Annotated in this window: 100 protein-coding genes, 1 tRNA gene and 3 pseudogenes (2 of these 104 only partly in view); 39 read left to right on the plus strand and 65 right to left on the minus strand. The window is 51.7% G+C overall.

The annotated features are described in order from the left end of the window. On the minus strand, positions 1-70 hold the 5' portion of the coding sequence (gene rhaD / locus GQY55_RS08010) for a rhamnulose-1-phosphate aldolase (protein ID WP_160040756.1). The gene continues 737 nt to the left of window position 1, outside the view; the window shows 70 of its 807 coding nt (coding positions 1-70); its start codon is at positions 68-70; its stop codon lies off the left edge, out of view. Positions 71-446: 376 nt separating this feature from the next. Between rhaD and GQY55_RS08015 the strand changes: the two genes are divergently transcribed. The 4 genes from GQY55_RS08015 (at position 447) to GQY55_RS08030 (ending at position 4,084) form a co-directional block, all read left to right on the plus strand. Further along, entirely contained in the window at positions 447-1,274 is an 828-nt protein-coding gene (locus GQY55_RS08015) for a hypothetical protein (protein WP_160039987.1), read from the plus strand. A 144-nt stretch (positions 1,275-1,418) separates the two neighbouring features. Further along, positions 1,419-2,195, plus strand: coding sequence for an ABC transporter permease (locus tag GQY55_RS08020; RefSeq protein ID WP_160039988.1), 777 nt, complete (start codon positions 1,419-1,421; stop codon positions 2,193-2,195). Beyond that, positions 2,192-2,992, plus strand: a complete 801-nt coding sequence (locus GQY55_RS08025) for an ABC transporter permease (protein ID WP_160039989.1) — start codon at positions 2,192-2,194, stop codon at positions 2,990-2,992. The genes GQY55_RS08020 and GQY55_RS08025 overlap by 4 nt, the downstream gene beginning before the upstream one ends. 87 nt (positions 2,993-3,079) lie before the next feature. Further along, positions 3,080-4,084 carry an ABC transporter ATP-binding protein gene (locus tag GQY55_RS08030; RefSeq protein ID WP_160040758.1) on the plus strand — a complete coding sequence of 335 codons (1,005 nt, stop codon included), beginning with the start codon at positions 3,080-3,082 and terminating at the stop codon, positions 4,082-4,084. Positions 4,085-4,159: 75 nt separating this feature from the next. On the opposite strand, the gene tdh is transcribed toward GQY55_RS08030, so the two are convergent. The 19 genes from tdh to GQY55_RS08125 all read right to left on the minus strand — a co-directional run bounded on the left by tdh (position 4,160) and on the right by GQY55_RS08125 (position 25,689). Further along, positions 4,160-5,260 carry an L-threonine 3-dehydrogenase gene (gene tdh, locus GQY55_RS08035; RefSeq protein WP_160039990.1) on the minus strand — a complete coding sequence of 367 codons (1,101 nt, stop codon included), beginning with the start codon at positions 5,258-5,260 and terminating at the stop codon, positions 4,160-4,162. Positions 5,261-5,279: 19 nt separating this feature from the next. Continuing rightward, the gene (locus tag GQY55_RS08040; protein ID WP_160039991.1) at positions 5,280-6,464 is read right to left on the minus strand and encodes an acyltransferase family protein; all 1,185 of its coding nucleotides are present in this window, start codon (positions 6,462-6,464) and stop codon (positions 5,280-5,282) included. Positions 6,465-6,568: 104 nt separating this feature from the next. After that, positions 6,569-8,140, minus strand: coding sequence for a right-handed parallel beta-helix repeat-containing protein (locus tag GQY55_RS08045; protein ID WP_160039992.1), 1,572 nt, complete (start codon positions 8,138-8,140; stop codon positions 6,569-6,571). 186 nt (positions 8,141-8,326) lie between these two features. Continuing rightward, entirely contained in the window at positions 8,327-9,478 is a 1,152-nt protein-coding gene (locus GQY55_RS08050; RefSeq protein ID WP_160039993.1) for a glycosyltransferase, read from the minus strand. 24 nt (positions 9,479-9,502) lie between these two features. Further along, the gene (locus tag GQY55_RS08055; RefSeq protein WP_160039994.1) at positions 9,503-10,006 is read right to left on the minus strand and encodes a glycosyltransferase; all 504 of its coding nucleotides are present in this window, start codon (positions 10,004-10,006) and stop codon (positions 9,503-9,505) included. Then, a complete protein-coding gene (pssD, locus tag GQY55_RS08060) occupies positions 10,003-10,452 on the minus strand; it encodes a PssD/Cps14F family polysaccharide biosynthesis glycosyltransferase (RefSeq protein WP_160039995.1) in 450 nt (149 codons plus the stop codon). The genes GQY55_RS08055 and pssD overlap by 4 nt, the downstream gene beginning before the upstream one ends. Positions 10,453-10,459: 7 nt before the next feature. Continuing rightward, a complete protein-coding gene (locus GQY55_RS08065; protein WP_160039996.1) occupies positions 10,460-11,299 on the minus strand; it encodes a glycosyltransferase family 2 protein in 840 nt (279 codons plus the stop codon). 12 nt (positions 11,300-11,311) lie between these two features. Then, positions 11,312-12,604, minus strand: coding sequence for a hypothetical protein (locus GQY55_RS08070; RefSeq protein ID WP_160039997.1), 1,293 nt, complete (start codon positions 12,602-12,604; stop codon positions 11,312-11,314). A gap of 16 nt (positions 12,605-12,620) precedes the next feature. Then, positions 12,621-13,832, minus strand: a complete 1,212-nt coding sequence (locus GQY55_RS08075; RefSeq protein ID WP_160039998.1) for a hypothetical protein — start codon at positions 13,830-13,832, stop codon at positions 12,621-12,623. A gap of 47 nt (positions 13,833-13,879) precedes the next feature. Further along, on the minus strand, positions 13,880-15,001 hold the full coding sequence (locus GQY55_RS08080; protein WP_160039999.1) for a GNAT family N-acetyltransferase: 1,122 nt from the start codon (positions 14,999-15,001) through the stop codon (positions 13,880-13,882). Beyond that, positions 14,998-16,485, minus strand: a complete 1,488-nt coding sequence (locus tag GQY55_RS08085) for a lipopolysaccharide biosynthesis protein (RefSeq protein WP_160040000.1) — start codon at positions 16,483-16,485, stop codon at positions 14,998-15,000. The genes GQY55_RS08080 and GQY55_RS08085 overlap by 4 nt, the downstream gene beginning before the upstream one ends. Continuing rightward, entirely contained in the window at positions 16,469-17,593 is a 1,125-nt protein-coding gene (locus tag GQY55_RS08090) for a glycosyltransferase family 4 protein (protein ID WP_160040001.1), read from the minus strand. The genes GQY55_RS08085 and GQY55_RS08090 overlap by 17 nt, the downstream gene beginning before the upstream one ends. Continuing rightward, positions 17,590-18,936, minus strand: a complete 1,347-nt coding sequence (locus GQY55_RS08095; RefSeq protein ID WP_160040002.1) for a hypothetical protein — start codon at positions 18,934-18,936, stop codon at positions 17,590-17,592. The genes GQY55_RS08090 and GQY55_RS08095 overlap by 4 nt, the downstream gene beginning before the upstream one ends. A 30-nt stretch (positions 18,937-18,966) precedes the next feature. Beyond that, positions 18,967-20,745 (minus strand): alginate lyase family protein, encoded by a 1,779-nt coding sequence (locus GQY55_RS08100; RefSeq protein ID WP_160040003.1) that lies wholly within the window; start codon positions 20,743-20,745, stop codon positions 18,967-18,969. Between the two features lie 253 nt (positions 20,746-20,998). Continuing rightward, entirely contained in the window at positions 20,999-22,249 is a 1,251-nt protein-coding gene (gene wecC, locus GQY55_RS08105) for a UDP-N-acetyl-D-mannosamine dehydrogenase (protein ID WP_160040004.1), read from the minus strand. 14 nt (positions 22,250-22,263) lie between these two features. Beyond that, positions 22,264-23,163 (minus strand): UTP--glucose-1-phosphate uridylyltransferase GalU, encoded by a 900-nt coding sequence (gene galU / locus GQY55_RS08110; protein ID WP_160040005.1) that lies wholly within the window; start codon positions 23,161-23,163, stop codon positions 22,264-22,266. Positions 23,164-23,474: 311 nt separating this feature from the next. Then, a complete protein-coding gene (locus GQY55_RS08115) occupies positions 23,475-24,119 on the minus strand; it encodes a CpsD/CapB family tyrosine-protein kinase (protein WP_236575487.1) in 645 nt (214 codons plus the stop codon). A gap of 13 nt (positions 24,120-24,132) precedes the next feature. After that, positions 24,133-24,882, minus strand: a complete 750-nt coding sequence (locus GQY55_RS08120) for a YveK family protein (RefSeq protein WP_160040007.1) — start codon at positions 24,880-24,882, stop codon at positions 24,133-24,135. 54 nt (positions 24,883-24,936) lie between these two features. Then, a complete protein-coding gene (locus tag GQY55_RS08125; RefSeq protein WP_236575488.1) occupies positions 24,937-25,689 on the minus strand; it encodes a tyrosine-protein phosphatase in 753 nt (250 codons plus the stop codon). A 284-nt stretch (positions 25,690-25,973) separates the two neighbouring features. On the opposite strand from GQY55_RS08125, the pseudogene GQY55_RS08130 reads away from it, so the two are divergent. From GQY55_RS08130 to GQY55_RS08140, 3 genes and pseudogenes are all read left to right on the plus strand, one after another. Beyond that, positions 25,974-26,201, plus strand: a pseudogene (locus GQY55_RS08130) (helix-turn-helix domain-containing protein); the annotation flags it as partial. A 270-nt stretch (positions 26,202-26,471) separates the two neighbouring features. Then, entirely contained in the window at positions 26,472-27,119 is a 648-nt protein-coding gene (locus GQY55_RS08135; RefSeq protein ID WP_160040010.1) for a metal-dependent hydrolase, read from the plus strand. Positions 27,120-27,475: 356 nt separating this feature from the next. Then, positions 27,476-28,369 carry a cation diffusion facilitator family transporter gene (locus tag GQY55_RS08140; protein WP_160040011.1) on the plus strand — a complete coding sequence of 298 codons (894 nt, stop codon included), beginning with the start codon at positions 27,476-27,478 and terminating at the stop codon, positions 28,367-28,369. 38 nt (positions 28,370-28,407) lie between these two features. Here GQY55_RS08140 and GQY55_RS08145 read toward each other — a convergent pair whose 3' ends face one another. The 14 genes from GQY55_RS08145 to GQY55_RS08210 form a co-directional block, all read right to left on the minus strand. Next, on the minus strand, positions 28,408-30,165 hold the full coding sequence (locus GQY55_RS08145; RefSeq protein ID WP_160040012.1) for a glycoside hydrolase family 35 protein: 1,758 nt from the start codon (positions 30,163-30,165) through the stop codon (positions 28,408-28,410). Positions 30,166-30,339: 174 nt separating this feature from the next. Next, positions 30,340-33,168: an alpha-mannosidase gene (locus GQY55_RS08150; RefSeq protein ID WP_442953606.1), complete on the minus strand. Its 2,829-nt coding sequence runs from the start codon at positions 33,166-33,168 to the stop codon at positions 30,340-30,342. Positions 33,169-33,251: 83 nt separating this feature from the next. Next, positions 33,252-34,205 carry a carbohydrate ABC transporter permease gene (locus GQY55_RS08155; RefSeq protein WP_160040014.1) on the minus strand — a complete coding sequence of 318 codons (954 nt, stop codon included), beginning with the start codon at positions 34,203-34,205 and terminating at the stop codon, positions 33,252-33,254. 15 nt (positions 34,206-34,220) lie between these two features. Beyond that, a complete protein-coding gene (locus GQY55_RS08160; protein WP_160040015.1) occupies positions 34,221-35,117 on the minus strand; it encodes a carbohydrate ABC transporter permease in 897 nt (298 codons plus the stop codon). 1 nt (position 35,118) lies between these two features. Continuing rightward, positions 35,119-37,701: a DUF5696 domain-containing protein gene (locus GQY55_RS08165; protein ID WP_160040016.1), complete on the minus strand. Its 2,583-nt coding sequence runs from the start codon at positions 37,699-37,701 to the stop codon at positions 35,119-35,121. A gap of 21 nt (positions 37,702-37,722) precedes the next feature. Continuing rightward, positions 37,723-39,780: a YIP1 family protein gene (locus GQY55_RS08170; RefSeq protein ID WP_160040018.1), complete on the minus strand. Its 2,058-nt coding sequence runs from the start codon at positions 39,778-39,780 to the stop codon at positions 37,723-37,725. 15 nt (positions 39,781-39,795) lie between these two features. Further along, complete coding sequence (locus GQY55_RS08175; RefSeq protein ID WP_236575489.1) at positions 39,796-40,650, minus strand: carbohydrate ABC transporter permease; 855 nt, start codon at positions 40,648-40,650, stop codon at positions 39,796-39,798. A 20-nt stretch (positions 40,651-40,670) separates the two neighbouring features. Beyond that, a complete protein-coding gene (locus tag GQY55_RS08180) occupies positions 40,671-41,579 on the minus strand; it encodes a carbohydrate ABC transporter permease (RefSeq protein WP_236575520.1) in 909 nt (302 codons plus the stop codon). Between the two features lie 68 nt (positions 41,580-41,647). Further along, on the minus strand, positions 41,648-44,620 hold the full coding sequence (locus tag GQY55_RS08185) for an extracellular solute-binding protein (RefSeq protein WP_160040022.1): 2,973 nt from the start codon (positions 44,618-44,620) through the stop codon (positions 41,648-41,650). 90 nt (positions 44,621-44,710) lie between these two features. After that, positions 44,711-46,120 (minus strand): ABC transporter substrate-binding protein, encoded by a 1,410-nt coding sequence (locus GQY55_RS08190; RefSeq protein WP_236575521.1) that lies wholly within the window; start codon positions 46,118-46,120, stop codon positions 44,711-44,713. A 512-nt stretch (positions 46,121-46,632) separates the two neighbouring features. Continuing rightward, positions 46,633-47,760 (minus strand): GntR family transcriptional regulator, encoded by a 1,128-nt coding sequence (locus GQY55_RS08195; protein ID WP_160040026.1) that lies wholly within the window; start codon positions 47,758-47,760, stop codon positions 46,633-46,635. A 261-nt stretch (positions 47,761-48,021) separates the two neighbouring features. Then, positions 48,022-49,836: a S9 family peptidase gene (locus GQY55_RS08200; protein WP_160040028.1), complete on the minus strand. Its 1,815-nt coding sequence runs from the start codon at positions 49,834-49,836 to the stop codon at positions 48,022-48,024. Positions 49,837-50,059: 223 nt separating this feature from the next. Continuing rightward, positions 50,060-51,022: an L-threonine 3-dehydrogenase gene (locus tag GQY55_RS08205; protein WP_160040030.1), complete on the minus strand. Its 963-nt coding sequence runs from the start codon at positions 51,020-51,022 to the stop codon at positions 50,060-50,062. 58 nt (positions 51,023-51,080) lie between these two features. After that, a complete protein-coding gene (locus GQY55_RS08210) occupies positions 51,081-52,271 on the minus strand; it encodes a glycine C-acetyltransferase (protein WP_160040032.1) in 1,191 nt (396 codons plus the stop codon). Positions 52,272-52,554: 283 nt separating this feature from the next. Here GQY55_RS08210 and kduI point away from each other — a divergent pair, with 283 nt between their 5' ends. The 6 genes from kduI (at position 52,555) to GQY55_RS08240 (ending at position 57,444) form a co-directional block, all read left to right on the plus strand. Next, positions 52,555-53,388: a 5-dehydro-4-deoxy-D-glucuronate isomerase gene (kduI, locus tag GQY55_RS08215; protein ID WP_160040034.1), complete on the plus strand. Its 834-nt coding sequence runs from the start codon at positions 52,555-52,557 to the stop codon at positions 53,386-53,388. Positions 53,389-53,558: 170 nt separating this feature from the next. Beyond that, positions 53,559-54,323: a DeoR/GlpR family DNA-binding transcription regulator gene (locus tag GQY55_RS08220; protein WP_160040036.1), complete on the plus strand. Its 765-nt coding sequence runs from the start codon at positions 53,559-53,561 to the stop codon at positions 54,321-54,323. Positions 54,324-54,355: 32 nt separating this feature from the next. Further along, positions 54,356-55,108, plus strand: a complete 753-nt coding sequence (gene kduD / locus GQY55_RS08225; protein WP_160040038.1) for a 2-dehydro-3-deoxy-D-gluconate 5-dehydrogenase KduD — start codon at positions 54,356-54,358, stop codon at positions 55,106-55,108. Positions 55,109-55,226: 118 nt separating this feature from the next. Further along, the gene (locus tag GQY55_RS08230; protein ID WP_160040040.1) at positions 55,227-55,637 is read left to right on the plus strand and encodes an NUDIX hydrolase; all 411 of its coding nucleotides are present in this window, start codon (positions 55,227-55,229) and stop codon (positions 55,635-55,637) included. 138 nt (positions 55,638-55,775) lie between these two features. After that, positions 55,776-56,702 carry a DUF2268 domain-containing protein gene (locus GQY55_RS08235; protein ID WP_160040042.1) on the plus strand — a complete coding sequence of 309 codons (927 nt, stop codon included), beginning with the start codon at positions 55,776-55,778 and terminating at the stop codon, positions 56,700-56,702. After that, a complete protein-coding gene (locus GQY55_RS08240) occupies positions 56,677-57,444 on the plus strand; it encodes a MerR family transcriptional regulator (protein ID WP_160040044.1) in 768 nt (255 codons plus the stop codon). The genes GQY55_RS08235 and GQY55_RS08240 overlap by 26 nt, the downstream gene beginning before the upstream one ends. A gap of 388 nt (positions 57,445-57,832) precedes the next feature. On the opposite strand, the pseudogene GQY55_RS08245 reads toward GQY55_RS08240, so the two are convergent. Beyond that, positions 57,833-58,206: pseudogene (locus GQY55_RS08245) on the minus strand (MFS transporter); the annotation flags it as partial. A 438-nt stretch (positions 58,207-58,644) separates the two neighbouring features. Here GQY55_RS08245 and GQY55_RS08250 point away from each other — a divergent pair. The 6 genes from GQY55_RS08250 to GQY55_RS32035 all read left to right on the plus strand — a co-directional run bounded on the left by GQY55_RS08250 (position 58,645) and on the right by GQY55_RS32035 (position 63,198). Then, positions 58,645-59,190 carry a hypothetical protein gene (locus GQY55_RS08250; protein ID WP_160040046.1) on the plus strand — a complete coding sequence of 182 codons (546 nt, stop codon included), beginning with the start codon at positions 58,645-58,647 and terminating at the stop codon, positions 59,188-59,190. 83 nt (positions 59,191-59,273) lie between these two features. Beyond that, positions 59,274-59,909, plus strand: coding sequence for a LysE family translocator (locus tag GQY55_RS08255; protein WP_160040048.1), 636 nt, complete (start codon positions 59,274-59,276; stop codon positions 59,907-59,909). A 341-nt stretch (positions 59,910-60,250) separates the two neighbouring features. Then, positions 60,251-60,601 carry a VOC family protein gene (locus tag GQY55_RS08260; protein WP_160040050.1) on the plus strand — a complete coding sequence of 117 codons (351 nt, stop codon included), beginning with the start codon at positions 60,251-60,253 and terminating at the stop codon, positions 60,599-60,601. 43 nt (positions 60,602-60,644) lie between these two features. Further along, a complete protein-coding gene (locus tag GQY55_RS08265) occupies positions 60,645-62,039 on the plus strand; it encodes an MDR family MFS transporter (RefSeq protein ID WP_160040052.1) in 1,395 nt (464 codons plus the stop codon). 153 nt (positions 62,040-62,192) lie between these two features. Then, positions 62,193-62,768, plus strand: a complete 576-nt coding sequence (locus tag GQY55_RS08270; protein ID WP_160040054.1) for a PadR family transcriptional regulator — start codon at positions 62,193-62,195, stop codon at positions 62,766-62,768. 208 nt (positions 62,769-62,976) lie between these two features. Then, on the plus strand, positions 62,977-63,198 hold the full coding sequence (locus GQY55_RS32035; RefSeq protein ID WP_160040056.1) for a multicopper oxidase domain-containing protein: 222 nt from the start codon (positions 62,977-62,979) through the stop codon (positions 63,196-63,198). A gap of 106 nt (positions 63,199-63,304) precedes the next feature. Here GQY55_RS32035 and GQY55_RS08280 read toward each other — a convergent pair whose 3' ends face one another. The 15 genes from GQY55_RS08280 to GQY55_RS08355 form a co-directional block, all read right to left on the minus strand. Beyond that, a complete protein-coding gene (locus GQY55_RS08280; protein ID WP_160040058.1) occupies positions 63,305-63,874 on the minus strand; it encodes a hypothetical protein in 570 nt (189 codons plus the stop codon). A 15-nt stretch (positions 63,875-63,889) separates the two neighbouring features. Continuing rightward, positions 63,890-65,077 carry an MFS transporter gene (locus GQY55_RS08285; protein ID WP_160040060.1) on the minus strand — a complete coding sequence of 396 codons (1,188 nt, stop codon included), beginning with the start codon at positions 65,075-65,077 and terminating at the stop codon, positions 63,890-63,892. Between the two features lie 253 nt (positions 65,078-65,330). Further along, positions 65,331-66,089, minus strand: coding sequence for a TrmB family transcriptional regulator (locus GQY55_RS08290; protein ID WP_160040062.1), 759 nt, complete (start codon positions 66,087-66,089; stop codon positions 65,331-65,333). A gap of 611 nt (positions 66,090-66,700) precedes the next feature. Continuing rightward, entirely contained in the window at positions 66,701-67,579 is an 879-nt protein-coding gene (gene rarD, locus GQY55_RS08295; RefSeq protein WP_160040064.1) for an EamA family transporter RarD, read from the minus strand. A gap of 1,055 nt (positions 67,580-68,634) precedes the next feature. Continuing rightward, positions 68,635-69,846 (minus strand): ABC transporter permease, encoded by a 1,212-nt coding sequence (locus GQY55_RS08305; RefSeq protein WP_160040066.1) that lies wholly within the window; start codon positions 69,844-69,846, stop codon positions 68,635-68,637. Beyond that, complete coding sequence (locus GQY55_RS08310; RefSeq protein WP_160040068.1) at positions 69,843-70,562, minus strand: ABC transporter ATP-binding protein; 720 nt, start codon at positions 70,560-70,562, stop codon at positions 69,843-69,845. The genes GQY55_RS08305 and GQY55_RS08310 overlap by 4 nt, the downstream gene beginning before the upstream one ends. A 33-nt stretch (positions 70,563-70,595) precedes the next feature. Continuing rightward, positions 70,596-72,209 carry an efflux RND transporter periplasmic adaptor subunit gene (locus GQY55_RS08315; RefSeq protein ID WP_236575491.1) on the minus strand — a complete coding sequence of 538 codons (1,614 nt, stop codon included), beginning with the start codon at positions 72,207-72,209 and terminating at the stop codon, positions 70,596-70,598. Positions 72,210-72,374: 165 nt separating this feature from the next. After that, positions 72,375-73,523 (minus strand): TolC family protein, encoded by a 1,149-nt coding sequence (locus tag GQY55_RS08320; RefSeq protein ID WP_160040070.1) that lies wholly within the window; start codon positions 73,521-73,523, stop codon positions 72,375-72,377. Between the two features lie 312 nt (positions 73,524-73,835). Then, complete coding sequence (locus tag GQY55_RS08325; protein WP_160040072.1) at positions 73,836-74,666, minus strand: energy-coupling factor transporter transmembrane component T family protein; 831 nt, start codon at positions 74,664-74,666, stop codon at positions 73,836-73,838. Then, positions 74,659-76,365, minus strand: a complete 1,707-nt coding sequence (locus GQY55_RS08330) for an ABC transporter ATP-binding protein (protein WP_160040074.1) — start codon at positions 76,363-76,365, stop codon at positions 74,659-74,661. The genes GQY55_RS08325 and GQY55_RS08330 overlap by 8 nt, the downstream gene beginning before the upstream one ends. 43 nt (positions 76,366-76,408) lie before the next feature. After that, positions 76,409-76,969 (minus strand): ECF-type riboflavin transporter substrate-binding protein, encoded by a 561-nt coding sequence (locus tag GQY55_RS08335; RefSeq protein WP_373309139.1) that lies wholly within the window; start codon positions 76,967-76,969, stop codon positions 76,409-76,411. 287 nt (positions 76,970-77,256) lie between these two features. Further along, complete coding sequence (locus GQY55_RS08340; RefSeq protein WP_160040076.1) at positions 77,257-78,231, minus strand: hypothetical protein; 975 nt, start codon at positions 78,229-78,231, stop codon at positions 77,257-77,259. A gap of 161 nt (positions 78,232-78,392) precedes the next feature. Continuing rightward, positions 78,393-79,499, minus strand: a complete 1,107-nt coding sequence (locus tag GQY55_RS08345) for a GerAB/ArcD/ProY family transporter (RefSeq protein ID WP_160040078.1) — start codon at positions 79,497-79,499, stop codon at positions 78,393-78,395. Between the two features lie 238 nt (positions 79,500-79,737). Continuing rightward, on the minus strand, positions 79,738-80,946 hold the full coding sequence (locus GQY55_RS08350; RefSeq protein WP_160040080.1) for a Ger(x)C family spore germination protein: 1,209 nt from the start codon (positions 80,944-80,946) through the stop codon (positions 79,738-79,740). Further along, positions 80,943-82,514 (minus strand): spore germination protein, encoded by a 1,572-nt coding sequence (locus GQY55_RS08355; protein ID WP_236575492.1) that lies wholly within the window; start codon positions 82,512-82,514, stop codon positions 80,943-80,945. Before GQY55_RS08355 ends, GQY55_RS08350 begins: the two co-directional genes overlap by 4 nt. A 278-nt stretch (positions 82,515-82,792) precedes the next feature. Here GQY55_RS08355 and GQY55_RS08360 point away from each other — a divergent pair, with 278 nt between their 5' ends. The 4 genes from GQY55_RS08360 to GQY55_RS08375 all read left to right on the plus strand — a co-directional run bounded on the left by GQY55_RS08360 (position 82,793) and on the right by GQY55_RS08375 (position 87,651). Beyond that, the gene (locus tag GQY55_RS08360; RefSeq protein WP_160040082.1) at positions 82,793-83,713 is read left to right on the plus strand and encodes an ArsR/SmtB family transcription factor; all 921 of its coding nucleotides are present in this window, start codon (positions 82,793-82,795) and stop codon (positions 83,711-83,713) included. Positions 83,714-83,848: 135 nt separating this feature from the next. Continuing rightward, positions 83,849-85,585: a DEAD/DEAH box helicase gene (locus tag GQY55_RS08365; RefSeq protein WP_160040084.1), complete on the plus strand. Its 1,737-nt coding sequence runs from the start codon at positions 83,849-83,851 to the stop codon at positions 85,583-85,585. Between the two features lies 1 nt (position 85,586). Then, a complete protein-coding gene (locus GQY55_RS08370; protein ID WP_160040086.1) occupies positions 85,587-86,513 on the plus strand; it encodes a YqhG family protein in 927 nt (308 codons plus the stop codon). 142 nt (positions 86,514-86,655) lie between these two features. Further along, positions 86,656-87,651 carry a hypothetical protein gene (locus tag GQY55_RS08375; RefSeq protein ID WP_160040088.1) on the plus strand — a complete coding sequence of 332 codons (996 nt, stop codon included), beginning with the start codon at positions 86,656-86,658 and terminating at the stop codon, positions 87,649-87,651. A gap of 91 nt (positions 87,652-87,742) precedes the next feature. Here the strand turns inward: GQY55_RS08375 and GQY55_RS08380 are convergent, their stop codons facing one another. Beyond that, complete coding sequence (locus GQY55_RS08380; protein WP_160040090.1) at positions 87,743-87,931, minus strand: YqzE family protein; 189 nt, start codon at positions 87,929-87,931, stop codon at positions 87,743-87,745. 225 nt (positions 87,932-88,156) lie between these two features. On the opposite strand from GQY55_RS08380, the gene GQY55_RS08385 reads away from it, so the two are divergent. Next, entirely contained in the window at positions 88,157-88,858 is a 702-nt protein-coding gene (locus tag GQY55_RS08385) for an N-acetylmuramoyl-L-alanine amidase (RefSeq protein ID WP_160040092.1), read from the plus strand. Here GQY55_RS08385 and GQY55_RS08390 read toward each other — a convergent pair. Beyond that, positions 88,833-89,726 (minus strand): divergent polysaccharide deacetylase family protein, encoded by an 894-nt coding sequence (locus GQY55_RS08390; RefSeq protein WP_236575493.1) that lies wholly within the window; start codon positions 89,724-89,726, stop codon positions 88,833-88,835. The genes GQY55_RS08385 and GQY55_RS08390 overlap by 26 nt on opposite strands. Before the next feature lie 44 nt (positions 89,727-89,770). Between GQY55_RS08390 and GQY55_RS32040 the strand changes: the two genes are divergently transcribed. The 9 genes and pseudogenes from GQY55_RS32040 to GQY55_RS08430 all read left to right on the plus strand — a co-directional run bounded on the left by GQY55_RS32040 (position 89,771) and on the right by GQY55_RS08430 (position 97,562). Beyond that, the gene (locus tag GQY55_RS32040) at positions 89,771-90,106 is read left to right on the plus strand and encodes a hypothetical protein (protein WP_236575494.1); all 336 of its coding nucleotides are present in this window, start codon (positions 89,771-89,773) and stop codon (positions 90,104-90,106) included. A 307-nt stretch (positions 90,107-90,413) separates the two neighbouring features. Then, on the plus strand, positions 90,414-92,120 hold the full coding sequence (locus GQY55_RS08400; protein WP_160040096.1) for a peptide ABC transporter substrate-binding protein: 1,707 nt from the start codon (positions 90,414-90,416) through the stop codon (positions 92,118-92,120). A 122-nt stretch (positions 92,121-92,242) separates the two neighbouring features. Continuing rightward, positions 92,243-93,181 carry an ABC transporter permease gene (locus tag GQY55_RS08405; protein ID WP_160040098.1) on the plus strand — a complete coding sequence of 313 codons (939 nt, stop codon included), beginning with the start codon at positions 92,243-92,245 and terminating at the stop codon, positions 93,179-93,181. Then, positions 93,178-94,125 (plus strand): ABC transporter permease, encoded by a 948-nt coding sequence (locus GQY55_RS08410; RefSeq protein WP_160040100.1) that lies wholly within the window; start codon positions 93,178-93,180, stop codon positions 94,123-94,125. The genes GQY55_RS08405 and GQY55_RS08410 overlap by 4 nt, the downstream gene beginning before the upstream one ends. Before the next feature lie 19 nt (positions 94,126-94,144). Then, positions 94,145-95,137, plus strand: a complete 993-nt coding sequence (locus GQY55_RS08415) for an ABC transporter ATP-binding protein (protein ID WP_160040102.1) — start codon at positions 94,145-94,147, stop codon at positions 95,135-95,137. Then, the gene (locus GQY55_RS08420) at positions 95,134-96,093 is read left to right on the plus strand and encodes an ABC transporter ATP-binding protein (protein WP_160040104.1); all 960 of its coding nucleotides are present in this window, start codon (positions 95,134-95,136) and stop codon (positions 96,091-96,093) included. Before GQY55_RS08415 ends, GQY55_RS08420 begins: the two co-directional genes overlap by 4 nt. 237 nt (positions 96,094-96,330) lie before the next feature. Beyond that, positions 96,331-96,477, plus strand: a pseudogene (locus GQY55_RS31905) (TetR/AcrR family transcriptional regulator); the annotation flags it as partial. Between the two features lie 63 nt (positions 96,478-96,540). Further along, positions 96,541-96,903 carry a hypothetical protein gene (locus GQY55_RS31910; protein ID WP_328803733.1) on the plus strand — a complete coding sequence of 121 codons (363 nt, stop codon included), beginning with the start codon at positions 96,541-96,543 and terminating at the stop codon, positions 96,901-96,903. A gap of 248 nt (positions 96,904-97,151) precedes the next feature. Beyond that, entirely contained in the window at positions 97,152-97,562 is a 411-nt protein-coding gene (locus GQY55_RS08430; RefSeq protein WP_160040108.1) for a DUF4064 domain-containing protein, read from the plus strand. Between the two features lie 75 nt (positions 97,563-97,637). Here GQY55_RS08430 and GQY55_RS08435 read toward each other — a convergent pair whose 3' ends face one another. Next, positions 97,638-98,204 (minus strand): class I SAM-dependent methyltransferase, encoded by a 567-nt coding sequence (locus tag GQY55_RS08435; RefSeq protein WP_160040110.1) that lies wholly within the window; start codon positions 98,202-98,204, stop codon positions 97,638-97,640. 307 nt (positions 98,205-98,511) lie between these two features. On the opposite strand from GQY55_RS08435, the gene GQY55_RS08440 reads away from it, so the two are divergent. After that, positions 98,512-99,543: a DJ-1/PfpI family protein gene (locus tag GQY55_RS08440; protein WP_160040112.1), complete on the plus strand. Its 1,032-nt coding sequence runs from the start codon at positions 98,512-98,514 to the stop codon at positions 99,541-99,543. Between the two features lie 107 nt (positions 99,544-99,650). Continuing rightward, positions 99,651-100,475, plus strand: a complete 825-nt coding sequence (locus tag GQY55_RS08445; RefSeq protein WP_160040114.1) for a DJ-1/PfpI family protein — start codon at positions 99,651-99,653, stop codon at positions 100,473-100,475. Between the two features lie 186 nt (positions 100,476-100,661). On the opposite strand, the gene GQY55_RS08450 is transcribed toward GQY55_RS08445, so the two are convergent. The 6 genes from GQY55_RS08450 to GQY55_RS08475 all read right to left on the minus strand — a co-directional run bounded on the left by GQY55_RS08450 (position 100,662) and on the right by GQY55_RS08475 (position 107,717). Next, positions 100,662-102,182: a right-handed parallel beta-helix repeat-containing protein gene (locus tag GQY55_RS08450; protein ID WP_201452120.1), complete on the minus strand. Its 1,521-nt coding sequence runs from the start codon at positions 102,180-102,182 to the stop codon at positions 100,662-100,664. A 259-nt stretch (positions 102,183-102,441) separates the two neighbouring features. Next, the gene (locus GQY55_RS08455) at positions 102,442-103,392 is read right to left on the minus strand and encodes a carbohydrate kinase family protein (protein ID WP_160040116.1); all 951 of its coding nucleotides are present in this window, start codon (positions 103,390-103,392) and stop codon (positions 102,442-102,444) included. Continuing rightward, positions 103,389-104,690, minus strand: a complete 1,302-nt coding sequence (melA, locus tag GQY55_RS08460; protein ID WP_160040118.1) for an alpha-galactosidase — start codon at positions 104,688-104,690, stop codon at positions 103,389-103,391. Before melA ends, GQY55_RS08455 begins: the two co-directional genes overlap by 4 nt. Positions 104,691-104,708: 18 nt before the next feature. Further along, complete coding sequence (locus tag GQY55_RS08465; protein ID WP_160040120.1) at positions 104,709-105,533, minus strand: carbohydrate ABC transporter permease; 825 nt, start codon at positions 105,531-105,533, stop codon at positions 104,709-104,711. 17 nt (positions 105,534-105,550) lie between these two features. Continuing rightward, positions 105,551-106,486, minus strand: coding sequence for a carbohydrate ABC transporter permease (locus tag GQY55_RS08470; RefSeq protein WP_160040122.1), 936 nt, complete (start codon positions 106,484-106,486; stop codon positions 105,551-105,553). A 16-nt stretch (positions 106,487-106,502) separates the two neighbouring features. After that, the gene (locus GQY55_RS08475) at positions 106,503-107,717 is read right to left on the minus strand and encodes an ABC transporter substrate-binding protein (protein WP_236575495.1); all 1,215 of its coding nucleotides are present in this window, start codon (positions 107,715-107,717) and stop codon (positions 106,503-106,505) included. Positions 107,718-108,046: 329 nt separating this feature from the next. Between GQY55_RS08475 and GQY55_RS08480 the strand changes: the two genes are divergently transcribed. Next, positions 108,047-109,096: a LacI family DNA-binding transcriptional regulator gene (locus tag GQY55_RS08480; RefSeq protein ID WP_160040126.1), complete on the plus strand. Its 1,050-nt coding sequence runs from the start codon at positions 108,047-108,049 to the stop codon at positions 109,094-109,096. A gap of 204 nt (positions 109,097-109,300) precedes the next feature. Here GQY55_RS08480 and GQY55_RS08485 read toward each other — a convergent pair whose 3' ends face one another. After that, positions 109,301-110,176: a stalk domain-containing protein gene (locus GQY55_RS08485; RefSeq protein WP_160040128.1), complete on the minus strand. Its 876-nt coding sequence runs from the start codon at positions 110,174-110,176 to the stop codon at positions 109,301-109,303. 235 nt (positions 110,177-110,411) lie between these two features. On the opposite strand from GQY55_RS08485, the gene GQY55_RS08490 reads away from it, so the two are divergent. Beyond that, positions 110,412-110,978, plus strand: a complete 567-nt coding sequence (locus tag GQY55_RS08490) for a hypothetical protein (RefSeq protein WP_160040130.1) — start codon at positions 110,412-110,414, stop codon at positions 110,976-110,978. Between the two features lie 156 nt (positions 110,979-111,134). Here GQY55_RS08490 and GQY55_RS08495 read toward each other — a convergent pair. Beyond that, positions 111,135-111,219: transfer RNA gene (locus GQY55_RS08495), tRNA-Leu, on the minus strand. Positions 111,220-111,431: 212 nt separating this feature from the next. Between GQY55_RS08495 and GQY55_RS08500 the strand changes: the two genes are divergently transcribed. Beyond that, on the plus strand, positions 111,432-111,857 hold the full coding sequence (locus GQY55_RS08500) for a hypothetical protein (RefSeq protein ID WP_160040132.1): 426 nt from the start codon (positions 111,432-111,434) through the stop codon (positions 111,855-111,857). Between the two features lie 137 nt (positions 111,858-111,994). Here GQY55_RS08500 and GQY55_RS08505 read toward each other — a convergent pair whose 3' ends face one another. The 4 genes from GQY55_RS08505 to GQY55_RS08520 form a co-directional block, all read right to left on the minus strand. After that, the gene (locus GQY55_RS08505; protein ID WP_160040134.1) at positions 111,995-112,210 is read right to left on the minus strand and encodes a hypothetical protein; all 216 of its coding nucleotides are present in this window, start codon (positions 112,208-112,210) and stop codon (positions 111,995-111,997) included. A 296-nt stretch (positions 112,211-112,506) separates the two neighbouring features. After that, the gene (locus tag GQY55_RS08510; protein WP_160040136.1) at positions 112,507-112,836 is read right to left on the minus strand and encodes a hypothetical protein; all 330 of its coding nucleotides are present in this window, start codon (positions 112,834-112,836) and stop codon (positions 112,507-112,509) included. 84 nt (positions 112,837-112,920) lie between these two features. Continuing rightward, a complete protein-coding gene (locus GQY55_RS08515) occupies positions 112,921-113,493 on the minus strand; it encodes a xanthine phosphoribosyltransferase (protein ID WP_160040138.1) in 573 nt (190 codons plus the stop codon). A 161-nt stretch (positions 113,494-113,654) separates the two neighbouring features. Then, positions 113,655-114,251 carry a DedA family protein gene (locus GQY55_RS08520; RefSeq protein WP_160040139.1) on the minus strand — a complete coding sequence of 199 codons (597 nt, stop codon included), beginning with the start codon at positions 114,249-114,251 and terminating at the stop codon, positions 113,655-113,657. Positions 114,252-114,418: 167 nt separating this feature from the next. Here GQY55_RS08520 and GQY55_RS08525 point away from each other — a divergent pair, with 167 nt between their 5' ends. Then, positions 114,419-115,343: the 5' portion of a YkvI family membrane protein gene (locus GQY55_RS08525; RefSeq protein WP_160040141.1), read on the plus strand. It continues 101 nt past the right edge of the window; 925 of the gene's 1,026 nt are visible here — the first part of the coding sequence; the start codon lies at positions 114,419-114,421; its stop codon lies off the right edge, out of view.

The following is a 115,343-nucleotide window of genomic DNA, read 5'->3' on the forward strand; positions in this document are numbered from 1 at the left end:
CGTCCCACCCGAGTGTCCACATTTGGTATGCGATCTCCGCCATTTCGCGAACGGCCGGGATTCCCGCCATTGAAAAGCAGCGGTCCGACGTTATGATTGTCGTGCTCACAGTAAGCCTCTCCTTTGATATGATCTGTATGGTTCACCTTCATCGTACGCTTCGAGGTTCCATGAAGTCAACACAAACAAACATAATAATGTTTATTTATCTTTGGTTTTGTATTTTTTATGTCTGATTATAATCGTTATACGTCTTTTTACCCTGTTTATATTGACATTTTCAGGAATTCGATTTATATTATTATAAAATTTATCGATGATCGGCTTACGTTGAAGCACTCGTAAGAAAAAGGCTGCCATGCCTTTTTTTGCGGGTGCTTTTTTGCATTTTACGACCTACATTCCGCAGCCGCTCGTCCCATCTTCTACCGTAAAGGAGAATGTTGATGAAACCCTTTGTAAAATTGGCCCTTACCGCCCTGTCGCTCGCGATCTCGTTGTGTCTATTTGACCCCCGCAGCGCTGAAGCCGCAGCTTCGATGCAGTGGTCTTCGTCCCAGCAAAACGCCGTTGATCGCGCCGTCGCCTCGGACGCCGGACTCCGCGCCCAACTGTCTACGCTGTACCGCACGTTCACGGACCTGCAGGAACAGCTGCGCAAGGCCGATCAGGAGATCAATGCGCTGCATTACAAAAACGAAGAAATCAAATCGAACCTGACGAAGCAAATCAAGTTGATCGACGCGGACAAAATCGCCAAACTCGAAGCTGCCGCCAAGCAGGCGAAAGACAAATACAAACCTTTGTTTTCGATGTACACGTCGCTCAACCAGCAGATCCAAACCGCAAGCAAGCTCAAAAACAAGCAGCTTTCCTCCGCGCTCAAAGCCCAGGCCGACACGATGAAAATCGCGGTGCAAATCGCCAAAGCGGACATAAAAAACAAGGAGCAGGCGCTGGCCGCCGCCAAAACGAAGCGGACCGCCGCGCAGAAAAAAATCCGGGGGATCATGGCCGCAGCCGATCCGCTCCGCATCCGGATCAAAGCCGAAAAAAGCACGGCCAGCAGCCTGAACAAAAACGTCAGCCCGATGTGGCGAAACGTCACCCAATCCGTCAAAGGCGGAAACGGAAAACAAATTTACAATACACTGAATACCCTTGTGTCGCAGCTTCGGCAAGTCCAAGCCCAAAAACAAAAAATTCTATCGCTTGAAAACCAGATCGGCGGCATCCTGCAAAACGCCAAATCCCAGCTTGCTTCCGTGTCGTAAACCCGCCGCCCGGTGAAATAAGCGGCCTCCGAAATTTTGATTGCGCCTACAGCCAGATTTTGGTATGATGGAATCCTTCTCACTCATTACGCCTTGACTGAAGTTGACGGATTACGTCGCCACGAAACTTATCGGAGGTGTTCAATGCTCTATTTCACTTTGGCTTCCAAAGCGTACGCCCGCAATTTGCACTACCGCGGAGCGCACATGCTGCACAACGTTGCAAGCGCTCTTTTCGGCTACCTGTATGCCTGCATCTGGATCGGAATCGGACAGGACCACCCGCTTGGCGAATACGGCGTGCACGGCATGGTCGGCTACATTGCTTTTAATCAGGCATCGCTGTGGGTGTCAGGCTTTATGACGAACGGACTCGGGATACCGCAAGCGGTCAGGACAGGCCAAATCTCGCTCGATTTAATGCGGCCTGTCCATTTGTTTGTCATGTGCATGTGCAGGGAATGGGGACAGATCGCGTATCAATTCGTTTATAAATCCCTCCCCATTTACCTGCTGTACATGCTTGTGTTCAAACTTTCGCTGCCCTCGCATCCGGCGGCGCTGCTGTTTGCGGTGATCGCCCTCGCGGCTGCCGGATACATGTCCATCTGCATCAATTACATCATTGGCGCAACATCCCTCTGGACTACGGAATCAAGCTGGTTGACCTGGGTGAACCACGCGCTTATCAATTTGCTTGCGGGGTTCCTCATCCCCGTAGAATGGCTGCCGTCTTGGCTGCAGACGGTCAGCTGGTTGTCCCCGTATCCTTATCTGATGTACGTCCCGACAAGAATGTACATGGGGTATGAACATGCCGGAGTCCTGGCCGGCTCGTTTGCATGGTGCGTGCTTCTTACGCTGCTCTGCCTGCTCGTCACGGCCCTGGTCAGACGGAAAGTGGAGGTGCAAGGGGGATGACAATGAAATATTGGCTGGAACTCTATGCCGTACTTATCCGTTCAAGCATCCGAAGCCGGATGCAATACAGGTTCAATTTTGCGCTTGGCACTCTTCTTGCCGCGATCATCCAAATCGCGGAATTTTTGATGATCGCCATCATTCTGAACAAATTCGGCGCCGTCAAAGGCTGGTCGCTGTATGAGGTAGGGTATCTGTTTGCCGTCATGACGTTATCCAAAACGCTGTACCGCACCTTCGCCAGCGACGTCCACCACCTGGAGAGGTATTTGACGACAGGGGAGCTCGATCAGCTGCTGACGCGGCCGGTTCCGATTCTGCTTGCCCTGATGAGCCAAAACGTCCGTTTGATGCCGGGCGAACTGCTGCAGGGAGGCGGCATTTTGTACTGGTCGATGCACGGCTTGATCGCAAGCGGCCAGATCGCATGGACGGCTCTTCCGTATACCTTGGTTGTCATCGCCATCGGCGCCGTGATCCTGTTCTCCATCGGGCTCGCGACCGCGACGGCGGGCTTTTGGACGACGCGGATCGAGGAGCTGCAGACGTTGACGGAGGACGCTTCGCAGACGGCGGCCCGCTACCCGCTTGTGCTGTACCCTGCCTGGCTCCGCTCCCTGCTGCTTGTCGCCATTCCCGTCGGTTTCGTCAATTTTGTCCCTTCCTTGTTCATTTTGCGGGGGGAATACGGCCCGTGGCTGATTTGCGCCATCGCGCTGCTGGCCGCCCTCGTCCTGGGCCTCGCCATGAAATTTTGGAAGTTTGGACTTTCGCGATATCAAAGCACGGGAAGCTAAAAATGCATGTTCAGAAAGGTCGGTTTTCAGCGCCGGGAAGATCGTTGAACGACCTCTAAAAGAAAAGGAGAGCTGGTCATGGGAGCCATGATAGAAGCATGCGGTCTGCACAAGCAATTCCGGACGCCGGTCGTCAAAGAAGGCCGTTTCGCCGGATTCCGCACGTTGTTTACGAAGGAATACCGTCTCAAGGAGGCGGTGAAGGATATCAACTTTACGATCGAAAAAGGGGATTTCGTCGGGTACATCGGTCCGAACGGAGCCGGCAAATCGACGACGATCAAAATGCTGACAGGCATCCTCCATCCTTCTTCGGGTGAGGTCAAAATCAATGGAGTCGATCCCCATAAGCACAGGCGGCAGGTCGCCAAAAAGCTTGGCGTCGTGTTCGGGCAGCGCAGCCAGCTGTGGTGGGACCTGCCCGTCAAAGATTCGTACGACATTTTGGCCCATATGTACAAAGTGTCCGCATCCGAAAAAGAAAAGCGGCTGGACGAGTTGGGGGAACTGCTTGATCTGCGTGAATTTTGGGAAACGCCGGTCCGCAAGCTGTCGCTCGGACAGCGCATGCGCGCCGATATCGCCGCCTCCATGCTGCATGATCCCGACGTGCTTTTTCTGGATGAGCCGACCATCGGCCTGGACGTCACGGCCAAACGCAGCATCCGCGGATTTTTAAAAACGCTGAACAGCGAGTTCGGCAAAACGATTTTGCTGACCACCCATGATATGGACGACATCGAACAGCTCTGCGAACGGGTGATGGTCATCAATCACGGGGAGCTCAGCTACGAAGGGACCATCGAACATCTGCGGGAAAAAATCGGGCTTCCGACGGTCATCCGCATCGTGTTCCGCGGGTCCTACCGGCTGCCTGCCTCTGACAGCTCCGGGCTGCCGATACAGCTGAACCTGGATACGGAAGGTTCGTATCGGATCGTCGAAGCAAGCGGCAGCGAAGTGCTGATCGAAGCAAACCGGCAGCAGGTCAAAGCCATGGACATTTTGCGGACGGTCGGCGGCTGGGGCGAGGTTGCGGATATTCATATGGAGGAACCCGATTTCGAGGAGATCATTCACCGGGTATATTAGTGTTGCAGAGACAGGAGGCAGGACGGCGGAAGCATAGGGCCTTTCGTGACGGCTGCCCCTGTCTTTATTGCTGCGTCATAGGGTATGAAGAAGCACCGGCGGGCCCGCATGCTCCACCACTTCAAAGTGGTTGGCCCGTTCGTTCAAAAAGACGATTTTTCCGCAAAAACCGCTGTTCATCAGCGTAAATGCTTCCTCATATCGGTCAAGCGAGCAGGTATGGGTCACCAGCTTCTCCAACCCGAGCTTGCCGCTTTGCAAAAGTCCCTTCATCTGGTACCACGTTTCGTGCATGCGCCGTCCGGTAATCCCTTCGACGCGGAGCCCCTTAAAAATGACTTGCCCCCAATCCATCGCCGCCTCGCTGCTTGGAATGCCGAGCATCGACACGCGTGCCGCACGGGCCGCCGCCTCGAATCCGTCCCGAATGCCCTGCGGATGCCCCGACATCTCCAGCACGACCTCCGCGCCTTCCCCGCCCGTTGCTTTGTTCACCATTTCGGCCAAATCGGAACCGGCGCTGTCGACGACGACGTCCGCCCCCATCTCCCGTGCTTTTTGCAGGCGGTAAGGATGCACGTCGGCCGCTATGATCCGTCCGGCCCCGCAGGCTTTTGCGACGGAAATGGCCATGAGCCCGATCAATCCCGCCCCGACGACCAGCACCGATTTTCCGACGATTTCGCCGGCGAGCACCGCGTGTACCGCATTGCCCAAAGGGTCCTGCAAACAAGCCAGCTCAAAGGGCATCTCCGGATCATTATGAATGATGCTGTCCGCTTTGACGACCGCATACTCCGCAAAACATCCCGGCGCGGTAATGCCGAAGCTGCGGGTATGGCGGCACACATGCGCGCGGCCGGTGCGGCATGCCTTGCATGTTCCGCAAACCATATGGCCTTCGGCGGACACATGGTCTCCGATCCTCGCATCTTTTACCTGCCCGCCTGTTTCGACGACGATGCCGGCAAATTCATGGCCGAATACGTTTCCGGTGACAACCGACTTTTGCGCCCACGCATCCCAATTGTAAATATGTACATCCGTGCCGCAAATCGAGCTCGCCTTGACCTTCACGAGCACCTCGTCCGGACCGATGGCGGGAACGGGAATGTTTTTATATACGGCCCCTGGAGCGCTGCGCTCTTTCACGAGGCCGGTCATTGTTTTTGGCATGGATAATAACCCCTTATATTCAATTTTTTTTATCAAACAAATCAACATATTTGGAAGGCACTGAAGAACCCACAGCAACGTCACGCATTTTTTTGCCTGTCTTGCGATGAAGCAAATCTCGCATTTTCTTGCGCAATGGTTCCTCTACAACATGATAGGTAATGGATGCGGAAACAATCACTAAAGCAAAGGTTAAGAATAAAAGCAGCATTCGGATCGGCAATGATCCATGCGAAAAATACTTCATTACGGCGCCAAGGACAAAGAATTTTACGATCATGTGCAAAAGGTATACGGAATAGGAAATTTTTCCGAGGTATACGATGACCGGAGAAGCAAGACATTTGCTGATGATATTTTTTCCATAAGCCAGACCAAGAATCAAAAAGGGAACAAACAACGTTGAAAAAGAGGTTAACGACGAAAAGAACACGGCCGTACCCACGAAAAACACCAAAAGAATCGGGCAGATTACATTCCACTTCCCCCTTCTCCACCCGTCGTTCTGAAATATGGCATAGGCCAACGAACCTGCGGCAAAACAAGTGATTACATTTACAATATTTTCGAAATCATAAGACGTCAACACTTGCAAAACCCGTGTTTCCGACAGACCGAATCCGATGATAAAAACGACGCCCATAGCCGCAATCACTTGCGTGATGGTTTTCATTTTATTGACCAAAAGTAGGACCAATGGAAACCCCATGTATGCAAACCATTCCGCGCTGACGGACCATGCCGGCCCGTTCCATGGATACCATCCGGAGTCCGCCCATCCCTGAACCATGAATATGTATGCGATAAAACCTGCAAGCGAGTAATCGCCCTGCTTGTTGAGCTCCACGTGCAAAACCGACGCCGCGGCGAACATCAAAACCATTAACAGCAAGGAAAATATATACACGGGATATATTCTGGCCAAACGCAAGCCGAGAAACCTTTTGTATTTGTGAATGTCAAACTTGGAGAAATAGGCTTGGTAGTTATACGTAATAATAAAACCGCTTAAGACGAAAAACACGTTGACTCCGAGCCACCCCTTTTCGAAAAATGGCATGAGCCATTGTAGTCCGGGGACCAGCGAAACGATCAGATCCGAGAAATGAAAAAGCACCACCCATAATGCAGCGAACGCACGTACACCCGTCAGAGCAGGTAAATCGCCTTTTTTCGTGCTTGCTTCCAAATTGACGGCATTCATTTTAAGCCCCCGTTTTCATAGAATCTCACAACAAAAAAACTTCGTTCTTATCCGGGAAGATTTGACCGAAGTTCCAATCGGTATTCAATTTTCTATTGAATTTGTTAAAGAACGACCTCGCCGTTGACCGTTAATTTCATCTTCGTATTTGTTCCTTTCAAAATATAGTTGGATCTGCTCAGCTGATTATTGACGGAAAGAATGGCCGTTATGGCGCTGCAGTCTTCAAAAGTGAACCCGGTATACTGCCAACTGGGCGTATGAAACGAAGTGCCTGTGCATCCGATCAAATTGGAAAGCTGATTATTTTTGAAATAAAATCCCGAGTAGGTTGAATTCTGCTGCCCGTTCGAGTCGCCGTAGCAAGCCGAGAAAACAAGCATGTTACCGCCGCTTACATAAAAACCGTATTTGTATTCCTCCTGCGCTTCGCATCCCACAAAGGAGCTCCGGCCGCTGTTGGTAATGACAAAACCTCCGTAGTTGTTCGTCGGGGAGTTAAACCCGTTGTAAAAGGTTTTGCAGTTCAAATAATAATTGTTGGCGCATCCTTGGATTTCAAAACCGCTGTAACCGTTTCCCGTGCTGATGATATTGCAAAACCGTCCATCCGTGTTTTGATTCAGCTTGATTCCTGTTTTACCGCAGCTGATCACCTGGACATTGTTGCAATAAATGCCCCGGATATTGATGAAATTATCGCTGGTATCCGTTCGGTCAATATAAATCCCGTGATCGGCGCATTCGAAAATGAAAACATCCTCAATGCTGGAATTCATGTCGCTGTAGTTCCCTTGCTTCACAACATCGGAATAAACATAAGATGTTTTGTTTATATATATCCCGCTTCCAGAAACGTTATTGCTTTTGTTTCCGTCGATCAACAGGTTGCTGATCCGAAACTGCATCACGGAATTATCTTTCAGGCTGACCAAATTTCCGTTTGTGCCGTTCTTCAGCTTTAATATCGTACCGTTGCCGGTCCCCAGCACCGTCACCAAAGACCTAAGGTAAAGATTCCGCAATAGATACGTTCCGGCGGAAAGGAACAACAAACCTCCTTTTCTTCGATCCAGAAACTGAAGCGCTTTTTCAACGGCGTTGGTATCGTCATTCACGCCGTCCGCTTTGGCTCCGAACCATTGGGCATATACCTGTCCGACCTTCATATTGCCGTTCACGGCGCCCGCCCCGTCGAAAATTTGGTACAGTCCGGCTTCGATGCTCCCACTAATCGTCAGCGTCTTTCCCGAATCGATCACGAGCACCGCCCCGTTCATGAAGTGGAGGGTGACGTTTTCGTTTACGGTCACATTGTCGCTGATGCTGTAATTGCCCTTCGGCAACACCAAAACTCCGCCTCCGGCTGACGTGACTTTATTTAATGCATCCTTGAAGTTGTTATTGCCGGCTACACTCAGCCAGGGCACGTTTAATTTGCTGAGAAGAATAGACTGATCGGCGATTTTATCGTTTGTAACGGATAAGCTGGCTAATGTTCGGGTATTTACCGCATTATCGGCAATTTTGGGATTCGTGACTGCTTTGTCGGCCAATAAGGACGTAGTGATGGGACCTGTTCCCCCCGTCCCCCTTGTGTGCGCCTGCTGTTGTGATCCAAACCGCCTAATCGTATCTTTCAATACATTCGTTAAACGATCAACAAGCCGTTTCATGTTTGCAACCTCCTTGTCACATCACCCGTTGGGATGTCCAATATCATATTCAAGATATTCAATCCTTTGATTAGTGTTCGGTCATTTATCCTATAAGCCGTCAAAAAGAGGATTCAACTTGAAAAATATCGGACTCCCGGGCGGTTCAATGACAAGGGAAAGACGGGGACGTTCCGTCTGGTCAAATTACTTATGCACAAGCGCCTTTTCGGCCAAAAGCTGCTGAATCGACTGGTATCGTTTGTACCAAGAGTTATTTTTGCCGAAATCGGTGAGAGGCGTTCTGTCATAGCCGTCGCGTAAATAAGCCTTTACCCCCCGAACAAAATCCTCTTGGTCTTTGGCGATGTAAACGGGAGCGTTCATGCGCCTTACCTCTTCCATATCCGTCGTCACCACGGCCGTTCCTGCGGAACAATACTCATACAGTTTGATCGGGCTTACCGCATCCGTCGCTTCCATTTTTTTAAACGGAATCACCGCCACATCCGCGTGTTTTAAATATCCTGGTATGGAGGCATAAGGTCTCCCGCCGAGAATATGAACGTTTTCCAGGGGCTTAAGCTTGCTTAAATCCGTTTCCACCTTTCCGACGAGGTAAATATCCGCATCCGTTTCTTTGGCCAACGTTTCGATCGCATCCACGTCAAACCAATATTTAATCGCGCCGACATAAATGACTCTCATCCGCCGGCTGGCAGCGTATTCGGCAGGTTCGGGCGTCGTTTCCGGAGCGAAGTGTTCATACTCTACGCCATTATTCACCAAAAATGCCCTGTATCCTTTTTGCGTAACTTTATCGACCAGCTTCTGTGAGGTTGCGAGGATCAGATCCGCTTTCGACAGCAAGTGATTTTCCACGACTTCGATATTCGGAAATTCTTTGAATTTGGAGTAATCGTCCGCAACTCTGTAAACAAGCTTTCCGTAATCCACGACATTCGTAAGCCAGTACAGCTTGGGGTTCGAAATCCATAAAATATCCGCCTTGTCAAAGTGAAGCTGCCGCAAGGTTTCGCGAACGTTCGGTCTGATATAACGCTCCTGATGCAGCGCAATGTGCGGATTTCTCGAAAATAGATAGTTCCCGTACAACCGGGACGCAAACGCGGAAAACCCGTATATTCTTGGAGCGAGTTCATGCCTTTGAGCCGTCGAAATGCTTTTTTTGAATTTGTAATCCTGTTTATTTTTCAAATAAATCAAACCGTTGTAGGAATTGGACACCCAAAGAGCTTCGTATCCATCCCGAATAAACGCATTGCAATAATGATAGTTGCCCAATTTGCTGTTTGGATCGTTATATTCCACAAAATCGGCAAAAACAACTTTTTTCACGGTGTCCGTCCTCCCGGTTCTTTGTCAAACTTCCAGCAACCGATCCACGATGCTTTTCAGTTCTTGCACAAAAGCCTTCCGGTTCTCTCTCCCCTGGAAACCGCTTTTCAGCTCCCGGATTCGATCCTCGTACCGCAATATGTTATTTTCCAGTTCATGAATCTCGTAAACGGGGAGAATTTGGCCTTTGAGGTGTAAATGCTTCGTAAATTCAACCTGGTGCATATCAACATGTTCCTTGAAATCAACTCTGCGGGGAACGACAATGGGAATTTTGAATTCCTTGAGCGCTCCGAAAATGCTTCCGGGTCCTCCGTGGGTGATGACGATGTCGGCGGCCTTCATATGCTGTTCCATTTGTTTTGGAGTCATCATCCGATAATGTTCGCAGGCTGCGGGCACATAATCGGAATAGCCGCTTTGCATGACGACGTTCGTTCGAATCACGCCTTCCTGCTTCAGACGGTCCACCTCCGACAACAGCCGGTTGAACTGCTGCTCATGGGTGCCTACGGTGACGAAAATCAAAATAATCCCCCCATATAATGGCCTTTGGAGTAAAACTTTTTTTGCTCCTCCCATTGAACCAAAAATACATCCGCAATAGGATAAACAAGCTTGCCCGTTAAAGTGGGTGTCGTGATTCTGTCATAGACTTCAAGGTATACCAGCTTGATCCTAAGCAATTTCCCAAGATAAAAAAAAGGCACTGCGACCGCAGCACCCGACGAAATCAAAACATCCGGTTTTTCTTTTCTCAGCAGCTTCCAAGCGAGTATCGTGTTTCGGATTAAATTGTAAATGTTTCGGTTCGTAGGATGAAAACACCAATAAACCTTTTCGTTTTCGAGCGCCGATTCCGAATCTTCTTTTTGAAACGTAACCCAAAACCGTTCCTCCTCTTTCCACCATTCCTCCAGCAACAGCAAATGAGTCAGGTGCCCTCCGCTTGAACCGACCAATCCTATTTTCATATTGCATTCATACCCCCTTGACGGGTTTTCTGTACTTACGGCTTTTATACAGCCGCACGACATGCTTTAAGAAGCTGTAGACAAACAGACACTTATGTAATAAGAACCCGATCTTGACAGGATTGCCCCCGTTTTGCCGGTACAAAATCCGAACGTTATCCAAATCGTGAACCAACAGCTTCCGCAGATTTTGGGTGAGTCCTCCTTGACCGTACAAAAACTTGTATTGTTTGGCCAAAGGCTTCGAGAGTCGGGCTCCCGGATACCGTCTTACGATTTGCAGAAAAAATAACAGATCCTCGCCGTAGTGTTTGCCCTCCAGAAAACGGAAACGGTTCTTCTCCATCACGCTGCGCCTTACCATGACCGTCGACATGCAAAAGAACACCTTAAATAACATCCTTTTGAAATCGGCTTGAATCCAATTTTCTTCCTGGCCGTATTTTGTCGTTTCATCCGAGTTGATGAAGTAATTGGTTCCCGATATGGCCACTTCAGGATGGTTGTTCATAAATTCCGCCTGAACCTCTAGCTTTTCCGGGCTCCAAGTATCATCGGAATCCAAAAACGCGACGTACTTTCCTTCCGCTGTATCCAGCCCTTTGTTTCTTGCGCGCGAAGGTCCCGAGTTCTCCTGCTCCAAATGCTTGATCTTCATCTCCGGATGCTGCCGGATGAACGATTCCACGATCGATGGGCTGCGGTCGGTTGATCCGTCATTGATCAATATGATTTCTATAGGCTGCCGGAACGTTTGGCGATAAACCGACATTAATGCGCGCTCGATTGTCATTTCGCTATTATAATACGGGATGATCACGCTGACCTCGATATCATTCGAATACAAGAAATACGCCTCCTAAGCCAATAGGTAGTTTTCGTTTGCCGCTTTTGCCGGGACAGGTTGCTCCCTCTCCCTAAGCGCGGTATTTCTGATGATAAAAAAGAGCAAGCACAGCTGGGCAACGGCATCGCTTCCCAAATTTGCGAGTCCGTTATTGGAATTCGCCATGGCGGTAATGACAAGAAAAAGAACGAATTCATAGTAACTTCTATCTTTGATCAGTAGATAAGCCGGATAAAGCAAAATCACCAAATAAATAACGGCCGTCCCCATGATTCCGTAATCGTAAGCAAGCATAATCAGAGGATATTCGAAATTAAATATATTTCCGTTCAGACTTTCCGCGACTTCTCTGGAGTGGCCGACCCCCCCGCCGAATATCATGCCCAGGCTCTCCACGCGGCTGTTCACCCATACCTCCAGCAGCCCGTTTCTTCCACTCGTAATGTCGCCGCTTTCCAGGCCGCTGATGTAACGCTGCATCAAATTGTTTTGGAACAACGGAGTATTCAGGATGACAATGAGAATGATGAAAATCCCCATGTAATACAAGATCCTGTTTTTCTTCACGCTGCTGCAAAAAAGAACAAGAAAAACGCCTAAAACCAGCGCCGTCTTGCTGCTGCTTAACAACAGCCCCAATAGCGTCACGCATGTGATCAGGTACTTGTTGATAAGAAAGTGATTCCGGCGCGCGTATACGTGATTGAGGATAAAAAACGTCAGGAAATATTGGGCGTTGGTCAACGGGTGCCCCATAAAAGAATAAAAGCGGTATACGCCGAACGAATGCTCCAATCGGATCAGCTGCCCCATTTCGAGCCCGTTGTAAAGCGTTCCGGCCATATATAGCTGAATAGACCCGCCGGATAAAAAATCGGCTGCGCCTACAATAAGCAACAGAACAATTAGCCAGTTAAAAAGGATGAGAAAAATGCGAAATGCCGGCATAATGACATCCTGCTTCAATTTCACGCCAACGAAAAACAACGGCAAGCAAAGACTGATGGCGGTCTGCAATAACCGCATAAAGGAATAATGCAAAAACAGGAAGCTGTATGAACACCATATGACCGAAAAGGCCAGAACAACATATGCAATAGCAAAGTTTACATTCTGTTTTTTCATGAAAAGAATAAGCAATATGCCGCCAATGACCATAAATAACACATTGTAATAGCCGAACTGTTCATTCACGCCGATGCTGCGAATGTTTTCCGTAAAAAAATAGACGGATATCCATACCAATACGATCATCCCGGTAAGTTTGGAAGACCGTTGTTCAAGCGTTTGCCTCATCTTCCCCATCCGCACATCCCCTCGCTCACGTTTTCGTTGCAGATTCGATGACCATGTAGTTTCCGTCCATCACTTTCAAATTCGCGATTCCATTCGTAATATTTACGCTCGTTTGATCCGGCAGCAAAACGCTTCCGCGTTTTTGTTTAAATCTCAATGTGATCATCTGATGATGCGGGCAAGGATCATATTCCAATCTAAAGGTCCGGCCATCCTGAACCACGATGTTCACCTTATCCCGCGTATTGACATAAACCGCAAGCTCGGTCCCCGTACAATACCAAACCTTTTTTTTCTGCAAGTAACGAAAAATATGCGTCAAGCTCTGCCGGTCGTCAAAAATATTGGGGTTCTGCCTTTTGCCGTCATCCCTTGCCGGGGCGATATGCTCTTGAATGCTGATGACCAATTTATGTTTGAGCAAAAAATCGATTTCCCGAAGCTTCATCCGGATCAGCGGTTCTTTAAGTATTCGTTTTACGAGCCCTTTAAACGTTTTGCCCGGGCGATACAAACTGTTCAACATTTCGCCGTTGACCGTGGAAGGAATGTCGACGACGTCGTTTTTTCCGAATCTTTTAACGTCGAAGTTAGAGCGCTTATCGAAATCCCTGCCGCTAATGTCCCCGCTGTTTCTTTCCAATACCCCCCGATTCCAATATCTGCACCACCATAAAAAACCGGTTGCATCGATGCTGTCATCCGAATAACGGTTGCTGACATAGCCGCAGTACTTGCCGCCTTGAGGCCTAACGCCCACGGCATCCTTGAAAGTTTCAATGCCTTGTTCAGTCCTTTGCACCGCGTCCTCCACATTCGAAAAGGAATCCCATTCCTGGATGAAATCTTCTGCCTTCTCTCCCGCTTGGCCATGCGTCGTGCCATGGTACGCCAGTTCAAATCGAGGATGGGAGTGAATAAAACTGAAAAACCGTCTGCTTTCCTCATCTGCATTGATCGGTTTGGATATTTGCTTAAACAAAGGCTGCTTAATGATGCCGGAACGGACGCCGACCGGTACGAAAAACGTCACCTTCACGTCCGGAAAGGGCGACAATAGCTGCCGCTCCAAATAACGGAAGGAAGAATGTTCGTGATCTTTGAAATATCCCCAGTCCTCGCCCGGTTCCACCTGTCCGTTCCGATTCATGTCGACCCACGTGTTGGCCAAATCATCGATCATAAACATGACGGGGGAATCCGCGTCATTAAACCACTTGCATATTTTAATATCCATCGTTTTTCTTTAACCTTTCTACGCTTTAAGGAATTGGTATAGATGAATTAGGATGTGAACGAATGGCTCTTTTTCTGAAAGATCTGTATAAACCGCCTCGCTTTTTCGGCCAGCTTGAAGATTCGTGCCTTCTTGATGGCCGAATTCCACATTTTAAAGGAATAGTTCACCATAAAATCGCTCGTCCAACGGTATTTCCAGGAATAGCTGCCCGCTCCTAAATCGAATAACGATGTCGGATGATGCTCAAACAAATAATTCATCGTTTCGAGCATGAGGACATCGAACACGCCAAATTTTACAAATTCAGGCGAATATCCGGTGTTCCAGCCATAAAAGGTATTGTTGAAAAAATAACATAATTGATAGGCAATAATTTCATGGTTATCCGTTTCCATATACATGGCTACGACATGGGGATTATTATGGAACAGCGTTCTGAAAAAAGCCTCGTTGTTTTTATCATCAAAAATGCTTTTTCTGTCCATCCTCCCCTTTTGTTCCTGCAAATATTGCTTTTCCAACCGGTGAATGCCGGAGAAGAGGTCGTATAAATCGCCTTTTTCCATGCCTGCCGCCACTTTAAAACGGTAATGATGCTCTTTCTTCAGCTTTTCAAGCTTGCGTTTGATCCTGGAGCTCATCGCCGCTCTCTCGAAATGCGAAAGGCAAGTATACAAACTTAAATCGATTCTTGGACAGGACGTTAAATAAGAAACATGATGATTGTAGCGGTCATGCCTCAACAGAAAGTGTATTAACTCCGTGTCCATGGCAATATGCGAAAGCTCTACTTTTGTCCACTGATCGGCATGATCCTCGATGACTCCAAACATCTCTTTAATGATCGATAAAGGGGAGTGCCGGCTGGAATCGACGATAAAGTTAAAATAATCGCCCTTTCCGATAAAGCACAGGGTTTGGCAGTTCAGCCATTTTCTTTTGGATGTCCGGATCATTAACGGGGCGATCCCCGTCAGCTGATTATCCCGATACGAGCAAATGATGAACAGCTTATGGTTATGAAGGACTGCGTAGGTTTCCCACCAAAAATAATTGAAGCGAAAGGTGCTGTAGTAGCTTAAATCCGCCATTCTGCATTCAAGCTTTCTCCAGTCCTCCTCGAGGTTTTTAAAACCTTCTAGATCGGTAACGATTTTGCAACTCATATGTCTGCTACCCCTTTTACCTGCTTTTTTTCCAACTTTTTGAGACGGAGTCGGGTAAACACGCCAATCAGTTCTTCTTTGGCAATAAACTTGAATTTCAAGCTGAGCAAAATAAAAAACAGGCATAATGTTCCATTCAGCATGATCTCAAAGAACATGTTCTGAAACAAACTTCTGCAAACAAAATAAACCCCGTATAACGGGGTAAAGATGACAAGGTACTTATATGGGTACAGCCACCCGAGGCCAAGCGGGTAATATTTGGAGCCGTAATGGTAAAACACGAGATTGGCAACCGCATAAGAGATGACCGTGGCAAGCGCCGAGCCATAGATGCCTAACCACGGAATCAAAATCACATTGGCGACGATGTTAATGACGGAGGCTAAAATGATGATCAACGAATTGGTTTTCATTTTATTGGCGATATGAAGCCCTAAGGAATAAAACGAGATGGCCCCGGATAAAAAATAGGACAGCGAAATAAGCGGCACAAGCAGGTCAGCTTGGCTGTACTGATCCGTTGCCACCAAACGAACGGCCAGATGGGCGAACAGCGACAATCCCAAAACGCAGAACCATCCCAGAAAATTATAGATGCGGAACATCCGTTCAATTTGCCTGCTCCCCTCCTCCTCTTGGTATACCTTGTATTTGAAAGGGGTAAAGACGGACGTAAACGGGTTCACGAACACCGGATTGATCAGCATCCCGATTTTATATCCGATGGAATACACGGCCACCGACGACAGATTCATATACCCTTTAATCAGGAAACGGTCGCTTAGCGTCAGTACCCATCCCGAAATATCTCCCATCAGCAATCCGGTGCCGTAGCGTAACATTTTTCGGAGCTTGTGAATGACCAGGACGGGCCTGTATGTTCTCAGATCAAATGCAAATAAGAACAGGAACACGGCAAGATTGCCGGACAGCTGCGCCATAAGAATCCCCGTGATGCCGAGCTTCAAATGGATAAAATAATAAAAAGCGAAGAGCATCATTAAAAACATCGTGGAGACCTGGATCAAGCCTGATTTCAAAGCCTTGAAACCCATGGCGAAATAGCTCGAATAGATCATGTTCAAGCAGACCAGAACCGAACTCATGACCAATAGAGGAATGATCCAAAAACCTCCCTGAACATGCGGAAAGAGCAGCGGATACAGAGCCGGAGTCAGCAAGAAGGCGGCACCCGCGCAAAAAACGCCCCACAATATCGAAAAGGTCATGGCCGTGTTTTTAAGCTCGATTTTGTTCTCGAATTCGTTATAAAACCGAATCATTCCCGAGTAAACTCCGAGTGTGATAATAATCGCCAGCAGCTGCTGAATCGTGATGATCAAATCGTAATGTCCATACTGCTCCTGGCTTAAGTTCCTGGTATACATCGGAATCAATATCAAGTTCATGCCCTGCGTCAGTATCGATGAAAATAAATAGACGATGCCGCCAGAGAACATTTTTTTATTTATAATATTCATCGGAGATCACTTTACCTTTGCCAACAAATGTTCTCGATCCGGATATCCTTTCATATGCAGCTAACAGTTCGTCAAAGTAACCGGTCGGCCTAGTCCGCTGTATTCGCTGCTTCACTTGAACGTAGTTCTGCACGGTCTCCTTTACTTTATCCAGGAGATCGCTGACGTCTCCGGCACGGTAACCGATGGTTCCTTCGGGACGTACGCAAACATCGCTTGCTATAGACGGAACCCCGTAATGAAGAGCTTCGGCTATAGATACGCCATACCCGTCCTGAAGGGTTGGACGGATAAACAGCTTGCTTTTTTGAAGAATCGGATAAAATTCGGTATCTTCGGCTTCATAGAACCAAAACCGGTTTTCCAAGCCATTCCGTACGATCTTCTGCTTTAATTCATGATAATAACGGCGCTCCCCTTCATTTAGAGCCGATACCCCCAAAACGGTGAACAGCAGGCATGCATCAAATCCGGAGTCCGTCAAACGACGCATTAGTTCAATGAGTTGATCTATTCCATACAAATCCTTGCCGTCCAATAAACGGACGGACCCGTTGGCACTGATCAGAAACGGAGCGGATTCCATCCATTGATAAACGGATTCCGGAATCCTTGCCGCATCCTCAGGGCTTTCCACGGGTTCGAGATATGAAGGTATCGTCTGAATGTTCTCTTCATGCAACCCCCATTTGACCAGTTCGTTAGTATGGACGGCATTGACGCAAATGATGCCATCGATTCGGCGGAGGCTTTGGATCAATAAAAATCTTGTCCACGGGCCTGCGCTTTGAAGTTGCTGGATTAAACTTTCGCCATGTACCGTCAGTATAATTTTTTTCCCTAATAACGCATAAACTCCGAGCAGCATTCTAAGATGTTTGTTTATCGAATGAAAATGAAACACATCTCCGCGAATAAAGGGAAACTTGAGAAAAAACGTTTTGTAGCTTTTGAGCGAAACGATGTGCTTATCCTGGATTGAGGTTGGGCTCTCATTGTATAACGTGTAATCCATTCCACGGTTCTTCAAGCCGTGCACGATCCGTTTGATGTGAATGGAGATTCCTCCGTTCGGAGGAGGCGCCGGGCCGATGATCACAATCTTCATATTTGAATCCCATCCCGTTTTACCATAACCTCTATGCTCTTGAATTTCCCGGACGCTTCGCGCGGAATATGGTCTACGACTCTCATTCTGAATTTCATGTTTGCCGTGAATATCGAATACAGCTTTTGAATGACCGGCCTAAACTCCTCGATAATCCGTTCCATAGGCTGAAAAGTTTCCAGCAAAATTTCAATATCATCATATTGATGCTGTATGAGTTTGCAGGCCGTAACCGATTTTGTTCCGCGAAGGGCAATGGCAACCAGCGAGGAAGAAACCATGTCGCCATTCGGTTTATACATGATTTCTCCCACCCTTCCCTCAATCGAATGAATCGTCGGGAACAAATAATGCGCATCCGGATTGGAAATGACCGGAGTGGAAGCGATATCCATCAGTTCATATCTGATCAACGGCATCACGTCGTTAATAAACGAAGTCCCGATAATCGCATTGGTTCCCGGCTTGAATTCCACATATCCGTATAACGGGTTGAAACTGTATGACGTGGTGGAGTTTGTCCAGCCTGCGATAACGGTTTTTTCCGATTGGCCGTAAAAAGAATACAGTTCGGCATCCGGAAAGGCTTTCTTCATCGAATGCATCTGATACTCATGAAGCGTTTCCGAAGCGATCAGAAGCGCTTTAGGCTGAAGCCGATGCGCAAGTTTTTTTTCAAGCACAAGCTTGGAAAGCAGGCTGAGCGATGACGGATAACCGTGAAAATACCGGTATCCGGTTTGCTCGATCAGCCCTATGATTTTTTCGATGTTCTGATGGGTTAGCTTGGAGACATTGATCCGAAGAACCCGCTGATACCGGTCCACTTTGTACTCTTCGTTGCCCGGGAAAAAACCTCTGAATTCAATCCTGCCATCCCCCGGCGTATAACCGACTTGAGACCAAAAGAAACAGACGGCGGCCCATTCCCGCTGCTCAACCTTTCGATTGGAATATAACGTTAGTGAAGCTCCCGTGCTTCCGCTGGTTGAACTAAGGAAGACCCTCTTTGATCGATGCCTGTGCGGAATAATGTCGCGACCGCATTCCTTGACCATCGCTTTTTGAATCACCGGGATTCGTCGGATATCGGACATATCGTTCAATTGCCTTGGATGGAATCCGTATTTGTCGTACAGCTCACGGTAGAACGGGCTTTCGTCGTAAGCCATCTTTACGACCGCGGAAAAGGACTTGAACTGTTCTTCGGCAATTTGTTCCTGCGTCATTTCTTTCATTTGTTCGAATTTTTCAAGCCAAACGTAGAATTCTTTGTCCAAGTTCACATAGCGGTAGGGCAAATATGACAAAATCTCCTTGGCAATCTCTTTCGTTAAACTCATATTCTTTCAACTCCACAACGTTTAAGTTTTCTAAACAACATGCCAGCGTATCCATGTCTTCATTTGGAATTGTGAAGAAAATATCCGGATGGCCTTGCTCGGAACGCGAACGCCGTAACTTTCCGAAACCCAGCATTCATCGATTTGGGCTTGGCTGAATTCGTCCCAGACCAGCTCCACGGATATGTTTTCGTTATAGATGATGCACTTGTCAGTCCGCTCCAGAATGTTCATAGACGGCGGCAGAATGTATGTTGAACAATAATTTACGTCCGCTGCTTGCTGCACGGAAGATGGGGCCGGCTCCAAACGATCCTGAATCTCGAATTCGCCTGGCCTTAGCGTCAACTCACGGCAATGGACCAAACCGCATTTGTTCACATACCCATGGTGCATTCCTTTAAAATAGTTTTCTTGGAAAGCAACGCATTGACTGAAGGTTTCTTCCCTCATTTCGAAAAGTTGAAGCTCCTCAAAATCATTTTGCTCCTTGCCGTTAATTTGAATCGTATTATGGGATTTCGTGCCGCGAAAATAATTGCGCATCCGGTAATCGGCGGTATAGACGTAACAACCCGGATCGATAAAAATATCTTCCCGATTGACTTGGAGTTCGAAGCTCAGCTGATCATTATGGCTGTGGGTTCCTTGGCCATGGAACGACAACTCTCCGCACCGGACCAAACAATAGGCCTCTTCGTTGCGGAGTATGAAATATCCGCCGTCCGGATAGGAGCACGATGTTAACGGGATGGACTTCGGCAAAGTTTGCTTCGGTGGTTTTCCCGTCATCCAAAGCGCTTCTTCGGAAAAGTCACGCCCGATCACCCGAAAATCGTCCCTGTCAAATAATTCTCCCGCAACGGACAAGATGTGCCGAAAATCGTTTTTAATCCATTTCCCATATCGGGATACGATAAGCAACCGCCCGTCATCGGCATCCCCGATGAGCGGGGTCCGGCCATCCGGTTTCATGGTGTGCATAATACATTCGCACATTTTCTCCAACCGGTGCATATAGCGATCGGAGAACAACAGATCATTGCGCTGGCATAATAGGGTCACCACCAAAAAGCATTCCGTAACCAGCCGATGATAGGACGTCGAAGCCTCATAGTTGCTCCCGTCCTCATGCATCTGAACGAACATTTCCCGTTCGATTTCCCGGGTTCCGTAGGTCAGCCAAACCTCGGCATCTTTGCCCCATGCGTGTCGACCCTTTGGACCATCCCTGAAAAATAAACCTAAACTGATGAGACCCGCGAGGTTCGATAAGTAATGATTCCCCGTATGGTCGCCGCCGTTCTCCAAATTTCGGATGATATATTTTCCGTGCATAAACAGAGTCTGGTTAAACCTTCTCCAAAAAGCTTCGTGCAGAGACGGGCTTTCCGAAAAAAAATGGTATGCGGCGATCCAGTTCACGGCCCGGATGGCCACGTCCATCGCACAAGTCCAGTTTACGGACATTTCGACCGGATTCTGTATGATCCAATCTTCGACCTGCGCCTTAAATTCCAACGCATATTTTTCATTGCCCGTAAGCCAATAGGCTTTCCCCAACGTAAAAAAATGCTGGAAACGGGAAAGCTCCCAAGGAACCTTCACGTCTGCAGCATTACTTAAATCGATGATCGAAATCTCTTTATAAAATCGGTTCTCCCAACGGTGATTTGTTTTGAAGTCTTCATTCCATGGGAGGCGCTCTCCCAGATAGGTTAAACTCGACCCTAACAAATTAAAGTAGTGCGAACAAATAAGCTCCGCTTGTTCAATGATGTCCTGCTCGCAGTTTAATGTCCGCATCATTTCAACATATTCAGCTTGTTGTTGGGGATTGAAGAGATATCGGCTCCGAGTATGAAAACCTTCCAATTGAATCGAAACAGCCTTTGTCGGAAAAACAAGCAACCGATATTTTCTAAAGAAAAAATACAGCCGGTCGAACCCTTTTCGCCAAATCTTTTTTAATGCAACATCTGCCGGCATGTCCCCGAGTTTTTTTACTTTAGCCAAAAACGAAGCCGTCGGCATCCTTCACTCTCCATCATGTTTTGTCAAATTAATTAAAGAATCCGCGGGTGTCGATAAGAATCTTCTCCTTCAAGAGGTTCCGGTCGATGTCTGAAAACGCATGATGATTGACCAGCAATAACACGATATCGGACTCCCGGATGGCTTCTTCCTTGCCCATCAATACCGTATGCTCCAGCTGCAGAAATTCCGGCAGTTGATTCACATAGGGTTCAACGATATTAAGTTTTCCGATTTGACGGGCAGAAAGATTCTTGACGATCTCAACGGCAGGACTTTCCCGCAAATCCTCAATGTCAGCCTTAAACGATAACCCCAAACATGCAATCACCGGTTCTTTAAAACGTTCAGCCTTTTCAATGACACGGTCGACGATGTAACCAGGTTTAAAGTTGTTTACGGTTCTTGCCGTTTGTATCAATTTCGATTGTTCGGGCGCGGCGTCGATTAAAAACCATGGATCCACCGCTATGCAATGTCCCCCCACTCCAGGACCCGGCTGCAAAATGCTGACGCGGGGATGATGATTAGCCAGCCTGATCAGCTCCCACACATTAATCTTCAGATGGTCGCAAATGACGGACAGCTCATTGGCAAATGCTATGTTTACATCCCGGAACGAGTTTTCCGTCAGCTTCGTCATTTCAGCTGTTCTTGCATTCGTCTCGAGAACTTTACCGTTAATAAAGGACTTATAGAATTCCGTTGTACGCTGGGTTGATGCATGATCGATGCCGCCGATGACCCGATCGTTTTCTACCAGTTCGCGCAGGATTTGTCCAGGCATGACTCTTTCGGGGCAATGCGCGATAAAAATTCGATTGCACACCGACTGCGGCGCGTCGGACAAGCTTAAGTCATTTCTTGCTTCCAGGATCCAGTCCGCGATTTTCTCGGTGGTTCCAACCGGGCTGGTAGATTCGAGAATGACAATATTGCCCGGTTTAAGCAGAGAGATGATCGTCTGCGTTGCTTGCCGCACATAGGTTATATCCGGTTTATGGTGTTCCGTAAAAGGCGTAGGCACGGCCAGAATAAAAACATCGGCCTCTTCCGGTTCCATTGAGGCACGGAGTTTTCCGCTTTGCACGGCGGCTTTGACCATGATGTCGAGATCGGGTTCAAATATATGAACCCCGCCGTCATTGATCAACTTCACGACGTTTGGATTGGTGTCGACTCCGTGAACTTGAAATCCCTTAATAGCCAGCAGACTGGCTGTAGGAAGGCCGATGTAACCGAGGCCTACGACGCAAACTTTGTGAACTGTTCCGTTCAAGGTTTATCCACCTCTTAAAAAATTTCGATTTTTTGCTTCTCCCGGCTTAAAATTTGCTCAATCTCATGCATAAGCGGAAGCTTCAGATCACTTTGTTGAAGAGCAAATTGAATGGTAGTAAGGATGTATCCCAATTTCTCCCCTACATCAAATCGCTCGCCTTCAAATTCGTAGCCAATGCATCCCTGCCGTAGAATTAACTGCTCGATCGCATCGGTAAGCTGGATTTCGCCTCCATACCCGGCTTTCTGCCTTTCTAACAAGGGGAATATCTCCGGCTTCAAAACGTATCTTCCGATAATAGCCAGATTCGAAGGTGCCAATGCCGGCTCCGGTTTCTCAACGACACTGCGCAGTCTGTGGGTCCTTCCATCGGCGTCCAGTTGACCCCAGGGATCGATTACGCCATACCTGTGCGTTTGTTCCCTGGGAACGGTTTTTACGCCGACGACCGAAGTGCCGAATACTTCATATTGTTGAACCAACTGGCCGATACAAGGGATTTCCGACCTGACGATATCATCGCCAAGAAGAACGGCAAACGGCTCTTGCCCGATAAAATTTCTTGCGCACCAGATGGCATGGCCGAGCCCTTTCGCTTCCTTTTGGCGGATGTAGTGGATTTCTACTTCGGATGAGCGGCGTACTTCCTCCAGAACTTCCAGTTTCCCTTTTTCAAGCAAATGATGTTCAAGCTCATGCGAATAATCGAAATGATCTTCGATGGAGCGCTTGCCCTTGCCGGTCACAATAATAATCTCTTCGATGCCGGCTGTGATCGCTTCTTCGACGATATATTGAATGGTTGGCTTATCTACAATCGGAAGCATTTCTTTGGGCATCGCCTTGGTCGCGGGCAAAAACCTCGTTCCGAGTCCGGCTGCCGGTATAATGGCTTTTTTAACTTTCTTCATGACGACTCTCCCCCTCTTGTGCGGTCTTTTTTTTATGTATTGAACTCAACGGCCCATGCTGTTGCGCTCACAGGGACAGGCCGCTCTTCAAATAAAATCGAAGCATATGCTATAGCCCCATCCTCCGACATAGCTCATGTTTCGATTCGAAAAAAATTCCAATAAAATCGGTGGGCATCTAACCCGTCCTCACATCACACCACTGACGATAAACGTCTAAGGTATTGGCATACCCACAGCATGACCGAGTGCCTACTTGTGATAAAGGTTCAGTAGACATAACCTCATCTTCGTTACTAATGGACCGGGAATTAACTGCCGTAATAATAATGGGATTCCGCTTTGCCGGTCCTTTTATTGTTTAAGACCACGCCGAGAATGTTGGCCTTGGCGAGCTCCAGTTTTTCTTTGGTTTTTTGGACATGTTCCCTTTTTACCTTGCCTGCCTGCACGACGATGACAACGCCGTCACTGACCGAAGCTACAATCAGGCCGTCTGCCACTGCCATCACCGGCGGAGTGTCAATCAGGATCACATCGTAGTCGTCCCTCCAGCTCTCCATGATTTCTTTCAACTTTCCGGACGAGAGCAGTTCCGTTGGATTTGGCGGCACCGGGCCTGAGGTAATAAGCTGCAGGTTATCGACGCCTGAGTGATGTATGATTTCTTCGCAAATGCTTTGATTCGCCAGAATGTTCGATAAACCGGTCTTATTCGAAACATTGAAAATCCCCTGCAGGGAAGGCCTTCTCAAATCGGCATCGACCAACAGTACCCTTTTTCCTTCCTGGGCAAATGCCACCGCCAAATTGCTTATTGTCGTTGTTTTCCCTTCCGCGGCCTGGGTTGAAGTCACCGCTAAAATTTGAATTTTATGGTTCCATCCCAGGAACTGGATGTTTGTGCGCAGATTGCGATAGCTCTCCGATATATTCGACCTGCGATTGATATTCATAATAAGTTTGGTTTTATTGGCTGAGCTGCGCATAGTTTTCACCTACCTGTTTTTTAATTTTTGCGGAGGAACGTGTTTTAAGATCTTTTCTTCTCATTTTTCGGATCGCTCCTAGCGTCGTTAGGTCCAAATATTTTTCAACATCCTGTTCTGTTTTTACCGTGTCATCCAAGTAATCCAGCAAAAATGCAATACCGATGGCGATCATCAGCGAAGCTATGAATGTGATGACGACGTTTAGCTTGACGTTCGGGCTGACCGGTACGGGATCGGGCTCCGGTTTTGCCTTATCCAAAATGGTGATGTTATCGATTTTCATGATTTGCGGAATTTCTTCTTTAAACACTTGCGATACGGCGTTTACGATCTGCATGGCGTGACTATAGGAAACATCGCGTATTTTGAGAGTGATCACTTGAGAATTTTGGGTGGTAACGACTTTTATTCGTTCGCTTAAATCGGCGGAGGTCTCTTTTATTTCAGGGAACCTGCTTACAACTTTGTCCATGATGGACGCCGACGAAATAATGACCTTATAGGAATTGATCAGCATGATATTCGAATTGATTTCGTTAATATCCAGAGACTGCGCGCCGTTCCGGTCCGCGCTCATTTTGTTGACGATCAGCGTGCTTTGGGCCTCATATTCCGGCGTCATCATGAATTTGCTGTACAATCCGGCGCCGGCGGTGCAAACCGCTACGAAGACGATCAAAAACCACAGTCTTTTTCTCAGCATCTGCATCATTAATTTCAATTCCATGACAAACTCCCCCAACTTTTGTCCGATTTCACCGGGCGGCATTTTTTCCCGGATTCAAATATGCGCATTGCCGATGTTTCCTCCAAGGATCAATTGGACTGCATGCTGCCGCAGCGTATCCAGGTACGATGAACCGCACAGCCTTTCGATCGCCTCGTGTCCTTCCTTCGTAAAAAAATTCCGCCGCTGCAGATTGTGCGCGTCGCTCCCGATCAAATGGATCCACCGTTTGCCGCATAAATAGAACGCCGTCTGCTGAACCTCTTTGCCGAAAAGGCCGGCCAGCGACTGGGTCGTCGCCTGGAGCCTGACGCCGTCTTCCTCGATCCAGCGCCGCACTTGATCCGGATTCCGGATGATGCCAAGGTTCCGCTCGGGATGCGCGATCACGGGATGAATGCCGTGCTTTTTCATATAGGAGACAAAATCGTTGAAACAACCCGGCACGCCGCGGGCCGGAAGCTCGACCAGCAGATAGCGGCTTCCGGCCAAGGTCTGAAGCCTTCCCGCCCGATGTTCCGCCCGGAACGAATCGGTTAACCGGAATTCCTGCCCCGGCAGCACGTTCAGCGGAATGCCGCTTTTTTTCAGCCTAAGGTTCAAAGCGGCCACGCGGCGCCGGATTTTGCCGGCGGCATTGGCATATCTTTTGGTGGCATGATGCGGTGTGGCGATCACGGTTTGAATGCCTTCGCCAACGGCGGCTTTGGCCATCCGGATCGCGCCTTCCATCGAACTTGGACCATCGTCCACGCCGGGAAGGATGTGACAGTGGGTATCAATCATCGTATCAACACCTGTTTCCATAACTTTTGTAACAATATGTATCATTATAAGGCGAATCGACAGCATCTTTTGTTGATTCCGACTGAAATCAGGGGAGCTTTGGCGAAAAGACGGATGATGCGAAATCCTTGCGCCAAGAGGCAAACCATGTGTGTTATCAAGGGATTTAGGAACCTGATTTCTTAGGTATATGGTTTCAAAATAAACATTCGCTATTGACGACACTGTTAATTTACGATACATTTTGTATCATGTCAAGCAGTTATTTCTCTGCGCTTGGCATCGTATACGGAGGGTGGGAACGAATGAAGAGTGGTCACCGGATTGCAGAGTTGCGGGAACGGAGAGGTTGGACTCAAGAGCAGTTATCCGCTTCGATCGGCATCAGCAGAGCTGCGCTGTCTCATTATGAGAAAAACCGGAGAAAGCCGGATTATGAAACGTTAAATCGGCTGGCGGACCTGTTCCAGGTTTCGATCGACTATTTGTTGGGAAGGAGGGAGATGGCCGATGCTTCCGCAGAATCGGAACTGAATGTTCTGGAGCCTTGAAAACGAGCGAAGCTACAATCCCGATACATAGGCTTGGTCCAAAAATTTAACGCGAAAAGGGCTTTGCTGGTGCAGAGCTCCCGACAAAAGCAATCCAAACGGCGCAGGCGGTACCCGGGCCTGCTATACACCCTGAACGCTAAATCCAAAAAAATCGATGCAATAAGCTTTGCGCGCCGGACGCCCAACATGTATAATGGATTAGCAAACATATGTTTGCCTATTTCGACATCGTCAGTCAGAGGAGGCATCATGAAAGGTTCTACGCATTTGGCGATCGGCGTCGCCATCGGAGCGGCCGCGGCTGCCCACTATCCGTTCACGCTGGAGCATGCCGCGATTTATGTTGCGGTTTCCGCGCTATCGGCGCTTAGCCCCGATCTTGACGGACCCAGCATGCTCAGCGCAAAGATCGGGCAGTTTTCCAAATGGCTGCGGGAAATGCTGTATTGGTCGGGTCTGCTCTTGATCGTTATCCTTGCCTGGCTGTATTTCGCCAAGCATTTTTTTGTGATGGAGTATTCGTTGGCAGCGCTCAGCCTGTTTCTGCTCGGACTCATTATTAAAGACGGTCTTTTCCGCAACATTTTTGTCTGCGCCATCGGCGTGGCGCTGGCTTACGTCGGCCTGTCCCGCCAGATGCCGTGGTTGATCGGGTTCGGATTGTTCGTGGCGGTCGCCCCATGGCTTAAACACCGGGGTTTAACGCATACCGTATGGGCGCTCGCATTATGGGCATACATAGGTTCCGGCCTTGAGGAACAGCTTCGGGTCGAAGGCATCATGCTGGTGGCAACCGCAGGTTACCTTTCGCATTTGGTTGCCGATACGCTTACGCCAAGCGGCGTGAAGTGGCTGTACCCCATTCTCAAAAAATCTTTTAAGCTTCCGATAGCTTAAGCGGGATTCGTCCGCCGGTCCGATGGACCATCCATCCCGCACGTGGGGGCAACGGAAGCGAAGGCCTCACGGCGAAGGATCGGAACAAACGGATCAACCGAAAACGGGCTCACGTGGCCAAAATACGTCCAAATGAACTCTTCAGCACTGCGCGTGTACTCTGCATTCCAGGAGACATGCGCGGCGTTTGGAGAGTTTTTTGGGTTCCGCCCAAAACGTGGCGCCCTATGCTTGTTCGATGCATATAATCATTTCCAATGCAGATACTTTTAACTTGAAGGTGCGTGCCACAAATGGTACATATTGTAATAGGCCGGCTTTGATTCATCATATTCTGCATTTAAGGAGAAGAGCGGGTGGCTAAAAAATCGATTTTTGCCGTTTGGATCAGCCTGATCAGCAACGTGGTGCTGACGGCGCTCAAAATCGTCACGGGTCTTATTTTTAATAGTAAAGTTCTCGTCGCGGACGGGATCCATAACGCGGGAGACGTCGTGGCGACCATCGCCGCCTTGACTTCCGCCCTTGTCGCCAGAAAACCGGCCGATGAAGACCATCCCTACGGCCATGGCAAAGCCGAAGCCATCGCATCCGGCCTGGTGTCCATCATTTTGATCATGGCGGCGCTGCTTATGGTCTACAAGTCCATCGAATCTTTCTTCTCTCCCCCTGCCGCGGCCAGCTGGATTTCGCTGATCGCCGCCCTGATCTCTTTGATATGGAAACAGGCGCTGTATATGTACTGCATCCGGATCGGGAAAGCGGAAAACAGCCGCAGCCTGATCGCAACCGCCTACGACCATATTGCCGACGTCTACGCGTCGGCCGCCGCCGTGATCGGGATCGCCGTTTCGCTGATCGGCGACAAATACCATATCGCGTATACGGAATACGGAGATTCCGCCGCGGGGATCATCGTCTCCTATCTCGTCATCCGGCTTGGCTATAAAATGGGCCGGGAGGCCATCGATATTTTGATGGACAAAAACGTGACGAACGAGCAGCTGCAGCAGCTGACCTCGATCATTTATTCGGTTCCGAACGTGAAACGAGTGGACAGCATCCGCGCCAGGGAACTGGGCAACGCGATTATCGTGGACGTAAAGGTAAGCGTTCCGAACCAATTGACCGTCAAAGAAGGACATGACGTGAGCCGCGAAGTGAAGCAAAGCATCATGAGGCGGATGAGGCATGTCGGGGATGTTATGGTCCACTTGAATCCGTGGTACGCGGACGGAGAAGAGGAATGAAGAAAGGGACTGCCCATGGTTGGGGCAGTCCCTGTTTATTATCCGAGATCCGGCACATCCGTCAGGCTGACTTCGGTACGGTCCGTTCCGTGAAGCTCGAAAATGACAAGCTCGTTGCTGCCCGTTTTCAGCAGCGGAGCCGGAATGTACAACGCTTTTTGCGGCCCGGCTTCCCAGTAACGTCCGAGGTTGAAGCCGTTGATATAAACGACGCCTTTCGTCCAACCGTCCAGACGGATAAAGGTATCCGCTTTTTCGCTGACTTCGAACAGGCCTTTATAAAACGCCGGCGCTGCCGACTTCGCTGCCGTCTCGCCTTCCTTCAGCGGCGCAAAGGACAATGCCGACAAGTCGCTGAGCGGCAGCGGACGGATCGTCCAATCGTACAGGAATTGGTTGCCGAGACGAATGCCTTCCGTAACGCCTTTCGGGTCCCTCATCAGCGGCCCGTAATTCACGCGGCCCATGTTTTCCACGAGCACGTCAAGCTGCAGCCCTTCGGCCGGGATTTCGAGCGGAATGCCTGCCGGATTCCAGCGTTCCACCGTGCCGACGTACTCGCCGTTCGCGAAAATGAGCGCGCGGTCGCGCACATCCTGCAGCACCAACTCAAAGCCGTGCCGCGGACCGCTGATCCGCGTGGAATAAAGGATGAAGCCGTAATTTTGGCCCACTTTTTCCATCGGCTCCGGACACGCGCTGCGGACCGGCTGCGACAGCTGATCCAGCTGGCCGAACAATTCGGCCTGTTCCGTCATCTGCACGGTGCCGTACGCCTTTTTGCGGATCGGCTCAGGCAATTCAAGCTCCGGCAGGTCCGTGTAACGGGAAAGCACCTCGCGTACGGCATAAAACTTCGGCGTCGGATCTCCCCACTCGCTGAGCAGCGTATCGTAATCGTAGCTCGTAACCGTCGGCTCGAACTGCTGGCCGTGGTTGGCTCCGTTATAAAAGCCGAAATTGGTCCCGCCATGGAACATGTAAAAGTTCACCGAAGCGCCTTCCTCAAGCATCTCCTCGAGCGCTTTCGCCACATCTTCCGCAGGCCGTGTGTGATGCTCCTCCGTCCAATGGTCAAACCAGCCGTTCCAAAACTCCATGCACATCAGCGGACCTTCCGGCTGGTATTCGCGCAGCTTCGCGAACGCCTCCTTCGCCCTGGAACCGAAGTTGACCGTCTCCAGCACGCCTTCCACCATGCCGCCTTGAAGCATATGGTCTTCCGGACCGTCGGAGGTGAACAGCAGCACGTCGATGCCGCGGCTGATCATGCCTTCTTTCAAGTAATTCAAATACTGCTTGTCATTGCCGTAGCTGCCGTATTCGTTTTCGATCTGCATCGCGATGATCGGCCCGCCGTTTGTGCATTGAAGCGGTTTCAATCTTGGCAGCAGCTCGTCGAAATAGCGGTCCACTTTATCGAGGAACGCGCGGTCGAAGCAGCGAAGCCGCATGGAGGAATCCGCGAGCAGCCAGGCAGGAAGTCCGCCGAATTCCCATTCGGCGCATATGTACGGGCTCGGACGCACGATAACGTGAAGCCCCAATTCACCGGCTAACCGGATAAACGCTTCGATGTCCGCCAGTCCGTCAAAGACGAATTTTCCTTCTTCCGGTTCGTGAATATTCCATGCCACGTACGTTTCGACGGTATTGAATCCGCACGCTTTCAGCTTCAGCAGCCTGTCGCGCCAATATTCAGGCACAACGCGGAAATAATGGATGGAACCGGAAAAAATGCGAAGAGGCGTGCCTTCATAAACAAAATCATTCCCTTGAACCTTAAACTCTGCCATTGAGCTTGATCTCTCCCTCTCTGTGCCTTTTTTTGGCCTTTCCTGCCAATAGCCCTGTCCGGCTTATTATAAGCCAGAATCAGGGCCAGTGGGTGAACAATTTTGACAAATTTGCTTCTTCCTTTTGCTCAAAGCCCGTTGCTGACGATCACTGCTGTAAATGTGGATTCGTTTCTATGACGGCAATTGAAACAAAACCGTTTTGATCTCCGCCGGTCCCGCGGCGATCGCGCCGAGGTCGGCTTGATCCAGCGGCTCCTCCATAATGTTGCTGTGTCTCGCTTCTTCTACCGGGAAGGCGGGCTTGGCCGTCAGCAGCCGCTCCTCTTTCGCCGCATTAAACCAGCGCGCCACGACAGCGCCGCCTGTGGACATTTTCAGCGCGGAAAGCATCAAGCCTTTCCCTTCCCAGGACAGGTAAGAATGAACAACCGGGAGGCTGCCCTCATGAACGCCGGTCTGCAGCGTCAGCCACGGCACCTGGAATTGATGCGCCAAAATCATGGCCCCTTCTTCATCCAAACGTGCTTCCGTGCGGCCAGATTCAGCCGGGGCAAACGGGATGATCATGAGGCGTGCCGCATGTTTCCCTTTGCACTGCGCCCCGGGCGTCGGAAAATGACCCCAGTCGCCCATCTCGCCAACCGCTCTCAGCAGCGTTACGGCAATCACCGCCGAATCCTCCTGCATGATTTCATATTCCGGCAGCCCCTGGTTGGCGATCAGGAGGCCTTGCGTTTCATCATGTAGCGAAACAAAAGCCTGCTGATGATGACAGTTGCTCGGATTTCTCCATTCCGCCGCCGGGACATTGTTTCTTTCCGCCACTTCAAAGATGGAATCCGCCTGATGCGTTTCCGCGGCGATGCCCGGCTTGAACAACATCCGGAGCCGATGATCTTCCGCTTGGTTATCGAACGCGGACTCGACAAGAATGCCCTTGCCTTCGCGTTCCAGCGTCACCCGGGTATGAATGCGGAATTCCGTCATGACGGAAGACCGGCCCGCGCTCCGCCCCGTAAACCATACCAGCTCCCGCTGCTCCTTGCGGAGCGTCTCGTCCGCGGAGACAGGAATTCGCAGCGTGTGCGCAATGTCGAAGGAAGCCCGAAACGGCTCGTCTTCGGCCAGTGTGACGCTTGCAGCAAGATCCCTCGTCGTAATCGGCAAATCGCCGTCCGGCTGCTTGTACATATATTCGTTCCCGATGTCGCCGGTGTCCTCGTAGATGCACAAATCGCGCAAAATCCGGCCGGACGCTTTATCCAAAACGGTCAGGGAGCCGTTTTTTTCGATCGTCACCGCCAAATGCCCGTTCTCCATGCGGTTTCGTCCGGTCACCAGCGAACGGCGCTCGGAGGCGATTGGAGCCAATCCGTTAGCCGATTCGAAGGAATCCGCATGATGAGCGGAACCGGTCGCCGCTTGATTCCCATGGATGACGGCGAAAGCTTTATGCCCCAGCGCGGGTACCCGTCCGGCTTCGAACCGTACCCGGATTTTTCTTTCAAAATAAGGCTGGCGGAAGCGGTCCTCCGGCAAATCGTAACCAAACGCGATTCCCAGATCCTCATCATCAAACGGAATTTCGTTTCCATCCGGATCGACCAGCCGCAGAGGCCCGATCGGCAGCGTGCGCAGCGTTTTTTTCATTTCGGCAAAACCGATCCCGCTCCGGAAATAGATCCGCTCCAGCGCAAGCTCCGCCGTTGCGACGCCGGAACGCTCCCAGCCGGTCGTATTCCACACCGCCAGCGGATACGCCGTTTCTCCCTCCCGAAGAACATTGCGAAACGGGCTCGTATCGATGTCGCCTGCAAGCACGTCCAGGCTGTCGCTGACGATCGCCTCGCCCACATGCCTGCTTTTCGCAAACCGCGCCACCATTTCGTCATGCACCTCGTCCACGCTGCAGCCGCAAATGCTGTCATGGGGATGGTTTTGCATTAGCGTTTTCCAGGCATATTCGAGCAAATGATGCGGGTACGGCGCTTTCCCCGTCAAATGGGCGAAAACGGCCAGCGGCTCGGCTGCCTTTTCCAGCAACGCCTGTCCCCGGTTGTTCATCTGCTTCAGGTAGATGCGGGAGGATGCCGTATTGACCAACGTCGACCAACCGTCCGTATGCTGGCTGCGAAGCTCGCCCCGTACGACGGACAGATGCTCCGGCACGGTTCCGGACACCGCGAGAGCGTAATCCGCCAGATTGGAATGGACGAAACGATGCGCCGGGAACAAACGTTGCGCCGTTCGGATCGCTTCTGCCGCATCCGACTGGACCGGCTGGTGATCGCATCCGTTCATCATCAACACATGCGGCGTGGAGGCGTACCTTTCCGCATCCTTCAGCTTTTGCTCCCAGTAGGCGCGCGCTTCCCCCGGTTCCGTCGGCATTTCGTTGCCGTTGCTGTACCAGTTGGCGAACAAAATGCCAAGCACCCGCGAACCGTCGGGGGCTTCCCAGATCATTTCGGAATAAGGGGATTCGTACGCCGCCGTCTCGCTCACCTCGTTGTTGAAGCCCGTCGGCTTGACGCCCCGGCCGAAAAACGCGTTGCCGATGCCGGCCTGCCGCAGCAGCTGCGGCGCCTGCCCCATATTGCCGAACGAATCGGGAAAATAACCGATTTTGCTTACCGCTCCGTAGCGGGCCGCGTCCCGGTGCCCGTACAGCAGATTACGCACGTTGGCCTCGCTGCTGGTCAGAAACTCGTCCTGCAAAATATACCAAGGGCCGACATGGATGCGGCCTTCCCGGACATATTTTTCAACCTGCTCCCGCTTTTCCGGGCGAATCTGCAAGTAATCGTCCAGCATGATCGTTTGCCCGTCGAGATGAAAGCTTTTGAAATCCGGATCCTTTTCCAGGATGGCCAGCAGCTCGTCCATCAGCTTAATCAGCCGCACATGGTGTTTTTCATAGGGCAGATACCATTCCCGGTCCCAATGCGTGTGTGAAACGATATGTACTGTTTTGGATTGTGCCAATATTCCGCTCTCCATTCTGTGGTTTTTTCTAGAGCAAAAGCCAGTGGCCCGCCATCCGCGTTTCGTGCCGCATGTTGCGGGCCGCTTGTCTTAGACGTTTAACCGACGATGCCCGTCCGTTCCACGCTTTCCACGAAATACCGCTGCACAAACAGGTACAAAATGATGAGCGGTGCGGTCAGGAGCAGCACCCCGGTGTTGAGGAGCATCGACTGGTACACCAAATCCGGTTCTTTGCCGAGCGCCGATCCCATATCCATCAGCTGCGTGGAAAGCACCTTCACCTTGCTCAGGAAAAGCGAGACGTAATAGCTGTCATTCCACTGCCACACGAACGAAAACAGGACGACGGTAACGATGGCGGGCACCGCGTTCGGCAGCATGATCCGGCAAAAGGTTCTCAGCACGCCCGCGCCGTCCACGAACGCCGACTCTTCGATCTCCTTCGGAATCCCGCGGAAAAACTGGCGGAAAATATAGATGTACAAGCCGTTTTTCAGCCCCATCGCGGTCGCCGAGGAAATGAGGAACGGCCAGAAGGTGTCGATCAGGTTCAGGCTGGATTTGCCCGTAACAAGCTTGATCAAACCGAATAAGTCGAAATACCGGTACGTTAAATACAGCGGAATCATGATGGTCTGCGGCGGCACCACGATCGTGAAAATGACGAGGCCGAACAGCAGGCCGCTGCCCCGGAACTTCAGCCTCGCAAAGGCATAAGCCGCAAGCGCGCAGGAGGCCAACTGAATGATCGTCGTTCCCGCCGAGATCAAAAACGTATTCAGCAGGGCGGGGAAATATCGGGTCGCCTCTATGGCGATTTTGATGTTGTCCAGCGTAAAATGCCGCGGAATCCAAAGCACGGTCGGATCGTAGATGTCGACTTTGCTGCGGAAAGCCACCGACAGCCGCAAAAACAGCGGGAACAAAATGATGAAGCAAAAGCCTACGATCATGACGGTGCGCACGACTATCCACAGCCAAAGTTTGGATTTTTCCAGAGGGTTAAACCGGTACTGGATGATATCCGCGTAAGCGGCAGGCGATTTCATAGCCTTTTCCTCCTATCAGTCATAGTAGAATACCTTTCTGGAAATGATGGCCGTCGAAATGCCCAGGATCGCCGTCACCACCGCAAAATAAACCCAGGACATCGCCGCGCTTTGGCCGAATTCGAACGATTTGAACGCCGTTTCGGATATAAGGGAGTTGATCGAATTACGGCTGAAGGAATCGATGATCGAATACACCGTATTCGTCAGGATAAGCGGCGTCATCATCGGAAACGTCACCTTCCAAAAAATTTCGTAACCCGTTGCCCCTTCGATCCGCGACGCTTCGTACAAAGACGGGGAAATCGATTGCAGCCCCGCCAGAAAAATGAGAATCTGCACCCCGGACGAGCTGATGATTTCGTATATCCGGTCTACGGCGCCCGTAATGTAGTTGACGAACACCGGCGCAAGTCCCGAGTCCGTCAGCATTTTTTTCAGCTCGAAGCTTTGCAGCATTCCGCCGCCGCTGCCCCCGCTGCTTCCCGACAAGGTCGAGCCGCCGACAAAGCTGCTGATGTCCAGATTGGCGATCGCTGCGGATGCCAAAATGACCGGCAGGAAAAAGATCGCTCTCGCCAGCGCCCTTCCCCGGAATTTCTGGTTGAGCAGCACGGCGGCGAACAAGCTGAAAATGATGATGATCGGCACGTTGACGACCATGTTCGTGACCGATTCGGTCAGCTTGCGCGGATAATCCGGGTTGGTCGTAAACAGGCCCGAATAGTTGGACCAGCCTTTGTAATCGACGGCAAAACCGCCTTCAACGAGCCGGATCGTGCTGAGGCTGAACCGGAAGGACTGGATCAGCGGCAGCAGAAACAGGATGATAAGCCCCAATATGAGCGGCGTGGCGAACAAAACGCCGTAGAGCTGCTTTTTTTGGGACAAGGTTAACGATTTTCTGAACATGTTATTCACCGCCTACGTGATAGCTCTGCGGCTGAAGCTGCAGGCCGTCCACGGCCACCGCCGCCCGGTTGTAATTGACCGTCACGGTTATCCCGTTTTCGTATGTCGTTCGGACGACGCCCGGAGCCAGGCGGACGTGGGCCGTAATGACTTGGTTCCTCACCTTCGCCAGCACCGGGTTCGACTCGCCGTACAGCCTGGCCGCCTCGTCGATCCAATCCTTATAGTTCAGCGCATACAAGCCGTTATAATCCGTATCCTTTACCGTGGAAGCGTCGCTGGCGAACCATTGGTAATATACGGCCGAGCCGGTTTCCAGCGATTTCAGCATGGCCAGGCGCGGATTCTGCAGCTCGCCCATGTTGTACGGAGCCCCGGCGATATTGAAATAGCCGTGAAGCGCGATTTGGAAAAACGGAATCTCTTCGTCGGTAATATTGAGCCTGCTGCTGCGTTCCGGCGCGTTAACGATCCAATCGGCGTACGGCAGGCTGTACGCGTTGCCGCCTTCAACCATAAGCGAACCGGTTTTCGTTCGGAGAAGCTCCATCGCCTTTACCGAAGCCGCCTGCGAATCCTGCCTGCTGACGGGATGGCTAGGATCGAAATCGGAATGGACCTCGCGCCCCAAATCCCGCAGCGACAGCCCTGGAACGCCCAGCTTGGCGTAGTCGGCCAAAAATCCGTCCACCTGCTTAGGCAGCTGCCGCGGCGAAAGGAGGTAGTGGGAAAACTTGCCCGTATCCTTCGCATGCGTCACCGGATTATAAGCGAATACCTCCGCCTTGCTGCGGTCAAGAAGCGTTGCCGCGCCTTTCGCACCTTTGTATTTTTCCAAAAACGCGGCGTCCGGGTAAAACCCGAATCCGTTTCGTTTCATGAAATCCGCCAGCTTCAACAAGCCCTTCTTGCCGCCCAAAGCTCCGGCCGCTGAAACGTCGCCCGGGGATGTGTGGCGGATCCCGCCGTTAAACCAGCCGACGAACCGCAGGTCGATGTTTTGGACGCCGGCGGTTTTCAGCTTGCCGACGATCGTTTCCGCCTCCGCGAAGGTCGTCAACGGCTCCGTCGACCGGTAAGGAATGCCGAGCAGCGATTTTTGTTTTTGGAACGCCCCTTCAAGTTCGAGCATAAACGGGCTATCGGCGGAAGCCTTCAAAGGCTTTAAATCGTATTTGCCCGCCAAATAGCTGCGGTAAGCCGCCGCCATTCCGGTATAATTTGCGGCATCGCCGGACAAAAACGCATACCGGACCTGCAGGTTTCCTTGATATTTGCCTGTCTGAAACATCGGCACCGCACTCGTTTTCGTGCCGGAAGACAGCGTGTAATAATCCATCGCCGTAACCTGGAATTTGCCGCTGACCGTATTGTAGGAATCGTTGCGCCCGCTTATATCCGCCGCCACGCTGGCGCCCGCTTCCCCGTCCTCGATGATGCCGACGAGCGCATGGTCGTTTTGCTTCAGCCCGAACACCGGCAGGCGGGATGCTTCGTTCGTCTGGATTTTCTCTTTCACGTCGAAAGCCCCGTCATTGCCGTAGATCGGCAGATCGTACCCTTCGGCGTTCAGCTTTTGGTTGTTCAGGCGAATGAGCGCCCCGGAGCCGTCGGGCACAAAAATATATCCTTGTTTTCCGGCATCCGCCGCGCCGAAAAATTTCAACAGCTGCAGCGAGGCGATCGGAAACGACTTGCTTGCTTTCAGCTCCTTCGCGGGAACCGATACGACGAGGCTGTCCCCGTCCAGCGCATACACCACCGGGACGGTAAATTCCGCTTCCTCGGATGCGGCCTCTTCGCCGGCCCCGTTCGCTTTGTTGTCCTGCGCGGCATCCTCGGCGGTGTAACCGGCTTCCTCCAGCACCGCGGACATCTCCTCCGCTACGTAATCCTGAAGCTTCCTTGCTTCATATACCTGCTTTTTTTCGTCAAAGCGGAACTTGTATTTGATGTCGTCCCGCTTTTCCGGATCTTTGATTTTGGCAAGAATCCCCTGTTCGAACCGGTCCTTGCCGATCACTTTCGGGATATTCGGGAAGGACTGCTTCACGTTGCCCATCCGGTAATCCACGCGGATCCCGTTATCGGCGGGTGTCATTTTGAACTGCTGTTTGGCCACGCTGTCGTCAAAGCTGTTAAAAGCGTTTATTTGCCCTTTATCGTTATAGTAAGTAAGCAGCACCTGCGCCGACAGCTCGGATTTGTACAGCGGAGACGCTTTCGGATCTTCGTTTCGCTGCGGCGGATTGGTGAACCATACGTACCCGTTTTCCTTCTCCTGCACGGCGATTTCCGCCGTCTCCCGGTTCACGAACAGCTTCAGCCGATCGTTTTCCGCCGCCACTTCCATCGTTTCCAGCGCCTTAAGCTCTTCCGGCGTGTTCGGAGACGCCTGCTTATGCTGCGTGAGGTTCACGGAAAAGCTCTGTCCTGCCGAAGCTGTTGCCGCCCCGCCTTGTTTCGAAGCTTCCGTTTCGGCCGCCGCTTTCCCTTGCGGCATGACGGCCGCAGCCCCTGCGGCGCCCGCCGTCAAAAGCAGCGCGCACAGGATGGCTGCCGCTTGTTTTTTGCGAATGCCCACGTTCCATCCCTCCTTCTGGCGCTACATCCTGAACGTGATTTCCCTGTAGATGGAGCTTGCGAAATTGATCATTTGCTGCAGCATGCTGAAGAAAAGCACGCCAAGGAAGATGATGATCCCCATCACGACCAGGGTCAGCAGCATCGTAACTATCGTTTTCCCGGCGGAATATTGGTGCACGGTCATCGTGCCGGTAAACAGCAGCCAAACGAACCAAATCATCGCGATCGTATCCAGCAAATAATAAAACGAGCTTTCATCCGCCGTAATCGCGTTGCTGTAAAGCACCTGCGGAAAATAAGTCAGCACCAGCGGCAGCAGGGAATACGCCGTCGCGATCATGATTTCGGTGAACTTCCCTTCCCCGTCCATGAGCGTCGTCAGCGACCAGTTGGCGATGCACCATAGAAAAAACGGAAGGAGGATGAACTTCAGCTCATTCAGTGTGCTCAATTGGTCCGGGTTGTTGAAATTGACGACAAAGCCGCCCCACTGGCGTTTCACGATCATGGCTACAACGAGCAGCGCCACGATGGAAAAAGCCACGCCGAGCCTTCCCTTCCGCTCGTATTTCATTTCCCAAAACCCGTTAAACGGATGAAGCAGCGTGTAGAACGGATTCCGGATGATGCCGAATTCCCGGTAGAACTGCCCCTTCGCTTTACGGCCCGCCAGCTTCACGGCCGCGATCACGACGGCGATCGCCAGCGCGATGACGAGGACGATCGTGCCGAAATGCTCGAATACGACTTCCTTGCGATAGCGTTTGAACGCTTCGGAATAATACTCGCGGCTGTTCCCGAGCTTGAAGTAGCTCATCGCCTCGCGGTTATCCCCCTGCTTGAGCAGCGATTTGCCGATGCCGATGTAAGCGACGTCGAAATTCGCGTTCAGCTGGAGCACCCGCTTCCAGTCCGCGGTGGACTCATCCGTTTTGCCTTCGCCGAGCGCAAGCACGGCGCTTCGGATCAGGCTGCCGTAGGTCGTCGGCGCAAACACCGACAAACGGCTGTTATCCTTATCCAGCACGGCGATCCGGTCGCCCAGCATGCCGATCGCCGCCGGCGTGCGGAAATTGCCCTGCTGGCTCCCGAGGCCGCCGAATTCGTACAGCAGGTTGCCGTCCTTGTCGTAGGTGAACACCCGGCCGCGCTTCGCATCCAGCGCGCTGTACATCCCGGCCCGATCCGCTATTACGTCAACAAAGATCGAGCTGCCGGTGACGCTTGCGCCCTCGAGATTCCCGACATCCCCTTTGGGCGGGAAATAACCTTTGCTGCGCAAAATGTCCGTGCCGGAAGGGTTGAGCCGCTTCAACGGCTGATCCGAATTTTCCTCGGACGTGGAGGTATAGATAAATCCGTTTTCGTCCACGTCCAAATTGTTGAATTCGATCGGGATAAACTGCTGCATCTGCTCGCGTTGCGCCTTCGTGGAAATCCGTTTCCAGAACAGGTCCACCGGGCTGAACTTGACGCGGTTGGTGCCGATAAAGCCGCTGAAGGCCCCGTCCGACTCGAATTCCATGATGCCTTCATAACTCCCCTGGCTGATGACGTACAGCCTTCCCGCTTTATCGACCGCAAGCTTGGTCGGCGTATACTGGAAGCCCTTCCGAAGGAGCGTCGATTCCGGCTCCGGGATGATCCTTTTCAGCTTTCCGCCGTTGTCAAACTCGACAATGCGGCGGTTATCCGTATCGGCGACATACATGTTCCCGTCCCGATCCGCAAAAACGCCCTGCGGCCCGCTTAAGGCGTCTTTTTTCCCGTCATGGTCGAAACCGCCGACAACTCCCGCAAGCTTCAAATCACGATCCAAAATCACAATCCGGTTGTTGCCGGTATCGGCGATGTACAACTTGCCGCCGGGACCGGCGTACAGATCCTGGGGAGCGGACAACGGTCCCGCGCTCCAGTCGCTTCCGTAAATCACCTGCTCCAGGGCATAAGGATCGGGAGCCGGGACCGGCGTTCCCCAATACGAATAATTGTAAGTTTCGTTTGCCGACGCCGGGGCCGCCTCGGTGCCGGAGGCCAGAAGCAGCGCGATCATGATTGCAGCGAACCATCTCTTCATCTGTCAGCCCCCCTGTTATTCCTTCAAGCCCGACGTGGACATCGTTTGAATGATGCTGCTTTGGGTGACGATAAACACCGTGATCGGCACGATCATCATCAGCAGCGTCACGGCCGCCACCGGTCCCGTCCGGACCAAACCGCCGCTTGCGATTTGCCCGAACACATAGTCCACCGTCTTCAGCTGTTCGCTGTAAATATATTTGTGGCTCGTGACCGAACCGTTCGTCCAAAGGCTTTGCAGCGAAAAAATGATCAGCGTGAGCCATGCGGGCCGCACGATCGGCATGACGATCTGCCAATAAATGCGGTATTCGCTCGCCCCGTCGATTTTTCCCGCTTCGAGCAGCGCGTCCGGAATCTGCTCCATGAACTGCTTCATTAAATACAGCCCAAGCGTCATGCCGAACGCCGGCAGCAATATGGCCCAATACGTATTGATCATCCCCAGGTACGAAATGATCATGTAGTTCGGAACCTGGGTCACGTAAGCCGTAAACATCAGCGAAAGCACGACGACGCTGAAGAGGAGCCTTCTGCCCGGAAAACGGATCTTCGCCAGCGGATAGGCCGCCGCCGAAGCCAAAATGACATGCCCCGCCGTACCGACGATCGCGATAAAAAACGTATTAAACACGTATCTTGAAAACGGCACCCAGGAATCGCTGAAAATTCCCGCCAGGTCCGTAAAGTTTTTGAATGTCGGATGGCGCACGAACAATTTGGGCGGAAACGTAAAAATTTCGTCGATCGGCTTAAACGCGTTGCTGATCGTAAACACGAGCGGAAGCGCCATGAAACACGCAACGCCGCCCAGCAGCACGAACAGCAAAATGTCGACGCCCCAGGACCTGTTCAATCGTTTTGGCATTTTCAAAACCATTTTCACGCTTACTCACCCACTTTTCCTAGAAGCTTCTGGGTCATCAGGTTCACGGTCAGCATGATCGTGAACAGGACGGTCGCGATGGCCGAGGCGTACCCCATTTCGAACCGGATCGTGCCGTAATCGACCAAATGGGTGACGATCGTATGCGCGGCATAATCCACGCTCGGGAAGCCGAGCAGATAGATCGAAATTTCCGCGACGGAAAACGCCGAAGCGATCTGAATGACCGCGCCGAACATGAGCTGCGGCCGCATCGCGGGAAGGGTGATGAACCACAGCTCCTGCCAGCGGTTGCGGATGCCGTCGATGCTGCCCGCCTCGTACATCGTCCGGTCGACGTTTTGCAGCCCGGCGATAAAAGCGAGAAAGGAAGTTCCCAAGCTGAGCCACAGCTGCACCAGAATGAGAATCATCAGCACGTACCTCGTGTCCTGCAGCCACTGGATCGGCTCCATGATGAAACCCCATTTCATCAGAAACGAGTTGGCATATCCGTAGGAATCGCCGGCGAACAGCAGCGTCCAGATCAAATAGGTGTTGCCCGAGATGGAAGGCGCGTACAGCACCAGCGTGAGCAGGGCCCGCAGCTTGGGGGGCAGCTCGTTGATCAGCCAGGCGAAAATAAAGCAGGCCATATAGCTGATCGGTCCGGTGATGGCGGCAAACAGGAGCGTGTTTTTCAAAGCGATCAAAAAAATGTCGTCCTGCACGAACAATCTCGCGTAATTTTGCCAACCGATCCACTGCGGCCGCTCCAACAGATTAAAATTGGTGAAGCTCAAAGCAAGGGATAGCAGCACCGGGATGACGGTGAAGGTGCAAAAAATAAGGAAATAAGGCGCCATCAGCACGTAGGCGTGCTTGTTTTTTTTCATTTCCGTCCATACCCGCGCGGCCTTGCTGCGGAGCATGCGCCCCGGCGCGCCCCGGTTAGGTAACTTCGCCCCCGCCATGACGGGACGTTCGGCGATTTGTTGTTTCATGGAAGGTCCCTCGTTTCTATGGTAGGGAGATTAAATTCTTTTCGCTTAAGCGTGATTTCTTCATTCATCGCCCTGACGTAATTGTCCATCGTCTCGCGCGGGTCTTCCCCCTGCACGACGACGCGGCGGAACGCATTGTCGATGTTTCGTCCGGTCAAATAACCGCCGGGAACTTCCGGGATGCCTTGAACCCACTGCATCTGGTCCTGCAGCTTGCGCAAATCCTGCGTCGGCCACGGGAGCTGGGCAAGCGCTTCCGTATTGGCAGTCGGATAACGGGCGGAAGCGCCCATGCGGATTTCCATTTGCCGCCCGTAGGCAATTTGCGTTTCTTTGCTGGTCCACCATTTCATGAACTCCCAGGCGGCGTCTTTATTTGCCGCCCCTTTGAACATGACGGTCGCCGATCCGCTGCTGCCCACCTCGCGGTGAAGCTTGCCGTCCGTGCCGGGCGTTCCCGGTACCGGCGCAAAGGACCACAACCCTTTGATTTCGGGCGCAAACACGCTCAGCTTGTTGTACATCGTGTAATCGACGATCCCGATCGGCATTTCCCCGGTACGGAACCGGTTGGCGAAATCGACCGAAATCGGAATTTTATAATTGACGTAAAAATCCGTCCACTGCTTGAATTCCTTGATGCCGGTTTCGGAATCGAGGTCGACGGCTTTGCCGCCGTCCTTGTAAAACCGTCCCTGGTTTTGGTACAAAAACATCGCAAACGCCGGGTTCGGCGGCATCGTGGCGATATTGGCGTTCGACACCTCGTTGCCCAGGGAATCAAGCGGCTTCTGCGGCAGGCCGAACTGCAGATTATGCTTTTGCAGCACGGGCAGCATCTCGTATACGTCGTCCCATGTTTGCGGCACCTTCAGATGCAGCTCGTCCTCAAGAATATCCTTCCGGTAAAAAAGCATCGGGAACGTTTGCTGCTCCGGCAGCGCATAATACGACCCGTTGTATTCATAAGGCACGAGAGCGCTTGCCTGAAACCGTTCCTTGACTTCCCCGAAGTCCGGAAAAGCCGACAAATCCTGCAGCGCGCTGCGGCTGGCATAATTGACCGGAAGATCGTTTCCGATCTGCAGGGCGATGTCCGGTCCCTTGCCCGCGACGGTCGAAGGCAAAATCACATCCGACGCCACCAGCTTCAGATTGACCTGAATCCCCGTCTGCGGCGTAAATTGATCCTCGACGAGCCGTTTGATCACCTGCGCCTGGTCCCGGGCGGACGTTACCCATACGGAGACGCTGTTTTTGCCGCCCGTATCGCCATCGCTTGAAATGTCGTCGTAGTTTTCATAAAAGGAAGCAAAAAAGGCGTCCACGCCCGCGGTCAGCTTTTTCCAGGTTCCGGCCTGGGCCGCAGGCAGCTTGCTCCCCGGCGAACTGACGATCAAATAGTCGAGCGCAAGCGGCTGCTCGTTCACCGTCAGCATCCATGAGCTGAGCGCGCCGACGTTGGTTTTGAACGTTTCGACGCGGGACGGCACCGTTTCCGGCTTATCCGCCATGTCTTTCAGCTGGTAAGCGACCGTATGGATGATCGAGGTCCGATCGTCGCTTTGGCCTGACGGGCCTTCGATCGCTTTGGCGATCGCTTCCAGCTGCTCGCTGGAGTCGCGGAACACCTTGGTCATCTCCGGAATGCGTTGTTCCAGGTTATAGTCGCGGAACGCATCGGGAACGGTGCCCGTGTAGCTGATGATTTTGCGGTACATCGCGTTTAATTCCAAAATATTCGATTCCACGGAACGCAGGATCGGAGCGATATCCCCGAGGGTAACCTCCATCCGGATCCGGTGTTTTCCCGGGGTCAGATGAAACAGGTACGGCTCGCCGCCGCCGGGGCCGACCACCTTCATCTGCCAGGCGCTGCCGTAAGGGAATGGCACGGTTTGCATTTCCTTGAACGGCAGCTTGCCGTCTATGTAAATCGAACGAAGCACGGAAAGGCCCCGCAGATAGTTTTGCCGATTTTTAATGGCGATCTGGTACAATCCGTCCTGCGGCACGTCGACTTCCCACTCGATCCATTGTCCCGGAAGCCTCCAGCCGTATCCGCCCATGGCGTTGTTGCGCAGCTTCGAAACATGGAACGGTTCCACCGCCGGATTGGACCTGTCGTTGTACGGTAGCAGGCTTGGCGAAGATTTATACAGCGCCTCTTCCGCCTGCACTTTCATAAAAACGCCGGTTGCCGGCTTCAGCCCTTGCCGCTCATATCCGGATGCCGCTTCTTCGTACGATGGCAAACCGGAAGGCGCGGACAGCGTAATTTGGCGGATGACCATCGGTTCTTTGATGGAAGATAGCGACATGCTGTGCTTGCCTGCGGAAAAATAAAACATGAACGGATCTTCGTAAGCGCCGGTGCTGTCCTTCAAAGTCACTTCCTGCCATATATGCTCCTCCACTTGCCCCGGCGTCAGATCGTTGCCGGATTCGTCCCGATCGAACGAAGTTTTTTCGTTTTTCCACACCCGGTTGAACACCAGGCTTTTCGCTTCTGAAAAAGGCACGTCCCCGTCGATGGCCAGCTCCCGTTCGATGTCGGAATCTTTCCCCGGCTCCGTGAACATTTTCAGCCGGATGTTGTACAGCCCGGCCTGCTTCACGTCGAATTCCCATGTCACGCTGCCGGAATCCGCCGTAAGAATCGACTTGCCCTGCTCGCCTTGGTAGTCCTGCAGGACGGAAGCCTGCATCCCGTCAGCCTTGCTGAAGGAGGCCCCTTCGATGACGACGTCTTCCGTTGAGGGCGCCGCTTGCTGATGATTGGACAGGTACGCTTCGTATCCGCCCGCCTTCATGGATTGCTTGATGCCGCTTAGGTCCAGCTTTTCCGGTGTTTGCACGGCCGAGGCCGAAACCTCGCGGGAAGACGGTCCCTGCGCGGCGGTTATGATGCCTGCTGACAGCGCCGCCACCAGCAGAATGGATGCTGTCTTAAATATCGGTCTGTGCATGGGCTCCCCCTTTCTCTTCAGCAATGCCCCTATTTTCTTCTTGCAAAGGAAACAGGGGCATGCGTCTAAGAGTTATTCCGCTGCCGGCGGTTATTTGCTGTCCTGAAGCAGCTTGTTGATGTTGGCTTCGAACTGCGGTTTCACCTTGTCGACTGCGGTAGAAGGAGAGATTTTGCCTGTCGTGATGTCTTTAACGACGTTTTCGAACAGCTTTCCGCCGTCCGGAATGGCGTAATACGAAATATAATCGATGCTCTCTGACATTTGCTTGCGCGTGTCGAGCGATTCCTTGTTCGGATAGGAGCTTTCCCACGACTGCTGAGCCAGCTTCCGGCCCGTATCGTGCAGGCTGATTTCGTCCATGATTTTTGCGGCCACGTCGGCGTGCTTGGAATATTTCGCGACCATGAACATGTTGCCGAACGGCGTGTAGGAAACGTATTTATCCGATTTTGGCCCTTTCGGGAAAAAGACGTAACCAAGCTCCTGGTTTTTCATGTTGTCGAGCAGTCCGCCGAGCTCCCAGCTGAAACCGCCGTACATAACCCCTTTGCCAGCGACAAATTCCTTGCTTGCGTCTTCCGGAACGGGCTGCATGATGGATTTATCCTTGTTGTACAGATCGGACACGAACTGCAAGGCTTCGATCGCGTTTTCGCCGTCCAAGGAGAATTTGATGTTGCCTTCGGCATCCTTGTCGACGGAGCCTTTGTTCGAGTAGACCATCTGTTCCGTGAAATAGTTGGTTTTGCCGTAAGCGCCGGCGATGCCGAAAATATCCGTTTTGCCGTCGCCGTTTGTGTCTTTTGTCGCCTTTTTGGCGAAGTCGCGGAATTTATCCCAGGTCCATTCGCCTTTTTGCTGCAGTTCGTACGGATCTTCGAGACCCAGCTTTTTCACGAGCGTTTTGTTGTAAAACAGGCCGTATGGCGAAGGGGCGGAGTCGGTCATGCCGTATTGCTTGCCTTTGAAGCTGCCGCCTTTTTTCATCCAGTCGATGTATTTCGGATCGTTCAAATCAAGCTTGTCGTCGATCGGCTGGATAAAATCCTTGTTCGCAAGCGTCGGGAAAGCCCAGAACAGTTCAAGCAGCACGATGTCGGCAAACGGCTCGCCCGATAGGGAGGTCGTGGTGAAGTTCTCGACGTATTTGTTGTAATCGCCGAATTTGACGAATTCGATTTTAGTGTTGTATTTCTTTTCCACTTCATCAATGAGTTTGATCTGCTCTTCGTCCGCAGGACCTTTTTCTTTGAGCAGTCGTGGATCGGCATCGTCATACCATACGCCGATTTTGATCGTGTCCCCGCCGAGGTCGATTTTTTTCTCTTCCGCAGCCGGCTCCTGCTTTTCGGGCTCCTTGGCCGTCTCTTGCGCAGGCTCCTGCTGCGCGGCTTTATTGCTCTCATTGGAACCGCTTTCCCCGTTGCCGCCGCCCGAGCAGCCTGCAATCACGAATACAAACAGCATCGCTGCGAGCAGCATGGAGAGTCCTTTCATCTTCTTCACGCGTTCATCCCCCATTTTTTCCGTTTCGGATTAGAATTGTTGAATCGCCAATACAGAAAAGACCAATGAAACCGAAGCAATAAAACCGATCCCCCCTTTTTCAGCTTGCGGAACCCGCAAAAAAAGAATGCGCTTACATGAATTGCACAAAAAAATAAGCGATATGCACATGCATTCTGAAGCCGTAAAAAATCAGAACGAAACTGCGTTATATATCATATTAGATATATCCTTTATACCGCTTACACGAGTTATTATAATCTGCCGCCTAGTTTTTGTAAATAGTGAATATATCTTATATTCCATTTTTATAATATTAATTATATCTAAAAGCAGTTTTTCTTACGATATATGGAAACATGAGTTCCGTAACTTGCGCTTTTTTATATTTACAAAGCGATCCGGACCGCATCCTTCCTCGCCAAAAAGCAAAATTCAGGCCCCGGAAACATTCCGGAGCCTGCGTTATTCGGAAACCATTTTAGTTTTCTGAACTGCTTGTTTTATAAAGGATTGGCGTTCGCGGCTACGGACGTAGACGCCCTTTCGATGAGCCGCACCGGAACGAGCGTCCGCCCGCCGGATTTCTCCCGGTCTTCGATCCGGCCGACGATCCATTCCGCCGCTTTGCGGCCGATTTCGCTGTAGTCTTGGGCGACGGTGGTCAGCGGCACTTCGACCAGGCTCGATATCATATGGTTATCGAACCCGGCGATGGACAGCTGTCCGGGCACGTCGATGCCGAGGCTTATAGCGCTGCGCAGCAGTTCGACGGCCAAATGGTCATGTTCGGCCTGGATTGCCGTTGCTCCAAGCTCCATCACTTGGCCGACGAGCCTCCGGTAAAAGGTATTGCTCTCGTCCTTGTCGGCTTCGCGGTAAAAATCGGTGATGACGAGCTCGGGATCGATCGGGATCCCCTGGTCCCGCAGCGCTTTGCAGTAGCCCTGGTACCGGTCGCGGACCGAGCTGCGGAACTCGATGCTGATGCTGGAAACGAACGCGATCCGTTCATGCCCTAGCCCCAGCAAATGTTCGGCGGTCATATACCCGCCCTTGACGTTATCGGAAACGACGCTCGTTACCGGCAGGCTGTCCGCATACTGGTCGATCATCACGAACGGATAATCGTTCCAATACAGCATGTTCAGCAGATCGTTGTTGCTGTTCGTGCTGATCGGGTACAGGATGATGCCTGCGGAGCCGCTTTTCGGCATCCGAAGCAAAAATTCGCGCTCGCGTTCGCTGCTCCAGTTGCTGTTGTGGATGCTCAAATAATAGCCTTTCGCATCCAGGTAGTCCGTCGCGCCTTTAATGAAATCCAGCTCGCTTGTCGCCATATAAGGCAGAACCATGGAAATGATCGGTGCCGCCGCGGATGCCGCGCCTTCGAACGCGCCCTTCGGCTCCTGCCTTTTCACGTAGCTCCCGCTGCCGCGTTTGCGGTAGATCAGGCCTTCGCGCTCCAGCTCGATCAAAGCTCTCTTGGACGTGATCCGGCTGACGCCGGACAACTCGGCCAGCTCCACTTCGGTCGGAAGCTGCTCGTCTTCTTTATAGTGACCGGATAGGATTTTTTCCTTCAAGTCTTCCATGATGATCAAGTACAGCGGTTTTTGGCTTGACTGCATCCCACTCACTTCCAGTCTGTCCTTTTATTCACATGCTATTGCCTCGGTTGATTATATCAAATTCAGCTTAAATTATGCAAACCATATACCAAATTTGAATCTATGTTTCTATGTAGGCTGCGGCAAAGGCATTGCCGCGTTTATAATGCTTCGAAATAAGGCGGCCCAAGCCGGCAAAATATCGCCGGTGCAGGCCGCCGCAGCATGTCTTATTCGATTCGATCCATCGGATCAAAACCGAAACTCATGGGAACTTCCCGTTCAAGGTTTGCTCACTGCGAATTGAAAACGGTTCAGGAACTCGACCATCCGCGCATAAGCGATTTTTTCGTTCGCTTTTTTCGTGATGCCGTGGCCTTCGTCGTCAAAGACGATATATTCCACGTCGCGCCCTTTAGCCCGCAGCGCCTCCACGATTTGATCCGATTCGGCTTTGACCACGCGCGGGTCGTTGGCCCCTTGAATAATGAGCATCGGATTTACCATTTGGTCGAGGTACGTAATCGGAGAGTCCTTGACGAAACGTTCGCGATCCCGTTCCGGATCGCCCAGCCACTGCTCCATGATCGGCTTCCAATGACCCGGCACCGAACCATGGAACGAAAACAGGTTGCTGACGCCGAAAATGTCGATGGCCGCTTTGAAATATTCCGGATTCCGTCCGGCAAGCAGCAGCGTCATATAACCGCCGTAGCTGCCGCCGACCACAAACAGCCGCTCCGGGCTCGAAATGCCCTGATCGAACAGCCAATCCATCCCCGCCAGGCAATCCTTGCGCGGGCCTTCGCCCCAATCCTGCTCGACCAGCTTCGTGAACGAGCTGCCGTAGCCGGTGCTTCCGCGGAAATTCGGGCAGAAAATGTTGTATCCATGGGCAAGGATGTATTGGAACATCGCGCGGAACTGCTTGCGCTCCGCCGCCTGCGGCCCGCCGTGCGGCCAAAAAACCGTGCAGCCGTTTGCGGTTTCCGCTTTCGCGCGGAACAAAAGCGCTTCGATCTCCATCCCGTCAAATGATTTGTAGGTCACCGTTTCCGGCGCCACAAGATCCTCTTCCGTGAGCCCGGTCAGCACGTTTTTCGTGAGCATCGTCCACCCGCTGCCGTCATAACGGTAGATGTTCAGCGGTTTGACCGCGCCGCGTCCCAACATATACAGGCTGCCGGAAGCCGCGACGGCAATCTGCTCGACAATATCCACCGGAAGCGGAATGGGGGCAAGCTCTCCGGATTTCAGGGAGTATGCGTACAGCCGGTCCTCGACGCCTTTTTCCGTCACGACGTAAACGGTTTGCGCCTCCTTATGCAAGCGTAGCGCACTGATCGATTCCCGATCGATCTCGCACAGCCGTTTAAAGGTCCCTTCCTTGATGTTGTAATGCGCCATGTATGTAAAATCCGAGTCAAAATCCGTGGCAAACACGACGTTGTCGTTGTCCAGGAACTGCACGTTGGCGGACATATGGGGCTGCTCCGGAGAAGGCGTGAGGCAAATCTCTTTGCCGCCTTCAAGCAAAACATAACTTACGTAGTGGGTGTTGGCGTAAATTTTCGTGTAAGCAAACGTCTTCTCATCCGGGCTGACGGCGGAAATCTCGGTGACCGTATCCCGGCCCTCCAAAATCAGCCGATCCTGCTTCGTTTCCAAATCGTAGACGCGGGAATTGAGGAAGTTCGGATTATCTTTGGAGGTCGTGTAATAAAGGCGTTTGCCGTCCTCGGACAAATGCACGAATTCATGCTTATCGTCCGGAGAGACGTTCTCGAAAAGCGGCATCGGTTCGCCGCCGTTCCAGCGAAGGGCGTGCAGCTGGTAATTTTCGTTCCCGTCTCGGTCAAAACCGGTCAATAAATGCCGGCCCTGCGGGTCCAGCTTAATAAAATTGCACATCTGGTCGTTGTAGGTCAGCGGATACGGATACGAAGTTTCCCTGTTCAAATCCATCGCCCACAAATTGAACTTGCCGTTTAATGTGCTGCTGAACACCAGCCGCGATTCATCCTTGCTTACCCCAAACGACCGAATAAGGTACGTCTGGAAAAACTGCTCCACATCAGGCTTCGGAAATGAAATCATGGATAATACAGCTCCTGTCTCCCTGAAAATTGACCTCCGGTCAAACCGGGGCTTGCTTCATATTATAGACCATCCGCGGCCGGTATGACCACTTCAAGAAAGCCGGCGACCATCTTGTTTTCACCCTAAAAAACAGCCTGCCTTCGCCCATCGAAGGGCAAGGCAGGCTGCGTGTTTTGAGCTGCTGCATGCTGCTTTATTCCATTATTCCATCCTGAACATCTCAGGCGTTCCGGGCCATCCGTTCCTTGGCGCCGAGTTGGCTCAGCATATCCGCCGTCATCGCATCGAGGCCGTATTTTGCCCGGAAGCCCCATTCTTCGGCAGCGGCGGTTGCGTCGATGCCGTCCGGCCAGCTCTCGGCGATAGCCTGTCTCTTCGGATCGACGTCGTATTCCAGCACGAAGGACGGCAGCACCTTCCGGATGGAGGCGGCGATCGCCTCCGGATCGACGCTCATCGCCGTCACGTTAAACGCGTTCCGGTGCTTCAGCTTCGAGCCGTCCGCTTCCATCAGCTGCACGATCGCATCCAGCGCATCCGGCATGTACATCATGTCCATGTAGGTGCCTTGACCGATAAACGACGTATACCGCCCTTTGCTGACGGCATCATAATAGATTTCGACCGCATAATCGGTCGTGCCTCCGCCGGGAGGGGTTACGTACGAGATGAGGCCCGGAAACCGCAGTCCCCTCGTATCCAGGCCGTATTTATGAAAATAGTAGTCGCACAGCAATTCGCCCGACACTTTGTTTACGCCGTACATCGTCGTCGGGCGCTGAATGGTGTCCTGCGGCGTATGGCTTTTCGGCGTCGAAGGCCCGAAGGCCCCGATCGAGCTTGGCGTGAAAAACTGGCATCCGAGTTCCCTCGCCACTTCGAGGGCATTGACCAGCCCGCCCATGTTCAGGTTCCAGGCCAGCAGCGGCTTTTCCTCCGCCGTGGCGGAAAGCAGCGCCGCCAGATGAATGATCGTGTCCACCTGATGCCGCTTGGCAATTTCGAGCATCGCTTTGCCGTCGGTCACATCCAACGTCTCAAAAGGGCCGGAGCGCGTGACCTCGTGTCCGGACATCCGGATATCGGTCGCAACGACGCGGTCGGCGCCGTAGATATGTCTCAATTTGGCGACCAATTCGGATCCGATTTGTCCCAGCGCTCCCGTCACCAATATGTTTTTCATCGTTATTCCTCCCTATTGCTTCCCCGCAACCGGAATTCGCATTTTGGACGACTCAAGGTTAAATGATCCCGAGCTCCTTGCCGACTTTTTCGTAAACGCCCAGAACCTGGTCCAGCATCTCCTTGCTGTGGGCGGCCGTAGGCATGTTCCGGATCCGTCCGGTTCCTTTCGGCACCGTCGGGAACACGATCGCTTTGGCGTAAACGCCTTCCTCGTACAACCGTTTGCTGAACTCTTGGGTTTTCACTTCATCCCCGATAATGCAGGGCGTAATCGGCGTTTCGCTGTTTCCGATGTCGAAGCCGAGCTTTTTCAAGCCGTGTTTCAAATAATCCCCGTTCTCCCACAGCTTCTTGATCAGCGTTTTGTCGTTCATCAAAATGTCCACCGACGCGATGCACGCAGCCACGGGCGCAGGCGGCAAAGCTGTCGAAAACAGGAACGGGCGGCTTCTCAGCTTCAGCCATTCGATCAGTTTTTTCGAACCGGCCACGTAACCGCCGACGACGCCGATCGCTTTCGAAAGGGTGCCGATTTGGAAATCGATCCGGTCCGACAAGCCGAAATGCTTCACCGTGCCGGCTCCTTCGCCCAATACTCCGGAACCGTGCGCGTCATCCACGTACGTGATCAGGTCGAATTCTTCGGCGATTTGCACGATCTCCGGCAGCTTCGCGATGTCGCCGTCCATCGAAAACACCCCGTCCGTGATGACCATGATTTTGTTGTACAAGCCGGATTCCTTTGCGGCTTTGGCCTGCGCTCTCAAATCTTCCATGTCCGAGTGCTTGAAGCGGATGATTTTCGCCTTCGACAAGCGGCACCCGTCGATGATGGAAGCATGGTTCAGCTCATCCGACAGGATGGCGTCGTTTTTGTCCATGACCGCGGAAATGGCCGCCATGTTGCAGTTGAAGCCGGACTGGTACGCGATGACCGCTTCCGTATGCTTGAATTCGGCCAGCTTGCGTTCCAGCTCCAGGTGCAATTCCAAAGTGCCGTTGATCGTCCGGACCGCTCCGGCCCCGGCGCCGTACGTTTTTGTCGCCTCGATGGATGCGCTTACCAATCTTTCGTCCGTCGCGAGTCCCAAGTAATTGTTCGAGGACAAGTTGATCAGCGTTTTCCCTCCGATGAGAATGGTCGGTCCGTTGGGTCCTTGAAGCGGGTCGATGACGTTGTACAAACCTTTGCTTTTCAAATCCTCGATGTTTTCCGTTAAAAACCGATCCAGTGAATGACTCGGCATGCGAATCCCTCCCAAATATACATATGTCCTCCAATGGCGGACGTTAATATCATTAAGAATCCTTTATATACAAGCGATTAACTATATTCAATGTAGCACCTTTTTTCTGATTTGTACATCCACCAAGGACATCGTTTCCAAAATATTTTTTGACCCCGTCCGTTGCGCCGGACGCATCCCGCGAGCATATACCAAAAAATCGGTTGCAAAACGTACGGAAAAGGAATAAAGTGAACGTATATGAACGATATGAACATAAATGAACGAAAAGGGAGTGTTTCTTTTGGAAAGAAGATATGCATCGCATCCACGGGAAGTCAAGCAATTTGATACGGCGCGTTTGCGCGGGGAATTCCACATTCCGGTGCTGTTCACTCCGGACCGTCTTGAGCTTGTGCTGACGCACGAAGACCGCATGATTATCGGCGGCGCGTATCCGGTAAACGAATCGGTCCGCCTCGACGTGGATTTGAAGGAGCTTGGAGTCGGTTACTTTTTGGAACGCAGGGAAATCGGCATCATTAATGTCGGCGGCAAAGGCGTCGTCGTCGTCGAAGGCGAGTCTTACGAGCTTGACCACAAGGAATGCCTGTTTGTCGGCATGGGCAACAAGGAAGTCGTTTTCAAAAGCGAAGATGCCGCCAAACCTGCGAAGTTTTACCTGAATTCCGCGCCTGCGCATCAAACCTACCCAACGCAAAAAGCGACGCTCGTCGAGGCGGAATCGGCCGATCTTGGCTCGATCGAAAATTCCAACGAACGGACCATTTACCGTTTCATCCATCAGAGCGGCATTCAAAGCTCCCAGCTGGTAATGGGCATGACGCTCTTGAAAACGGGCAACATGTGGAATACGATGCCGGCCCACGTGCATCCGCGCCGGATGGAGGCGTATATGTATTTCGACCTGCCGGAGGACGCCGTCGTGTTCCATTTGATGGGCGAGCCGAACGAAACGCGCCATATCGTCATGCGGAACGAGCAAGCCGTCATCTCCCCGAGCTGGTCGATCCACAGCGGCGTCGGCACGAGCAATTATACGTTCATTTGGGGCATGGCCGGGGACAACAAAATTTATTCCGATATGGACCCGGTGGACATGAAGGAATTAAAATAGGACTTATAGCAGAATTTTGCAAAATTCGATACCGGCTGCTTCCTGGTCCAAAATATAGACGTACGAAACCGTTTCGCTCTCTATATTGCCGATTGAAGGTCGCTATTTGGAATTTTTGCAATATTCTCGTAAAAACCAAGTTTATCCCTGATTCGAAATGAGGCTTGTTCATGAACCCGATACTGCGGCACGAGAAGATTATGGAAGCGCTGCTGACGAACAAAGAGGTCACGGTGGCGGAGTTAAGCGACATATTGAAGGTGACGGGCAAAACGATCCGCGAGGACCTAACCAGGCTTGAAGAGCAAGGTCTGATCCGCCGCGTTCACGGCGGCGCCGTTTTGGCCCAGGCGGACCAGTTCGGCATCCTGCCGTCCAAAGAGCCGATATCCAAACATTTGGAAATGAAAAAAAGCATCGCGCAGGCCGCCTTAAACCATGTTCGGCAAGGCGATATCATCGCCCTTGACGGCGGCAGCACGACGCTGGAGATCGCCCGCCTTCTGCCCAACCAGCCGTATACGGTCATTACGAATGACGTGTATATCATCAGCGAGCTTTCCAGGAAAGACCATATCCATCTCGTGGTTCCCGGAGGGTACCGGGTGCGTAACATACTCACCGGCCCCGAAGCCGTGGCGTATGTCAAAGAGCTGAACATACAAAAAGCGTTTATTTCCGCGACCGGCGTCCATTTGGAGCATGGCCTGTCCGTCTACACCGGCGAATTGATCGCCTTCAAGCGGGCGCTCGTCGATACCGCCCGCGAAACCATCGCGGTGGCGGATCATCATAAATTCGGGCAAACCGCGCTCCGGACCTTCGCCCGGCTGGAGGAGCTGCACGGCCTGATTACGGACGACGGACTGCCGGAAGCGGTGCTGGCGGAATACCAAAAAGCCGGCGTTCCGATCGAGCTCGCGGAAGACCGCTGAATTACTAGTCTAGTCAAGGAGCGGATGAAAGCATGAATCTGTTTAATTTGGAAGGCAAAACAGCGCTGGTTACCGGAACCTCCGGCGGCCTGGGGCAGGCCATCGCGACCGGTCTCGCCGAAGCCGGCGCGAACGTGGTGTGCGTGGCCCGCGGTTCATCCGAGGCGGCCGTCGAAAAAGCAAAAGCCAGCGGGCGCAAAGCCGCGGCGATCAAAGCCGATTTGAGCGACGCGGCAGGGCTTCAGGCGGTGTTCGACGAAGCTTTGCGGCTAACGGGCAGCATCGACGTTCTCGTCAACAATGCAGGCACCATCCGCCGGACGCCGGCCAAAGACCACAGCGAAAAAGACTGGTTCGACGTCATCGACCTCAACCTGAACTCCGTGTTCCTGCTGTCGCAAATCGCCGGCCGGCATATGATCGCGCGCGGCAGCGGCAAAATCATCAACATTTGCTCCATGCTGTCGTACCAAGGCGGCATCAACGTGCCGGGGTATACGGCAAGCAAACACGGCGTCGCCGGCTTGACCAAAGCGTTTGCCAACGAATGGGCGGCCGGCGGCGTTCAGGTCAACGGCATTGCGCCGGGGTATATGGTCACGGACAATACGGCGCAAATTTTGGCCGACGAAAAACGCAAAGCTTCCATCACCGAACGGATTCCGGCCGGACGCTGGGGTACGCCGGAAGACCTTCAAGGCGCGGCGATTTTCCTCGCTTCCTCCGCGTCGGATTACGTGAACGGGCATGTCCTTTGCGTGGACGGCGGCTGGATGGCAAGATAAAACCGAAACAAGGCGTGCATTCGGGCTTTCCCGACGGCACGCCTTTTGCATTGTCCGCCCCCCTCTTTTATGCTATCGTCATGATCGAATATACAATTCGTTATAAGGAGATCGGATCATGCAAGGATACAACGTCATCATGATATACAATAAAGATATGGACCGGCTGCTCATGTGCAAGCGGCGGAAGGAGCCTTACAAAGGATTAAGCAATCTGGTGGGCGGAAAAATCGAACCTGGCGAACACGGGATGGATGCCGCGTACCGGGAGCTTTTGGAGGAAACCGGGATATCCAAAAAGGATGTGACGCTCCATCACGTCATGGATTTTACATACTACCTGCAGCAATGTTACGTCGAAGTATATGCCGGCAGGCTGAAAAGCAGCGTCATCGCCGCGGGAGACGAAAACGAGCTGTATTGGTCCGACCTCGGCCAAAACTTTTTCGACATGACCTTGTACGCGGGCGAAGGCAATATCGGGCATATGATCGAGCAGGTCAAAATGAGCGGCATTTTGCAGCAGTGAAAGGAATAAGCGGCTCCAAAAAGCTTGATCGTAACTGTTAAAAAACAAATCCGTTTAGAATTTTGATCCAAGATACTTGACTATGACGTTAGGTCATAGCGCATAATTCTCACTATAAAACGACTTGGAGTGAGAGTTATGGATATAAAAACACTGCGTTCAGATCAGATTTACCAAAAAGTTGCCCAAGCTTCGCCCGAAGAAAAACTTGAATTATTCAGAAACGAAATGATGGCCCCCTTTATGAAGCAATGGCAAATTCAACAGATTCCTTTTAAAGCTGAAGAGCCGCATGGGTTTGACGTTATTACGTTTAATAGCATGATGCATCGATCCCCTGATCAGATTACCGAGCAGATTTCGGCAGAGATCGAGCTGATTTCGTCCGAATCCTTTTGGTTAGAGTGTGAGCAGGCTGTGAAGAAAAGCCTACATCTATTTGTAGAGCATGAAATCAACCTCCCCGTATCCGAATATTTGTTTACCATTCAACTAGGGAATCCGGAAAACCGTGCCTTAACCATAAACGAAGGATATAGCGGCTTTGGGGGCATTCCCGGGTTTATCTGGGGTACGCTCTTGCCAAATGAGTACACGATTCCTCGAATGAAGGCTGCGCTGGCGCATGAATGCAACCATAATGTGCGATATCAGTTTATTCAATGGGATCACACCGTTCATTTGGGCGAGCTCATTGTAAGTGAAGGATTAGCCGAAAACTATGCTACGTTCATGTTTGGCGAAAAATTCCTCGGCCCTTGGGTAACGAAAACAAACGCAGACACGCTTAACAAACGCATAAAGCCAGTGCTTAGAGAGCAATTGCAAGTAACCGGGTTTGATCAAATTGCTCCGTATCTTTACGGCGACGAGATCGCAAAACTTCAAAACTTTAAACCGGTCAACATGCCTTATAGCGCTGGATACGCTTGCGGGTATCATTTAATCCGATATTATTTAAGAAAAACAGGAAAAACGATTTTTGAGGCAACAATAACGCCTGCTGCACAAATACTGGACGAAGCAAAAGGATTTTGGGATGAAGAAACCATTATTAACGGTTAAAGATATTGTTCAGATTACAGGCATTACAGGCCGGACCCTGCATTATTACGATAGAATTCATTTATTTAAACCGACGCATCTGACGGAAAAAGGGTATCGCCTATATGATCGAAGCAGCTTGGAAAAACTTCAAACGATTTTGTTCTTAAAGGAATTGGATTTTTCCTTGAAAGAAATTGCGGACATTTTAAGGCTGACTAAGCAAGAACAGAAACAAATATTAAAGAAGCAGAGGCAAACCTTATTATCGAAAAAACAACGACTGGAAACCATCATGGTTGCTCTCGAAGAATACGTTTCGGGAAATGATATCAGTCATTTGCAAATCTTCAACAGTACTTCCGCTTTGCCATTGAAAGAACAATATGCAAATGAGGCGAGATTCGTTTACGGTGAAACAGAGGCGTATCAGGCGTTTAATGAAACGATGGAAAAATGTTCACCGGATGAAAAAGAGGAACGTTTTTCAGCCATGGAGGAAATATTCAAAAAAGTGGCGTCTTGTATCCATCAGAATCCTTCCTCCGATGAAGTTCAGCAATTCATCGAAGAGTGGAAACAAATATTAATGCAATTCATGCCTTGTGACGAAGAGTTACTGGCTTGCATTGCCAATACCTACAAATCCGATGCTCGATTCAAAAGCTACTTTAATCAATATGGTACGGAGGATTTGGCAGATTTTCTTTACCGTGCAATTATGCACAATATCAATCGGTTGAACGTCCCCCCGTTATCCTGATGATCGAAAGGAAAATAATTGTTTCATCACGCCATTAAAGCCGTCGCTCGCTCGGCCGCTTGTTTTGCTAATTACTGCTTCATTTCCACGTGTCGCTTGCTGCAAGAACCTGCGAGGTGACTCCATTCGACGGGTTCTTGCTGCTTCATTAAACAAAACGTATTTTCCTATTTAGCTGCTAATTTTAAAGCTTGCTTCTCGGCTTCCCTATACCCTTTTTGCAATACTTCATTTCTGCCCAAAACAAGGGCAACCGGAAATGCCGATTACCCTTGTTCGATATGAGACTCAAAAGAAGCTAGGCTGATTCCTTGGCCGCGTTCTGCTTTGATCTAGGCAATAATAAAGTAGCCAATACGCAAACGACAGCCAGCCCCAGAAATACAATTTCCTCAGAGGGATACATGTCGGCGATAATCGTCTGTGTAACCGGCAATATCGCTCCCGCGCCGATTCCTTGAATAAGCCGAAAGGCAATCAACTGCTCCATCGTCTGGGCCATCCCGCATAAAGCCGATCCGATCAAAAAAACACGGCCCCGACAGTGAAAATCAGCTTTCTGCCGTACAAATCGGATAGCTTACCGAAAATCAATACAGTAACGGTAGAAGCCAGCAAATAAACCGTAAATACTCCGTTCATCAGCTCGATGCCCTGAAGGGAGCCGACAATTTTGGGCATGGCCGTCGTCACAATCGATGATTCTGCAGCGGCCAGAAACGTGGCGATGAAAATCGAAATCATCACCATGGATCGATTCATTCGGAAACATCTCCTTTATTTGAATTCGCATGAGTAGCGTCCCAAATAAAGGAGGGCATTTATTTATACACAAGGTGATCCCCATCGTTCGCACCTCTATCCCGAATCAAGGTGATGAGCGACCGTCTTCCTAAGCAAGCATTTCGCCGCCGTCCATTCCGACTTTATATACATTTATTTATAAAAATAATCTTTAATGGCCGGGATGTTGTCGACAAAAATATACGAAAAACGATGATATTTAAATAATTGCAACTGCGTGGTGCCTTCTTGACATAAGATTACTATTATTAGTAATATCATGACTAACAAAACCTGGAAATAACTTGGGTAAAAAAACATCTGCCGCTTTAGCCGTACTTTGTTTTCCGACCGAGGAGCCGATGCATGCTTATCGTAGGGGCTGCTTATTAAGGCGAGAAGGAGGGGAAAAGAAATATGAAACAAGTACGAGTTCCATCAGTCTTGCATGATGTTTTTGGCGAAAAACAACCTATTTTGCTCATTCTTGCGATCCTGTTGTTTGGCGGGTTGCTGACTGCTGTGTTGTATTTAATGTATCCCGAGATGACCATTAATTTGCCCGTGTGGCGAAGCACCTTGGCTCTATTGCTCATTTTCGATATTTTCGCAGGCTGTATAGCTAATTTTACGCCTTCAACAAGCAACTTTTATGCGGCAAGGAAAAAGAATCGCATTGTGTTCATTTCCATCCATATTCATATCGTAATCATTTCGGTTTTATTAAACGCAGCGATCGGATATTCAATAGCGGTATGGGCTTATACAATAGCTGGAGCATTTATCGTGAACTCGCTTATCGGAAGGCAGTCCCAACTGTTTGTCGCAAGTTTGCTTCTGTCCATCGGCTTGAGTTGCGTTCCCTTGCTGCCCCATATCCAGCCGTATATGTTGATCATTTGCCAATTATTTACGCTGAAAGTGTTGTTTGGGTTCGCTGTCGATCACTATGGCAAGGCCTAACATAACACCGACGCCCGCCGAATTCGAACAATGGGTGCAAAACCGCAACAATATATCATCTTGATTTTGAAGGGGGAAACCAGATGCCGGATTTTTCAACTTTATTGGCGTATGTTATCGTTGTCGTTTTACTGTTTTTAATTCCAGGACCGGCCGTTCTTCTTACCATTACCCGTACAGTTCAAAATGGGCGCAAAGGAGGCATTATGGCAGGGCTTGGCATCGCAACCGGGGATTTTCTTCACACCTTGTTTGCTACTGTCGGGCTTTCCACTGTACTGATGACCTCGGCTATCGCTTTCAATGTTGTTAAATATGCAGGAGCGGCATACTTACTGTATTTAGGAGTTCGCGAAATGATGAGCAAGCCATCGGAACCGCAACTTCCAAAGGTTAAAACGGCGGGAGCTTTAAAGTCATTCTTTTTGGCAACGGTTGCAGAAGTCCTTAATCCAAAGACGGCTCTGTTTTTTCTGGCCTTTTTGCCTCAATTTGTTCATCCTGAACGAGGTCAAGCCGCCACGCAGTTTTTGATGCTTGGTGTCGTCTTTGTCGTCTTAAGTGCATTGTATACAACCTTGATTGTATTAGGCATTTCTGCGCTTGGAAAAATGGTTAAACGGACGACGTGGATAAGCCGTTTAAGCCGCCTGAGCGGCAAATTCGTCGGAGCAATCTATATCGGACTTGGCCTAAAGGTTGCATTCCAAAGACAGTAATGATGCAATAACGTCAAGATTGAAGGCCGCCCTTTAGTGATATCGTCAAGTAGCCGGTGGAATAAAACAAAATGTCTAAGCCGCCTTAGCTCGAGCTTCCATCGGGCTAAGGCTTTTTTAGTCTGGCATACTTCTCCCATCATTGAGAAAGGCACATCACGTGCGGCAGGATCGAGGGCGACGCAAGGCTGCCCGGATAGACAGAGCGCCTTTGGGGGCGTTCTCTTTTTTACGTAGCTCCTCACCATTTTTTTCATAAAAATATATCATTAAGATATGTTTACTTATTATATTATTTTGATATAATAAAATCGATCAAACGAAAAAGGAGGAAATATAAGATGTTCAAAAGCGGCAATGTGACTGTAATGGTAGCGGATATGAAAAAGGCGGTAAAATTTTACGCGGAAACCTTGGGATTGGAGCTGCAGCACGGTGACGGGCATTTTGCGCAAATCGCGGCACCTGGATTGACGATCGGTCTCCTGCATCTTGCGGGAGAACAAGGTGCCCTTCCGGAAAAATCGGGCAGCATGACCATAGGGTTTGAGGTGGAAGACATGGAGTCAGCCATCGAAACGCTGAAAACCCGCGGCGTTCAATTCCACGATTCCGTGGAAGGCAAGGCGGCTAATGTCGTGCATTTCAACGATCCTGAAGGCAATACCCTTTACTTGGTTTGCAATCGTTAAGCCAAAGGGCGGCATAAAGAAAATGTAAGGAGGCGTTTTTCGCATGGCCTCGAAAACCAAGGTCAACATGGTTGTCGCCGGTCTGCTGGCAGCGATGTTTATCGGCGCGTTGGATGCGACCGTCGTCGCCACCGCTACCCCGCATATGATCAAGGATTTGCACGGCGAGACGCTGTTCAGTTGGGTGTTTGCGGTTTATACGTTGACCACCTGCGTGGCGACCCCCATTTTCGGCAAGCTCGCCGATTTATTCGGGCGCAAACCCGTGTTCGCCGCGGGCATCGGTTTATTCGTGCTCGGTTCCATCTTGTGCGGAGCCGCGCAATCGATGACGGGACTCATTTGGTTCCGGGCTTTGCAAGGATTTGGTGCCGGGGCGCTTGCGCCCGTGTGCTTTACCGTCATCGGCGATTTGTTCTCGGGCAAGCAGCGCGGCAAAATGATGGGTATCTTTTCGTCCGTTTGGTCCGTGGCTGGCCTTCTCGGCCCGCTAATCGGAGGTTACTTCGTCGATCAAGTTTCCTGGCGATGGATTTTCTACATCAACGTGCCGATCGGCATCATCGCCCTGCTGCTGGTCGTCGTATTTTTGCACCAGCCGATCGAACGTCAGGCGAAAAAAATCGATTACCTCGGCGCGATTATGTTTACCATTACTTTCTCCGCGCTGTTGTATGCGCTGCTGAGCGGCGGGTCTCGGCATTCCTGGGATTCCCCGGTGATCGCGGGGCTGTTCGCGGCATCGGCTGTATGTTTTATGTTGTTCCTCTGGATTGAAAAACGGGCGGAGGAACCGATGATCCCGTTATCGATTTTCCGCATCCGCGTATTGAACGTCACCAATATCAGCGGTTTTCTGGCGTTCAGCATTACGACGGGGTTGACGGTGTACTCGCCGATCTGGATTCAATCCGTGCTCGGCAATTCCGCGACAAGCTCGGGCCTGATCGTTATGCCGATGTCGCTGGCCTGGCCGCTCGCCTCCAACATCGCCGGCCGGCTCATGTACCGGGTTGGGGTGAAGGCATCGATCGTATTCGGCTCATCGCTCGTCATGGCAGGCTCCCTCTGGCTGATTGCGCTTCAGATGAACTCGCCCTACGTATTTTGGATCGGTATCCTCGTGCTAATCGGACTGGGAATGGGGTTCGTTGCGACGCCCTCCACCGTTGTCGTGCAATCGGTCGTCGGCTGGGAAAAACGCGGCGTCGCCAACGCTTCCAGCATGCTGGCCCGTGCGCTGGGCCAAACGGTCGGCATAGCGGTATTCGGCACGATTTACAACCAGTATGTAACCATCATCGGCTCCAAAACGGAGCTGACTGCCGGAATGCATGCCGTTTTTCTGCTCATGTCGGGGATAGCGATTGCGAACCTGCTCGCCGTATTGTTCCTGCCGAAGCACCGCCAAGTGATGGCGCAGCAGCATTCGGCTTAACGGCAGGGTGACAAAGCGAAATACCGGAACCGGCCGCAAACGGATGCGGCCAGGAAAAGCCGCGACCTGCGGCTTTTCTGTTTTTTCAGGCAGCCGTATGTTATACTGTTGTTTGCTTAAAAGCAGTAAAACCTACAAGGGGGGGCCTTTCGTTTGTACGAATTGTTCATACTCGGCGAATTGATGAATAACCCGATGCACGGCTATTTGCTGCATCAGATTTTGAACGGGATCGTTGGTCCTACGCGAAAAGTCAGCTGGGGGGCGATTTATCCGCTGATCCACGGCATGCTTGCGGACGGGCTGATCGAACAGGTTCCCGATGAGCAACCGGAGGGTTCCAAACAAGGAAGAGGAAAAAAAATAAAGACATATAAACTTACGGACGAAGGCAGAATACGTTTTTTTCGGTTGATGGAAGAACCGATTCCATATTCGCCGGATTACGAGCTGCATTTTTATACGAAACTGAAAAATTTTGAACTGATCAGCAAAGAATTGCAGTTTTTAATTTTGCATCAATACAAAGATTACCTGCGTTATGAAATCCGTCACGAGGAAGAACGGTTGGAATATGCTAGCAAAGACGAACGGATTCCCGGCGGGGAGCAGAAATATATTCAGATCTTTTTCCGGCATCGGTTGGAAAAGCTTCGATGTGATGAAACGTGGGTTATGCAGTTAATCGAGAGCCATCGCGCGGATGGACAAGGGCTTGAGCGGGATTGAAATTGAAAGGCTGAAGGATAGCATATCATTAATAGGTTGGGGGGCGAGCTAAAAAGGTCGGCCCCTTTGTTTATTCCTCACGCGCTTTTATTTTCTGGCTCTTCGGAAAATTTGGTTGAAAGTCATTCAATATAACATAGTGCTCTAAAATCGGAATATATGGTTTTCTGTCGATGACTTGTCAGTGATCTACTCGCTATTGAAGGTTATGCCTGGCGAGTCGCATACTTATCGTTTTGTCGTAAAAGAGGCCGGGACACACTGGTATCACTTCCATCAACGTCGGAGCAATCTATATCGGACTTGGCCTAAAGGTTGCATTCCAAAGACAGTAATGATGGCAGCGCTTATTCATCGACGGAACAAAGGCACGCTTAGCTCCATTTTTTTCGAAACTCCGAGAAATAAAAGAAACCCTGTTCCTCTGTAAAAGGACAGGGTTTCTCGGCAATCTGATGCTTGGCGTAATGCCAAGCTTTTTTATAGCAGCGAATCCAAAGAACCACCTATAACCGGAATCGTTCGCCCCGCATAACTTATAATCTCGTTTGCATATCGGTCTGCACCAGCACCGCAAACGCCTCGTAAGGCCGAAGCCGCATGTTTTCCGTCAAAACGATTTCCGGATAAACGGACACCTGCACTTCGCCCTCGACGAAATCGCGTTCCAAGGCGAAATCAAGCGGTTCTTTGCTCCAATTCGAAACGGTCAACAACCTCCTGCCCGAATGGCTGCGTTCATAAGCAAACACATGCGCATGCTCGGGCGCGGCCAGCCTGAATTTCCCTTCCGTCAACAGCTCGTTGATGAACGGATGGCTTCGCAGCATGGCCAATTGATCGTAAAAATCCAGCAATGACTTCCGGCTGACCTCCCCATGACCGATGCCTGTGAAACGGGTGAAAGCCCCTTTCTCTCCTGCCAATCCCTTTTTGAACGATGGTTGGGTCTGCTCGCGTCCCATCGAACTTTTCGAGTCCGTTAGAGCCGCCGCATCCCCCATCGGGGCCCCCTGGATCAGCTGCAGCGTTAACGCCATGCATTTCACCGATTCAAACCAATAGGATCCATTCATGTTGCCGCCGTCACGATCCTGTAACGGCATCCCCCCCATCCAGGTTTAATGCAGCGTGCGGGCAGCCGCGGCCGCCTCGGAGGCCGCCTTCCGCGAAGGCTTCCACTTGATCGACGTCACGGCGCTTGCGAGCGCCAGGATGACGAAAACAACCCCGACCCAAGCATTGTAATATACCGAAGAGCTTTCGATCACGATCCCGCCGACGGCGGAACCGACCGCGATTCCGACATGACTCGCCGAGCTGTTCAGGCTTTGCTGAATGTTGGACGATTCCGGAGCGGATTTGATCAGGTAGCTTTGCATCGACGGAGAAATCGACCAGCTCAGCGCGCTCCATACAAGCATGACGACCAGGCATACATACATCGAAACGGTGGACAGCGGCATCAGGAACATCACGACGGCAAACACGCCCACGATCGCCAAAATGCTTTTTTCCGCCCCGAACTTATCCGTCACCCATCCTCCGAAACCGCCGCCGAGCACGGCCGCGATGCCGAACAGAAGATAAAACAGGCTGAGCACCGAAGGGCTCAAATGCAGCGTTTCCTGCAAAAACGGCGTCAAATACGCGTAAAGCGTCAAATGTCCCGTCAGCATCAACACCGATATCAGCTGGCCGAAAATGATTTTGCCGCTCTTCAGGGAGGCGAGCTGACGGCGCAGCGGAATGGCCGCCTCCGGCGCGGTTTTCGGGATAAAAAGCTGGATCGCGATGAGCGAAATGACGGACAGGACCGTAATCATCACAAACGGCGCACGCCACCCGAACGCATTGCCGAGCATCATGCCCAGCGGCACACCAAGCACGAGCGAACCGCTGACGCCCATAAAGATGACGCCGATGGCTCTCGCTTTATATTCCTCACTCGCCATCCTCGAAGCCATCGTAATCGACAATACGGTAATGAGCGCGCTGCTGGCGGCCGACAGAACCCGGGCGATGACCATCGTCATAAAATTAGGGCTCACCATCGACAGGACGTTCCCGACGATAAAAACGAGAAGCGCAGACTGGTACAACCGCTTACGCTCCATGCGTGCCGTCGCCGTCAGCAGCAGCGGTCCGGAAAGCGCAAACACGATCGAATACAGCGTGATGAGCTGCCCGGCGGCGCTTAAGGAAATGTGAAGATCCTTGGAGATCAGATCCAAAATGCCGCCGACGATCAGTTCGACCATACCCGTCACGAAACAGGCGATCGCCAAAATGTATATCTTGTAGTTCACGTTGTTGCTCCCTTCTCTCTGGTTGTCGTTCTATGGTTACTACCGTAATAGTAACTCATATCAAAATCGGCAGCAAGCACATTTTTTTCCGTAAAAAATGAACCTACCGCATGGCCAGCAGCCGGACGCTTTTGGTCAAATCTCTTTTTTTACCCCGGCCGGCTTACCGAACCATGGATTTAAAAAACATAAAAAGCGGACGGAGCATAAGCTCCATCCGCTGGATTGGACATCCTGTAACGTCCGACGTGGATCAGTACCGCAGCTGCAGGAGCTGCGCCATGATTTCCTTGTCGTTCATCAAAACATCGTTATATTTGGTCGTAATTTTGGTAAGCAGCACGTCGTGGTGGAAATAATCCGTAAAAACGCGCACAAACGGCTGGGATCTTGTTTTGATCGCCTGCCAGGAGCCGTCTTCCATGCCCGCAAAGATGGCTTCCGCATCGTCCACGATCAGCAGCCTGAAACGCTCCAGCGTCACATGCTGCTCGTTCGGCTCCATCACGGCCATATTTTTCAATTCGCTGCGGACTTCCCCGACGGAAAGCGCCTCGACGGCAACGCCTTCGCGCTCTTTTTCCTCGAGGATCGGCAAAACCGCTGTAAAATCGTCCTTCCACGACGAATACCGGATCGAATTTTTCGCTTCCAGCAGCATTTGCTTGATCTGGGCGTGGATCGAGGCGTCGGCCTTCAAACTCCAGACGCGGTCGTCCACGATCTCCTTTTTCGCCTTCTGCCGCTCAAGCTCCTGGATATCCGCTTGAAACTCGGCGGTCAGCTTTTCGACGACAAGCGGAATCGGCAGCGCCGTATACAGCTTTTTCTTTTCCGAAATCGACTCCAGCACCATCCCCTTCTCCACCATCCGGGAAATGACCTCGTATATTTTTGCTTTGGGCACGCCCGAATATTTGACGATCATCGTCGCGTCCATCGGCTGCATCGTCTGCGCCAACGTTTCATAAACTTTGCTTTCATACTGGGAAAAACCGAATTTATAGAGCAACTTGTCCAACTCCCGATCTTTCGAACTTGGTATTAATGTACCATAAATCCGGCTTCCAATGTCAATTTCACACCCATCAGTATGGCTATTATTTTTCGTCTTCCGAAGCGTATATTCCCGGTCTCCGAAACGAACGGTATATATACCCGACTTAACGAACAATAGAAGATGATCTTTCGGAAAGTATGTTCCCGCTCTACCTTGCGTGCGCAAATAGAATTCAATGACGGATAGCCCTTCCAACTTTAGGTTCCCTTTTTTGTCAGACGCGGTTTTCAGCTCTTGAGGTACCCTGATCAATTTACTGGTTCTTATGGGCTTCATTGATCCCTCGGTATTTGCACGTACTCCCATCTGTTTTACATCCTTTCGGTTCTGTTCCTTTCCCGCTACATATAGGATAACCCGGAAACCGAAAGCTAACTTTGCTAAAAAGCTCAATTTACTTGTTTTTTTAGCTCAAGGATTTTTTGAAAATGGACTCCACCTCAAGAAGACTTATCGGAGCGGAGGTTCTTGAGATAAGCAGATACACCACAAACGGAAAACGGCCATTTCCGCCCCAGCAGACGGAAATAGCCGTTATGACGGTACCGGGGCGCCTTTTGCCGTCAGCTCGTCTTCGCGGGTTTCGTGCTGCGAATCGATGCCGCAGCGTATACAAAGAGCGCCGTCCAGATGAGCGCGAAGCCGATGAGCAGAACCGGCGAGACCGATTCCTTGAACACGAATACGCTCAGTAACAGCATGATCGTCGGCCCGATGTATTGTACGAAGCCGAGCGTGGACAGCGACATCCGGGCGGCCGCCCGCGCAAAGAAGAGCAGCGGCAGCGCCGTTACCACGCCGGAAAGGAGCAGTTCGACGAACTGGGACGCAGGCAGCGTCCAAGCCGTGGTCTTTCCCACGGCGGCCAAATAGATCCAGTAGCCGAGCGCGACGGGCAGAACTACGGCCGTCTCCGACAACAAGCCTACGGAAGCGTCTTGCACGATCTTCTTCTTCGCGAGGCCGTACAAGCCAAACGACGCGGCCAGCGAGATCGCGACCCACGGGAACCGCCCGTAGTCGATGGCGATGATGAGCACCGCGGCGCCTGCGATGGCAATCGCGAGCCATTGGCCGCGGTTTGGCTTCTCACGAAGGAAGATGACCGCTAGCAGCACGTTCAACAACGGGTTCAAATAATAGCCGAGACTGGTCTCGACGACATGGCCGTTGTTGACTGCCCAGATGAAGATGAGCCAATTAGCGGCGATCAGCAGTCCGCTGGCGGCGAGCGATAGCAGGAGCGAACGGCTAGCCGCAATCCGCTTCATGTCACCCCAGCGGCGCTGGACGGCGACGAGAATACCCATGAAGACGAACGACCAGACAACCCGATGTGACAGAATTTCGCCTGCCGGCACATCGTCAAACAACTTCCAATAAAGCGGGAGAACCCCCCACATGATATACGCGATGATAGCGTTGACCAACCCATTGTTCATAAGGAATTCCCCTCTTCTCTCTCCGATGTCTGAACGGATTATACGCCTCAATCCTCGCTTAAGTAAAGTAAATAATTGGTTGGCAGTTGACGCTCACCTTACGAGGAGCCTCGCGGCGGTAATCGTCGATGGCGTCCCGTAGCACCGCGAATCCTTTCGCCGAACATGCGATCCGGCCGAGGAGGCACAGCCGCCTATCGCCTACCGGACTTGTCGGATGATATTTTGCTAGGGGCAAGGGATGAAAAAGCAGCCTGAAATAACGGAAAAACAAGGCAATCATTAATCAGCGTTTTTTGTGAACTTTATTGCCAATACCGATAGAGAAAATCACGATACAGGAAATTGCAAACAAGTCTGGATATAACCGAAGTACCTTTTATCAGTATTTTACCGATGTTTACGATCTGCTTAGCTTCGTCGAAAACGATATATTCGATTTTATCCGGGAGAAATTGAAAAACACAGATCAAACGGATATAAATCCACGGGATATACTTCTACTTCGTTTTCACTGCTTCGTCTTTGGCAGCGCAGGCAGAAAGATTTGCCCCCAGATCAATTATTCAGTTTGATAGATATGCTATTTACTTCGGGGGTATCGTCTGTTCTAAAAAACGGTTAGCCTGCTTGCTTTTTTGTTGCGATTCCATATCGAGCTTGAAGGAACCGCATCATCCGAGAAGGCTCCGGCTATTAAAGAAAAAGCCATCGCACATGCCAAGGAAGTTGCCAAACGTTACTAATAGGGGGGGGTAGCATCGTTCTCAAGCCGGAATCCACAAGCTTGACATAGATTGTTGATTGTATAAGTTTGCAACAATAATGCCAGGAATCTAAAACCTGGTCTGAAAAGAACCGGCAGCGGTACCCCCTCACTCGTTTCGAGTAGAAAGTACCGCTGCTTTTCAATAAACCAGGCTATTTCACCTCTTCCCGGGCGCTTGCTCGGATGGCTTCGGCCGTCTGTCCTGATTCAAATAGGCTGCCGCCGCCAACGCCAGATAGGTTCAAACCCTTGATTTAATCCATTATGAGATTGATATTCCCTGCATTTATTCGTAACTTAACGCATCGATCGGTTTCAATCGCGAAGCCTTATAAGCCGGATAAACGCCAAACAGGATGCCGATCCCTACCGCGCTAAGGAAGGACAGCAGGATGGGCGGAAGCGAGATGACGATCGGCAAAGAGGCGAATTTTTCGAGCAGGACCGCCGCTCCGATGCCAAACAATATGCCGATCACCCCGCCCAGCATGCTGAGGATCACCGCTTCGGCCAGAAACTGCGTCATAATATGTCCGCGCCCCGCCCCAATCGCCTTGCGTATCCCGATTTCGCGCGTCCTTTCCGTCACGGATACGATCATGATGTTCATAATGCCGACGCCCCCGATGAACAGCGATATCGCGGCGACCCCCTGAAGCAGGTTGGTCATGATCCGATTGACGCCCTGCGCCGACTCCAAATATTCCTTCTGGGTTTCGATTCTGAAATTTCTGGCGTCGCTTGGCTTCAAATTATGCTGAACCCGGAGCGACTCTCCGATATCCGCGCTCGCTTTGTCGATCAGTTCCGGGGTTTTCGCCGAGATGACCATCGTGTCGATTCTTTTCGCGCCAAAGCGGTTTTTCATCGTGGTAATCGGAATGTATGCCTGATCGTTTTGGGTCGTGAAACCTTCCAATTTTTCAAGCACGCCGATAACCGCATACGGAATCCGGTTGATCTGGATCGTCTGGCCGATTAAATTCCCTTTATCCCCGGAAAACAGCCGTTTCGCGGCTTCGCTTTCCAGAATGACCACATTCATGCCGTGCTGCATTTCATATTGGGTAAAATTTCTGCCCTGCGCGAATTTAAATCCGAATACCCGGTCAAACCGCTTTAAGGTTCCTTCGACTTGAATATCGTAATGCTGAGGTCCTCTTGCCACCTTCGCGCTGGCTGAAGCTCCTTTAGGCGCCACGCCGGCTACGGTGTCCAGCTTTTCAATCCTTTGAACGTCATCCAGTGTCATCCGGTTGGCCTCATAGGAATTTCTTCCGTTTTCGGAATAATCCGGAGCATAAGAATAAACAAAGATCACGTTATTGCCCATACTCTTAATTTCTTTTTCAATGCTGGCCGTTGAGCCTTTGCCGATGGCTACGATCGCGATGACCGCCCCGACCCCGATGATGATCCCCAGCATGGTCAGCAGGGAACGAAGCTTATTGGCCGTCAGGCTCGCAAGCGACACGCGTACGATTTCCATTACATTCATCTGCCCGATTCCTCCGCCGCCATTCTGCGGTTCATGATGGCCCTTGACCCTACAATCGCTCCGCCCCGGAAATCGACCAGCCGTTTGGCATATTCGGCCGTTTCCATTTCATGCGTGACAAGCAATATGGTGGCTCCCCGGTCATTCAGCCTTTGGAAGATCTCCATAATCTCCATGCTTGTCCGGCTGTCAAGGGCGCCCGTAGGTTCATCCGCCAGCAAAATGACCGGATGGTTCACGAGCGCCCGCGCGATGGTCACCCGCTGCTGCTGTCCCCCTGACAGCTCGCTTGGCTTGTTTAGCAGCCGGTCCCCCAGCCCTACCTGAACCAAAGCTTCAATCGCTCTTTTACGGCGTTCCTTGGCGGGAACTCCCGCGTACATCATCGGCAATTCCACATTGGCGAGCGCCGTCGCCCGCGGAAGAAGATTAAACTTTTGAAATACGAACCCGATTTTTCGATTTCGAATGATCGCCAGCTCATGTTCCTTCGCCTCCAAAATCGAATAGCCGTCGAGATCGTATTTTCCGGAAGTGGGCCGATCCAGGCAGCCGATCATGTTCATCATCGTCGACTTCCCCGATCCGGAGGGACCCATAATCGCCACAAACTCCCCTTCGCCAATGGTCAGGTTTACGCCGCGGAGGGCTTCTATTTTCTGATCTCCCACATGATATACCTTTTTCATGTCTTCGATTTGGATTACCGTTTTCATATGCTCATGCTCCCCCCTTATGCGTGTTTCTGTTTAACCGCCAAAGCCGGCGTTCTCGGGGCTGTTTTCCGCTGGAGGTTCGGCCGGGATGACGACGGTGGCTCCTTTGTTCACGCCTGATATAATTTCTACCCGGTCGGATGTGTAAATGCCGATTTCAACGGGCTGGAACGTGTACGTTTCAGGGTGAGCCGGGTCGGACGCCAAATACACGCCGTCTTGGCCGCCTTCCGACTGCAGCGCAGCCAAAGGTATATACAAAACATTGTTATGCGTAGTCAATTGGATCGATATCTGCATATTCATCCCCGTCTTGAGCGTTCCTTCCGGATCCTGAATCGAAAGCTCCACGGTGTAACTCGTGATCCCGGCATCGGTCACGGCTTGCGGCGAAACGAAGCTGATTTTGCCTTCGTATTGCTTGTCAGGGTAAGAATCCGTCCGCATGATCGCTTGAAGCCCCATTTTCATTTTCGCAATGTCGGTTTCGTCCACTTTAGCCTGCACTTTCAATTGGTTGGAGTTCGAATTGTTCATGACGATAAATGGAGCGGTCGGGATTGTTCCGACATCCCCGTTCACCTTCAAAATCAATCCGTCCCACGGAGCGGTGATCTGCAGTTTGGACAACTCGCTTTCCTTTTGTTTCAAATCCGCTTCCGCCTGCAGCACGGCGGCTTCGGCCGACATTACCGCGGAAGGCTCCGGCGGCGCTTCGGCGGCTTTTAAGCCCGCCAAAGCGGATTGGTAGGAAAGTTTGGCCTCCTCCTCCGCCTGCTTGCCTTTTGTCACCGTTCTCTCATATTGCAGCTCCGCGTTTTCATATTCTTTTTGCGCTTTATCCAGCGCATCCTGCAAAGCCGTTTGCGCTTTGGCATACTGAAGTTTGGCGTTCTCATAATCATTTTTGGCTTTTTCCAGGTTCCGTTCGGCCTCCGTCGCTTCATTCAAGGAAACGGCCCCAAGCCCGAATAAATAGGACTGGTCGTCATACTCCTTCTGGCTTTTATCCAAATTGGCTTTCGCCGCTGCAATTTGCTGCTCCGCTTCCTTTAATGCGGCGTTTTCGCCCTGCTCCAGGACGGCCTGCTTGGCTTTTTCCAGATTTGCTTTGGCCGCCGCCTTCTGGTTTTCGGCTTCCTTCAGGGCAAATGGATCATTCACCGAATCCAATGCCATTTTCGCTTTGACGACATTCTCTTTTTGCGCCTCGATTTCGTTTGGCTTGGCGCCTTTTTTCACCTCGTCCAGCTTTGCTTTGACAATCGCCAAATTGGATTCCGCGCTTTTGATCTGCATTTTCGCTTCCGAATCGTCAAGCTGCGCCAGGACTTGTCCGGCTTTCACGCTGTCTCCGGCTTTGACGTTCACCTTGATCAGCTTGCTTGTCCCTGCGCTTGTAAAGTTCAAGTTCGCTTCTTTGGTCGCCTGTACGATCCCCGCCAAGCTAAGCGTATCCGTTACGTCTCCCTGCTCAACCTTGACGGTTTCATTCGGGGGCGCCACGACAGGTTTTGGGGTTGTTTTAAAATAAATAAAGATGCCGGCACCGCATAATATGACGATCACAGCCGCAATCCAAATCCAACGTTTTCTGCGCTTCCGCCTCAGAGAGGTTAATGTCTGGTGATTTTCGATTTCAAGCACGCCGTTTTCCTCCACATTCATCATTACATGTTCTGGCTCAATACTGAAATTTGTTTTTTTACATTGTGCGAGGTGACCGCTGCGGTTACGGATCGTTCTTCCGGTCGCTGCCCGCCTCCAAATTTCTTGAATATAGCCTTTCACAAAGGTAGAACTCGTTGACTCTTACAAAAGCCACGGTTTATACAGCGTAAATTCCGCTTGCTTTTGCTGGATCGCGAGCTCCGTCGCCTTTCTTTCCCACTGCTTCACCTTGATCTCGTTCGTTTTGATTTCCATGCCGGGTATGAGCCCTCTTTTCCATTTATTTTCGGCAAGCGATAGTTCATCCCGGGCATTCTGAAGATTGCGCAGCAGCTCTTCGTACTGCGATTGGTACTGCTGGATGCTCAAATAAGCGGTTTTTAGCGATTCCGCCAATTGCTCCTTGGCTTGGGAAAGCTCCATCTTGGCCGCTTCCACGTCCAGCGCTTTCAGCCGATATTCGCCCACCGCGGTCCCATTGTAATAAGACGCTTCCGCCATCGCTTGTTTCACGGCATTTTCCTGCTTGTACAACGCCGGGCTGCCGGAAGATGTCATTTCCTGAATATGTAAATCGATGTCAAGCGCCTTGGGCTTGCTGTAGGTCGGTATGTCCACCAGTTCGTATGTCGTCCCCTGCTTTCTCCCCATCAGTTTGCTCAGGGCATCCTTGGCTTTCTGCGAAGCGGCTTTGCTTTCCGCGAGTTTTTTCTCGGCTTCCTTTTTCGCCTGAACCGCCTTCGCTTTGTCGTTCTCCGATATTTTGCCGCGGGCAGCCTTGGCGATCGCGATGTTCTCCTCCTGAAGCGCAACGTCCAATGTTTCTTTGTCCGTTGCCTCATTATTGGCAGCCGTTATCGCCTCATAGTAGGCTTTCATCGTTTGGAGTTCCAACTGATCCATGACCAGGGGAATTTGCTTCTGTGCATCTTCGTACATGCTTGCAGCGGCTGCGTATCGTTTGTACGCCGCGCGCAGCGCTTCCGCATCATCCGGCCCGTCGGTATCCTCCCCTTCATGGTTGTCCCGCCTGGTAACCTGCTTCATTTCATCCGCGGCGCTTTGAAGCATGATCGCGTTCCGTTCCACGGTTTGATTGGCCGTCTTGAGCAAAAGGCTGTTTTCTTGCGCCCATTTGGTTGCCTGCTCTAATGTCAGCTTTACCTGGGTGGTGCTTGATTCCACAATATAACCTTGGACCACCGTTTCCGCCCGCGCAGGCTGCAGCATCGTCAATGCGACAAAAGCCGCCGCGGCAGCGGCCAAAGCTAAACGTCCACTCCCTTTCATTTTCGCCCTCCCGATCCTGATCTTTCTTCATGCCGGCTTACGCCAAACATCCGGAACCCATAAATCATGGGATATATTCCCATAACACTGTACCATTGCGAATAGGGTCATTCCATCGTTATCCCTTACATTTGCCTTACATTTTTGTCATCTAAGCAGATTGTATTAAAGAGACACTGGATTTCCCCGTGGATCAAGGAATGACAAGTAAAAACTTTAATTCATCCTATCTCAACGCAAAAAAAGAACCCGGAGCGGATGACCGTCTTCTCCGGGTTCCCTTCATTTTGGGGCCTCAACAGGGATGGGATGTTATGAAAAAGGATACCAGAAGCCGCGCAGCATCTTGACCTTCAGCCAGATTCCCGCGGCCAAAAGAACGACGCCAAGGACAACAAACGTCCAATCCAGAGGTTCCATATCCTTGCCGCTGTACCAGGTGCGGCGTTTTTGCGTGCCAAAGCCGCGCAGCTCCATCGCGTTTGTGACGGAATCGATCCGGTGCAATGCGGATTGAAGCACGGGCACCACCACGGCCGCCAAATTGCGAATGCGCTGCAGGATGCTTCCGTCCTCCTTGGAAATCCCCATCCCGCGGGCCTGCATCGAATTCAGCGTGCCGCGGAATTCCTCGGTCAGGTCCGGGATGTACCGGAGGGCGATGCTGACGGCGTAAGCGATTTTGTACGGAACGCCGATCCGGTTCAGGCTTGCTGCAAATGCGCTCGGCTGCGTCGTGAAAATGCACAGGATCGTCATCGGCAGCAGCGTCAAATATTTGGCCGACAGCGTCAGCACGTAAAAAAGCGTTTCGCTATTGATCGTGTTGTAGCCAAGCGGAATGACGGGCGTATCCGTTCCCGTAAGCCTCGTCGCAAACGTCGGCGTAATCAGTACGATAAAAATGCTGTTCAGCACCGTAAAAATGATCATCAGCCAAAACAAAAACGCCATCCGTTTAAACGGAATGCCCGCGGTGACAAGCAACACGATGCCGACGATCAGCATCGGCACGAATACGCGCAAATCCAAAAACATGTATGTCATGACCGTCCAGGCCATAAAAAGCACCAGCTTGACCGCGCCGTCCAGCCGGTGAAACAGCGAGTTCCCCGTAACGTACAGGCTTCCCGTTCTATTCATGGCCTTTCCCCTTTTTCTCTGCGTTGATAAATGCCTGAACGAACCTCTCAGGCGACGCTAACCCGTTGGCTTTCGCAAACCGGGACAGCGACGTTTCCTTCAGATGGGCGGCCTCCGTAATTTCCGGATTGCTCAGCACCGCCGCCACCGAATCTTCGGCGATGACGCGACCGGCGCTCAGGACGATCGCGCGGGCGGCATACTCGAGCGCAAGGTACATGTCGTGGGTGATCAGCAAAAAGCCGATGCCTTGCCCGGCCAATGAAGCGATAAAATCCATGAACTCCTTGTAGTGGCGGTAATCCTGCCCTGCCGTCGGCTCGTCCAACAGGATCAATTTCGGTTCAAGCACCAAAATGGAAGCGATGCTGAGCCGTTTTTTCTGTCCGTAGCTAAGCGCGGACACCGGCCAATTGCGGAACGGGAACAGCCCGCACACCTTCAGCGCCTCCTCCACCCGCACCTTGATCTCGGCCGCCGGCACGCCTCTTGCTTTCAATCCTAAGCCTGCCTCTTCCGCAATCATATGTTGCGTGATCATCCGGTTCGGATTTTGCATGACGTACCCGATCGCTTCGCCCCGGCGGCGGATCGACCAAGAGACGATATCCTGCCCGTCATAATGCAGCGAGCCCGATTGCGGCTTCAAAATGCCCGTAATAAGCTGGGACAACGTCGATTTTCCCGCCCCGTTGTTGCCGAGCAGCGCCACGATTTCCCCTGCGCCGATCCGCAGGGACACGTCCTTGATGACCGGATGCTCCGGCTCGTAGCCGAAATTCAGCCCCTCGACCTCCAGCAGCGCGGCGGGAGAAGGCCGGTCCGAAGCGGCCCCGGCCGCTTCGCTCCAATGATCGAGCTTCTCTTGAAGCCCCGGGATATCTAGGCGCTGCGGCAGCCGCAAACCGCTGACGCCTTCCAGCGGAACTCCGGCATGGCGGAGCGCATCGACATACAGCGGCGGCCGCAAACCGTAGCCGTGAAGGGCTCCGGAGGACAAAATTTCGTCCGGCGTCCCGATGGCCGCGATCCGCCCGTCATTCATCAGCACGATCCGGTCCACCGGCTGCTGCAAAACGTCCTCGACGCGATGCTCGATGATGATGACCGTTTTGCCGCTCTCGCGGTGGATGTCGTCGATCAGCTGCATCGCCTTCCGTCCGCTTGCCGGGTCCAAATTCGCCAGCGGCTCGTCGAACAGCAGCACGTCCGCATCCGTCGACAAGACGCCGGCCAGGGACACGCTTTGCTTTTGCCCGCCCGACAGCTCGTACGGGCTATGCTCGGTATATTCCAGCATCCCGACCCTATTCAGCGCGGCCGCCACCTCCCGCTTCATTTCCGGGCGCGGCATCGCCTTGTTTTCCATGACAAAGGCGGTATCTTCCGCCACCGTCAGCCCCACGAACTGGGAATCCTGATCCTGCAAAATGGTCCCGACGGTGCGGCTCAGCTTAAAGATGCTTAACTCCGCCGGGTTTTGACCGGCGATCTTCAGGCTGCCGCTGGTTTCGCCGCCGTACGTAAAAGGAATAAGCCCATTGATGCAATGGGCCAATGTCGATTTGCCGGAGCCGCTGGGACCGGCGATCCAGATTTTTTCGCCGGGATAAATATCCAGCGTAATCTCTTTCAGCGTAGGCTCCGACTGGTTTTTATACTTGAATCCGTATTGTTGAAACGAGATGATTGGCTGCATAACCTTCAAAAACTCCTATTCCTTCGGGGCGCTTCCCGCGCGCCTACTCGTTGACGCTCAAATGGCTCGTTTTGGCGTTTCTTTTCGCAAAGCCGATGACGGCCGGCACGCCAAGCACCAAAAAGACGATGATGTTGGAAATCGAAGCGGCCGTTACCTGCACGACCAGCTTGTCGGAAGGCTCGCCCATAAACGCGATGTCGAACCAGCCGGAGAACAGCAGCGACAAAACGATCCCGACGATGCCGTAAACAATAAACAAACCGATATGTTTTCCTTTAAAGCTTCCGTTTTGCGGATCAAATCCCTTGGCCAAATAAATGAGTCCCATAAACGCAGCCGTAATGCCCGACCCCAGCGCCCAGCCCCACCATACCGTACCGCTGGTCAGCAGGTCGTTCAATACGTGGCCGATGAGTCCGGCAATGAATCCGACGACAGGCCCGAACAACGCGCCGAAAATCGCGAGCAGCGCGATGGCCGGCCGCAGCGAGGTGTCTGGCCCCACGGGGATGCCGATAAAGCTGGTGGCTCCATACAGAGCCGCGCCGATGCCTATGGTCACCACCGTTCTCGTGTTGAATTGAAAGATGGATTTTTTCAATGCAGAGTCACCTTTCCCAAACGAAATATTCCAACAACATTCACGTTCAAAAACGAACATTAAACGTTTATTGTACTCTTAATATAAGGGGACTTGGACGGGAAGGCAAAACTTTTTTTGTAAATGGGCATATAGATTTTTTTGCGGATAAGCACGGAGTGACGCAAAATCATTCGTAAAAGCAAAAAAAGACCCATTTCCTTGATCGGAAATAAAGTCTTTTTCACGATTGTTTGCTTTTTCGACCATTGGCCCTGTGTTTGGACCTACCGGCATTCCCGGCGCAATCAGGGCACCATATACCTGCCAGACGACAAATCCAGATCGACCAGTTCTGTTCCTTGTTGTTTGTATATGTGTTCATTTTCACCTTCGGCCCCGGCCCAAGCAACGGCCAAAACGGTTCCTTCCCGGCTTGAAGCGGCAAACAGGAATGAAAACATCTCCGGAACGACCTCGCCGCCATCGTCCACGCGCCAGGTCGAAATCGGATCGTAATCGGCCGTAAAATCCTTGGCCGCGATCCGGTCGCCCTGTACAAGCACAAGCGATGCGGTCACTTTCCGCCCTTGCTTTTTGAACTGCACCAAATAGACGGCTTGCTCCGGCTCGATGTCGGCGATTTTCCAAATTTTTTCGATCTTTTGGGCCTTCGTTTCCTCGATGTTCCGTTTTAAACCATCGTCCGCGCCTTCGGCGGCCACTTCCTTCACCATTAATAGGGATTCGACGTTAAACGCATCGCCGCTTACCAAATAATACGTTTCATTCGGCTGTGCTTTGCCGCCTTCGACTTCAAACAGCAGGCCAGGCACCTGATGAAAGTTGTTTGCGGTCTGCCTTCCGTCATCCTGGCTGCCCCGCGCTTGTTTTTTAACGAATTTCACGCTCAGCACCTGGCCGTTTTTCCCGATGGCTTTGTTCAAATCGGCGTTTTCCGTATTTTCGTAGGAAAGAATGTACTTCCCGGTGTTGTCGGCGAAACCGTAGGTGTTTTGCAGTTGGGTCGTATCCAAATACGGCTTGCTCCCGCTTTCGTTGTCCCTTTGCGCCGTTTCCGCGTCCTTCCCGTTTTCGGAATCCGTTTCTCCGGGGCCTTTGCCGGAGGCTCCCCCCGCTTCAGGTTTGCTGCCGCCGTTGACCGCTTCCCCGGAAATTCCGTCCTTCGCCGAACCGGCACCCTGATCGCTTTTTTCCGCTTTGGTACCGGAACAGCCTCCGATCATGCACGCCGCCAGAACCAGAAAAAGCAATTTTCTCATCTCCATGCTCCCTTGGACTTTTTTATGAATTAACGTTAAAACGCTGGCTTTTGTTTCAGTGTTAACTGCGTTTTTTTTCATACGGCCCCCTAAAAAATACAAAAACGCCTCCGGCGTATGCCGAAAAGCGTTTGATCCGATATTCCGCGCCCTTCCCGCCTCTACATCGCCTTGCTGCGGGCCTTTCGTTTGGAACGCAAGGATCCGATGCCGTCCGCGGCCAAATACAAAAGCGGAATCAACTCGGACACGAGAAGAAAAGGAACGAATCCATGGGTGACCAAATAATCGAGCTCCGGCCCCGTCCGGACCATAAACAAGGCCAATCCTATCATCATGGCCGTCATGGAAAGCGAAAAGGGCTTTTGGTCTTTAAGCCCGAAGGCATGCGTCAAACCGATCACGGAGATAAACAGCAGCAGGCTGATTTTAACGAATAAGCTGGACAACCAGATTGCGATGATCAATGGATCCAAATTTTCAAAAAATCCTCCCGGCGGGATGTAGCGAATCAGCTCCAGCTCAGGATAGGCTAAATTGCTGGCCAGGGCGGGTCCGAACAACAACAAGGTCGAAATCAGGCCGGTCAGCACGATCACGATCGAGGTTACGGTAGCCCAAACAAGCGACTTCATCGTTTTTTCCTGCCGGGTGAAATAGGGAAACAGAAAAATAATAAACGCCATTTCCGCGTATTGGGTCGCCATGATGTACGAACCGTTCCAGATCCCTTTCAAATTGATGTGGTTCACGAGCGCAACCGCCATGTTGAAGTTCAGCTCATGGGAGACAAACGGGGGAACCATGAAAATCCAAATGACGCTGATAAAGAAAAAGCCCTGCGCGACCCGAAAAATCGATCCGACCCCGGAGCGGACGACGTATACAAAGGCGCATCCGAACAGCATGGCGATCGCCCAGTCCGGCGTGTCCTCCAAATAAATCGTGATGATGAGATCCAGCAGCTCCCGCAAAATAAACGCGGCAACAAACAAGCTCGAAAACAACATGAAAAACATGAGCGGATAATGCAGCCATTTTCCGAGCACTTCTCCGCCGTAGCTGGCAAACGTCCTTCCCGGCCTTTTGATGCCCAAACGATATGCGCCGTAGGTGACAAGCAAGCCAACGGCTGCGCCCGGGATCAGCGTAAACCATGCCATGTACTGAGCGATTTTGATGAGCAAAGGCATGATGAATCCGAGCGTGGTCGTGTACAAATACTGGGAATACAGCATATAAACCTGGGATTGCGATACTTTTTCCACCGGCATCCGACTTCCTTTCATTCCCCTGCATTCAGGATCTTTACGGCAGGTCCGAAAATCCCTTCTATCAGCATGGCGATCGTCCATTGTTCCTTAAAGAAATATAAAGCTTCCACGCATATACACATAAAAACGGCGGAACCGATCACGAGAAAAAAAGTGCGTTTTTTTCTGTTTTTTTTAGTCATGTACCGCCATTCGTATCCGATGATGCACATAAAAGCAATCCCGATGAAGATCATGACTCCTCCTTCGTTTTCGGTCCGAGCGTTTTCCCGACCGGTTCCTTGATGGTGCCGAGGCGTTTGATTTTAACGTCCACCCGGGCGGCGAAATCGAGGCTGTTCCCGTAAATGTCCCGCCAGCGGGGCTTGATCCGCTTCCATTCCCGGGGGTACTTCCAATCGATGTAACTGCCGAAATGAAATGCATCCGATTGAAGGTCAATCGACTTGCCGATGGCTTTGCCGATCCTTTTCGTCACCTCCGCCGACAAGCTGTGCTCGATCCTTCTCAATTCCTGCGGGTTGCTCAGATCAATCCCGGAATCCGAGGAGATGACCTCCGCTTCCCCTTTGGAGTAGATCCGAATCAAAACGCGATTTCGGCCGACCAGGGGTTTGATATGTGTTTTCATGCGGCGGATCATAAAGCTGACGTCTTTGCCGTCTGTCGGGGAATGGATCGTAATTTCCGCATCCCTCAATTTGTTCAGGATCCATAACCCTCCCCGCATCTCCTTTATATTCAGCGTCCCCACCATTTTACCTTGCTTGAAAATCGCCGCGCCGACGGGTTCGACCCAGATCTGCTCCTTTTCCTTTTCCGTTTCTATTCTTTGCGTTTTAAGGCGCAGCAAGGAGACGGCAATATCCCCTCCGTTATAGTTGGCAGCCATAAAATCCTTGCAGGTCGTGTCAATCACCGAATGCAGCCTGGCGAAGGCCGTCAGGATGTCGCTCGGAAATCTTTCGCTTACGGTGGCAATCGTGCTTACATCTTTTGCTTCTCCGGTCGTGACGTATAAATTGGAATTGATATAAAGAGACGGATGGCGGGCAGCGAACTCCAAAACCGGTTCGATCCCTTCCTCCGCGAGCTCCCTTCCGACCACGATGACGCGCGTTTGCCCAAAGTTGATTTTGCGGGAAAGGTTGATCTGGATTTTGCGAAAGGCTTGGCCGATGTCCGCGCCGGACTTGGTAACATAGGAATAGGCCTTTCCCCCGGCTTGTCCCGAACTTTCCGCCATCCCCGGAATCATCCGGTTGGAGAGGGGAAAACCGAGCGTGAGCTGCACGCCCTCTTCCGATTTATCCACAACCATCAGTCTTACGAAAATTCGCTCGTTCAGCTCCAACGATGACCAGCATCCGCCAAGCATGAAGAGTGAAAATAATGAGATCGTCAAAACGAACGCTTTGCGTCCCCATTGCGAGTATTTCAATCCCCTTCATCCTCCTTGGCGGCGAGTGGTTGCCTGATGCGGTTTGCCCCCGAAAAAGCCGGTCGTTTATTCATGAACGGCCATGGCACCCGGATGAAAATATCTTTCAGATCGCTGATTTTCAGCGGCGTGAGCGGAGATAAATACGGCGTGCCGAAAGAACGCAAATTGATCAAATGGATATAGATGAAAAGCAACCCGCAGGCCATGCCGAACAAACCGAAGATTCCCGATAAAATCATGATCGGGAACCTCAGCAGCCGAAATGCCAATCCCAAATCAAAGTGGGGGCTGATGAAGGAAGCAATCCCGGTCAACGAAACGATGATGACCATAAACGACGATACGATCCCCGCTTGAACCGCAGCCTGCCCGATGATTAATGCCCCGATGATGGATACGGATTGTCCGATCGCCTTGGGAATGCGAACGGTCGCTTCCCGGAGCGCCTCGAATGCGATTTCCATGATAAAGGCTTCGACAAGCGCGGGAAAAGGAACGATTTCCCTGGAAGCCGCGATGGAAATAAGCAGTCTTGAAGGAATGATTTCCGGATGGAATGACGTGATGGCAATGTACGTGGAGGGCAGCACTAAAGAGGCCACAATAAAGACGTAACGGATCCACCGGATCCAGGTGGCGGCGACATAATGCTGATAATAGTCCTCCGCCGCCTGCATCAGCATGAAAATCGTCACCGGGGCAAGCAAAACGATCGGCGTGCCGTCAACGATAATCGCCACCCTGCCTTCCAATAACGAAGCCGAAACCACGTCGGGACGTTCGGTATATTGAATTTGAGGAAAGGGCGAAAAAGGGCTGTCTTTAATAAATTCCTCCAAATAACTGCTTCCCTGCACGCTGTCGATTTGAATCCCCGACAACCTTCTTTTGACTTCATCCAGAAGCTCTTGTTTGCAGATGCCCTGCATGTAGCAAACCACCACTTTGGTCTTCGTTTGCATGCCGATCTCCATCGATTCCGTCTTAAAAAAGGAAGTCTTCAGCCTTCTCCGCAGCAAAGTGAGATTGACGTCCATATCCTCGATAAAGGACTCGCGCGGCCCGCGGATCACGGATTCGTTCGGCGCTTCTTCAATCGACCTTTTCTCAAAAGAGGAGCAGAGAACCTCGATCATGCGCTTGTCGCCGTCAACAAGCAGCAGAACGTGGCCGTTCAAAATCGCCGAGAGACCTTCCGGCAATTCGCAGACAACTTTCAGATCGGCGACGGGCAGCCTTTTGAAATCGAAAATTTGTTCGCGAAATTTCAACGCGTCGTGCCGCTCAAGCGACAGCAGGTCGCGCAGCAGTTCTTCCTGCACCGTGTTTTTGTCGATCATGGCATGAAAAAATACCAACGCGCACTTCTGGTCCGGACACGCGTAAAACGTATGGATCACCAGATCGGAGCAATGGGAGAGCTCGCTTCGAAACCAGTCCAATTGTTCGTCGATGGATGCCGCCGCCTTGCCGCAGCGGTTTTCGGGAAGCAATTCCGGCGGGAGCTTCGCCTCGCCGCCTCCGCTTTTTTTCCCCTTCTGTTTCAGCCTAAAACGCATAGACATAGCTGTTCCTGCCCTTGATGTAATGTCGAACCGCCATAGAAACCCCATTTTGGTTATTCAAAGCTTTGCTCACGGAGGAAATTTTTATTCAAACAACCAGTTTATCCTTTTCCTTTCCTCGTTCCATGACATCTTTAGCTTCCGGATGAACGCGGTGGAACGTTCGCTTTCTTTCATGCTTGTTTGATTAACTTTTTGCTTATATAATTCAAACCATATAGAGCATGAACATATATTCATCGCACAGCATGGCGAATACATAAAAAGGTGGATTGTCGATGGAATTAAACGTGGATACTAACAGCCTTGCCTTATTTGCGGCCCTGGCATCCGACACGAGGATCAAAATGATAGAAATGCTGCGCCGGGAACCGCTCAACATCAAGGAAATGGCCCAAAGGCTCGGCATCTCTTCGGCGATCGTTACCAAACACGTCCAGCAGCTGAAGGAAGCCGGCATCATCGATACGGAGATGTCGTCGGGAAAGCGGGGCATGCAGAAAAAATGCATCCTGCTGCTCGACCGGGTCACGCTCGTCTTCAAGCCGCCGGGCAGCGTGGACGAATTCATCCATCCGGACCAGAACGGTTACTCGGTATCGATTCCGGTCGGGCATTATACGTCCTACAGGGTAAAACCGACGTGCGGGCTGGCATCGGAAACGAAGCTGATCGGCATGCGGGACGACCCCCGCTATTTTGCCGAGCCGGAGCATGTCAAAGCGCAGCATCTCTGGTTTGCCGGCGGTTACGTCGAATACCAAATTCCGAATTACATGGTGGAAAGCAAGCTGTTGACCGACATTCGGATATCGCTCGAAATCTGTTCCGAGGCCCCGGGCTACGACGAAAATTGGCCTTCGGATATCGTCTTTTCGATTAACGGAGTCGATGTTTGCAAATGGACGTCCCCGGGAGATTTCGGCAGCGTCCGCGGGAAGCTCACCCCCCTTTGGTGGGAACTCGGCAGCACCCAGCATGGGCTGCTCAAAACGCTGTGGATCAATACCGAAGGCACCTTCATGGACGGCGTCCGGCTGTCCAGGATCGGCATCCAGGATATCCCCATCCCCCCCGCCAAAGAGATCCGGTTCCGGATCAGTTCGCCCGAGGATACGAGATACCCCGGAGGCGTCAGCCTTTTCGGCAGACATTTCGGCAACTATGAACAGGACATCGAAGTGCAAATCCGATACTAACCCCCATTTCCTTCCCCCGTCCCTGCCTCCTTGTCCGGGCTGTTATGAACTCTTTCGTTTACGTGCATACTAGAAGCTACGCATGGATTCGGGCTGAATCCTCTAGTATACGAAACCATCGAAGGAGGTAGGGGCATGAACACTTCCAAAACGAGCGAGAACCAGCCAACCCTTCCGGTTCCCCTCCACATCGACCGCAGCTGGCTGGAGCAGCTGAACAACCGCCTTGAAAAAGGGGGGCCCTGGGGGGACTGGCGGCTGGCCCAGCTGGCGATCCGCGGAGAGGAAGCGCGGCTGGTCACCAGCTTTGACGAACTGCAATGCTTAAAGCATTTGCAAGGCCTTTCCCCGCTCCCCCATCAGCTCGACACCACCCGCAAGGTGCTGTTCGAAATGTCCGGCAGGGCCATATTGGCCGATGAAGTCGGTCTGGGCAAAACGATCGAAGCCGGCATGATTTTGAAGGAATACATGATCCGCGGCCTCGTCTCGAAAGTGCTGATCCTCGTGCCCGCTTCCCTAGTGCTGCAGTGGGTGCGCGAACTGAACGGGAAATTCGGCATTCCCGCCGTCGCCCAAAAAAAAGCCTATACGTGGCATTCCGACATCGTCGTCGCTTCGATCGATACGGCTAAACGCGATCCGCATAAGGATTTTTTGCTGGAGCAGGAATACGACATGCTGATCATCGACGAAGCCCATAAGCTGAAAAACAAAAAAACGACGAACTACCAATTCATTCAAAAGCTGCGCAAAAAATACTGCCTGCTGCTCACCGCCACGCCGGTACAAAACGACATGACGGAACTGTTTAACCTGATCACGCTGCTGAAGCCCGGACAGCTTGGCCGCCAGGGCGATTTTGCGACCAATTTCGTCGTCGGCAAACGGCAGCCGAAAAACCAGGAGCAGCTCAAAGACGAACTCGCCAAAGTCATGATCCGCAACCGCCGGGGCGAAGGACCCGTCCAGTTCACGAAACGGCATGTCACCAACGTCAGCCTGCAGCTGTCTCCAGAGGAGCAGGCATTGTATGACGGGGTGACGGCTTTTGTCAGGGACGAATACCGGGCTTCCGGGGGGAATTTGAGCAGCATGCTGTCGCTTGTCACTTTGCAGCGGGAGGTTTGCAGCAGCCGCGACGCCGTTTTTCTGACGCTGGTGAACCTTTCCAAAAAGATCCCGGACGACTCCCCCCTCACGTCCAAAGTGTGGGAGCTCGTAAATGCCATTCGCGCGATCAAAGCCAATACGAAAGCCGAAAAAACGATCGAGCTGATCCGTCAGATGAACGAAAAGGTCATCGTGTTTACCGAATACCGGGCTACCCAGGAATATTTGCTCCAATATTTCCAAAAGCACGGTTTGAGCTGCGTGCCCTACCGGGGCGGCATGAACCGCGGCAAAAAAGACTGGATGATGGACCTGTTCCGTGGACGCGCCCAGGTGATGATCGCCACCGAGGCCGGCGGCGAGGGAATTAACCTGCAGTTCTGCCACCATATGATCAACTTCGACCTTCCGTGGAATCCGATGCGGGTCGAGCAGCGGATTGGCCGCGTCCATCGCCTCGGACAGCAAAACGACGTAAAAATCTATAACTTGTCCACCTCGGGAACGATCGAGGAGCATATTTTGCATCTGCTTCACGAAAAAATCAACATGTTCGAAATGGTCATCGGCGGCTTGGACGCCATCCTTGAACGGTTCGAAAAACAGGAGTCGCTGGAAAAAAGATTGTACAAAATGTTTCTGGAATCCGATTCGAACGAGGAAATCCGGCAAAAAGTGAATTCCCTGGGCCAAACCTTCGACCAAATCAAGCACCAAGTCGTTTACGAATCGGACACGATGAGGGAGGAGGAAGCCTGACATGAGCATGTCTCCGCAGCAGGTGCAGGAACATATCATGACTTATCTCGAATGCACGGAATGCCAAATCATCGAAAAATCGCCTTACCATGTGACGGTCAAGCTATCCCCGCAGGCGGACAGGCAGCTGACAGGCAGGCCGTATTATTGGGGATTCGTCGACCGGACCGGCGCCGAGCCGGAGACGTTATCCTTTACGTTCGTGTTTGACCCGGAAAAATACGACAACAGCGAGCGGGAAAAAAACGCCGCCGCGCAGCAGGACCCTCTCCTGTCGCGATATTACGGCGCGGCCCCCCTCCTGCCCCAGCTCGGACCGGGACGGATCCAGCGCGAGGACGTAACCTACGGCAGCGCAAGGCTCCAGCAAATATGGAATGCCGCCCGACAGGAAGGCTCCTGCCTGTATCTGTTTGAGCAGCCGCCTGCCCTTCAGCGCGAAACGCTGTTCTCCGCCCCCTACGAGCCGTGGCTGGGCGTCTGCTTCAAGGCCGAAATGGCGTGCGACATGAAGAAGGAAGAACTTCATTTCATCGGCATATCGCTTGTCACCGGGCGGATCGCCTCCCCTTTTCCGGAACGGCTTACAGGCCTCGCCTTGAGTCCGCGCCTGCCGGAAAACATTCACATTCAGCCGGCGGCGGTTTCGCTTGAAGATGCGGCAGGCCTGCTTGAATCGTATATGACGCGGAAGCTGGCGGAGATGGACTTCGCTTGGGCGGAGCAGGCCCGGGAACGGCTGAAGGAGGAGCTGGCGGTGATCGATGTCTATTACGAAGATTTGCTGAAGGAGCCCGATGAGGGGAAGCTGGCCGCGATCCGCGAGCAATTCGCCAACAGACGCAGCGAAACGACATGGCAATACGAGCCCAAAGTGCATCTGTCCGCCATAACCTGCGGCCTGTTTCATCTCCGGTCAAAAGGGTAGATTCATTTAGACCTTCCTCGCTAAAAGAAGGCAAAAATAGAACCGGAGTCGCCTCCGTCCGCGTGACAGCTTGCAACAGCCTTTTTACGGCTTGTCCCATACAATTAAGAAAAAACGCGGAAATCAGGAAAGGGTGATATCGATGAACCCTGCGAACATTCTCTCTTTTACGAAAAAAACGGCAGCCGTCGTCCTGCTGGCCGTGTCCCTCGCCCCGGCGGGCGATGAAGCCGTGCTGGCGGCGGGAAACGGCGGTACCGCTACACCAAACGTAACGATAAATTCGGCCCTGCTCGCCAGGTCCGTCGTTTTCGGCCAGCAAAAAGCCGTTCCGGCATCGCTCCGGAGCTTTACGGAACAGGTCGTCGACGAGCTGTCGAATCAGGATTCGTTTCAAGACTGGAAGCGCGCCGGTATTTCCTACGATCCGCTTGGACCGGGGACGCATGGCTGGCTGGCTACCGTCAGCCGAAACGGCAAAGCGGTCGGTTATTTGATTTTGACTTCGACGGATGACGGCCAATATATGCTAAGCGAATACGGGCGCGGCGAATCGATGCCGTACAACTCGCAAGCGCTGTATCAACGGTTGCAGCAGCTCGGACTTCTGCAGGCCGGATCGAAGCTTTCCGGCGGGACAAGCATCGAAGCCCGCTACTCCGCCCTGCTTCCGGTATGGAAAATTACGCCGCCCGGCAAAAAAGCCATTTATCTTCACGGCATGACGGGCGAAGAACTTCCGATGCAGCCCTCCGGCATGGAGAAAGCTCCCCTTGACGGCCTCTCCTCGATCGGCCGGCTGAAGCTTGTAGGGGCCACGCAGCCAAAGCGGACCGGGACAAGCGATCCGTATGAAAATCTGCTTTGGCTTCAATCTCCGAAGCTTTCCTTTCGGGGCGATCAGGATCTGATCCAGGCGGTCAAAGCCGGTTCAAGCGGCCTCGTGTTTACGTCGCCCGGTCATAACGCCGATTACGGCGCTCCGTTTGTCGTGACCGGGCTTCATGCATGGAAGGCGGACGGGACGGAAAAAGAAGTGCTGTTCGCTGCCTCCGGTCCGGACGGAAGCCGTTATTTGCCCGCTGCCGAGCTGCTGGCCCATGGCGAATTCCGTTCCCTGAACGCATCCCGTCTGTGAATGCTTCGCATTTGATGCTTTTCAAAAATAGTTCCAAAAAATAAAGACGCCATAGGCGGAATTTCGCTGAGGCGTCTTTCGTTTTGCTTTTTTATTGCTTTTGCTTTTTGCGTTCGGACGGCCGCTTCATCAGCATAATGCCGAGCGGAATCATCCCGAACCATTTTTCCGACCAAGGCTCTTTCGGCTTGGTTTTGCGCCGCCGTTCCTCTTTAGGAGTTTCCATAAACGTCACGACGCGTTCCGTAATGTACTTGACAAGCTCTTCTCCGCTAGCCACTTGCGCGCATCCCCTTTCGCAGATGTGATAGGAATAGCTTTCGCAAATCGGCATGTTTTTAAACGGCGTTTTGCCGGTTGGAACATGGCAGTTTGAGCCAAACCAAGAAATCATCGTCCTGCAAATGCATTTTTTTCCGTTAATTGCGCATTCTAAGGCTGTACAGCATAGTTGATTGGGGCATGATGCTGCAACCAGTTTAGGTCGAAAGGATGGCCAGATCGTATGAACAAGCTTTTGAAGCCGGTCTTTTTTGCACTCATGGCGTTCGCTCTCGCTTTCCCCTCTTCCGCCCAGGCCAAGTCGCAAAAGCGTCCGGAGGAAGTCAAAGAGCATCCGGCATTTACCCGCGACGTCATTATCATCGATGCGGGTCATGGCGGGATCGACGGAGGAACGTCGTTTCAAAACATTTTGGAAAAAGACATCAACCTTGCCATCGCCCAAAAGGTATTCATGCTGCTCCGCAGCAAGGGGTATCACGCTGTCCTCAATCGGACGGGCGATTATGCGTTAAGCGACGAAAACCACTGGCTCGGCACGAAATCCAGGCATCTGCGGGATTTGGCGCAGCGAAAAGAACTGAGCCAGCAAATCCCGACGCTGGTCGTCGTCAGCCTGCACGTCAACTGGGGACGCAACACGTCAAAACGCGGGGGCCTGGTTCTCTTTCAAAACGAAGGCCGCAGCGTGTTGCTCGCTTCGGCCATTCAGGACCAGCTGGATCAACTCTACGGATTTAAAGGAAATATCCAGCATGGCCGCCCCTTTTATTTGCTGAATCAAATTGCCGATCCGGCCGTCATCGTTGAAACCGGCTTTCTGAGCAATGCCGGGGACCGCGCCATGCTGACAGACCGTAGAGGCCAATTAAAAATCGCCAAGGCGATCGCAAACGGGATCAATTATTATTTGACGGTAATATAGGTGCCGGATGCCAGCCCCAAATATCCCGGACCAGGTCGCTGATGCCTACGAAGGTGACGCGACCTTGCATTTCCGCCGCACTGCTTTTTATCGCCGCGGCCGTTTTTTGGCCTTGCGTTCCGACATGTCCGATTGTGACGCAATTGCCGTACTCCCGGGCGCGCGCCTCGACGGCTTTCATTTGTCCGGTGATATGGCTGATCGTATGCCGGTCATCGAGAAAAATATGGTTGGCGACGGGAGGCATGCCCATATTGACGGCGAGCTTGCCTACGATGGAGTGATAATTCGTTTTGCTGTCGACAAAAAACAGTCCCCGCTCCTGGCATACCTTCAGCACGATGGACATGATCCTTTCGTCTCCCGTTATTTTCGACCCCATATGGTTGTTCATGCCGATCGCATGAGGAACGTCGTCAATCGCCTCCTCCACTTTTTGCCGCACCTCCTCGTCGGTCATATCGGACGTGATCGCCCCCGGTCCAAGCCATTTCGGGTTTCCATGTTTCGGCTCCATCGGCATATGGACGAGGACGTCAAAACCTTTTTTATGCGCCTGCTCCGCATCGCTTTTCGTCGTCGGAAGAAACGGCATGATCGCTACGGTCAGCTTGATCGGCATGGACAGCATCTCTTCCGTTCCACCCTGGCCGTTGCCGAAATCATCGATGATGACGGCAACCTTCTTTTCCTTGTTTGCAGACTGTTTCGCCGCCTTCCGCCCCTCCTTGTTCTCTGGGGGGATTCCTGAATCCGGACCCTGCAGGCCGGCCGAACCGTGCGCCGATGCGTCGAACGCGGGAGCCGCGGCAAGAAGCAAAACCAGCCCGGCGGCCATTACGCGTTTGCGCCAATTTGATGTTTTCAAGAGCGTTCTTCCTCCTTCTCATTGCAGCATGGGTTCTTACCTCATTGTTTGAGAAAGCAGGAGGAAATATGTATTCGCCGCGAAAAACGTATACCGGCGTCGGACTTGCCCTGATCCTGGCAGACTTTACGATCAAAGCGGGAAATTTTTTTGTTTTACAAATCGAACATCCTCAATTATATATCCTGCTGTCCGCAGGCTTATGTACGGGTTCTTGCCATTCCAATCAATTTATTATGATCAAACGCATACACCGCGTACCAGCTCTGATTGCACATTCTCTTCAAATCATCGACCGATCACTCAAGGAATTCCATCCTAAAGCTCCGTATAAAGCCTCCGACTGCTCAAAATTTTCGGGCGGCCCGATCCAGAATTGAATAGGGCCAGTCATGGGAAAAGCTCCTTTCTTGATCCGATAGGTTCTTGTTTCTCCAGGAATCGTTCATTGGAACAAAGAGTACAAGCGCATATTATGTCTTCCAAACATGTTGCTTGTAGATGATTTTTTTTGAATAACCCCCTCTTCAAGCCGTATTACCCACGAAATTTATACCGAATGGGAATAAATGGAGACGAGTCGGCATGTTTATAAAATAACAGGGTATACACAATGGCCGTATCGTTTCCGCTTCATCGTTACGTCCCGGCCAGGTGAACCACTTCATATCAAGAGAGGGGTACGCTATGCGAACGAAACGCAAATCTATGCTGGCCCTGCTGCTCATCATCGCCGTAAGCGTTTTTATGAGCGCTTGCGGAAGCAGCGGCCAAGAGACCAAATCTTCCTCGCCTCCGAAAACAACCGATGAAAAGCCCACCGATCCCGCGCCCGGGAACAAGACCGAAACGCCGAAGGAGCAGGTTTTCCGCTTTAATTTGCATTCGAATCCTCCAACGCTTGATCCCGGTCAGGCGCAAGACAACGTGTCGTTCGCCGTTCTTAATGGATTGTACGAGGGGCTGACACGAAGCAACGAAAACGGCGAGGTCCTCCCGGGTACCGCCGAGAAATGGGATGTTTCGCCGGATGGAACCAAATATACCTTCCATTTGCGAGCGGATGCAAAATGGTCGAACGGAGATCCGGTGACTGCGGCTGACTACGAGTTTGCGTGGAAACGGGTGCTCGATCCGAAGACCGAACCGGCGCCGCCGTATGCCTATCAGCTGTACTACATCAAAGGTGCGGAAGCCTATAACACCGGAAAAAACGCCGATCCGAATTCGGTTTCCGTCAAAGCCGTCGATCCCAATACGCTTGAGGTCGAATTGGAGCACTCTACGCCGTATTTTCTAAGCCTTCTTTCGTTCCAGACTTATTTCCCGGTGCATGCCTCGGCGAAAACCAATCCGAAGTGGGCCTCCGACGCAAGCACCATCATCTCGAACGGCCCGTTTAAAATCAGCGAATGGAAGCAGCAAAGCTCGCTTGTGCTGGTGAAGAATGATAATTACTATGCGAAGGACGACATCAAATTCACCAAAGTGCAGATGACCATGGTAGACGATTCCGGCTCGGAGCTGAACATGTACGAAACCGACCAGCTCGATTTCGCCGGCATGCCGACCGGACGCATTCCGAACGAGCAAATTCCGGTCTTGAAGCAGACGAAACCGAACGAACTGGAAATTAAGGGCATCGCCTCCACCTACTTCTATTTGTTCAACAATAAACAGAAACCTTTTAATAACGTGAATATCCGCAAAGCGCTGGCGATGGCGATCGACCGCCAGCAGATCGTCGACAAGGTGACGCTCGGCGGACAACTTCCTGCATTTGGCATCGTTCCTCCGGGAATCGCGGGTGAAAACGGCGAATTCCGTTCCGAGCACAAGGACGATTATTTCAAGGAAAACGTTGAGGAAGCGAAAGCGCTGCTGCAAAAGGGGCTTAGCGAGCTGGGTCTGTCCGCTATGCCTGAATTCACGCTCACCTACAATACCGATGAAAGCCACAAAAAGGTAGCCGAAGCCGTCGCCGACATGTGGAGCAAAAATCTCGGCATCAAGGTAAAAATCGAAAACCAGGAATGGGGCGTCTTCCTGAAGAACCGCACCGCGCTCAATTATCAGATGGCCCGGGCCGGATGGACGACCGACTACAACGATCCGATGTCCTTCATCGATCTGTACATGACCGGAAGCGGCAACAACGATATCGGATACAGCAATCCGGAGTACGACAAGCTCGTACGCGAGGCGAAGGAGTCGCTGGATAACAAGGAACGGATGGAATTGATGCTGAAGGCCGAACGTATGCTGATCGAGCAGGATCAGGCCATCCTTCCGCTGTACTACTATACCAACGTTGCGCTCAAAAAACCGAATCTCAAAAACGTGTTTATCGACTATCAAGGAAACATCATCTACAACCGGGGTTACTTCGAATAACGGGCGGTTATCGCGCTGCCCGGTATGAAGTTCGTGTGGGCTTGCGCTTGTTCATCGCAGGCGCGCCCCGCTTCTTCATCCCCGTGAGGAAGGAATGAACCTGACTAGAAGGAGGATACTCCATGATACGGTACTCCTTGACCAAGCTGTTCTATCTCGTACTTTCGCTGTGGGTACTGGCTTCCGTCACGTTTTTGCTCATGAAGGCCATTCCGGGAGATCCGTTCATGTCGGAAAAGGCGGTTCCCCCGGAAATCCGCGCCCGCTTAATGGCTCAATACGGATTGGACAAACCGCTGTACGAGCAATATTTCGTCTATATTTCCAACCTGGCGAAAGGCGATTTGGGCATTTCGATGAAAATGCTGGACCGGGAAGTCGGTCAGACCATTCGCGATGCCTTTCCCTTCTCCCTGAAGCTCGGCGTCGTCTCGATTATCGTCTCGGTTATTGTCGGCATCGGCCTGGGCATGATCGCCGCGCTGCGGCATCGAAAGCTGCTCGACTCCGCCTCGATGGTTATCGCCGTTTTGGGCGTATCGGTTCCCAGTTTCGTGCTGGCTTCTTTTTTCCAATATATTTTTGGCGTCAAGCTGAAATGGCTGCACGTCGTCGGCTTGAACGGCCCGTTGGATTACATCATGCCCACCCTGGCGCTCTCCGCCCTGCCGATCGCCTTTATCGCACGCCTGACGCGATCGAGCATGCTTGAAGTGTTGACGGCCGATTATATTAAAACCGCCAAGGCCAAAGGCCTGTCCCGCGGCGCCATCATCCGCCGGCATGTGCTGCGCAACGGCATCCTGCCCGTCGTTACCTATCTCGGGCCGCTCACGGCCAATGTCGTGACCGGCTCCTTCATTATCGAGCAAATTTTCGGGATCGGGGGGCTCGGCAAAATATTCGTCACAAGCATCAGCAACCGCGATTACTCACTCATTATGGGCATCACCCTATTCTATGGGCTGATTCTGATGTGCGCCCGTTTCATTACGGACATCGCTTACGGACTCATCGATCCCCGCATCACGCTCGTTTCAAGAAAGGAGAAGGCCGCATGACCATGTCCCGTTCCTCCCCAGCCGAAAAACGCGCTTTGGTCCCGGAAGACTTCCGGAAGGCGGACGTCAGCGAACATGCGGCGGAAGCGATCGAACAGAAAAGCGTCTCCGCATGGCGCGAAGCCTGGCAACGCCTGCTCGGCAATCGGGTTGCCATGACGGGGCTCGTCTTCCTGCTGCTGATCATCATTATGGCTATCATCGGCCCGATGCTGACGTCCTACGACTACCACTCCAACAATCTGGATAAGACGAACCAACCGCCTTCCGCCGAGCATTGGTTCGGTACGGACGATCTCGGCCGCGACATGTTCGCCCGCACGTGGATGGGCGCCCGCATCTCGCTGACCGTCGGCTTCTCCGCCGCGGCCATCAACCTCGTGATCGGTGTGATTTACGGCGGCATCATGGGTTATGTCGGCGGACGCCTTGACGATGCGATGAACAAAATCTCCGAAATCATCTATTCCATTCCCGACCTGTTGGTGGCGATTCTGCTCGTCGTCGTCTTCGAACCGAGCCTGGGCACGATTATTTTGGCGTTGTGCGTGACCGGCTGGATCAATATGTCCTGGATCGTTCGCGGGCAGATGATGCAGCTCAAAAATCAGGAATATGCCCTCGCCTCCCGATCCCTCGGTTCTTCGGGCATCCGCATTCTGTTCCGGCATCTCCTTCCGAATGCGATGGGACCGATTATCGTCACCTTAACCTTGGCGGTGCCGACGGCTATTTTCAGCGAAGCGGTGCTGAGCTTCCTGGGGCTTGGGGTGCAATCGCCGGCCGCATCCTGGGGGACGATGATCAACGACGCACTGAAGACGATGATTATTTATCCTTGGCGTATGGCCTTCCCTGCGCTGTTCATCAGCCTGATGATGCTGTGCTTCAATCTGTTCGGAGACGGACTGCGCGACGCGCTTGATCCGAAGATGAAAAAATAAGGACAAGGAGGGTTCTCCCATGCAACCGTTGCTGGAAATCCAAGATCTCCGCGTCTCCTTCCATGTCCGCGGCGGAGAGGTTCAAGCCGTGCGCGGCATCGAATTTCACGTCCAGCCCGGCGAAGCCGTCGCCATCGTCGGCGAATCCGGCTGCGGCAAAAGCGTGACGGCCCAAGCGATCATGCGTCTTCTGCCGCAGCCTCCGGCCCGAATCCATCAAGGAACGATCCGGTTTCAGGGAAAAGACCTGCTGCGCTTGAAAGAGCGGGAAATGCAGTCCATTCGCGGCAAGGATATCGGAATGATCTTCCAGGATCCGATGACATCGCTGAATCCGACGATGACGATCGGCCGCCAGATTACCGAGGTGCTGAACAAACATCAACACATGTCGGCAAGCGAAGCCAAGCGGCGGGCGATCGAAATGTTGGAGATGGTCGGAATCCCCCATCCGGCCTCGCGGTTCTCGCAATATCCGCATGAATTCTCCGGCGGCATGCGGCAGCGGGCCATGATCGCCATGGCTTTGGCCTGCCGTCCGGCGCTGCTCATCGCGGACGAACCGACGACGGCGCTCGACGTGACGATCCAGGCCCAGATTCTGCGCGTGCTAAAATCATTGCAGCGCGAATTCGGGACCTCGATCATTTTGATTACGCATGATCTTGGCATCGTCGCGGACCTGTGCGACCGCGTCCTTGTCATGTATGCCGGCCAAATCGTCGAGACCGGCACCAAGCGGGAAATATTCAAACACCCGCAGCATCCGTATACCCGAGGTTTGCTGCGCTCCCTGCCGCGCATTGATCGAAGCAAGGATGAGCCGCTCGTGCCGATATACGGCACGCCGCCCGATCTGGCCAAACCGCCGGCAGGCTGCCCGTTCTGGGCCCGCTGCAGCGATTCGATGCACATCTGCCAGCAGCTGCAGCCGGAATCGACCGCCGTCAGCGGAACGCACAGCGCCAGCTGCTGGCTGCTGCATCCGATGGCACGGGAGGTGGCTAAATGAACGGAGAGCCATTGCTTCGGATTAACCGGCTCAGCAAGCATTTTCACCTTGGACGGGGCCAAACGCTGAAGGCGGTCCATGACGTCAGCTTTACCGTCCGCCAAGGAGAGACGCTCGGAATGGTGGGCGAATCCGGCTGCGGCAAATCGACGGCCGGACGGACGATCCTCCGCTTGTATGAGCCGACGGACGGGGAAGCCTGGTACGGGGGGACGAATATTTATCGGCTTAAGCCCCGGCAGTTAAAGGCGTTCCGCCGCGAGATGCAGATGATTTTCCAGGACCCTTACGCGTCGCTGAATCCGCGCATGACCATCATGGACATCATCGGGGAGGCGCTGGACATTCACCGTCTCGCCGACAGCCGTTCGGCGCGCAGGCATCGGGTCGGGGAGCTGCTTCACATGGTCGGGCTCAACCCGGATCATGCGACCCGCTACCCGCACGAGTTTTCGGGCGGCCAGCGCCAGCGCATCGGAATCGCCCGCGCCCTGGCGGTCGATCCGAAATTCATCATTTGCGACGAACCGATCTCGGCGCTCGACGTATCGATCCAGGCCCAGGTCGTAAATCTGCTGAAAGATCTGCAGAAACGTCTGGGTCTGACCTACCTGTTCATCGCGCATGACCTGTCGATGGTCAAGCATATCAGCGATCGGGTTGCCGTCATGTACTTGGGCCAAATCGTGGAGCTGGCCGACAGCGGGACGTTGTATGCGGAGCCGCTTCACCCGTATACGCGCGCGCTTATGTCCGCCATCCCCGTCCCCGATCCCGACATCGAGGCCGGCAAGGAGCGCATCGTGCTGAGCGGCGAGCTGCCCAGCCCGCTGAATCCGCCGAGCGGCTGCCCCTTCCGAACGCGATGCCCGCATGCCGCCGCGGTTTGCGCCGAACGCAAGCCCGCGCTTCGGGAAGCGAAGCCGGGACATGACGTCGCCTGCCATCTGGTATAAGCCATTTGGGGTGGCGCAGGTGTTCAACCCCAATATATGACGGTTGATGCGGCAAGAGGCCGAAGGCTTTTGCGTTCGGCCTCTGTCCATCAAGATGCAAGCCCGCTCGATGTCGGATGCATCGTTCTTCTACCGGCTCACCTCTAACGTTTGTGCAACATCTTGACAAAGAAATGCAAACATGTTTCAATATGAATGAATTTAAAAAATATTCATTCACTAGAGGTTGGTTAACCCATGGATAAAAAAACGATCATCTTTCATTGTGGTTCTGAATTATTCCGCTCCAAAGGATTCAAAGACACGAATATTTCAGATATTGCAAAAATGGCGGGAATAGCCGTTGGCACTTTTTATAACTACTATCCCTCGAAAGAGAAATTGTTCTTTGAAATCTACCGGAAAGAAAACGAAACATTAAAAAAGCGCATCGTCGAATCCCTTGACATGAGTCAGGATCCCGTCGCGCTCGTGAGGACATTGGTGGAGCAAAACATCCGTGCCATGAATTCGAATAAAATACTGAAAGAATGGTATAACCGGGATCTCTTCCGGGAACTGGAACACTATTATGAAGAGGTCGGAGAAGAAGATGATTCCATCCGCAGCTTGTATACCGGGTTATTTAAAAAATGGAGGGCCGAAGGAAAAATTAGAACCGATATTGACGATGAACTTTTGCCTACGTTTTTTGAATCATTGGCTTATATCGATTCACACAAGGAGGAAATCGGGATTCAGCATTTTCCGCAAGTGGTACAGTATTTGGCGGAGTTTATCATGAAAGGTTTGACGGATTTTCAAAAATAGGATGCGTACGGGCATTCTTTTTTTGCCTGAATATGAATGAATTTAAAAATATTCATTCATATTTGCGGAACGCTCATGCCAATGCAATGTTCTCGTTGCAAGGAAACGCCAGGCAATATGCGGGGGTATAAAAGGAGGTGATTCAATTGAAATCTTATAGGCCTTCATTCGTCCATCAATCCGGACGGGAAATAAATCAAAAATGCTCTTAAAGCGCAATGATATCAATCATTAAATGGAGGTTGAACATGAAAAGAACAGGGGAAATCGTATTAAGTATGATTGGAGCCGTATCAAGTCTCGTCATGATTGTAGTCGGCATCGTGTTCTTGTACCGCAAAGATGATGCAAATTATTTGAACGATCTGCATGCCAACTGGAGCGATAGCCAAGCAGCTGCTGCGCTTGATCAGATGAACCAAGCGGGTACATTGTGGGTTCTGCCCGGTATGATCGGCGTCGTGTTAGGTGTTATGGCCATGATTTTGCTGAAAGGTAAAGGCAGCCAGAAGATCGCAGGATGGCTGCTAATTATTGTTTCGGTAGCGGCTTGTATGATTTCCGTGTTCGGATTCATTCCTGCCATGTTCTTTGTTATAGCCGGAATCATGGCATTGGTAAGAAAACCAAACGTTAGAAGCAGACAAGGAATGAGGTAAGCCGACCATAAAGGGTTCTACATAGGATGCATGACGAAAATGTGGAACCCTCCCCTTCTCCCGGAACCACCGGCTTCAATTTTTCGAAAAAAGATACGTCACCAAAAAACCGTTCTCATCTTCCGTTTCCGTATAGGTTAACAATGTCATTGATTTCTGCAGTCCATCAAAATCAGTTGGTTGAATCAAATCCTCTTGTCGTACGGAATCCTCCTCTTTGTGCTTATGTCCGAAACCACAGACAAATAAAATACCGCCTGCCGATAAATGCTCGTCAATGGCCGCCAGCTGGGCTTTGTTTAGCCGATAATGATTAATGACGATATTATCAAAAACGCCGATATCTTTTAACGAATCGGGATCGCCTAAATCGATCTGCTGCGTATGCACACGGTAATGGTTGGCATGAGCAAACTTTTCCAAACGATTTAGCGCCTCCCTGCTAAAATCCACTCCGGTGACGTTAAAATGATGCTCGAGAAGAAATAAAGTGTTCCTCCCATCTCCGCAAGCAAGATCAAGGACGGATCCTTTTTTAAAGTATGGCAGATGGTCTACCAGACTTTTTTCAGGATGCAGCCGTCGATCTCCTCTCTTTGCAAATTTGTCATCCCAATACTTTTGGTTTCCCATATACTCCATCGGGTACCCTCCTTTGGATCGCAGGATGATATAGCCTACATACCATTGTTATGATGATTGATTCATATTCGACCACGTTTTCAATTTCTTGTCAAGCTTCGGCGAAGAAACATTGGCATATGCGGCTTACGCGCACCATTGTTTATTTGTGGTTCAATAAACCGTCTGATTTGTGATGGGATGTTTATGGTTTTGTGACCCTTAACCAACGTCGTTCGAGATATTCCTTTGCTATGATTCTACTTGCGGACACGGACGGCAACATCGCAAAAATGACCCGTCCAAAATAAACAAGGAGGATTGGTGTATGTTAAAGGTTCAAATCGTGCTTTTTGATGGCTTCGACCTCATGGACGCCATTGGGCCTTACGAGGTTTTTAGCGCCGCATCAATGGCTGCCGACAACGCGTTAAGCGTAGAATTCGTTACCGCCGAAGGGCCGAGATCCGTGACCAGCGGCGTCAACGGGTTAAAGATGGACGCAAGCGGCAGACTGATTCCGGAACAAGCGGGTATCATTGTCGTGCCTGGCGCGGCGGGCCCCGTCGACGGCGATAGCCCCGATTCGGTCCCTGCTCTTCTGGGCCGGGCAATGAACACGGATTTGACCGGTTTGATGGAACAGGCGCTCGGGCAAAAAGACGTCATCGTCGCCACGGTATGCGGCGGTTCCCTGTTGCTGGCCATGGGGGGGCTGCTCGAGGGCAGACCGGCGGTAACGAACCATCTGGGCATGGATATGCTCGGAGCAACCGGGGCGGTTCCTATCCCCGCACGCGTTGTGGACGACGGCAACCTGGTTAGCGGGGGCGGCGTAACTTCGGGACTTGATGTGGCGCTGTATCTGGTGGAACGCGAGCTTGGACCGCGGATCGCAATCGAAGTGGAACGGTTGTTTGAATTCGAACGGAGGGGGACGGTGTGGAGAGCGGCGGGAATGGAGCCCGGCAATCTTATAAGGACCGGCGACGATCCGAACACCACGGCGGATAAGTCCCCTATAACTTCTGAAACGCCGGGAAACGAACACATACCGGCATCGACCTTCGACGGGGATTGGGATGCGACCATCGCGACACCGGTTGGAAAACTGCAGGTCCAGCTCTCCATATCCACAGCCCATGGGATTATACAAGGCAAGGCAACCCAAGGGAATGAGACGGTCGAATTTTTGAACCCTGTCCTGCAGGACAACAAGCTCGCCTGGTCGCTCAAGATCACGAAACCTATGCGCTTAAATTTGAAATTCGAGGTTGCCGCCGATGGAGATCACATGACAGGAATCGCCAAGGCCGGCATGCTCCCGGCTTCCAAATTAACAGGCACGCGGATTTCTTAATCCGAATGATTGTCGGCTTTTATCAGCGAAGAACAAAAAACGCTTCAGGCCGGCGGGTGGCATTTCCGGTTTTGAAATGAGCGGAAGCGAAAGGATTGGATATAAGGATGAAAAAAATTTGGGGATTGATCATGTCATTGGCTTTAGTTCTAACGCTTGTTGCTCCTGTGGCAAGCGCGGATGCGGCTGAAAACAAAAGTGCGTCCAAAAACAAAAAAGTCCATGTGCAAATCGTATTGTTCGATGGTTTCGATTTGTTGGATGTACTGGCGCCATATGAAACATTTGCTGCCGCAGGAATGTATTCGGGAGGGGCTCTTACCGTGGAATTGGTATCCTTGGAAGGCAAACGCTCCGTCCCGAGCGGCTTGAACGGACCTGCTCTCGAGGCGGAGGCCGCGTTGGACCCAAATCGTCCGGGAATTATTTTGGTGCCGGGGGCATCGGGCAAGCCGGCGGGGAATTCGAAGGATTCCATTCCGAATATATTGTGGCAAGCCAAACAAACCGGCTTAACGAAGAAGATAAAACAAGCTTTTGACAATAAAGACGTCACCGTGGCAACCGTATGCGGAGGTTCATTGCTGCTTGCCATGGACGGATTGCTGAAAGACAAACATGCCGTCACCAATCAACTAGGCATGGATACGTTAGCTGCGGCCGGCGCCATTCCGGTAAACGCCCGAGTCGTCGAAGACAATCCGCGACTCGTGAGCGGTGGAGGCGTGACTTCGGGACTTGATGTGGCCTTGTATTTGGTTGATCGTGAGTTAGGGCCGCAAATCGCGAACGAAGTAGAAACGTTATTCCAATACGAGAAAAGAGGTACGGTGTGGCAAGCGGAAGGCATGACGCCGATCGACTTTAAGGCGAATCAGGACGCTTCGAAAGCTTCTGCGGAAAAACAACCGGCTTCCAATATCGCGAAATGATGCCTGAAAGCAGGCACAGCGGCAGCGGCTCCTTCTCCCTTGATTAAGAGAGGCGTGCTCATAACCCCGCGATTTCCTGAACCCCTAGTCGATCGAACTAGGGGTTTTCGTGTAAAAAACATCGCCCTCCTTAGAAGGCGATGTCTTGGCAAAGCATTGAACCCTATTCAAATGGACATTTCATATTTATTCGTATGCCCCGATATTCACGGCTGCACCCTGCACTCTGGCATTGCCGTCAAGATCATATTCCCCAATGATCGCGGTGTCCGTCGAGCCGGCATCAATCGCCGGCGACGTCGACTGAAGGTGATAATCGTTCAGCGAAACGTTAACGAACTTCGGATCGGCAAACATGGAGTGCGCATCATTGCCTGTTCCCGTTTTGTACGCGGAGAAACCGGTGTACTCTTTGCTTTTCCATGTCCATGATGCGTTGGCGTTTCCACCGGGCGCAAAGTACAGGTTGTAATCGACGATATTCCCCGTATTTTTGGTGTACTCATTATAAATGAGGACATCGGAGGAGTCCGCCACCATGATGTTGTTTTTGATAACGTTATTTTGTGTATCGTACTGTACGTATAGTTGGCCGTTTCCACCGCCCAAGGAATCGTTTTTATAAAGCGTATTGTTGACGATTTTGCAATTGACCGTTGAGCCGCGTTCCGTGTCATATCCGCCCATGGCAATGCCTGTCAAGGAATTTTTGTAAATCAAATTGCTGCGAACGGTGATGTTGCTGGTCGACTTGCCGGCATGTTCGGATGCGATTTCGATGCCGATGTCGTTGTTGTAGCTGTAGTTTTGTTCGATGATGCTGTCTTTGCCGCCATCGACGTATATGCCGCCTGCTTCCGTGCTGCCTTTCTCGTAGGACGGATTTTTGCTGGATGTGATATTGTAAACCTTGTTCCCTTTTATAAGTCCGTTTCGTGCCTGATCGTAAGCGGCGTTCGGAGACTTTCCTTCAAAGCCGATCACATCGATCCCGATGTTGTCGTTGTCGTGGATCACGTTGTTCGTGATGTTGAATGTGTCGACATTCCCGTTCACGACCAGCGATTCGCTGGAGCCAAGCACAAGGTTGTAAAGCTCGTTGCCGTCGATCGTAATGTTTTTGATGGAATCCGGCGCTTTTGTGCCATAGACAGCGATCCCATGCGCGTCCCTGCCCGACATTCCCTTCGGGGTAGCCGTATTTTTAATGTCATGGACCTTATTGTTCGATAAGGTAATGTTGCTGCCCGCACCATGCACATAGATGCCCATCGGCATGACGCCGGATTTTGTCGTTGTATAATTTCGGATTTCAAAGCCGTTAATCGTGACGTAGCTGGCATCCGTCAGATCGACGATTCCTTCCGAGCCGGATACCGTAAGCCCGGTGCCATCGATAACAGGCACTTCAGAGGCATAATTCGAAAACGTGATCGCTCCTTGCGCCGCAGACCCGGAACGGGTGATTTTCAGCTTCTGGTTGTAGACTCCCCCGCGGACGTAAACCTTACTGCCGGGCGTGGCAACGTCGGCTGCGTGCTGCAGCGTTTTCCAAGGAGAGGCGAGCGTCCCGGCGTTCGAATCGCTACCGCTTGGAGATACATAATATTCGGCCCCTTCCGCCAACGCCTTCGTCGGGGCGGCATCCCCAAAGGATGCCCCTAAGAGGGCAATACTCAAACCAATAACCATACCGAATTTCAACATCTTTTTTGTCATCTCCTTCAATATAAGTTTTTAGAACTATATAAGTTGAACAAAATAACCTTAAGGTTGAAGACAGCCGGGTGAAATGTTCTTCCGATCGCTCTTGCTCACAGATTTCTATGATTTTAGTAAATCTATAGTTGAAATCCGCTCACAAAACCCTTTTGCCTGTTCCTTATCACTTTCTTTTGTACAACTTATATAGTTTGATTGAATGCAGGCAACCAAAACAGCGTTTGGCTGCCCGCTTTGTTGCGGGCTATCCCTCTTGCAAGCGGGCAACGCCCTCTACCGTCGGCAAGCTGCCGGTGCCGCCAACGCCAAGCGTCGACAACGCGCCGCATGCATTGGCGTAGCGGAGCAGCGGTTTAGCCGTTTTTCCATGCAAATACCCATAGATGATGCCGGCATTAAAGCAATCCCCCGCTCCCGTCGTATCGACAGGCGTGACGCGGTAAGGCTCAGCCAAAATAACCGTGCCGTCCGGTTCACGCAGCGAAGCCCCTTTGGACCCTTGCTTGACGGCAATGCGGCCTGCGGTCGGAGGGATTTTGGCAAACGCTTGGCCAAGGGACGCCGACTCGAAAATATGCAGAATCTCCTCCTCGCTCGGAATAAACAAATCGGTATGGGCCAATAACGCGCATATTCCTTCCCGGTCCCATACATTCCTTACGTCCCATCCCGTGTCGAACGAAGTGCTGACGCCGCGGCTCTGTGCACGCTTGAAAACCTGCGGCCAATGCGGCCTCATTCCGTCCTGCAAATAATAGGAGCCGAAGTGAAGATGGTTTGCTTCCATCAGCAGCGTTTCCGGGACATGCTCCGGTCCGACGAGCGGAATGCTTCCCGGATAAGTCAGCAAACCGCGGTCGGACGGCGTGGAGAAGGACATCGTCACGCCTGTCTGCACGCCGGGCAAGGAGATGATATGTTCCGTATCCACTCCCATCCGCTTTAATTCCGAAACGCAGAACGTCCCGAAATCGTCGTCGCCAACGACGCTGACGAACCTGACGTCCGCCCCGAGGCTGGCAAGAGCGCAGGCGGTGATGGCCGAGGAAGAACCGAGGACGACCCGAAAGCCGTCGACGATTTTCTCCCGGTTCCATTCCGGTATAACGTCGCTGCCCGTAACGATGACATCCACGTTCAATTCACCGACGATGACGACAGTAGGGGCTGTCCCCCCATTTCCCGCTCCGCTCATCGCAAATCCGGGATGAAATCCCGCTCCGCTTCGTAGAGTTCCTCGAACATGTCGCTGATTTCTTTAAGGGAACATACGGCGGCGGACAATGGATCCACCATAAGCGCCTGCCGCGCCATGTCCTTGTCGTTTTCGAGCACGGCGCCGACGGCCAGTTCGAAAAATGCCATATTGGAGCGGCAGAGCGCGGCCAAATGCTCCGGCAGCTCGCCGAACCGGCAAGGGTTTACGCCGTTCCGGTCGATCATGCATGCCACCTCAACGACCCCGTTTTGCGGCAAATTATGGATCAACCCCTCATTCGGCACGTTGCCGTAAATCACTTTCGGTTCGTTCTTCAGCATCGCTTCGATAATTATCGCGGCATATTCATTGCTGGACTCCAGGCTGATCGGGAGTTTTCCTTCAAGCTTCTGCAAGATCTCCTCGTCGTTTTCTTTGCGCCAGATCGGCCAGTTATTGGCATAGAAGCCGGTCGCTCCATTATAGCCGGAACTGCAATGCTGGTCGATCAAATCCTGCCGTTTGCGGTAATACGGAATATATTCGGAGAAATGTCCGCTCGATTCCGAGACGAATGCTCCCAAGTATTTCATCGCGTCAAAACGCACGGGATCTTTTTTCAGCAAATCGGGGTCCTTGATTTTTTCGCGAAGCACCGGATATAAATCTTTGCCTTGATGCGTCAACTCCACGAACCAGGACATATGGTTGATGCCCCCGGCTCTCCACTGCAGCTCCTCGTAAGGAACGCCGGCGTATTTGGCAAGCTGGCTGGATGTGTTTTGGATCGAGTGGCACAAGCCGACGACAGGGATTTCGGTAATCCTGGACGTGAGCAGCGTCACGGCCGACATCGGATTCGTATAGTTCAAAATGATGCTGTCTGGGCACAAATCCTCGATATCCCGCACGATGTCCATCCAGCTCGGAAGCGTTCGCAGCGTTTTGAACAAACCGCCGGGGCCCAGCGTATCGCCGATACATTGATTCACGCCGTATTTAAGCGGAATCTCGTATTCGTACCGAACGGTTTGCAGTCCGCCTACTTCGATCTGGTTGATGACAAATTGGGATCCGGAGAGCACCTCTCTGCGGTCGACGGAGGCGATGACGTTCCATCGTTTCCCGGTCATTTCGATGATTTTGAGGACGAGCTTCCGGGCGATTTCCAGCCGGTCGGCATCGATGTCGACAAGCGCGATCGTACCGCCCTCCACGCCTTCAATGTTCAAAATATCCACGGCAATTTCTTGTGTAAAGGCGCTGCCTGCGCCGATAATCGTTATTTTTGTCATAAGTTCTCTCTCCATTTTTTATTTCATGCCGGTCATCGTCAAACCTTTGACGAACTGCTTTTGGAAAATCAGGAACACGACGATGACGGGAATCGTAATTAAGACGGCCGCCGACATCACGACATTGTAATTGACGACATGGGTCCCGTTAAAATAGACCAGCGCGAGCGGAACCGTCATTTTTTCGGTATCGTTCAGCACGATCAGCGGCCACAGGTAGTTGTTCCACGCATTCATAAACGTGAAGATGCCAAGCGCGGACAACATCGGAAAAATAAGCGGCGCGATGATGCGGACCATTAACTTCAGTTCGCCCGCCCCATCCATTCTCGCAGCCTCGAGCAAGTCGTTCGGAATCTCCTCGATAAACTGCTTCGCCAGAAACACGCCGTAAGAGCTGACGAGATTCGGCAAAACGATCGCGGCCAGATTGTTGACGAGCCCAAGCTTGGCCGTAATTAAATACGTCGGAATCATGATGACTTGGAACGGAATCATCATCGTAGCCAGGATCAGGAGAAACCAAATCCGTTTGCCGCGAAACTGATGTTTGGCGAATACATATCCGGCAAGCGCGCTGGTGAACAGCGTGGCGGCCGTGATGATGACCGAAGTGAAGGCGCTGTTCAAGAGCCAGACGCCGAAGGGAGCGTCCGCAAACACCGTACGGTAGCCGTCCAGGCTGGGATGCTTCGGCCAAAAGCCGCCTGAGCCCGAAATGATGTCCATGTTGCCTTTGAACGACGAAAGCACCATCCACAGATATGGGACCAGCATGATACATGCCGCTATCACAAGCACGGCCGTGACGACGGTATCGACCCACACATTTTTACGACGCATATGTTTTCAGCCTCCTGTCAATATTCCCACTGCGTGCGGCCCAATTTCAACTGCAGCACAGTGACGATCAATATAATCACGAGGAACAAGGTGGCCAAAGCAGACGCATAGCCCATATTCGAATTGGAAAAGGCTTGATCGTAAATTTGCAGCGCAAGTACCCTCGTTTCATTAAAGGGCTCGCCCTTGGTCATGATCTGGAACTGCGGAAACGCCTGAAAATACGAAATGACGGTGGTAATGGTGACGAACAGCGTCGATCTGCTCAACAACGGCAGCGTCACGTGGCGGAACAGATGCCAAGGATTCGCACCGTCGAGAATGGCGGCTTCATAGTACATTTCCGGGATCGAATCAAGACCCGCCATGAAAAGGACGATATTGTATCCGATATCCGCCCAAAGCGTCATCATAATGACCGACAGCAGCGCATAATGCGGATCGCTCAGCCATTGCACCGGGGCGATGTGAAGCTCTCCGAGGATCATGTTGAACAAACCGTTTTGATAGCTGAACATCGTGCTCCAGACGATCGCCGTCCCGGCAAGCGGAGCGATGGTCGGAAGGAAAAATACGGTGCGGAATAAATCCTTGAGCCAGCGTACCCGCACCCGCTGAATGGCCATCGCAATCAAAAGCGTAATGACAAGATTGGAAATTACGGTAATAAAGACGAATTTGAACGTGATCCAAAGCGATTTCAGGACCACCCCGTCCGTAAGCATGCGCAAATAATTCGCTGCGCCGACATAACGGGCATGATCGCTCATCGGGTTGTATTGAAATAAGGACAAAATGAGACTCCACCCGATGGGAAGGAAAGCAAATACGCCGAACAACAGCAGCACAGGTGTTAAGAAAGCGAATACAAACCGCCGTTCGTTGCGGTAACGGACAGGCTTCTTCGGCAATCCCGCCCGCTTGTCATCGCTTATTACGGTCGCTTCATTCATTATCCAGACACTCCGATCATTTATGGTTGTCCTGACTATCGTTTATCGCTCTCTCCATCGTTTTGAGGCCGTCTTCCACGCTCTCTTTCCCCATCACGATCAACTGGAAATGGTCGTTCACCTGCTTGAAGAAATAATCGCGATCCGCGATCGGACCGATCCATTGACCGTACTGAAGGATGGCGAGCGAAGTTTTCATATACGGGTTTTCCTTGACGAATTCCGGGTCGACAGCCACTTCCTTCTTGGCCGGAACCGTGAAGGTGCCGAGATTCCATGCTTTAAGACGATCCTTCTGCGCCATGAATTGAATGAAATCGAGCGCTTCCGCTTTCACCTTGCTTTTCTGGGCGACAACCGTCCCCCAGCCGGATTCCGCCGCAAAAAACGGTTTTTCCGAGGTAAACGACGGTACGGGCACATAGTCGAAATCCTTCACCTGGTAGTTGTCGAGCCCCGCCGCAATCGTCCACGGTCCGCGGTAAGTCATGGCGGAATTGCCCTGAAAAAAATAATCCGAGGTATCCAGCTGGCCGCCAAAGGTCGTTAAATCCGCCACTTTGTCGTCGGCGACGAGCGCTTTAAGCGCCGTCATCGCCTTGACGGCTTCCGGGGTTTGAAAATCGACATGATCGTTTTCGCCCCAAAAATGGCCTTTTTGCTGCAAAATGAGCGAAAGAAACGTAAAGGTGATGTTATCGGTGGATACGAAATCGAAGCCTTTCACTTTCATGCCTTTGCCGTCTCGCACAGTCAGCTTCTTCGCGTCGTCAACGAGCTCGTCCCATGTGGAGGGCAGGCTTTCGATTCCCTTCTCCTTCAGCATCTGCGGGTGAATGAGCATCCCGCCGTTTTCGATGTTGTACTCCATCGGCAAGCCGTACAGTTTGCCGTCCAGCATGTAGCCTCCGACCGGAGCCGGATAGTACTCCTTGCTGAGCGCTTCCCCGTTCGGAAGCTCGGCAAGCGCCCCGTTCCGCGAATATTCCGGCACCCATGTGCCGAACATTTCCGCAATGTCGGGCGGGGTCCTCGCCGAGAAGGAGGCTTTTAATTTCTGGTTGTAAATTTCATAAGGAAAAGTTTGAAATTTGATTTCGACGTTGGGGTGCTCGTTTTGGTAGGCTTCGATCTGCTTATGATAAGCTTCGACAAAAGCGTCTTCCTGATGGGCCCAGAATACCAGCTTTACTTTGCCGTCGTCGGTGTTTGAATCCGGATTGCCTCCCAATGAACACCCTGAAATTGCAAACGTTATGCAAAAAGATAGACAAATTGCCGCAACCCTTGCAAAACGCATGATCCCTCCTCCTTTCGTCCCCTATTTCAACTCCAATCCTAATCCTTTCCTGTCCACATGAAAAAATATAGCGCATTCATTGGAACACGTCAATTGTTAAATTTCAATTTTTGCCGCAAATTTTTGCTTATTTTTCTTCTGTTTTGCGCAAAACGCAGTTGACCTTGCTTCTCTTTTTACTTAACATAGGATGTGGGGTTTTGCCGCAAAAATCAGGAAATAAACATGACTGACATCGTGAAAAAGGCAGGTTATCCAATATGCCCACATTAAAAGATATAGCCGAACGCGTCGGTGTTTCCATCTCCACCGTATCCCGCGTATTGGCCAATGAGTCCAACCGTTCGGTCAACAGCCAAACGAAGCAAAAAATTTGGGATGCCGCCCGGGATCTTGGTTATCCCGTCAAGCCGGCGGCGCAGGAACCGTCTCCGGCCGTCAAAGGGATCGGCTGCATCGTATCGACGATGCAGGATCGCCGCTACCATCCGTACTTTTCGGTTATTTTCGACGGCATCGAAAAGGAATTGACGAGAAACGGCTATAAGCTTGCGTTCACCCATACGCAGGAAGATTTGAAGCGGCCGGAAATTTTGAGGGAAATTACGGAGGATCCGCAAATCGAAGGAATCATTCTGATTGAAGGCATTGACAAAAAGCTGTATGACTACGTAAAAAAGCATGTCAAGCAAATCGTCGGGATCGACGTATCCGACCCGAGCATCCCGACGATTTCGTACGACCGGGTCGAGGCCGCACGTCTGGCCGTTGCGCATCTGATCGACCAAGGCCATCGCGATATCGTTTTTATCGGCGGAACCGGCCTCTCCGGCGATTATGAACGGGAAAAGCGGTACCGGGGCTACAAGATCGCGCTGGAGCAAGCCGGCCTTGCCGTCCATCCGCAGCATGTGCTTAACGCCGAGTGGGAGCCGGACAACGCCTACCGGCTGATGCTGAAATTTTTGGACCAGCCTCCGGGACGGCTTCCGACCGCCGTTTTTGCGGCCAGCGACATTATGGCCATGGCGGCGATGCGAGCCATTTCGGAAAAAGGCTACCGAATCCCGCAGGACTTCGCGATTATAGGCTTTGACGACAACGAGCCGTCCCGTTACACGGTGCCGCCGCTGTCGACCATCCACATCCCGACCTTCGAGATCGGGGTTGTTGCGGCAAAAACGATGCTGCAGTGCATCCATTCCCCCTATCCGCTGCCCGTCAAAATTTTGCTGCCGTTTGAGCCGATGTTCAGGCAATCCAGCGACTGGCGCGTACCGGGGCAGCCGGGGCAGCCTGGGCAGCCGTAAGCATTAGCAAAGTCCTTTTCATCTCTTGGAAGAAAGCTTAATGGGTTAGAAGCCATAATAGCTACAAAGACAGAAAGACCACCATTCAAACGATGAAATGATGGTCTTTCTCTTCATGTTAAAATAAGCAGCCGCGCACCGATAGCCCCGCCGGCGTTCCACATGGGTCCGGCTTTGGGAATGGCTCAATAAGACGATGTTTTATCAAATCGGATCTTTTGCAAACCCTGCCGTCACTACCCTACCGTTGGTGCTAACATTGTCGACTTTCCATACTCCCTTCGTATACACAAGGGCGATCGTCCGGTCCTCGATATACTGATCTTCGCCCGTTAAGCCGTTTGCCAAAACGACAGACTGGGAAAGGACAGCTTTCGTCGGACTGATATATTCCGGCAAAGTGATAGGTGTTGCATAAGTGTTTGCTGTGCCCAATCCCTTTTTTTGAATCATGGATTGGATCAGTTTTTCCGTGAAGTAAGGTTTAAAGTGTGTTTTCGCGTTTCTGCTCGCCGTTAGCGTCGCTGCTTCGTTTAATTTATCAGACAATGCCTTCAAACGCGCTTCCGGGATTTTTTGCTGTTCGGGGATGTTTACGGCCGGTTGTTCCATATGAATAAAAAGCTGCTTTCCATTCAGTGTCACTGTCGCTTGTTTCGAGTCATTGTTCCAGGTAACATTCGCCCCAAGCGACTGGCCGACAAATGCTAACGGTACATAAGTTGTCCCTTTTATAATTTGCATAGCCGTACCTAACTCGATATATTTTCGAGGCGGAGCGGCTGGATCATCGGCGGGTGGCGGCGTTTCAACAATGGCAATGTCGAAATTGGCACCCAGCCGAATGATCGTATTGCCATTCACAACTTTAAGCTCCTTGGCTTGCTGAAACCATTCCACTTCGGCCCCCAGGTTTTCAGAGACCACGCGTAGCGGAACGAGCACGCGGCCGTTATGAATCTGACCGTTAAAAACGGTCACATCCTTTATTACATTTTTCGCGGCAAAGCTCGTCACGGATGTCATAGGCATTGCCAATAACGCCGAGGCAAGTAAGCATGCAGTCCACTTTTTAAGCATCATGAACCTCCTAATCTTCATGTCATCAAAACTATAAACACTATATTTTCTATTTGGTTACATTCATGGGCAAAAGAATAACAATACAAAGAAGCGTGGTCTCGTCATAACGATTTTAGGCTTTTTTCAGATCACAAAGAAGAGAACAACCAAGAAAAGGGGGCCGGAGAAAGTCCACCTTCGTTATCGTCTGTAATTTTTAGAAATTTTGATCCCATAAGGATGGTGACGGTTTTTGATTAAGTTGCCTGTTCTAGTTCTTATCACCATTATTTTATTAGCAGGTTGCACGAATAAAGACAATGGAAATTTCCAATCCCAACCAACACAAGCCGCAAATCAACCAACAAAAACGCCAACTCAAAGCCCGAATCCACCCCCTTCATCCACGGATTCAAACTCTATCGTGTATACGAATAAACAATACGGTTTTCAGTTTTCTTTACCCGAAAGCTGGAAAGGTTATTCCATTGTAGAGAGTCATTGGGAAGGCAACGTAATGAACAAAAACATAAGTGAAAAGTCTATGGAAACGGGGACAATCCTTTCGATTCGAGATCCTCGATGGACCGCAAAAACGCCAAGGCAGGATATACCCATTATGGTATTTACAATCCGTCAGTGGGACTCTCTTCTACGGGAAGAATTTTTTATTGGTGCAGCAGCTCTCAAACCGAGCGAATTGGGTCATAACGATAAATATGTTTTTGCAATTCCTGCACGCTACAATTTCGCCTACCCGCCTGGATACGAGGAAGTGGATAAGGTTTTACAAAGCGGACCGCTTAGTGCTTTAAATTAACCGTTTTCTTCGGTCTCTAGAACAGCCTCTCGGGACTTTTCTTATTCTGATTAAAAACCCTTATTAAGAATTTATTTGAGCTTGTGCTTTAATAAGGTTGTCGTTGATATAAAGAAACAGATCCGTAAATGAATTTACGGATCTGTTTCTAATCGATGCGGTCGAGAGGACTCGAACCTCCACGGGGGGTTAGCCCACACGGACCTGAACCGTGCGCGTCTGCCAATTCCGCCACGACCGCATATGTATTTATCGCTTGGCTGTTTTCATCGTTTCCGACTCTTTCGCGGCGACAAGATAGATCATACCATGGATCAAAATTATAGTCAACACCTTTTTATATTTATTTGGAAGAGGGAAACGGAAGCAACTGCCAGCGCAAAAAGTATTGATAAAAATGAAGCAAACGGGATAAAATAAGAACATCAGTTCGCATAAAGGCGGTGATCCAAAATGTCTGTACCAGGCATAACGCGCGACGAGCTGTCGCTGATCAAAAGCTACCTTCTGCTGCAATTCATCCATAAAGTGTTTGAACGGGACCTTCGCATTATGGAAGAAAGCGGCGTATTCAAAACTCCGGAGCTGTACATGGAAGTTGTGGCCGGGGGCGATCGTCAGGCCATGATGCTGCTATCGGGCGTCAAAAGGGAATTCAAAAGCCGCCGAATCCGCGTCTATGAAATAAGCCAGGACGAGCGCGGCATCGGCGCCCAATACGTCTGCAGGGGGTATACGGGCGAAATGAACATCCTATGGCCGGCCTTCCGCAGCGAAATGATGGCCCGAATGAAGGCTTATTTAGGGCTTCGCCCGGAGACCGACGCCAACGGCTTTTCGCCAGATCCCCTTCCCTCATCGCCCGTTTCCGCACTGTAAGGGGCTCCTTTGGAGCAGCTTCCCGAATTACCCAAAAAAAGCCGCTTCCAACGCGGGAATCGCACTGTCCGTTCAGACAGAACGTTCCCGATCGTTCAAGCGGCCATACATACATGTTATATCCATCCTGGCATGAATCATGATTCGGGATGGATGCGTGGCTCGTCCACCGGCTGGTAAATATAGTTCCGGTCGAGCTTGACCACCTTCCGGTTGCGGCGGCGGATCAGCACGTGCTCGTCATCCCAAGCGACCACGATGCCTTTGACGTCATTGTCTTCGATCCCGTCGCGGACTACCCTGACCATTTCTCCGGAAAGGCGGTAGTGGTTAAGCTGTTCGTCGGTAATCATCGCTTGCGCCTCCTTTCCTCTTGCAATTTCACAAAACAACCCGACAAAGCGTAGTTTTGGCTACGAAAAAAAGTCGGATCGCATTTATAGGTCAATTTTCTGAGATGAAGAAAACGTCTCTCGACGTACTTTCCCGGAAGACAGACCGCGCTTAGCGGAAATTTTCCTTGAAGATATAAGGAAGCAATCGCTCTGAACCTTATAATTAAATCTTCAAAAAAAGACCTAAATGGATTCATTTAGGTCCTATCTTTTGCAGCGGCTTGCCGGCTGAATCCCCCATTGATGCGGTTAGGCTAGCGTTGCGCATGCTCTTTGCTGTCGTTTTTCTCAAACCAATAATCCAACACGGTTGAAGACATCACCCGTTTTTCAACATACTCCACCTGATGAGGGGCGAACAAATCCTTCCAGGAAAAGTCAAGCTCATCACACATACGTACGATGGTCAACAGTTCTGACCAAGCGACGTAACGTTTATACCAGAAAAATTGAGGATGCTCCATCATGTAGGGATACAGATCATCGAACTCCGTATGCTTGCAATCCAACGCGCGTTCGAAATGATCCTTGGCCGCAGCCAGCTTATCGACAAAATACTGCTCGCTTACCGGTTCTTTCCCCATTTTCGCTGCCTCCCCTCTCGTGATCTTAAATATATTATAAGCGAAAAGAACGCCGCTTGAAAGGCATTGTTTATAAATGGACGATTAGTCCGTGAAAGTGATGGTTCCGTTGTCGAGCGATTCGATTTTGACGAGAGACTCCAAACGGATCCCTTGTTCGCGAATGGTGCGCGCGCCGGCTTGGAAGCATTTTTCCACAACGACGCCAAGGCCGACCAATTCCGCTCCCGAGCGCCCGATAATTTTGACGAGTCCTCTGGCGGCGTCGCCGTTGGCGATAATGTCGTCGATGAAAAGCACCTTGTCCTGCTCCCGGATATATTTGCGCGAGAGCATGATATCGGTGACGATCCCTTTCGTAAACGAAGGAACGCGCTCGCATAGTGCGTCGGGATCAGCCAAAAGCGTCTTTTTGCGCCGTGCGAACACGAGAGGAACGCCCAGCTCCAGCGCCGTCGCAAAAGCTACGGAAATACCCGAGGATTCGACCGTAATGACGCGCGTGACTCCGGCATCCTTAAAGCGGGCGGCAAACTCCCGGCCCATTTCCATCGTCAATCCGGGATCCACCTGATGGTTTAATATGCCGTCCAAATTGAGCACCTGCTCCGACATGACCGTGCTTTCTTCCAAAATTCTTTGCTTCAATTTTTCCATTCCAATAACCCCCAAGCCGAATAAGAAAAACGTATATCATCGTACTGTTAAAAAAGACCTACCGCCTTCAACGGCATTTTTCCCGGTTACAACATTGCTTCTGATCTTGCCGAACATTGAAATTCCGTCCATTTTCTCGATAAGCGACCAATTTCAGCCGCTTACCGTTTCCGGCGCCAGATGAGGCCTGCCACCGCAAGCGTCAATGCGAGCAGCACGGTGACCAGAATCCCTATTCTAATCGACGAGCGCTCCATCATGACCGCAATTTCGTTCCAATGGTATCCCACCGAATGCCCGATCAGTAAAAACGTCGTGCAAAACAGCAGCGCGCCAAGGGACGCGTAAGCTGCATAACGCCCCAAAGGAAGCTTGGATATCCCCGCCATATAAGAAGACAAGTGCCGCAGCCCGGGGATGAAGTAGCCGATGACGATGCTGAACGTGCCGTGCCGCTTAAACCAGGCTTCCGCGGACTTCAAACGTTCCGGCGTCAGCCGGATCCATTTGCCGTACCGCTCCAACAGCGGCTTGCCCACCACTCTTCCGAGCGTATAACTGATCATCATCCCCGTCATGCTGCCCATAAAGGTGACGGCCAACGCGACGGTAAAATGAAAATGCCCGCGCGCGACCATGCCCCCGAAGGTGGCGATCAGCGTTTCATCCGGTACGGGAATCCCCACAATCCCTAAAGCAAGCAAAACGAATAACGCGATATAGCCGTATTGTGTCAGGTAAACCATAATTTCCGTCAAAGCGTTATATATACCTCTCTTTACTCATGCTGTGCCGGCTGAACGACATTCCTTCGGGATCTAACCGTTTTTTGGGACACGCCCGAGTCATGTCCACCACATCCCCATCATAACCTGTACTAAGCGAATCACACAATAGCGCCGCTTACAAAGCAGGGAGGAACCAAATGAAAACCGGGATACGCATCTTTCAAATCGCATTTACATACATCGGAACGATCGTCGGGGCGGGATTCGCAACCGGGCAGGAAATCATCCAATTTTTCACCCAATACGGCAAATGGGGCGCCCTTACGATCCTGCTCGCAACCGCTCTGTTCATATGGCTCGGGACAAAAATCATGCTAATGTCGCGGCGGATTTCGGCCCGTTCCTACGAAGATTTGAACAAATATCTATTCGGCCCGAAAGCCGGGGGCGTCATCAGCATCATCATGCTGCTTATTCTGATCGGGGTGAACAGCGTCATGCTTGCCGGGGCCGGCTCCGTGTTTATGGAGCATTTCAACATGCATTACCAAACCGGCCTGCTCCTTACGATCGTCGGCACGTACTTTTTGCTGAAGCACGGAATTCATGCCATTTTGCAGATCAACAGCATCGTCGTTCCTTTAATGCTTACCTTGTCGGTCATCATCATTCTGAACACGGTCAAGCTTCCGACGGCCGACCGCTTCCTTACCCTGTCCACCGATTCGCATCCGGCCTTGGTCTGGCTCTCGCCGATCATTTACACCGCGTTTAACCTGGTATTGGCCCAAGCCGTGCTCGTTCCGCTGGGGAGCAAAACGGAAAGCGAAACGGCCGTCAAATGGGGAGGCATTGCGGGCGGGATCGGCGTCGGGCTGATGCTGCTTTCGGCGCATATCGCCATATCGGCGCATATGCCCGGCATCCGGCAGTACGAAATCCCCATGGGAAGCATCGCCTCACACTTGGGGACGGCCGTTCAAATCATTTACGTCATGCTGATCTTCCTCGAAATTTTTAGCACGTTCGTCGCCGACATTTACGGGGTAACGCTCCAATTGCAGCAGCATATGGCCGTTTCCCCGAAGCTCATTTCGGCTTCCGTTCTGTTCATTTGCTTCC

This window comes from Paenibacillus sp. USDA918EY, from assembly GCF_009870825.1.
GTDB lineage: Bacteria > Bacillota > Bacilli > Paenibacillales > Paenibacillaceae > Paenibacillus_AQ > Paenibacillus_AQ albilobatus.

Coding starts and splice junctions, on each gene's coding strand:
- GQY55_RS08015 (WP_160039987.1), top strand. CDS start 447: ATGAAACCCTTTGTAAAATTGGCCCTTACCGCCCTGTCGCTCGCGATC.
- GQY55_RS08020 (WP_160039988.1), top strand. CDS start 1,419: ATGCTCTATTTCACTTTGGCTTCCAAAGCGTACGCCCGCAATTTGCAC.
- GQY55_RS08025 (WP_160039989.1), top strand. CDS start 2,192: ATGACAATGAAATATTGGCTGGAACTCTATGCCGTACTTATCCGTTCA.
- GQY55_RS08030 (WP_160040758.1), top strand. CDS start 3,080: ATGATAGAAGCATGCGGTCTGCACAAGCAATTCCGGACGCCGGTCGTC.
- tdh (WP_160039990.1), bottom strand. CDS start 5,260: ATGCCAAAAACAATGACCGGCCTCGTGAAAGAGCGCAGCGCTCCAGGG.
- GQY55_RS08040 (WP_160039991.1), bottom strand. CDS start 6,464: ATGAATGCCGTCAATTTGGAAGCAAGCACGAAAAAAGGCGATTTACCT.
- GQY55_RS08045 (WP_160039992.1), bottom strand. CDS start 8,140: ATGAAACGGCTTGTTGATCGTTTAACGAATGTATTGAAAGATACGATT.
- pssD (WP_160039995.1), bottom strand. CDS start 10,452: ATGAAAATAGGATTGGTCGGTTCAAGCGGAGGGCACCTGACTCATTTG.
- GQY55_RS08070 (WP_160039997.1), bottom strand. CDS start 12,604: ATGGGGAAGATGAGGCAAACGCTTGAACAACGGTCTTCCAAACTTACC.
- GQY55_RS08075 (WP_160039998.1), bottom strand. CDS start 13,832: ATGGATATTAAAATATGCAAGTGGTTTAATGACGCGGATTCCCCCGTC.
- GQY55_RS08080 (WP_160039999.1), bottom strand. CDS start 15,001: ATGAGTTGCAAAATCGTTACCGATCTAGAAGGTTTTAAAAACCTCGAG.
- GQY55_RS08085 (WP_160040000.1), bottom strand. CDS start 16,485: ATGAATATTATAAATAAAAAAATGTTCTCTGGCGGCATCGTCTATTTA.
- GQY55_RS08090 (WP_160040001.1), bottom strand. CDS start 17,593: ATGAAGATTGTGATCATCGGCCCGGCGCCTCCTCCGAACGGAGGAATC.
- GQY55_RS08095 (WP_160040002.1), bottom strand. CDS start 18,936: ATGAGTTTAACGAAAGAGATTGCCAAGGAGATTTTGTCATATTTGCCC.
- GQY55_RS08100 (WP_160040003.1), bottom strand. CDS start 20,745: ATGATGCGGACATTAAACTGCGAGCAGGACATCATTGAACAAGCGGAG.
- galU (WP_160040005.1), bottom strand. CDS start 23,163: ATGAAGAAAGTTAAAAAAGCCATTATACCGGCAGCCGGACTCGGAACG.
- GQY55_RS08115 (WP_236575487.1), bottom strand. CDS start 24,119: ATGAATATCAATCGCAGGTCGAATATATCGGAGAGCTATCGCAATCTG.
- GQY55_RS08120 (WP_160040007.1), bottom strand. CDS start 24,882: ATGGAATTGAAATTAATGATGCAGATGCTGAGAAAAAGACTGTGGTTT.
- GQY55_RS08125 (WP_236575488.1), bottom strand. CDS start 25,689: ATGGAAACAGGTGTTGATACGATGATTGATACCCACTGTCACATCCTT.
- GQY55_RS08135 (WP_160040010.1), top strand. CDS start 26,472: ATGAAAGGTTCTACGCATTTGGCGATCGGCGTCGCCATCGGAGCGGCC.
- GQY55_RS08145 (WP_160040012.1), bottom strand. CDS start 30,165: ATGGCAGAGTTTAAGGTTCAAGGGAATGATTTTGTTTATGAAGGCACG.
- GQY55_RS08150 (WP_442953606.1), bottom strand. CDS start 33,168: ATGGAGAGCGGAATATTGGCACAATCCAAAACAGTACATATCGTTTCA.
- GQY55_RS08155 (WP_160040014.1), bottom strand. CDS start 34,205: ATGAAATCGCCTGCCGCTTACGCGGATATCATCCAGTACCGGTTTAAC.
- GQY55_RS08160 (WP_160040015.1), bottom strand. CDS start 35,117: ATGTTCAGAAAATCGTTAACCTTGTCCCAAAAAAAGCAGCTCTACGGC.
- GQY55_RS08170 (WP_160040018.1), bottom strand. CDS start 39,780: ATGAAGAGATGGTTCGCTGCAATCATGATCGCGCTGCTTCTGGCCTCC.
- GQY55_RS08175 (WP_236575489.1), bottom strand. CDS start 40,650: ATGCCAAAACGATTGAACAGGTCCTGGGGCGTCGACATTTTGCTGTTC.
- GQY55_RS08180 (WP_236575520.1), bottom strand. CDS start 41,579: ATGCTCCGCAGCAAGGCCGCGCGGGTATGGACGGAAATGAAAAAAAAC.
- GQY55_RS08185 (WP_160040022.1), bottom strand. CDS start 44,620: ATGCACAGACCGATATTTAAGACAGCATCCATTCTGCTGGTGGCGGCG.
- GQY55_RS08190 (WP_236575521.1), bottom strand. CDS start 46,120: ATGAAAGGACTCTCCATGCTGCTCGCAGCGATGCTGTTTGTATTCGTG.
- GQY55_RS08195 (WP_160040026.1), bottom strand. CDS start 47,760: ATGCAGTCAAGCCAAAAACCGCTGTACTTGATCATCATGGAAGACTTG.
- GQY55_RS08200 (WP_160040028.1), bottom strand. CDS start 49,836: ATGATTTCATTTCCGAAGCCTGATGTGGAGCAGTTTTTCCAGACGTAC.
- GQY55_RS08205 (WP_160040030.1), bottom strand. CDS start 51,022: ATGAAAAACATATTGGTGACGGGAGCGCTGGGACAAATCGGATCCGAA.
- GQY55_RS08210 (WP_160040032.1), bottom strand. CDS start 52,271: ATGCCGAGTCATTCACTGGATCGGTTTTTAACGGAAAACATCGAGGAT.
- GQY55_RS08220 (WP_160040036.1), top strand. CDS start 53,559: ATGAACCCGATACTGCGGCACGAGAAGATTATGGAAGCGCTGCTGACG.
- kduD (WP_160040038.1), top strand. CDS start 54,356: ATGAATCTGTTTAATTTGGAAGGCAAAACAGCGCTGGTTACCGGAACC.
- GQY55_RS08230 (WP_160040040.1), top strand. CDS start 55,227: ATGCAAGGATACAACGTCATCATGATATACAATAAAGATATGGACCGG.
- GQY55_RS08235 (WP_160040042.1), top strand. CDS start 55,776: ATGGATATAAAAACACTGCGTTCAGATCAGATTTACCAAAAAGTTGCC.
- GQY55_RS08240 (WP_160040044.1), top strand. CDS start 56,677: ATGAAGAAACCATTATTAACGGTTAAAGATATTGTTCAGATTACAGGC.
- GQY55_RS08250 (WP_160040046.1), top strand. CDS start 58,645: ATGAAACAAGTACGAGTTCCATCAGTCTTGCATGATGTTTTTGGCGAA.
- GQY55_RS08255 (WP_160040048.1), top strand. CDS start 59,274: ATGCCGGATTTTTCAACTTTATTGGCGTATGTTATCGTTGTCGTTTTA.
- GQY55_RS08260 (WP_160040050.1), top strand. CDS start 60,251: ATGTTCAAAAGCGGCAATGTGACTGTAATGGTAGCGGATATGAAAAAG.
- GQY55_RS08265 (WP_160040052.1), top strand. CDS start 60,645: ATGGCCTCGAAAACCAAGGTCAACATGGTTGTCGCCGGTCTGCTGGCA.
- GQY55_RS32035 (WP_160040056.1), top strand. CDS start 62,977: ATGCCTGGCGAGTCGCATACTTATCGTTTTGTCGTAAAAGAGGCCGGG.
- GQY55_RS08280 (WP_160040058.1), bottom strand. CDS start 63,874: ATGCCGTTACAGGATCGTGACGGCGGCAACATGAATGGATCCTATTGG.
- rarD (WP_160040064.1), bottom strand. CDS start 67,579: ATGAACAATGGGTTGGTCAACGCTATCATCGCGTATATCATGTGGGGG.
- GQY55_RS08305 (WP_160040066.1), bottom strand. CDS start 69,846: ATGAATGTAATGGAAATCGTACGCGTGTCGCTTGCGAGCCTGACGGCC.
- GQY55_RS08310 (WP_160040068.1), bottom strand. CDS start 70,562: ATGAAAACGGTAATCCAAATCGAAGACATGAAAAAGGTATATCATGTG.
- GQY55_RS08320 (WP_160040070.1), bottom strand. CDS start 73,523: ATGAAAGGGAGTGGACGTTTAGCTTTGGCCGCTGCCGCGGCGGCTTTT.
- GQY55_RS08325 (WP_160040072.1), bottom strand. CDS start 74,666: ATGAATAGAACGGGAAGCCTGTACGTTACGGGGAACTCGCTGTTTCAC.
- GQY55_RS08330 (WP_160040074.1), bottom strand. CDS start 76,365: ATGCAGCCAATCATCTCGTTTCAACAATACGGATTCAAGTATAAAAAC.
- GQY55_RS08340 (WP_160040076.1), bottom strand. CDS start 78,231: ATGAGAAAATTGCTTTTTCTGGTTCTGGCGGCGTGCATGATCGGAGGC.
- GQY55_RS08355 (WP_236575492.1), bottom strand. CDS start 82,514: ATGTCTATGCGTTTTAGGCTGAAACAGAAGGGGAAAAAAAGCGGAGGC.
- GQY55_RS08360 (WP_160040082.1), top strand. CDS start 82,793: ATGGAATTAAACGTGGATACTAACAGCCTTGCCTTATTTGCGGCCCTG.
- GQY55_RS08365 (WP_160040084.1), top strand. CDS start 83,849: ATGAACACTTCCAAAACGAGCGAGAACCAGCCAACCCTTCCGGTTCCC.
- GQY55_RS08370 (WP_160040086.1), top strand. CDS start 85,587: ATGAGCATGTCTCCGCAGCAGGTGCAGGAACATATCATGACTTATCTC.
- GQY55_RS08375 (WP_160040088.1), top strand. CDS start 86,656: ATGAACCCTGCGAACATTCTCTCTTTTACGAAAAAAACGGCAGCCGTC.
- GQY55_RS08385 (WP_160040092.1), top strand. CDS start 88,157: ATGAACAAGCTTTTGAAGCCGGTCTTTTTTGCACTCATGGCGTTCGCT.
- GQY55_RS08400 (WP_160040096.1), top strand. CDS start 90,414: ATGCGAACGAAACGCAAATCTATGCTGGCCCTGCTGCTCATCATCGCC.
- GQY55_RS08405 (WP_160040098.1), top strand. CDS start 92,243: ATGATACGGTACTCCTTGACCAAGCTGTTCTATCTCGTACTTTCGCTG.
- GQY55_RS08410 (WP_160040100.1), top strand. CDS start 93,178: ATGACCATGTCCCGTTCCTCCCCAGCCGAAAAACGCGCTTTGGTCCCG.
- GQY55_RS08415 (WP_160040102.1), top strand. CDS start 94,145: ATGCAACCGTTGCTGGAAATCCAAGATCTCCGCGTCTCCTTCCATGTC.
- GQY55_RS08420 (WP_160040104.1), top strand. CDS start 95,134: ATGAACGGAGAGCCATTGCTTCGGATTAACCGGCTCAGCAAGCATTTT.
- GQY55_RS31910 (WP_328803733.1), top strand. CDS start 96,541: ATGAGTCAGGATCCCGTCGCGCTCGTGAGGACATTGGTGGAGCAAAAC.
- GQY55_RS08430 (WP_160040108.1), top strand. CDS start 97,152: ATGAAAAGAACAGGGGAAATCGTATTAAGTATGATTGGAGCCGTATCA.
- GQY55_RS08435 (WP_160040110.1), bottom strand. CDS start 98,204: ATGGAGTATATGGGAAACCAAAAGTATTGGGATGACAAATTTGCAAAG.
- GQY55_RS08440 (WP_160040112.1), top strand. CDS start 98,512: ATGTTAAAGGTTCAAATCGTGCTTTTTGATGGCTTCGACCTCATGGAC.
- GQY55_RS08445 (WP_160040114.1), top strand. CDS start 99,651: ATGAAAAAAATTTGGGGATTGATCATGTCATTGGCTTTAGTTCTAACG.
- GQY55_RS08450 (WP_201452120.1), bottom strand. CDS start 102,182: ATGTTGAAATTCGGTATGGTTATTGGTTTGAGTATTGCCCTCTTAGGG.
- GQY55_RS08455 (WP_160040116.1), bottom strand. CDS start 103,392: ATGAGCGGAGCGGGAAATGGGGGGACAGCCCCTACTGTCGTCATCGTC.
- melA (WP_160040118.1), bottom strand. CDS start 104,690: ATGACAAAAATAACGATTATCGGCGCAGGCAGCGCCTTTACACAAGAA.
- GQY55_RS08465 (WP_160040120.1), bottom strand. CDS start 105,533: ATGCGTCGTAAAAATGTGTGGGTCGATACCGTCGTCACGGCCGTGCTT.
- GQY55_RS08470 (WP_160040122.1), bottom strand. CDS start 106,486: ATGAATGAAGCGACCGTAATAAGCGATGACAAGCGGGCGGGATTGCCG.
- GQY55_RS08480 (WP_160040126.1), top strand. CDS start 108,047: ATGCCCACATTAAAAGATATAGCCGAACGCGTCGGTGTTTCCATCTCC.
- GQY55_RS08485 (WP_160040128.1), bottom strand. CDS start 110,176: ATGCTTAAAAAGTGGACTGCATGCTTACTTGCCTCGGCGTTATTGGCA.
- GQY55_RS08500 (WP_160040132.1), top strand. CDS start 111,432: ATGTCTGTACCAGGCATAACGCGCGACGAGCTGTCGCTGATCAAAAGC.
- GQY55_RS08505 (WP_160040134.1), bottom strand. CDS start 112,210: ATGATTACCGACGAACAGCTTAACCACTACCGCCTTTCCGGAGAAATG.
- GQY55_RS08510 (WP_160040136.1), bottom strand. CDS start 112,836: ATGGGGAAAGAACCGGTAAGCGAGCAGTATTTTGTCGATAAGCTGGCT.
- GQY55_RS08515 (WP_160040138.1), bottom strand. CDS start 113,493: ATGGAAAAATTGAAGCAAAGAATTTTGGAAGAAAGCACGGTCATGTCG.